103 protein-coding genes and 1 pseudogene (2 of these 104 cut by a window edge) are annotated in these 115343 nt (G+C 43.4%); 71 read left to right on the plus strand and 33 right to left on the minus strand.

The window, feature by feature from the left end:
- The 4 genes in view from RUMAL_RS15970 to acpP are tightly spaced (at most 18 nt apart) and all read left to right on the plus strand, a layout consistent with a single transcriptional unit that may run on beyond the window.
- Positions 1–513, plus strand: partial view of an acetyl-CoA carboxylase biotin carboxylase subunit gene (locus RUMAL_RS15970; RefSeq protein ID WP_013499719.1) — the final stretch only. The gene continues 858 nt to the left of window position 1, outside the view; 513 of the gene's 1371 nt are visible here — the last part of the coding sequence; the start codon falls outside the window, past its left edge; its stop codon occupies positions 511–513.
- Positions 513–1406: an acetyl-CoA carboxylase, carboxyltransferase subunit beta gene (accD, locus tag RUMAL_RS15975; RefSeq protein WP_013499720.1), complete on the plus strand. Its 894-nt coding sequence runs from the start codon at positions 513–515 to the stop codon at positions 1404–1406. The genes RUMAL_RS15970 and accD overlap by 1 nt, the downstream gene beginning before the upstream one ends.
- Positions 1393–2271: an acetyl-CoA carboxylase carboxyltransferase subunit alpha gene (locus tag RUMAL_RS15980; protein WP_202946551.1), complete on the plus strand. Its 879-nt coding sequence runs from the start codon at positions 1393–1395 to the stop codon at positions 2269–2271. The genes accD and RUMAL_RS15980 overlap by 14 nt, the downstream gene beginning before the upstream one ends.
- An 18-nt stretch (positions 2272–2289) precedes the next feature.
- Positions 2290–2523 carry an acyl carrier protein gene (acpP, locus tag RUMAL_RS15985; protein WP_013499722.1) on the plus strand — a complete coding sequence of 78 codons (234 nt, stop codon included), beginning with the start codon at positions 2290–2292 and terminating at the stop codon, positions 2521–2523.
- A 291-nt stretch (positions 2524–2814) separates the two neighbouring features.
- Here the strand turns inward: acpP and RUMAL_RS15990 are convergent, their stop codons facing one another.
- The 7 genes from RUMAL_RS15990 to RUMAL_RS16020 form a co-directional block, all read right to left on the minus strand.
- Positions 2815–4554, minus strand: a complete 1740-nt coding sequence (locus tag RUMAL_RS15990) for a glycosyl hydrolase (RefSeq protein ID WP_013499723.1) — start codon at positions 4552–4554, stop codon at positions 2815–2817.
- Positions 4555–4611: 57 nt separating this feature from the next.
- Positions 4612–4851, minus strand: coding sequence for an exported copper oxidase (locus tag RUMAL_RS15995; protein ID WP_013499724.1), 240 nt, complete (start codon positions 4849–4851; stop codon positions 4612–4614).
- A 21-nt stretch (positions 4852–4872) separates the two neighbouring features.
- On the minus strand, positions 4873–7143 hold the full coding sequence (locus tag RUMAL_RS16000) for a glycoside hydrolase family 95 protein (RefSeq protein ID WP_013499725.1): 2271 nt from the start codon (positions 7141–7143) through the stop codon (positions 4873–4875).
- A 435-nt stretch (positions 7144–7578) separates the two neighbouring features.
- A complete protein-coding gene (locus RUMAL_RS16005; RefSeq protein ID WP_013499726.1) occupies positions 7579–10536 on the minus strand; it encodes an ABC transporter permease in 2958 nt (985 codons plus the stop codon).
- Between the two features lie 20 nt (positions 10537–10556).
- Positions 10557–11624, minus strand: coding sequence for an efflux RND transporter periplasmic adaptor subunit (locus RUMAL_RS16010; protein WP_013499727.1), 1068 nt, complete (start codon positions 11622–11624; stop codon positions 10557–10559).
- A gap of 306 nt (positions 11625–11930) precedes the next feature.
- Positions 11931–13175, minus strand: a complete 1245-nt coding sequence (locus RUMAL_RS16015; RefSeq protein ID WP_013499728.1) for a homoserine dehydrogenase — start codon at positions 13173–13175, stop codon at positions 11931–11933.
- Between the two features lie 53 nt (positions 13176–13228).
- Complete coding sequence (locus RUMAL_RS16020; RefSeq protein WP_013499729.1) at positions 13229–13675, minus strand: ACT domain-containing protein; 447 nt, start codon at positions 13673–13675, stop codon at positions 13229–13231.
- A 304-nt stretch (positions 13676–13979) separates the two neighbouring features.
- Here RUMAL_RS16020 and RUMAL_RS16025 point away from each other — a divergent pair, with 304 nt between their 5' ends.
- From RUMAL_RS16025 to RUMAL_RS16110, 18 genes and pseudogenes are all read left to right on the plus strand, one after another.
- Positions 13980–14279 carry a hypothetical protein gene (locus RUMAL_RS16025; RefSeq protein WP_013499730.1) on the plus strand — a complete coding sequence of 100 codons (300 nt, stop codon included), beginning with the start codon at positions 13980–13982 and terminating at the stop codon, positions 14277–14279.
- 30 nt (positions 14280–14309) lie between these two features.
- Entirely contained in the window at positions 14310–15344 is a 1035-nt protein-coding gene (locus RUMAL_RS16030) for a V-type ATPase subunit (RefSeq protein WP_013499731.1), read from the plus strand.
- A gap of 35 nt (positions 15345–15379) precedes the next feature.
- Entirely contained in the window at positions 15380–17332 is a 1953-nt protein-coding gene (locus RUMAL_RS16035) for a V-type ATP synthase subunit I (RefSeq protein WP_013499732.1), read from the plus strand.
- A 24-nt stretch (positions 17333–17356) separates the two neighbouring features.
- Entirely contained in the window at positions 17357–17803 is a 447-nt protein-coding gene (locus tag RUMAL_RS16040; RefSeq protein ID WP_013499733.1) for an ATP synthase subunit C, read from the plus strand.
- Between the two features lie 4 nt (positions 17804–17807).
- A complete protein-coding gene (locus tag RUMAL_RS16045; protein WP_013499734.1) occupies positions 17808–18116 on the plus strand; it encodes a V-type ATP synthase subunit F in 309 nt (102 codons plus the stop codon).
- A 17-nt stretch (positions 18117–18133) separates the two neighbouring features.
- A complete protein-coding gene (locus RUMAL_RS16050; protein ID WP_013499735.1) occupies positions 18134–18727 on the plus strand; it encodes a V-type ATP synthase subunit E in 594 nt (197 codons plus the stop codon).
- Between the two features lie 51 nt (positions 18728–18778).
- Positions 18779–20533, plus strand: coding sequence for a V-type ATP synthase subunit A (locus RUMAL_RS16055; protein ID WP_028504169.1), 1755 nt, complete (start codon positions 18779–18781; stop codon positions 20531–20533).
- A gap of 1 nt (position 20534) precedes the next feature.
- Positions 20535–21926, plus strand: a pseudogene (locus RUMAL_RS16060) (V-type ATP synthase subunit B).
- Between the two features lie 18 nt (positions 21927–21944).
- On the plus strand, positions 21945–22154 hold the full coding sequence (locus RUMAL_RS16065) for a hypothetical protein (protein WP_013499737.1): 210 nt from the start codon (positions 21945–21947) through the stop codon (positions 22152–22154).
- A 57-nt stretch (positions 22155–22211) separates the two neighbouring features.
- On the plus strand, positions 22212–22859 hold the full coding sequence (locus RUMAL_RS16070; protein WP_013499738.1) for a V-type ATP synthase subunit D: 648 nt from the start codon (positions 22212–22214) through the stop codon (positions 22857–22859).
- Complete coding sequence (locus RUMAL_RS16075) at positions 22856–23452, plus strand: HdeD family acid-resistance protein (protein ID WP_013499739.1); 597 nt, start codon at positions 22856–22858, stop codon at positions 23450–23452. The genes RUMAL_RS16070 and RUMAL_RS16075 overlap by 4 nt, the downstream gene beginning before the upstream one ends.
- Positions 23453–23777: 325 nt before the next feature.
- Complete coding sequence (gene nrdD / locus RUMAL_RS16080; RefSeq protein WP_013499740.1) at positions 23778–24050, plus strand: anaerobic ribonucleoside-triphosphate reductase; 273 nt, start codon at positions 23778–23780, stop codon at positions 24048–24050.
- A gap of 237 nt (positions 24051–24287) precedes the next feature.
- On the plus strand, positions 24288–24827 hold the full coding sequence (locus RUMAL_RS16085) for a glutathione peroxidase (protein WP_013499741.1): 540 nt from the start codon (positions 24288–24290) through the stop codon (positions 24825–24827).
- Positions 24824–25273, plus strand: a complete 450-nt coding sequence (locus RUMAL_RS16090; RefSeq protein ID WP_013499742.1) for a MarR family winged helix-turn-helix transcriptional regulator — start codon at positions 24824–24826, stop codon at positions 25271–25273. Before RUMAL_RS16085 ends, RUMAL_RS16090 begins: the two co-directional genes overlap by 4 nt.
- 5 nt (positions 25274–25278) lie before the next feature.
- Positions 25279–25587 carry a thioredoxin gene (gene trxA, locus RUMAL_RS16095; protein ID WP_013499743.1) on the plus strand — a complete coding sequence of 103 codons (309 nt, stop codon included), beginning with the start codon at positions 25279–25281 and terminating at the stop codon, positions 25585–25587.
- 4 nt (positions 25588–25591) lie between these two features.
- Positions 25592–26506: an NAD(P)/FAD-dependent oxidoreductase gene (locus RUMAL_RS16100; RefSeq protein WP_013499744.1), complete on the plus strand. Its 915-nt coding sequence runs from the start codon at positions 25592–25594 to the stop codon at positions 26504–26506.
- Positions 26507–26927: 421 nt separating this feature from the next.
- Positions 26928–27929: a diacylglycerol/lipid kinase family protein gene (locus RUMAL_RS16105; RefSeq protein ID WP_013499745.1), complete on the plus strand. Its 1002-nt coding sequence runs from the start codon at positions 26928–26930 to the stop codon at positions 27927–27929.
- 198 nt (positions 27930–28127) lie between these two features.
- Positions 28128–28454 (plus strand): hypothetical protein, encoded by a 327-nt coding sequence (locus tag RUMAL_RS16110; RefSeq protein ID WP_013499746.1) that lies wholly within the window; start codon positions 28128–28130, stop codon positions 28452–28454.
- A gap of 154 nt (positions 28455–28608) precedes the next feature.
- Here the strand turns inward: RUMAL_RS16110 and RUMAL_RS16115 are convergent, their stop codons facing one another.
- Both RUMAL_RS16115 and adhE read right to left on the minus strand, forming a co-directional pair.
- Positions 28609–29325: a tRNA1(Val) (adenine(37)-N6)-methyltransferase gene (locus RUMAL_RS16115; protein WP_013499747.1), complete on the minus strand. Its 717-nt coding sequence runs from the start codon at positions 29323–29325 to the stop codon at positions 28609–28611.
- Between the two features lie 353 nt (positions 29326–29678).
- Positions 29679–32315: a bifunctional acetaldehyde-CoA/alcohol dehydrogenase gene (gene adhE, locus RUMAL_RS16120; protein WP_013499748.1), complete on the minus strand. Its 2637-nt coding sequence runs from the start codon at positions 32313–32315 to the stop codon at positions 29679–29681.
- 428 nt (positions 32316–32743) lie between these two features.
- On the opposite strand from adhE, the gene RUMAL_RS16125 reads away from it, so the two are divergent.
- A complete protein-coding gene (locus RUMAL_RS16125; protein WP_013499749.1) occupies positions 32744–34021 on the plus strand; it encodes a CapA family protein in 1278 nt (425 codons plus the stop codon).
- A 223-nt stretch (positions 34022–34244) separates the two neighbouring features.
- On the opposite strand, the gene RUMAL_RS16130 is transcribed toward RUMAL_RS16125, so the two are convergent.
- The 11 genes from RUMAL_RS16130 to RUMAL_RS20935 all read right to left on the minus strand — a co-directional run bounded on the left by RUMAL_RS16130 (position 34245) and on the right by RUMAL_RS20935 (position 49424).
- The gene (locus RUMAL_RS16130; RefSeq protein ID WP_013499750.1) at positions 34245–35291 is read right to left on the minus strand and encodes a carbohydrate ABC transporter permease; all 1047 of its coding nucleotides are present in this window, start codon (positions 35289–35291) and stop codon (positions 34245–34247) included.
- A gap of 13 nt (positions 35292–35304) precedes the next feature.
- Positions 35305–36267 (minus strand): carbohydrate ABC transporter permease, encoded by a 963-nt coding sequence (locus RUMAL_RS16135; RefSeq protein ID WP_013499751.1) that lies wholly within the window; start codon positions 36265–36267, stop codon positions 35305–35307.
- Positions 36267–38654: a DUF5696 domain-containing protein gene (locus RUMAL_RS16140; protein WP_013499752.1), complete on the minus strand. Its 2388-nt coding sequence runs from the start codon at positions 38652–38654 to the stop codon at positions 36267–36269. Before RUMAL_RS16140 ends, RUMAL_RS16135 begins: the two co-directional genes overlap by 1 nt.
- Positions 38655–38676: 22 nt before the next feature.
- Complete coding sequence (locus tag RUMAL_RS16145) at positions 38677–39306, minus strand: Yip1 family protein (protein ID WP_028504170.1); 630 nt, start codon at positions 39304–39306, stop codon at positions 38677–38679.
- A 3-nt stretch (positions 39307–39309) separates the two neighbouring features.
- Positions 39310–40902: a tetratricopeptide repeat protein gene (locus RUMAL_RS16150; RefSeq protein WP_050793298.1), complete on the minus strand. Its 1593-nt coding sequence runs from the start codon at positions 40900–40902 to the stop codon at positions 39310–39312.
- A gap of 48 nt (positions 40903–40950) precedes the next feature.
- Complete coding sequence (locus RUMAL_RS16155) at positions 40951–41853, minus strand: carbohydrate ABC transporter permease (protein ID WP_013499753.1); 903 nt, start codon at positions 41851–41853, stop codon at positions 40951–40953.
- A gap of 18 nt (positions 41854–41871) precedes the next feature.
- Complete coding sequence (locus RUMAL_RS16160) at positions 41872–42807, minus strand: carbohydrate ABC transporter permease (protein ID WP_013499754.1); 936 nt, start codon at positions 42805–42807, stop codon at positions 41872–41874.
- A gap of 20 nt (positions 42808–42827) precedes the next feature.
- Positions 42828–45767, minus strand: coding sequence for an extracellular solute-binding protein (locus RUMAL_RS16165; RefSeq protein WP_013499755.1), 2940 nt, complete (start codon positions 45765–45767; stop codon positions 42828–42830).
- Positions 45768–45923: 156 nt separating this feature from the next.
- On the minus strand, positions 45924–46814 hold the full coding sequence (locus RUMAL_RS16170; RefSeq protein WP_050793322.1) for an ATP-binding cassette domain-containing protein: 891 nt from the start codon (positions 46812–46814) through the stop codon (positions 45924–45926).
- Between the two features lie 34 nt (positions 46815–46848).
- Positions 46849–47526, minus strand: coding sequence for an ABC transporter ATP-binding protein (locus tag RUMAL_RS16175; protein WP_013499757.1), 678 nt, complete (start codon positions 47524–47526; stop codon positions 46849–46851).
- A 647-nt stretch (positions 47527–48173) separates the two neighbouring features.
- Positions 48174–49424 carry a leucine-rich repeat protein gene (locus RUMAL_RS20935; RefSeq protein ID WP_028504174.1) on the minus strand — a complete coding sequence of 417 codons (1251 nt, stop codon included), beginning with the start codon at positions 49422–49424 and terminating at the stop codon, positions 48174–48176.
- 314 nt (positions 49425–49738) lie between these two features.
- Between RUMAL_RS20935 and RUMAL_RS16185 the strand changes: the two genes are divergently transcribed.
- From RUMAL_RS16185 to RUMAL_RS16225, 9 genes are all read left to right on the plus strand, one after another.
- Entirely contained in the window at positions 49739–50599 is an 861-nt protein-coding gene (locus RUMAL_RS16185) for a pyridoxamine kinase (protein ID WP_013499759.1), read from the plus strand.
- A complete protein-coding gene (locus RUMAL_RS16190) occupies positions 50596–51219 on the plus strand; it encodes a tRNA (cytidine(34)-2'-O)-methyltransferase (protein WP_013499760.1) in 624 nt (207 codons plus the stop codon). Before RUMAL_RS16185 ends, RUMAL_RS16190 begins: the two co-directional genes overlap by 4 nt.
- A gap of 37 nt (positions 51220–51256) precedes the next feature.
- Complete coding sequence (locus RUMAL_RS16195) at positions 51257–51850, plus strand: hypothetical protein (RefSeq protein WP_013499761.1); 594 nt, start codon at positions 51257–51259, stop codon at positions 51848–51850.
- 30 nt (positions 51851–51880) lie between these two features.
- A complete protein-coding gene (locus RUMAL_RS16200; protein ID WP_013499762.1) occupies positions 51881–52381 on the plus strand; it encodes a hypothetical protein in 501 nt (166 codons plus the stop codon).
- 78 nt (positions 52382–52459) lie between these two features.
- Positions 52460–53506: a hypothetical protein gene (locus RUMAL_RS16205; RefSeq protein ID WP_013499763.1), complete on the plus strand. Its 1047-nt coding sequence runs from the start codon at positions 52460–52462 to the stop codon at positions 53504–53506.
- Positions 53503–53976 carry a hypothetical protein gene (locus tag RUMAL_RS20940; protein ID WP_013499764.1) on the plus strand — a complete coding sequence of 158 codons (474 nt, stop codon included), beginning with the start codon at positions 53503–53505 and terminating at the stop codon, positions 53974–53976. The genes RUMAL_RS16205 and RUMAL_RS20940 overlap by 4 nt, the downstream gene beginning before the upstream one ends.
- Positions 53973–54488 carry a hypothetical protein gene (locus tag RUMAL_RS16215; protein ID WP_013499765.1) on the plus strand — a complete coding sequence of 172 codons (516 nt, stop codon included), beginning with the start codon at positions 53973–53975 and terminating at the stop codon, positions 54486–54488. The genes RUMAL_RS20940 and RUMAL_RS16215 overlap by 4 nt, the downstream gene beginning before the upstream one ends.
- A 126-nt stretch (positions 54489–54614) precedes the next feature.
- Positions 54615–55616, plus strand: coding sequence for a hypothetical protein (locus RUMAL_RS16220; RefSeq protein WP_013499766.1), 1002 nt, complete (start codon positions 54615–54617; stop codon positions 55614–55616).
- 1 nt (position 55617) lies between these two features.
- The gene (locus tag RUMAL_RS16225) at positions 55618–56490 is read left to right on the plus strand and encodes a DegV family protein (RefSeq protein ID WP_013499767.1); all 873 of its coding nucleotides are present in this window, start codon (positions 55618–55620) and stop codon (positions 56488–56490) included.
- A 105-nt stretch (positions 56491–56595) separates the two neighbouring features.
- Here RUMAL_RS16225 and ptsP read toward each other — a convergent pair whose 3' ends face one another.
- Entirely contained in the window at positions 56596–58269 is a 1674-nt protein-coding gene (ptsP, locus tag RUMAL_RS16230) for a phosphoenolpyruvate--protein phosphotransferase (protein ID WP_013499768.1), read from the minus strand.
- A 343-nt stretch (positions 58270–58612) separates the two neighbouring features.
- On the opposite strand from ptsP, the gene cbiB reads away from it, so the two are divergent.
- On the plus strand, positions 58613–59602 hold the full coding sequence (gene cbiB / locus RUMAL_RS16235; RefSeq protein ID WP_013499769.1) for an adenosylcobinamide-phosphate synthase CbiB: 990 nt from the start codon (positions 58613–58615) through the stop codon (positions 59600–59602).
- 175 nt (positions 59603–59777) lie between these two features.
- On the opposite strand, the gene RUMAL_RS16240 is transcribed toward cbiB, so the two are convergent.
- The 4 genes from RUMAL_RS16240 to RUMAL_RS16255 form a co-directional block, all read right to left on the minus strand.
- A complete protein-coding gene (locus RUMAL_RS16240) occupies positions 59778–60560 on the minus strand; it encodes a putative ABC transporter permease (RefSeq protein WP_013499770.1) in 783 nt (260 codons plus the stop codon).
- A gap of 61 nt (positions 60561–60621) precedes the next feature.
- Positions 60622–61146: a GNAT family N-acetyltransferase gene (locus RUMAL_RS16245; protein ID WP_013499771.1), complete on the minus strand. Its 525-nt coding sequence runs from the start codon at positions 61144–61146 to the stop codon at positions 60622–60624.
- A 210-nt stretch (positions 61147–61356) separates the two neighbouring features.
- Entirely contained in the window at positions 61357–62838 is a 1482-nt protein-coding gene (gene guaB / locus RUMAL_RS16250; RefSeq protein ID WP_013499772.1) for an IMP dehydrogenase, read from the minus strand.
- A gap of 501 nt (positions 62839–63339) precedes the next feature.
- Complete coding sequence (locus tag RUMAL_RS16255) at positions 63340–63933, minus strand: hypothetical protein (protein ID WP_013499773.1); 594 nt, start codon at positions 63931–63933, stop codon at positions 63340–63342.
- A gap of 143 nt (positions 63934–64076) precedes the next feature.
- Between RUMAL_RS16255 and RUMAL_RS16260 the strand changes: the two genes are divergently transcribed.
- Both RUMAL_RS16260 and RUMAL_RS16265 read left to right on the plus strand, forming a co-directional pair.
- On the plus strand, positions 64077–64961 hold the full coding sequence (locus tag RUMAL_RS16260; protein ID WP_013499774.1) for a hypothetical protein: 885 nt from the start codon (positions 64077–64079) through the stop codon (positions 64959–64961).
- 74 nt (positions 64962–65035) lie between these two features.
- On the plus strand, positions 65036–65959 hold the full coding sequence (locus RUMAL_RS16265; RefSeq protein ID WP_013499775.1) for a dockerin type I repeat-containing protein: 924 nt from the start codon (positions 65036–65038) through the stop codon (positions 65957–65959).
- 222 nt (positions 65960–66181) lie between these two features.
- On the opposite strand, the gene folD is transcribed toward RUMAL_RS16265, so the two are convergent.
- The 6 genes from folD to RUMAL_RS22600 form a co-directional block, all read right to left on the minus strand.
- Positions 66182–67033 carry a bifunctional methylenetetrahydrofolate dehydrogenase/methenyltetrahydrofolate cyclohydrolase FolD gene (gene folD, locus RUMAL_RS16270; protein WP_013499776.1) on the minus strand — a complete coding sequence of 284 codons (852 nt, stop codon included), beginning with the start codon at positions 67031–67033 and terminating at the stop codon, positions 66182–66184.
- An 81-nt stretch (positions 67034–67114) separates the two neighbouring features.
- Positions 67115–68356 (minus strand): prolipoprotein diacylglyceryl transferase, encoded by a 1242-nt coding sequence (gene lgt, locus RUMAL_RS16275; protein WP_013499777.1) that lies wholly within the window; start codon positions 68354–68356, stop codon positions 67115–67117.
- Between the two features lie 6 nt (positions 68357–68362).
- Positions 68363–69646 (minus strand): EF-P 5-aminopentanol modification-associated protein YfmH, encoded by a 1284-nt coding sequence (gene yfmH, locus RUMAL_RS16280; RefSeq protein ID WP_013499778.1) that lies wholly within the window; start codon positions 69644–69646, stop codon positions 68363–68365.
- Positions 69639–70919 (minus strand): EF-P 5-aminopentanol modification-associated protein YfmF, encoded by a 1281-nt coding sequence (gene yfmF, locus RUMAL_RS16285; RefSeq protein ID WP_013499779.1) that lies wholly within the window; start codon positions 70917–70919, stop codon positions 69639–69641. The genes yfmH and yfmF overlap by 8 nt, the downstream gene beginning before the upstream one ends.
- A gap of 180 nt (positions 70920–71099) precedes the next feature.
- Entirely contained in the window at positions 71100–71435 is a 336-nt protein-coding gene (locus RUMAL_RS16290; RefSeq protein ID WP_013499780.1) for a hypothetical protein, read from the minus strand.
- Between the two features lie 4 nt (positions 71436–71439).
- On the minus strand, positions 71440–71904 hold the full coding sequence (locus tag RUMAL_RS22600) for a GGDEF domain-containing protein (protein ID WP_242837718.1): 465 nt from the start codon (positions 71902–71904) through the stop codon (positions 71440–71442).
- Between the two features lie 903 nt (positions 71905–72807).
- On the opposite strand from RUMAL_RS22600, the gene RUMAL_RS16300 reads away from it, so the two are divergent.
- The 21 genes from RUMAL_RS16300 to RUMAL_RS16405 all read left to right on the plus strand — a co-directional run bounded on the left by RUMAL_RS16300 (position 72808) and on the right by RUMAL_RS16405 (position 89656).
- On the plus strand, positions 72808–73038 hold the full coding sequence (locus RUMAL_RS16300; RefSeq protein WP_013499782.1) for a hypothetical protein: 231 nt from the start codon (positions 72808–72810) through the stop codon (positions 73036–73038).
- A 793-nt stretch (positions 73039–73831) separates the two neighbouring features.
- Positions 73832–74629, plus strand: a complete 798-nt coding sequence (locus RUMAL_RS16305; RefSeq protein ID WP_013499783.1) for a ParA family protein — start codon at positions 73832–73834, stop codon at positions 74627–74629.
- Positions 74630–74632: 3 nt separating this feature from the next.
- Positions 74633–75553 (plus strand): ParB/RepB/Spo0J family partition protein, encoded by a 921-nt coding sequence (locus RUMAL_RS16310; RefSeq protein ID WP_013499784.1) that lies wholly within the window; start codon positions 74633–74635, stop codon positions 75551–75553.
- On the plus strand, positions 75540–75923 hold the full coding sequence (locus RUMAL_RS16315; protein WP_013499785.1) for a hypothetical protein: 384 nt from the start codon (positions 75540–75542) through the stop codon (positions 75921–75923). Before RUMAL_RS16310 ends, RUMAL_RS16315 begins: the two co-directional genes overlap by 14 nt.
- Positions 75924–75965: 42 nt before the next feature.
- Positions 75966–76166: a hypothetical protein gene (locus RUMAL_RS16320; RefSeq protein ID WP_050793299.1), complete on the plus strand. Its 201-nt coding sequence runs from the start codon at positions 75966–75968 to the stop codon at positions 76164–76166.
- 18 nt (positions 76167–76184) lie between these two features.
- A complete protein-coding gene (locus RUMAL_RS16325) occupies positions 76185–76418 on the plus strand; it encodes a DUF5348 domain-containing protein (RefSeq protein ID WP_013499787.1) in 234 nt (77 codons plus the stop codon).
- A 39-nt stretch (positions 76419–76457) separates the two neighbouring features.
- Positions 76458–77345, plus strand: a complete 888-nt coding sequence (locus RUMAL_RS20945) for a 3'-5' exonuclease (RefSeq protein WP_013499788.1) — start codon at positions 76458–76460, stop codon at positions 77343–77345.
- Positions 77346–77506: 161 nt separating this feature from the next.
- Positions 77507–78157, plus strand: a complete 651-nt coding sequence (locus RUMAL_RS16340) for a YkgJ family cysteine cluster protein (RefSeq protein ID WP_154662810.1) — start codon at positions 77507–77509, stop codon at positions 78155–78157.
- A 114-nt stretch (positions 78158–78271) separates the two neighbouring features.
- Positions 78272–78571 carry a hypothetical protein gene (locus RUMAL_RS16345; protein WP_013499791.1) on the plus strand — a complete coding sequence of 100 codons (300 nt, stop codon included), beginning with the start codon at positions 78272–78274 and terminating at the stop codon, positions 78569–78571.
- A 42-nt stretch (positions 78572–78613) separates the two neighbouring features.
- Positions 78614–78790, plus strand: a complete 177-nt coding sequence (locus RUMAL_RS21910; RefSeq protein WP_013499792.1) for a hypothetical protein — start codon at positions 78614–78616, stop codon at positions 78788–78790.
- Positions 78791–79007: 217 nt separating this feature from the next.
- Complete coding sequence (locus RUMAL_RS16355; RefSeq protein WP_013499794.1) at positions 79008–79373, plus strand: hypothetical protein; 366 nt, start codon at positions 79008–79010, stop codon at positions 79371–79373.
- The gene (locus RUMAL_RS16360) at positions 79345–80493 is read left to right on the plus strand and encodes a DUF3848 domain-containing protein (RefSeq protein ID WP_157865487.1); all 1149 of its coding nucleotides are present in this window, start codon (positions 79345–79347) and stop codon (positions 80491–80493) included. The genes RUMAL_RS16355 and RUMAL_RS16360 overlap by 29 nt, the downstream gene beginning before the upstream one ends.
- A gap of 25 nt (positions 80494–80518) precedes the next feature.
- Entirely contained in the window at positions 80519–81037 is a 519-nt protein-coding gene (locus RUMAL_RS16365) for a hypothetical protein (RefSeq protein ID WP_013499796.1), read from the plus strand.
- A 28-nt stretch (positions 81038–81065) separates the two neighbouring features.
- Positions 81066–81359 carry a hypothetical protein gene (locus tag RUMAL_RS16370; RefSeq protein ID WP_013499797.1) on the plus strand — a complete coding sequence of 98 codons (294 nt, stop codon included), beginning with the start codon at positions 81066–81068 and terminating at the stop codon, positions 81357–81359.
- Positions 81286–81744 (plus strand): hypothetical protein, encoded by a 459-nt coding sequence (locus tag RUMAL_RS16375; RefSeq protein ID WP_037304310.1) that lies wholly within the window; start codon positions 81286–81288, stop codon positions 81742–81744. The genes RUMAL_RS16370 and RUMAL_RS16375 overlap by 74 nt, the downstream gene beginning before the upstream one ends.
- 14 nt (positions 81745–81758) lie before the next feature.
- On the plus strand, positions 81759–82406 hold the full coding sequence (locus RUMAL_RS16380; protein ID WP_013499799.1) for a DUF3849 domain-containing protein: 648 nt from the start codon (positions 81759–81761) through the stop codon (positions 82404–82406).
- A 167-nt stretch (positions 82407–82573) separates the two neighbouring features.
- On the plus strand, positions 82574–83239 hold the full coding sequence (locus tag RUMAL_RS16385; RefSeq protein WP_013499800.1) for a hypothetical protein: 666 nt from the start codon (positions 82574–82576) through the stop codon (positions 83237–83239).
- A gap of 92 nt (positions 83240–83331) precedes the next feature.
- Positions 83332–84372, plus strand: coding sequence for a hypothetical protein (locus RUMAL_RS16390; protein ID WP_013499801.1), 1041 nt, complete (start codon positions 83332–83334; stop codon positions 84370–84372).
- 143 nt (positions 84373–84515) lie between these two features.
- Positions 84516–88262: a SpaA isopeptide-forming pilin-related protein gene (locus RUMAL_RS16395; RefSeq protein WP_013499802.1), complete on the plus strand. Its 3747-nt coding sequence runs from the start codon at positions 84516–84518 to the stop codon at positions 88260–88262.
- Between the two features lie 180 nt (positions 88263–88442).
- The gene (locus RUMAL_RS16400) at positions 88443–88847 is read left to right on the plus strand and encodes a hypothetical protein (protein ID WP_013499803.1); all 405 of its coding nucleotides are present in this window, start codon (positions 88443–88445) and stop codon (positions 88845–88847) included.
- A 350-nt stretch (positions 88848–89197) separates the two neighbouring features.
- Entirely contained in the window at positions 89198–89656 is a 459-nt protein-coding gene (locus tag RUMAL_RS16405) for a hypothetical protein (RefSeq protein WP_028504279.1), read from the plus strand.
- Between the two features lie 57 nt (positions 89657–89713).
- Here the strand turns inward: RUMAL_RS16405 and RUMAL_RS16410 are convergent, their stop codons facing one another.
- Both RUMAL_RS16410 and RUMAL_RS16415 read right to left on the minus strand, forming a co-directional pair.
- Positions 89714–90121: a type II toxin-antitoxin system VapC family toxin gene (locus RUMAL_RS16410; RefSeq protein ID WP_013499805.1), complete on the minus strand. Its 408-nt coding sequence runs from the start codon at positions 90119–90121 to the stop codon at positions 89714–89716.
- Complete coding sequence (locus RUMAL_RS16415) at positions 90105–90338, minus strand: type II toxin-antitoxin system Phd/YefM family antitoxin (RefSeq protein ID WP_013499806.1); 234 nt, start codon at positions 90336–90338, stop codon at positions 90105–90107. Before RUMAL_RS16415 ends, RUMAL_RS16410 begins: the two co-directional genes overlap by 17 nt.
- A 211-nt stretch (positions 90339–90549) precedes the next feature.
- On the opposite strand from RUMAL_RS16415, the gene RUMAL_RS16420 reads away from it, so the two are divergent.
- From RUMAL_RS16420 to mobL, 15 genes are all read left to right on the plus strand, one after another.
- Positions 90550–91353 carry a septation protein SpoVG family protein gene (locus RUMAL_RS16420; RefSeq protein ID WP_013499807.1) on the plus strand — a complete coding sequence of 268 codons (804 nt, stop codon included), beginning with the start codon at positions 90550–90552 and terminating at the stop codon, positions 91351–91353.
- A 121-nt stretch (positions 91354–91474) separates the two neighbouring features.
- A complete protein-coding gene (locus RUMAL_RS16425) occupies positions 91475–101638 on the plus strand; it encodes a DUF6908 domain-containing protein (RefSeq protein ID WP_013499808.1) in 10164 nt (3387 codons plus the stop codon).
- Positions 101639–101795: 157 nt separating this feature from the next.
- Positions 101796–102671 carry an IS1595 family transposase gene (locus tag RUMAL_RS16430; protein WP_013483548.1) on the plus strand — a complete coding sequence of 292 codons (876 nt, stop codon included), beginning with the start codon at positions 101796–101798 and terminating at the stop codon, positions 102669–102671.
- 130 nt (positions 102672–102801) lie between these two features.
- Positions 102802–103146: a hypothetical protein gene (locus RUMAL_RS16435; protein WP_013499809.1), complete on the plus strand. Its 345-nt coding sequence runs from the start codon at positions 102802–102804 to the stop codon at positions 103144–103146.
- A gap of 12 nt (positions 103147–103158) precedes the next feature.
- Complete coding sequence (locus tag RUMAL_RS20950; protein WP_013499810.1) at positions 103159–104226, plus strand: DUF3991 and TOPRIM domain-containing protein; 1068 nt, start codon at positions 103159–103161, stop codon at positions 104224–104226.
- 20 nt (positions 104227–104246) lie between these two features.
- Positions 104247–104636, plus strand: a complete 390-nt coding sequence (locus RUMAL_RS16445) for a hypothetical protein (RefSeq protein WP_013499811.1) — start codon at positions 104247–104249, stop codon at positions 104634–104636.
- Positions 104637–104725: 89 nt separating this feature from the next.
- A complete protein-coding gene (locus tag RUMAL_RS16450) occupies positions 104726–107554 on the plus strand; it encodes a DUF8208 domain-containing protein (RefSeq protein WP_013499812.1) in 2829 nt (942 codons plus the stop codon).
- 18 nt (positions 107555–107572) lie between these two features.
- Positions 107573–107941 (plus strand): DUF5592 family protein, encoded by a 369-nt coding sequence (locus tag RUMAL_RS16455; protein WP_013499813.1) that lies wholly within the window; start codon positions 107573–107575, stop codon positions 107939–107941.
- Positions 107895–110576, plus strand: a complete 2682-nt coding sequence (locus tag RUMAL_RS16460; protein WP_013499814.1) for a VirB4 family type IV secretion system protein — start codon at positions 107895–107897, stop codon at positions 110574–110576. Before RUMAL_RS16455 ends, RUMAL_RS16460 begins: the two co-directional genes overlap by 47 nt.
- Positions 110577–110580: 4 nt before the next feature.
- The gene (locus RUMAL_RS20955; protein ID WP_013499815.1) at positions 110581–111825 is read left to right on the plus strand and encodes an Ig-like domain-containing protein; all 1245 of its coding nucleotides are present in this window, start codon (positions 110581–110583) and stop codon (positions 111823–111825) included.
- Positions 111826–111874: 49 nt separating this feature from the next.
- Positions 111875–112663 (plus strand): hypothetical protein, encoded by a 789-nt coding sequence (locus RUMAL_RS16470; protein WP_013499816.1) that lies wholly within the window; start codon positions 111875–111877, stop codon positions 112661–112663.
- Positions 112653–113294 carry a hypothetical protein gene (locus tag RUMAL_RS16475; protein ID WP_013499817.1) on the plus strand — a complete coding sequence of 214 codons (642 nt, stop codon included), beginning with the start codon at positions 112653–112655 and terminating at the stop codon, positions 113292–113294. Before RUMAL_RS16470 ends, RUMAL_RS16475 begins: the two co-directional genes overlap by 11 nt.
- A 16-nt stretch (positions 113295–113310) precedes the next feature.
- On the plus strand, positions 113311–113700 hold the full coding sequence (locus RUMAL_RS16480) for a hypothetical protein (protein WP_013499818.1): 390 nt from the start codon (positions 113311–113313) through the stop codon (positions 113698–113700).
- Between the two features lie 330 nt (positions 113701–114030).
- Positions 114031–114489, plus strand: a complete 459-nt coding sequence (locus tag RUMAL_RS16485; RefSeq protein ID WP_013499819.1) for a ribbon-helix-helix domain-containing protein — start codon at positions 114031–114033, stop codon at positions 114487–114489.
- A protein-coding gene (mobL, locus tag RUMAL_RS16490) for a relaxase MobL (RefSeq protein WP_013499820.1) crosses the window boundary here: on the plus strand, positions 114489–115343 show its beginning. 2343 nt of this gene lie beyond the right edge of the window; only the first 855 of its 3198 coding nucleotides appear in the window; its start codon is at positions 114489–114491; its stop codon lies beyond the right edge, outside the window. The genes RUMAL_RS16485 and mobL overlap by 1 nt, the downstream gene beginning before the upstream one ends.

A 115343-nucleotide genomic window follows, 5' to 3' on the forward strand; every position in this document is an offset into this window, starting at 1 on the left:
TATTTTATGGAAATGAATACCCGTATACAGGTAGAACACCCCATAACCGAGGCTGTAACAGGCATTGACCTTGTTAAGCAGCAGCTGCTCATAGCTTCGGGTGAAAGACTCACCATAAAGCAGGAGGACGTAAAGCTGACAGGTCACGCTATCGAGTGCCGTATAAATGCCGAAGATCCCTCAAAGGATTTCAGACCGTCTCCCGGTAAGATAAACTCAATGTTCATCCCCGGCGGATTCGGTGTGCGAGTGGATACAGCGGCATATTCCGGATACGAGATACCGCCCTATTATGATTCCATGATAGGCAAGCTGATAGTGCATGGCAAGAACAGAGAGGAAGCTATCGCCAAGATGAACTGGGCACTTGCCGAGTTCATAGTTGACGGTGTTGCAACCAATGTTGATTTCCAGCTGAAGCTTATACGCCGCCCCGAATTTATCGCGGGCGATTACGATAACGGTTTTCTTAACCGCACTGACATCTTAGCTGATGAGAGAGGTGAAGACTGATGCAGTTTGAGGACTTTTTCTCTGTTGTAAGGGAACGTCTCGGAAATGACAAGAATGACGAGAACTCGTCAAGGAAAAAGACGGATATCCCCACAGGACTGCTTTTCAAATGCCCCCGATGCAGGAACGTTACCTTCATCGAGGAATTCAACCAGAACGGCAAGGTATGCCCCAACTGTAATTATCACTCACGTCTTTCAGCTAAGGAAAGACTGAAGATAACCGTCGATGACGGAAGCTTCCGTGAGTTCGACAGAAAAATGATATCCAAGAACCCCATAAACTTCCCCGGATATGACAACAAACAGAAGGAGCTCCGCGAAAAGACAGGGCTCACCGATGCTGTACTCACAGGCAGGGCAAAGATACGCGGACTGGATATCGTTATAATAGTTATGGATTCAAACTATATGATGGCTTCAATGGGAAGTGTAGTAGGCGAGAGGATAACCCGTGCCATAGAGTACGCTACCGCCCATAAACTCCCTGTTATCGCCTTTACAGCTTCAGGCGGTGCCAGAATGCAGGAGGGTATAGTATCCCTTATGCAGATGGCTAAGACCTCCGGCGCTGTTGCAAGGCACAACGAGGCAGGCGGACTTTATATATCAGTAATGACTGACCCCACAACAGGCGGCGTTACCGCAAGCTTCGCATCCCTGGGCGATATAATCATAGCCGAGCCCAAGGTGCTTATCGGCTTTGCAGGCAGACGTGTCATTGAGGGCACTATCAAGCAGAAGCTCCCCGATGATTTCCAGTCGGCTGAATTCATGCTTGAAAACGGATTTGTTGATATGATAGTCGAGCGCAACAAGATGAGGAGAGTGCTTGCACACCTCATCAAGCTCCACAAAAGTCCCGAGGTAAAGGAGGTCGCTGAAAATGAGTGAACAGCTTTCAGCAAGCCGCAGGCTGGATATAATAAGGCATAAGGGCAGACCTACCGCTCTGGATTATATACCCATGATATTTGACGAGTTCTTTGAGATGCATGGTGACAGGCTGTGCGGCGATGACAGAGCCATAATAGGCGGCGTGGCTTCCTTTGAGGGCACTCCCGTAACGGTCATAGCCGAGGTCAAGGGACGCGACCTGGAGGAAAACCAGGAATGCAACTTCGGTATGCCCCACCCAGAAGGCTACCGCAAGGCATTAAGGCTGGCACGTCAGGCTGAAAAATTCCACAGACCTGTTATATGCCTTGTTGACACCCCGGGTGCTTACCCCGGTGTCGAGGCTGAAAAACGCGGTCAGGGCGAGGCGATAGCCCGCAATATCATGGAGTTCATGACACTTAAAACACCTGTGATATCTATCATACTCGGTGAAGGCGGTTCGGGCGGTGCGCTGGCACTGGCGGTATGCGACGAGCTTGCCATGCTTGAGAACGCTCTGTACTCCGTAATATCCCCCAAGGGATTCGCAAGCATCCTCTGGAAAGATGCTTCACGCGAGCGCGAAGCCTGCGATATCATGAAGATAACCGCAGAAGACCTCGTAAGATTAAAGGTCTGCGACCACATTATCCCCGAGGCTGACGGCGGTGCACACAACGACCCGACACTGACCGCTGAAAATATTTCAGCATTTATTTCGGAAAGTCTGCAAAATTTACAAAGAAAATTTCAAAAAGGGCTTGACGAAATGATAAATAGTCGTTATAATAAGTTTAGAGTTGTGGGCGACTTTGAAGAGTCACCGCATTCTGATAACAAGTGCTGTGAAAGCTGCACTGAAAATACCAGCAATGTATAGAAATGGAGGGAAAGTAATATGGTATTTGACAAGATTCGTGAGATCATTGTTGAACAGCTCGACGTTGACGAGGATAAGGTAACTACAGATGCTTCCATCACTGAAGATCTGGGTGCTGACTCTCTGGACGTTGTTGACCTGGTCATGAACATCGAAGAGAGCTTTGATCTTGAAATTCCCGATGAAGAGGTTGAGAACATCAAAACTGTTGGCGACATCGTAAAGTTCATCGAAGCTAAGACAGAGGAATAATCTCTGAGAATACTAAAAGTCCGCATATGCGGGCTTTTTTGTTTTGTCTGAGTTTCATCGTGATAAATAGGCACGCTATAAAAACTAAGCCCCGAAGTGATTTGATGATCGCTTCGGGGTGTTGTATTTGTATGATAAAATTGTTGGGATAGTCGTATATTTGGTTTAGTCATTAGTTTGCTGTGCATTTTGGCTTTGTGCCTTGGTCCCTAAAACTTCCGCAAGACTGCCAGCGCGAGGCTTGACCACGCGCTTTGCCTCTTTGGCATTTTCCACCGGGTTGCCGTTGCGTTAGTCCTCGGACTTATCTTTTGCCTTAGCCTTCTTGGTATTTTCCTTGGAAGCTTTTTCCTCTTCCTTCTTTATCTCTGTTGCCATAGTCATAAGGTCTGGAAGTTTATCGCGAGTGATGGTCAATTCATTATTATACATGGTTATAAGATCTTTCTCGCTGTTGAATTTTTCCGAAAGTCCACCGTCCTCACCGACTATACAGCTGCCGCCCCACTGACCTATGTATGACCACATAGCACGTTCATCGGCTATATTCTGTATAAGCGGCATACTGTCGCACTCGCTCATGGCTATGGGCTTACCGCCTGCGATACTGTCAAGATAAAGCAGTGCATTCACCTGACCGCTCTTTCCGCCGCCGTAAACGTCCGCTGAGAGCACGTCACAGTATTCTGCACCCACGAACCAGTTAATGTTCTGTGCCGACCATACCCATACCAGATTGTGCAGTCCGTGATAGCTCGTCATACGGTCATACATTGTCTGCCAAAGCCATATATAGGAATCTGCATCCCTGCCCCACCAGTAAAGACCGTTTGAAGCCTCCTGCAGCGGCCGCCACAGAACAGGCACACCTTCATCACGAAGCTTTATCAGCTGTGCTGATACCTTGTCTATATCGCCTATGAGCTTCAGACATTCCTTTGATATCGTACCGTCCTTAGCCATCGCTGCAAGTGTGTCAGGGTCAAGGAGTGCTATATCCTCCCCCGTGACCGCCTTTGTGATATCAATATCCGCATTCTCGGCATATATGCTCTCGCCGTCATCAGGCTTGCCCGGTGAAGTCCAGCTCCACATATACCCTACGATACCGCCGTCCTTGTGCCATGTAAGCGCTTCTGCCGTTTCAGCAGCGCACTGGTCAGCGTGTTCCTTACCCGTAGCGTAGATCATATCGCCAAGACGTATGGCAGGATATTTGCCCGTAACGGTATGTATCAGTTCGCTTTCGTAATTCGTGCCTGCTGTATCGTTCTGTGCCAGCAGCACCCTTATGCCGTAGTTATTGCACAGCAGCCTGTACAGCGCCTTGGCATTGTACTCGGCATTCTTGTCAGAAAGCACAGCACCCGTGGCTTTGAGCCTTAACTTGCTTATCTCATCGCTGGCTGTTACCTTTACCATGTCTATATCCACTATACCCGTATCAGGTATGAAAGCTATCTTGTTCTTACCCTTTTTCAGCTTCACATTATTAAAGGATATATTCTCGAAACGGCCCTCGTTGTCCTCGTTTATAACAGTGAACTCGCTGTACTTGCTGCCGTTAAGGCTGAATCCTCCTGCTGCCGCTTCATCCGAACCCACTGTCAGCACTATATTATAGAACTGGCTGGCAGGAACTTCAAACTCCAGCTCCCAGTCGCTTTCCTGAGATATGCCCGAAACATAGCCGCTGCCCTCATATCCTTTGCGCTTTGAGGCTTCCGCAGCAGTACCGCCAAGCTTGCCTTTTTCAGCCTGATAGGTCTTATCGAACTTCTTGTATTTAAGTTCAGCCGCCTTGACCTTTACTTCCTTGAAGCTTTTGACCTCCTCCTGCACTTCCTCCTCGGGCACAGGTGTAACAATCTCATCCTCGGTAGTTTCTTCTTCAGTTGTGTCCTCATCTGCCGTCAGCAGCTCCTGTTTCGCGGAAATATCCTTATTATCATGTATCTCCTTGCCGCAGGATCCAAAGCACATAGCTGCAAGCACCGCCGCTGTAACAGCAGCCAATAACCTCATCTTCATTTTACTGTTTTCTTTCCTCTCTTGCTGTGAACGCACTGCGATGCCGTCCACCGGATTTTACACACGACCTGTCTGCGAAGTATCATCGCGCAAGTCTTTCTGATCTTTTCTAAACTTCAACATCTTAACATACGTATATATCATAATCACTGCCCCGAAAACACCTGCTGTTATCAGCACCGCTCTAACAGTGTCAGGAATATCTACCGAATACCGGCTGCACATCAGCATTATCAGTGATATCAGATTGGTCACCAGCATACTGATACCGTATCGCTTCCTCAGTTTTTCTTCCATAATGTCATCTCCACGGTGTATTTATGCGAAAGCTATCTCTGCAAAGCCGACTGCGCCTGTATCAAATTCAATGCAGTCACCGATGACTTCATACCCTACCGTTGAACTCTTTATCTCACACCCTGAAGGTATCACAAGCCTGCATCTTCCGCCTTTCGGGGACTTTATCACGCACTTCACAGGCCTGCTGTCAGCCCACTTACAATCTATCTCATATCCGCCTCTTGCACGAAGTCCCCTGAAACTGCCGTTCTTCCAGTCAGGGCTTACCGCCGGCAGAAGCTGTATCTCGCCGTTCTGACTTTGAAGCAGAGCTTCCGCAATACCTGCTGCCGCGCCGAAATTACCGTCTATCTGGAAAGGCGGGTGCATATCGAACAGATTGTCAGAAGTTGAATTCGCAAACAGCGCCGCGATGTTCTCCTTGACCTTTTCACCGTCGTGCAAACGTGCCCAGTGATTTATTATCCACGCCCTTGACCAGCCTGTATGTCCTCCGCCATGGGCAAGCCTTCGGTCGATAGTCGCCCTTGCCGCCTTTGCAAGCTCGGGGGTATGCCTTATGGATATCATATCCGCAGGATAAAGGGCATAAAGCTGGCTGATGTGCCTGTGCCCCGGCTCAGCCTCATCGTAGTCCACAGCCCATTCCTTTATCTGACCGTACTTGCCTATCTCAGGCTTCGGAAGCCTTTCTCGCATAGCACTGAGTTTCTCACCAAAAGACTTGTCGATACCAAGTATCTTACCTGCCTCTATCACCGCTGTGAACAGCTGATATATTATCTGACTGTCCATGGAAGGACCTATGCATACCGAGCCCCTGGCTCCGCTTTCGGTGATATAGGTATTCTCAGGTGATACCGATGGGGCGGTGACAAGTCTGCCGCTGCCGTCATCTATAAGGAAATCCACGAAGAATTTTGCGGCTTCTTTCATGGTATCATATTTCTGTGCAAGGAATTCCTTGTCCTGAGTAAACAGCCAGTGCTCCCATATATGAGTGCAAAGCCATGCCGCACCTGTCACCCACTGGGTACCCGGTATCCACAGATCCTGCGGTGCAGTATCACCCCATATATCCGTGTTGTGGTGGCAGACAAAGCCGCTGCAACCGTACATCTCGCGGGCGGTATCCCTGCCATGCGGCCGCATACGTTCGATATGATCGAAAAGCGGGATATGCAGGTCGCCAAGTCCGCATGGCTCGGCACACCAGTAGTTCATCTCGGTATTGATATTCACCGTGAACCTGCAGCCCCATGCAGGCCACATATCCTTGTTCCATATACCCTGAAGATTCAGGGGCAGAGTACCCTCCCTGCTGCCTGCTATCATCAGGTATCTTCCGAAATCGAAATACAGGCTAACAAGCCCGTTATCGACACCGCCATCTTTCACCAGCTTCAATCGCTCATCGGTAGGCAGACTGTAGCTGCCGCCGTCTTCAAAGACTATCTCCGCCCTGTCAAAATAACTGCGGTAGTCCTCTGTATGTTCTGCCAGCAATTCCTCAAAAGTCTTTCCGGCAGCAGTTATAACATCAAGTTCAGCACCCTTTTTATAATCGGTAACACGGAAATCAGTCTGTGCACCGAGTATTATCATTACACGGTCGCAGCAGTCTGTGACTATGCTGCTGCCCCACCTGCCGACAGTGCCGCCATAGCCGAGTACCCTTATATATGCCGCAAAGCATATACCATCCTCAGAGCCGCAGCCGCCGTAGTATAGTATATCCGTGTCGTTCACAGGGCTGTTGTCATCAAAGTAATCATCGCGCCCGTCTATGCTCACCTTGACAGATACGGATGCAGGCTTGTCAGCATCAATACATACCGCCATTACCTGTGCAGGTTCCGAACATATCACGCGCCTTGTATAGTTTACTCCGTTTATGGAATACCTTGTTTCACAGACAGCGTTTTCAAGGTCAAGAGAACGCTCGGTGTACTCAAAGGTATCTTCCTTGTGATGCTGTATCGAAAGATCACCCAAAGGCATATAATGCCTCTCATTAACGGGTGTGCCGCAGAAGGCTTCCATTACGATCTTTTCTGCCTCAGCTATTTTTTCCTCACGCAGAAGCTGCCTTACCTTTTCAAGGTTAGCTCTGGCAGAAGCATTGTTGCGCTTACGCGGACCTCCCGACCATACGGAATCTTCGTTCAGCTGTATTTTTTCATTGAGGGCCTGACCGAAACACATACCGCCTATCCTGCCGTTGCCAACAGGCAGCGCAACGTTCCAGTCCTCCGCAGGTCTTCTGAACCATATCCTTTTGTTTTCCATAAGCACACCGCCGTTCTGTCGCGAAGACATATATATAAATATTATAACATATACTCCCCAAAAAGTAAAGACCCGACGTATCACAGGCATATATACCGTATGCAGCGTGTTGCAGACCCATGCGAGGGATGCGAACGCATATCACCGCATTCGTCCGATACCGTGTCACTAAAGGAGCGCCCTTTGCTATGTATGTTGCGTACTGTGTACCCGCACGAGGGATGCGAACGCATATAGCCGCATTCGTCCGATACCGTGTCACCAAAGGAGCGCCCTTTGCTGTGTACGTTGCGTACTGTGTACCCGCACGAGGGATGCTTTTTTCTTTTCAGCTAACAGAGGGCACCGGGAAGCATACACTTGTCAGCTGTGTACGTTGCGTATTAAAGGGCTGATGCACCAACATCAGCCCTTTGAACTATCCTTATGATATGATCAGTCTTCACCCAGTTTGAGCGCCTTGGATATATTTATCCTGCCGATAAGCCTGCCCAGAACCAGAAATCCTGCAAGCAGCATCACCGCTATTACGGTATACAGCCTGAGATAGTCCTCACGAACAGGTATCACCGCAAACTCGGGCACACGACTGCTTACATCGAGAACGCTCTGGAAAAGCGGCACGAAAAGTTCGCTGGTTATGCCGCCTATGAATATGGCTGCAAATATCGCCACACCTGATACAAGTATCTGCTCGTATACTATCATTGAGATTATCTCGCGGTACTTCATGCCCATGGCACGCAGTATGCCGAACTGCAGAGTCCTGCTCTTTATTGAAAGTATCCAGTAGATCAGGAAACCGATGATACACATTATCATTATGGTAATGAATCCAAGTGTCAGCGCACCGTTCATGCCCTGCAGCATGGGATCGTTCTTCTTTGCGATGATCTCCTGCTTTGCAGATGTCATGCCTGTGACCTCTATTTTCGCTTTCTCAACAGAATCGTAAAATCCCTGCACCGAAGCATCATCCGCAAGATCTATCCATACCTGATACGGCTCCATGTTGGTCTGTACGTTAACATAGTCAAAGTTCATCACAGCAAAGTCCATATAGCTGCCGTCGCCTGCCTCCGCATAAGGATCAAGACCCGGCCAGTAGTCAACAAATGCCAGCACCGTGGCATCGAAGGGTTCGTTGGCACCCCATTCGCATTCCACCGTATCGCCCAGTTCAAGTCCGTAGTCCTTGAACGCTGAGGAAAGTATCACACCGGGCGCATACTCCGCCAGCGCTTCAAGATAGTTGTTTATATGTGTCGGCAGAAGTCTTTGCTCAAAGTTTATGACCTCTGAAAAGCCTGCAGGCTGTACCGCCATAAGCTGTACGTTCCTGTCAGTATTCGAGGAACCTGCGTTCATATCCTGATTGAGGAAGTCCTCCCTTTTCTTCTCGGTCTTTTTTTCAGCCGAACGCTTTACCACCGTCATCTTGCTGCTTTTTACAGTCACACCGTCACGTCTGAATACCTTTGCAGCGTGCTGTACTCCTTCCAGCTTTTCAAATCTTTCAAACACAGGTTCAGTATAGGTCACTACCGTCGCGGTGTCTGTGTCCTCCTCAGCCGCCTGCTGCATACCTCCGCCCATATTCGCTGAAGGTCCGGATCGCTTCTGTGCAGCCTCGGTCTTGCTTGAATACCATTCCTCTGCCAGTACTATATCCGCACCGTTCGCATACTCCACGGTTTCCTCAGCGTTGCGGTTGAGTGCCCTCGCTGTGTTCGCAAAGAACACGCCCAGGGAAACTGTCAGCACAAGGAACAGCATGAGGAACCTCTCTCTGCCCGTTGCCGACCTGCCTATGTTGTTCAGCGACACATACTGCGCAGGCGACCAGAAGCGCTTTCCTGCACTGCTTATCAGCCTGATGAGCATAGGATATATCCTTATCAGGAAAAGTCCCAGACCGAGTATGAATGCCGTTGATGCAACGAACATCATGGGATTAACTGTGGCTGTCGTATCGGTTATACCAAGGTCAAGCAGTTTCGCCTGCGTTCGCTTGTAGTAGTACAGCCACGCAAATGAGCCGCCTGCAAGTATTACATCCAGCCCCACCTTTTCCCATAGAGCCAGCTTTTTCTTTTTCGCCTTTGACTGCTTGTGCTCAACTATGGTAGTGCGTAAAGCAGGCACTATAGGCACCAGAGTAGTTATAAAGAACACCAGCACCGCCGCAGCCGCATATAAGAATGCCTCTGCTGTCAGCCTTACAGGCATGGCACGTCGGTTAACAAATTCAAGGAAGCCGTTTGATGCACCAAGTATCCTGCAAAGCCCAAGCCCTGCAAAAGGTCCTGCTATGGCGGTCAGTATGCCCAGCACCAGAGATTCCAGCGCGTATATACCCAGTATCTGTCTGTTGCCTGCACCACGGCTCTTGAATACCGCTATCTCGTTCTTTTCCTGCTCTATATTCAGCTTTGATACCATGAACAGGTAGAATATTATCATCAGTATAACAGGTATCTGCAGCAGCCACAGCAGCAGTGTCAGCTGTGAGGAACGCTTTGCATAATCGGTAAGTATATCCTTTGCAGGTATGATAAATCCGGTATCGTTTTTCTTGAATACCTCTTTCTGTGAGTTGTAGCTGCTGTTGATAGCTTTCAGCTCAGGGATATCCAGTTTGGTATAGTCGATGAAGAAATTATAACTCGCCTTAGATATGTTGACTGCTTTTGTAGGCAGCATCTCGTTCATCATGGTATCATAGTCAGTAAATACTGCAGCAGTATAAGCTTCGTCTATACCCTCAGCCCAGAAAGGGTCATTCTCATCGGCAACGTCGATAAGACCTACTATCTCTATCTTTACCGACTTTTCATTGTCAAACAGATTCGCTATCTCATAAACGGTATCAAGCGCAAGTCCGTTGGTCTTCAGGGACTTTTCAGTAGCCATGCACTCGAATACACCGTCATCACGCACACCCTTTGTCATCATTCTGCCCGATGAAGCAGCGGAGTGCTCACATATATCCGACATACCCCCAAGGGTCAGCCTTGCAGGGGTCTCTCCTGCCTCTACGGATATAGACTTGCAGTACAGGTCGTTATCCAGCACCACCTTTTTGCTGCCTGCCACAGGCAGGTCAAGCTCCCCGAACTGCTTCTCAGCCAGCGCGGTATATTCCTCCATAGTCCGTACCTGCTCATCGGTACTCAGCTTGCTTTTAAAGCTGTGCGAGGTATTGTAAGACCCGGGGTATATCATGTATTCTTCCTGAAAAGCCTCCATATCCTTTACCAGCATACGCTGCAGCGAGGCATTCATATATATAGGTATGGTGCTCATCATAGCCGATGCCATGATAAAACCTGTCAGCAGGCAGAACACCATCCATTTGGTATTTCGCATCTTGCGAAGCAGAAGTGTAAACATTGAGTGCAGCTCCTTGCTTTTTATTTCAGAACGAGCTCGTCGCCCTCGTTTATGCCCGATACTATCTCGGACTGCGAACCTGTGGTCAGACCTGTTTCTATGGGAACAGCTGTCTTTTCACCGTTTTTCAGCACGTATACGACTTTTTCGCCGTCCACCTTTTTGATAAGATTATTTGATATGACTATAACATTCTCTGCTTTATCCAGCACGAGTATCACATCTGCCAGCTGACCCAGTGCATCTGCGGGTATATCCCCCTCAAAACGGACATAGATGGTATCAGCCTCATAGGCGATGCCTGTTTTATCCTCCTTGTCGTGGGATGCTTTTACTTCCTCCTGATAAACTGCCAGCGCCGCAGGATCCATGAATACCACGCCGTCATAGTAGTTCTCGTTTATGCGTATCTGCACCTTTGTATCAACGCTGAACTTTGACATATCATCAGGCTTTACAGCTATATACAGCGCGGTCGTATCTATCACTGTAGCAACTGTCTGTCCCGAGCTTACATTATCGCCTTCACGGACATCTGCAAGCTGTGACACTACTCCGTCAATGGGAGAACGCAGTACCGAGCCATCTTTTCTCTCACGGAGCTTGTTCAGCTCACGCTCTATCAGCTGTACGTCAACGTAAGCTGAATCTATCTGAGCCTGAGTACCGCCGCTTTCCCATATCATATCCACGTTCAGCTTTGCCTTTTGCAGATAAAGCTCCTTTTCGGCTATCTGATCGTCAAGATCAGACGTATCTATCTCACAGATGGCATCGCCTTTTTTCACCTTATCGCCTGCACGCACATTGAAATCAAGTATGACTCCGCTCTGCTTTTCATAGCTGAGGTCATACTGTCTTTCCGCGGTAACAGTACCTGTGCTGACCAGCTTTTTCTCTATATCCTTGCGTTTCGCTGTTACGGTGGTATAGCTGACCTCGCTTGCTTTTACCGCAGGCGGTACAGCAGCTTCCTCCTCATCAGGCAGCAGGTAGCAGCCCGATGTCATCATAACTGCCGCGGCGCATACCATTGTCGGTAATGTGCGGCAGATGAACTTTTTTATATCTGCAAGACCTTTCATCATTTGTCCCTCCGAAAAAACTGTCTTTTATATACATACTACCTCATTATACCATTTTCTGCTTGCTTTGGCTATATGCAACAGGACAAAATTAAACTTATTTTTTCAGCACAATGCACAACCATATTCTTAATATTCATATTATTTACCGATAATACAGCTATCACACAATGTAAACGATAACAGAATTATATAATTATATGATATACTGATACGTATCCTTAAATGTTCCACGTGGAACATTTGTTCTGGTTCAGTCACAAAAAACTGCCCCCGCATCAGCAGGGGCAGGAACATATTATTTTATTATCAGAACATTCTGATCTTGCTTGCGATCTCAGCAGAGTGAGAAAGTATAGTAAGATTAGCATCTATGTCGCTCTCTACCATATTGGGTGTGATGAAAGCCAGCTCATCATCGGGACGGTTAGCACGCTCGATATACATCAGCTTGCCGAACATCTCGGAGATAGAAGGCTTGAGAGTCTGTACATCCTTGCCCTTGAGGCGAACGTACATGGAGCAGTTTGTATCCTTGTAGCGTACAACGAACTTTTCGTCCTTCTTGGATTCATTCCAGTGGATGCCCAGTGATCTGCCGTTATGTCTGAGGCAGTCGATGATATCACCGACAACAGCAGAAGCGGTAGGCAGCTTGCCTGCGCCCTGACCGTAAAACAGTACATCGCCCACACCGTCACCTGTAACGCTTACTGCGTTGTATACATCATCAACACTTGCCAGCATATTGCTCTTGGGAACAAGTCTGGGGCATACGATAGCGCTGAGGCTGCCGTCCTCAAGTCTCTTTACAGATGCTATCAGCTTGATCACGTAGCCTGCATTGTCAGCGTACTCAACATCATCAAGAGTGATGCGTGTGATACCTGACTTATGTACCATTTCGGGATATATATGCTTGCCGTATACCAGTGAACCGAGGATACAGATCTTGCGGCACGCATCCTCGCCCTCAACATCGGCAGTAGGATCAGCCTCGGCATAGCCCAGCTGCTGAGCCAGCTTCAGTGCATCCTCAAAGCTCATCTGATCCTTTATCATCTTAGTGAGTATAAAGTTGGTAGTACCGTTGAGTATACCCGAGATCTGCTGTATCTCGTTACCTGCAAGACACTTGTACAGAGGTCTGATTATCGGTATACCGCCGCCAACGCTGGCTTCAAACAGATAGGAACAGCCGTTATCCTGTGCAAGCTGCAAAAGCTCAGCACCGTAAGCCGCAACAAGCGCCTTGTTGGATGTGACAACGCTCTTGCCCTTGGCAAGCAGCTTCTTGGTGTATTCATAAGCGAATGTTGTACCGCCTACTACCTCGGCAACTACCTCTATCTCATCATCGTTGAGTATAGTATCAAAATCGTGTATAATCCTGTCAGCAAAAGGTGACTCAGGAAAATCCCTGAGATCAAGGATGTACTTGATATCACAATCTCTGCCTATCTTATTGCTTATAGATTCCCTGTTCTTCATAAACAGCTCTACTGTACCCGAGCCGACTACACCGTATCCGATGACAGCAACATTTTTACTCATAATTTAATTATCCTCTTCCCAATTAATATTTTTTCTGCCTGCGCAGACCGAAATCACTCGCCCGAGATTATCTTCGCTTCAACCACGCCCGACACCTTTGAAAGCTCCTCAGTGAGTTTCTGGGTGTTGAGTGTATCTCTGTCGAACCTGACGGAGAACGTTACCGTAGCCACTGAATCCACGGGGATGTTCTGGTTTATTGTCAGTATATTTGTCCCCAGCTCATAAAGCTTTGATATTATTGAGGACAGTACGCCCTTTTCATCACGCAGGGTGCAGTAAACGGAAACGATATTATTCGTAAGACGTTCCTCATAATTAAAAACGGAGTCCTTATATTTATAGTAAGCACTCCTGGATATACCGACCGCTCTGCAAGCTTCGGTAGAGGTAGATACCTCGCCCCTCGCCCGCATACGCTTGGCAGCAAGCACCTTCAGCACGATATCAGGCAGTACATCCGCACTGACTATCACCAGACCGGAGTCGTTATCAGCCACGAAAAGTTCACCTCCGACAAACAAGTGTATTCGCAACACATACAACTATATCACGTTTTCACTGATTTGTCAAGAGAACTTTTTTTGAACATACCACGCCCTCAATACACAGACAGGCTCGATAAGTGCGCCGGAAGGGCTCTATACGCGGCAGGTATAGTTATTATCAACGAAATTGTTAACAGGGTTACCTTACTATTGTTAATTTTGCGGAAAAAAATAGCACCGTCTTGAATTTTATCCTAAAAAGATGTAAAATAAAATTACATTTTGTTGTGAGTAACTGCCGAAAGGAGTGAGCAGTTTGGATATAATCAGTGAGATACTGGAAACCGACAGACTTGCCGAAGAAAAGCTTGAACAGGCCAAGCAGGAACGCAGCCGTATGCTGGCTGACTGCGAGAAAGCTGTCAAGAGGATACATGATAACGCTGAATCCGAAGCCGGTCTGTACCGTGACTTCCTTTTTGGTGAGGATACCAGTGAGGAAACGGCAAAGGTTCTGAAAGAAAGCGAAAAAGAACAGCTCGATGCCCTTGTAGAGGCTTACGAGAGGTGTCACGAAGAATGGGAAACGGAGATAATCGCTGCGATAACGGGCTAATACCCATGCGGCTGAAAGGGGGTGCCCGATATGTTGGAAAACTACAGCTCAAATGCCACCACAGCCAAGATAAGGGCTAAATATGCCCAGCTTTTCACGATAGATGATTACCGTGAACTGGCGGCACTGAGAACTGTCCCCGAGGCGGCGGAATACTTATCGCGGTCAGTGAGGTTCAGGGAAGCCTTTGCGGAGGTAGACCCCAACACAGTACACCGCGGATTTCTGGAAGAACTGATATACAGAGAGAACTTCCGCACATATATAAGGCTGTGCAAATTCCAAGGGCTTGACAAAGAACCCTTCTTCGGGTTTCTTATAAGGCGCAGTGAGATAGACTGCATACTTTCGATAATCAACCGGATAAACTCATCGCTGGACAGGACTTTCCTGCCGGATCTGCCGGGATATCTTATAAAGCATCTTACGATACCCGTTATGGAACTCAGTCTTTCGCAGACCTACGATGATCTTGTCGCAGGGCTGAAGGGCACACGTTATGCCAGGGTATTGAAGAAAATACCTGTGCGTGATGACGGCAAAGCCGATTATACCGAGTGTGAGCTGAGGCTGAGGTCTGATTATTATGCGGAGCTTCTTGAACAGGCGGACAAGGAGTTCGCGGGAGTAGTTTCAGAAGAGCTGAAAACTATGATACTGCGTGAGATAGACTGCCGCAATATCATAAATGCCTACCGTATGAAATCCTACTTCGGGTATTCCCCCGAGGAGATAAAGCGAAGGTCGCTGAATTTTTACGGCATAGGCAAAAAGAATATGGAAAGGCTGTATGATGCAGCCGATCCCGAGACCATGATGGATATGGTAAATCATACCATCTACGGAAAAAATTCACCCGATACCGACAATATCGAGGTAGAGATAAACAGCGTGAAGATACGAAGGCTGAGGCATTACCTTACGGGCAGCACCCATGCACCCGTTGCGCTGTATGCTTTCATAATCCTTTGCGACATTGAAGCTTCCAACCTGGTGCATATCATAGAGGGCATCAGGTACGGCGTTGAGGCTGCTACCATTGAATCGCAGCTGATAACGCTTTGATATCTTCACGATGAAAGGAGTGCGAACACCTTAATATGGCAATTGAAAAAATGGCGCTTGTCAATATCATAGGCAGATTTGAGGATCTGGATGAGACCCTTATACGCTGCTGCGACAGCGGGTGCTTCCATATCGAGCCTGCTTTCAGGAACGAAGCAAATTCCACGGTAAAGCTGCTGAATGAGAAGAACCCCTTCGGAGTGCCGCTCAAAGAATTTGCATCCCTTGCCACAGAGATGGGCATTGAGCTTAAAGAAACTCAGGGGACGAGATTCAACGGGTGGACAGCGGAACAGTTCAATGAGCTTTCCGAAAATATCGACAGCGAGATAAACGAAAAGAACAGCGAAAGACAGGCTCTCGCAAAAGAGGTATCCGATCTGGAGGCTGCAGTGCTGCAGGTAGATCACCTGCGGGGCATGAACAGCGATTTCAGCAAGATATTCGCCTGTAAGCACACTGCCTGCCGCATAGGACGTATGCCTGCGGATAATTTGGCAAAGCTGCAGTACTATGACCAGACTTTCTTCTTTGTCCCCTTTGAAACGACAAAGGATTTCTGCTGGGGAATGTATTTCTGTGCAGAGAGCGACAAGGAACTGGTGGACAGTATATTCCGCTCCATGTTCTTTGAAAGGATACGTCTGCCCGACTACGTGACGGGCAACACCGATGAGGCTCTTAAAAAGCTGGACAGCCAGATAAAGGAAAAGAAAGCCAAAACAGAGGCTCTCGACAAGGAACTGGCAGCCCTTGCGAAAAAGCATGATGCTACTATACTGGAAGCATACACAGCACTTAAAAAGCGGTATGACATCTTCGAGCTGAGAAGAAAAGTCGGTGCGGTAAAGGAGAAGTTCTATATAAAGGGCTTTGTACCAAAAAAGCAGGCTGATAAGTTCTCTGAGAAGTTCGGGGATATGGATGAGGTCGAGGTAGTACTTCTGCCGCCCGATGCGGACGCATACGTAACTCCCCCGACGGTGCTGAAAAACAGCTGGTTCACAAGACCATTCGCCATGCTGGTGGAGATGTACGGTCTGCCAAAGTATAACGGATTCAACCCCACAGCCTTCGTGGCGATAACCTATACACTGCTGTTCGGTATAATGTTCGGTGACCTGGGACAAGGTCTACTGCTGTTTCTCGGCGGACTGATACTTGGCAGAAAGAGCAAGCAGGCGGGCGGCATCGTTGCAAGATGCGGTCTTTCAAGTATGATATTCGGTACGCTGTACGGCTCGGTATTCGGATTTGAAGAACTTCTCGACCCGATATACGAAAGCTTCGGGATCGACTTCCTGCCACTGAAGATATTCAAGCAGTCAACTTTCATACTGCTGACCGCAGTAGGCATAGGTATATTCCTGATACTGGTATCAATGCTGATAAACATATATATCGGATTCAAGGAAAAGAATTACGAAAAAGCGATATTCGGATGCAACGGCATCGCAGGTCTTGTCTTCTACGCATCGGTATGCACAGGTGTTATATGCACCATAATGCTGAAGATAGAAGTCATGTCACTTCCTTTCAAGATATTCCTGATAGCGATACCGCTGATATGCATATTCTGCCGCGTACCCTTCTCGATAGCTGTGAAGTACAAGAAGTGGAAGCTTTCAGAAGACGAGGAGGATATGACCATAGGCGGATTCATCGTGGAGAATTTCTTCGAGATGTTTGAATTCCTGCTGAGTTACGTTTCAAACACCATGTCCTTCCTGAGAGTTGGCGGTTTCGTGCTTTCTCACGCAGGCATGATGATGGTCGTAATGACACTGATGAATATGGCAAATTCCTTTGCCATGAAGCCTGTGACACTGGTTATAGGCAACCTGTTCGTAATGGCTATGGAGGGCATGATAGTAGCGATACAGATAATCCGTCTGGAATTCTACGAAGTGTTCTCAAGATTCTACGAGAGCGATGGCAAGGAGTTCGTACCTATGAGTGTAAGCTTCGATACCGAAGTAAATATATAACAGATAATTTTGGAGGTTTTGGTTATGCTTAAAATCATGTTGCTGCCCCTGGCAGCTGTAGTACTGCTGACAGTACCTTTTATACTTATGGCTAAGAAGATAAAGACAGGCGAAAAGTCTGCAAAAGCAGCTTTCATCGGTAATCTCTGCACATTTGCAGGCATCATGCTGGTGGGTATGATAGTGCCTTTCACCGATCTGGTAGCATTTGCGGCATCTGAAGGCTCTACCGTCAAGGAAGCACTCACAACAGGTGCAGGTCTCGGTTATCTGGCTGCAGGTCTTTCCGTTGGTCTTTCATGTATAGGATCTGGTATCGCCGTTGGTTCGGGCGCACCTGCCGCTATCGGTGCTACTTCCGAGGATCCCAAGAACTTCGTTAAGGCTCTGATCTTCGTCGTACTGGGTGAAGGTATCGCGCTGTACGGTCTGCTGATATCCATACTGATAATCTCTAACATCGGCGGCTAAGATCATGAAGTTCTATTTGCTCAGCGATAACATAGATACCCTTATGGGTATGCGTCTGGCGGGCATAGAGGGAAAAGTCGTACATGGTACGCAGGAGGTCTCCGCGGCGCTGGACGAAGCTATGGCGATGAAGGACGTGGGCATAATACTTATGACCGAGATAGCACTGAAGCAGTGCCCCGAAAAGGTCATGAACTACAAGCTCACACGCGCTGAACCGCTTATAGTCGAGATACCTGACAGACACGCCACGGCAAACATCTCCGATACTATATCAAAGTATCTGGCTGAGGCTGTTGGCATCAAGCTGTAGATCGATCGGAGGATACAATGACAGATCAGACACAAAAGCTGGAAAAATTCAAGCAGGCAGTATTCAATGAAGCTGCCGCAAAGGCTGACGAGATAATAAAGGAGACCGAGCAGCATTGCAGCGGTATACTGGCGCAGGCTGAGGCTGAGGCCAGAAAATTCGTCAGCGAGAGCAGAGCTAAAGCTGAAAAGGAATATAAAGAAACTTCACAGCGCACCGAGTCAGCAGGACGGCTGGAACTGCGCAGAAAGCTGCTGAACGCAAGACAGGAGGTCGTCGACAAGGTGTTCTCCAACGTGCGCGAAAAGCTGGAAGCTTTCAGGGAGAGCGCCGCTTATGAAAGACTGCTTGTAAAACGGGCAGAGGAGTGCGCAGCTGCTTATCCCGGCAAAAGGGGCGAAGTGCGCGTAGCGGCAGCTGATATGAAATACGCTGCCAAGCTTACCTGCGGCGGCAGGTTCACTGTATGCGAGAGCGGGAACATACTGCTTGGGGGCATCATGGTGGTATTCCCCGAGGACAATCTTGCTCTTGACTGCACTTTCGATAATGAATTTGACAGACAGAAGAGCGGCTTTGCAGGAAAAGCAGGGCTTGTTTTTGATATGTAAACTATTGGCAGAGTCCACATAAAGGGCGTGAATAAAATGAGTACGGAAACAATGGATAAGATATATTCGGTCAACGGACCTGTCGTTACGGTCCGCGATACCAAGAGCTTTGCCATGCAGGAAATGGTATTCGTGGGCGAAAAGCGTCTGATCGGTGAGGTCATTCGTGTCAGCGCAAAGGAAACTACCCTGCAGGTATACGAAACTACTACGGGTCTTAAACCGGGAGAGCCTGTTTACGGCACCGGTGCGCCTATGGCTGCAACACTGGGCCCAGGTATACTTGACAATATGTTCGACGGTATCGAAAGACCGCTGAAAAAGCTGGAAGAAATAAGCGGTGCGTTCATATCCGAGGGTGCGAACGTTCCTGCGCTTGACCCCAAGCGCAAGTTCGATGTTACGGTGACGGTTAAGAGAGGCGATATACTTCGTCCCGGCGAGATATATGCCACCTGCCCCGAAACAGCGCTTATAACACACAAGTGTATGCTCTCGCCTTTTTCAAAGGGCGGAAAGGTCGTATGGACGGCTGTTACGGGCAAGTATAACGTTAACGATGTGGTAGTAAGGCTGCATGATGAATACGGCAGAGAAGAAGAACTTACCCTCTGCCAGAAATGGCCTATAAGGACTCCACGTCCCTGCGCTGAAAGAATGCCTATGTCAAGACCGCTGATAACAGGTCAGCGTATAATAGATACGGTAGTACCCGTGGCTAAGGGCGGCACTGCCGCTATCCCGGGAGGATTCGGTACAGGCAAGACCATGAACCAGCACCAGATAGCAAAATGGTGCGATGCGGATATAATCGTATACGTTGGCTGCGGCGAGCGCGGCAACGAGATGACTCAGGTACTTGAGGAATTCAGCGAACTGATAGACCCAAAGACACAGCGTCCCCTGACAGACAGAACTACCATGATAGCAAACACCTCGAATATGCCTGTTGCGGCAAGAGAGGCTTCCATATACACAGGTATCACTCTGGCAGAGTATTACAGGGATATGGGCTATCATATAGCAATAATGGCGGATTCGACTTCACGTTGGGCTGAGGCACTGCGTGAGATATCGGGTCGTCTGGAAGAAATGCCCGCTGAGGAAGGCTTCCCTGCTTATCTGCCCTCCCGTATATCGGAATTCTATGAGAGAGCAGGCTATGTAAAGACCCTTGGCGGTTCTGAGGGCTCTGTTACCATAATCGGTGCGGTATCTCCCCAGGGTTCGGATTTCTCCGAGCCTGTAACACAGAACACCAAGCGTTTCGTAAGATGTTTCTGGGCACTGGATAAGGCACTTGCCTATGCAAGACATTATCCTGCCATAAACTGGAACACCAGCTATTCGGAGTATATCGACGATCTCTCCGCTTACTACAAAAACAACGTCGCCCCGGATTTCATGGAGGTAAGACAGCAGATATCAAATATCCTTGTTGAGGAAAACAGCCTGATGGAGATAGTAAAGCTGATGGGTACGGATGTACTCCCCGACGATCAGAAGCTGCTGATAGAAGCAGCAAGAGTAGTCAGAGTAGGATTCCTCCAGCAGAACGCTTACCACAAGGACGATACCTATGTACCCCTTGAAAAGCAGTACCGCATGATGAAGGCTATACTGCGCTTCTTTGATCTTTCAAAGGAGGCACTGGCAAAGGGCGTTGCTATCGACAGGATAATGTCAAACGGCTGGGCTGACAAGCTCATAAAGATAAAGTACGATATCCCCAATGACAAGCTTGGTATGTTCGATGACTACGAGAGGGATATGAACGAATGGTACAAGAACGCGGAGGTGGTCTGAGTTGAATATTAAATATATCGGTCTCAGCGAGATAAACGGACCTCTGGTAGTTCTTGACAAATGTAAGAACGTAAGCTATGACGAGATAGCCGATATCGAGCTGGACAACGGCACCCACCGTCTGGCGCGTGTTGTTGAGGTATACGAGGATAAGGCAGTACTGCAGGTATTCGAGGGCACCAAAGGGCTCTCACTGAAAAATACCACCACAAGCTTTGAGGGCAGACCCATGGAACTCCCCCTTTCGGACGAGATGCTGGGACGTATCTTCAACGGTGCAGGCAAGCCTATTGACGGTCTTGGCGATATAGTTGCAGAGGAGAGCCGCGATATCAACGGCGAACCGCTTAACCCCGTATCCCGTGTATACCCCAGGAACTATATAAATACAGGTATATCGTCTATAGACGCACTTATGACCCTGATAAGAGGTCAGAAGCTGCCTATATTCTCAGGCTCGGGACTTTCACACAACAAACTGGCTGTACAGATAGTACGTCAGGCTAAGATAGCTGATGAAGCAGGTCAGGATTTCGCGGTAGTATTCGGTGCTATGGGCGTTACCAATGACGTTGCTGACTATTTCCGCAGAAGCTTCGAGGAAACAGGCGTTCTGCAGAGAGTTGCCATGTTCCTGAACCTTTCAAACGACCCTATCATCGAGCGTATACTTACTCCCAGATGCGCACTTACCTGCGCTGAGTATCTGGCATTCAAGAAGAATATGCATATCCTCGTCATACTGACAGATATGACTTCATACGCGGAAGCACTCCGTGAGTTCTCATCCTCAAAGGGTGAGATACCGGGAAGAAAGGGCTATCCGGGATACCTTTATTCCGACCTTGCTTCTATCTATGAAAGGGCAGGCATCGTAAAGGGTGCAAACGGTTCTGTTACACAGATACCCATACTCACCATGCCTAATGACGATATCACCCACCCTGTCCCCGACCTTACGGGATATATAACCGAGGGTCAGATAGTACTGGACAGAAACCTTGATGCTACAGGCGTATATCCGGGCGTTGCCATACTGCCCAGCCTTTCAAGACTTATGAAAGACGGCATAGGCGAGGGCTATACCCGTGAAGACCACCAAATGTGCGCTAACCAGCTGTTTGCGGCTTATGCTAAGGTACAGGATGCGCGTTAGCTGGCTTCCGTTATCGGTGAGGAAGAACTTACTGCCACCGATAAGGCATACCTCAGATTCGGTGAACTGTTTGAAGCACATTTTATAGACCAGGGATTTGAAACGAACCGTTCAATAGAAGAGACTCTTGACCTCGGCTGGAAACTGCTTTCGTCACTGCCGAGAACAGAACTTGACAGAGTTGATGATGAACACCTGAACAAGTTCTATGACCCTGAGAATGCGTTTACCCAGTAACCTTGAAGGAGGATCTGTATGTCATCATATGAGATCATAAAAATGGCTTTTGCTGTCGCAGCAGTCATTTTAGGAGTCGGTATGCTTATTAAGCCCGAAAAATACCTTAAAAAGGGCAGTGAGGGCAGTGAAGCTGATATAAGCAAGTATCGCAAAGTAGGTACTATTGTCACTGTGGTCGGTATACTGGCCGTATTGCTGAATATCGTACTTATAGTTAAATACTGAGTTATCATAAAGTAAGCGAGTATCTCGTTTCTTATTTCCGAAAGGAGTGAAAAAGCTTTGGCTGTACAGCAGGTGTTCCCCACGAAGGGTAACCTCATAGCAACTAAGAAAAATCTCCAGCTTGCGGCACTGGGCTATGAACTTCTCGACAGAAAGCGCAATATCCTTATACGTGAGATAATGACGCTGGTCGAAAAAGCCAAGGAACTCAGAAGCTCCATAGAAGATACCTATAAGGAAGCCTATGAGATGCTGAAACTGGCTAATATGTCAATGGGTGTTATAACCCCCTATGCGGAGTGTATGCCCGTAGAGGATGGTATTGAACTTTCCTCCAAGACTGTTATGGGTGTGGAACTGCCTAAGGTCATTTTCCACGAAACGCCCCGCGAGGTCTGCTATGGGTTCTCACGTACAGATTCACAGCTTGACAGAGCGTTCATCGCATTTGAAAAAGTCAAGAAACTTACTGTGACACTGGCAGAAGTTGAGAACAGCATATACAGACTTTCTGTGGCAATAAAGAAAACTCAGCGCAGAGCAAATGCTCTGCAGAATATCATAATACCGCGCTATACCGATACTGTAAAGTTCATCGCGGATTCTCTGGAAGAAAAAGACAGAGAAGAATTCTCGCGTATGAAGGTGATAAAGGCGGTAAAACTTAAAAAGGAAAACGAGAACAACACGGAGGAACGACATTGAACAAACTAAAAAAAGCATTCAGCGGTTTTGCAGTGCTTTCCATATTCTGTATAGTAATGGGTATCGCACTGATCATTGATCCGAACATATTCACTAGAGTGGTAGGACTTGTAGTAGGCGGTTTGATCGCCGCTATGGGAGCTGCATCGCTGATAAATTACTTTATACGCGCAAATACCGATCCCGAGAACGCTAGTGGGCTTGTTAGCGGTGTTATACTGGTGATATCAGGCGTATTCATAATGGTAAGACCGGATTTTATCCCGAAGGTCATAGCCTTCGTATTCGGTGCATATATGCTGATAAGCGGTATCACAAATATACAAGGCGCTATGCAGCTGAAGCATAATAACAGTCCCCGCTGGACAAAGGCTATGCTGACAGCTGTACTTACTGCACTGACAGGCATACTGCTGGTGATCAATCCCCTGCTGCTTGCCGATGTTACTTTCAGGCTGCTGGGTATATGCCTGCTGGTATCGGGTCTGACTAATATAGGCGGAAGCCTGCTGACAGGCAGAAACAAGCCCGATGAAGGATCCTATAAAATGGATGGCCGCAGCGACGGACAGAAATTCATTGATATCGACTGATACGATAAGCAGTCCCGCGTGGACTGCTTTTTTTGTGCTGTGCCGCGTACAATATATAGCGAAACACAATATATTGTGTTTCGCTATATGCCTATCTTCAAATCGTGGATTTTTTAACAATGTGCCCGCAGAACCCTGAAAAGCGCTGTATCGCAGCAGAACGCATAGCAGTTCATACAAAAATATGAATATGCATTCGTAAACTATGCCAAAAAAGACACCGTGTTATTGTGCAAATTTCCGTGGTAAAAGACTTGACAAATACAATATCTTGTGATATGATAATAAACGTACTACAATATAATGAAGAAAAGAGGAAAGAAACATGATAAACGTAAATGTTAAGAACGGCGAGCTTACCGAAGAAGAAAAGCAGGCATATATCTCCAGAGCGCATGACCTCTATCCCGGTAAGGCTATCGACTCGATAGACATCTCACTTGACGGTGATTACGCTGAGGTAGATTATCATTTCTCCGCTGTTCCTTTCCAGAGGATAAGGAGAATAACAGGATACCTTGTAGGCACACTTGACCGCTTCAATGATGCTAAGCGCAGTGAAGTCGAGGACAGAGTCAAGCACGGTGTCATCAGCTAAGACCTTCAATTTTATTATTTGTTTTTTATTGGCAAAAGCCGTTCCGTTAACGTGGAACGGCTTTTTTGTATCTGTATGTATTTTAATGAAATATCGGGGAAAAATAAAATTGTAAACATTTTATGAACCCTATTGACTTTTGGTAGATAGTGTGCTATATTTAGTTTGTACACAAAACATTGGTATACAAACTAAAATCAAAAACCTGAATAAATAATATCCAAGGAGGAAAGCACTATGTCGATCTATGAAAACAAACTGAAAATGAGAGATGGAAGCGAGTATAGTCTTGAGGAACTGAAAGGCAAGGTCTTGCTGATAGTAAATACAGCCACCGGCTGCGGCTTTACTCCGCAGTATAAAGGTCTGGAGGATCTGTATGAGAACTACCGTGACAAGGGTCTGGAGATACTTGATATCCCCTGCGACCAGTTCGGTCATCAGGCACCCGGCGATGACAATGAGATACACGAGTTCTGCACCATGAAGTATGACACAAAGTTCCCCAGATTTGCAAAGTCAGAGGTAAACGGTGAAAATGAACTTTCGCTGTACACTTTCCTGAAATCCGAGATGGCTGAGGACAGCGTGAACGGTCTGAAAAACAAGACCATAATGAAGGGCGTTGAAAAACTCAGCACCACCTGCAAAAATAAAGGCGACATCAAGTGGAATTTCACTAAATTCTTAGTTGACCGTCAGGGAAATGTAGTAGGCAGATATTCACCTACCACAAAGCCCGAAGACCTTGAAGAGGAGATCAAGAAATATATATGAGCGATAAATACGATCCTATACGGCTGAGGAACCAGCTCTGCTATCCACTTTACCTCTGTGCCAAGGAGGTAACACGAAGGTATACACCTATACTGGAAAAACTTGAGCTGACTTATACGCAATACGTTGTCATGATGTACCTGTGGGAACAGGACGGCTGCACTGTAAATCAGATGAGTTCAGCACTCATGCTCGATCCGAGCACACTGACCCCCCTGCTGAAAAAGCTTGAAAGCAAGGGCTATATCAGACGTACCCGCAGCGAGACAGATGAGCGCAGCCTGAACATCGTACTGACAGAAACGGGCGATGCTCTTAAAGATGAAGCACTGTCCGTACCCGAGCAGATGAAATGCTGCATAGGGCTGACCCCCGAGGAAGGCGCTACCTTCTGCGGACTAATAATGAAGATACTGAAAAATATCGAAGATACAGAAAAGGAGTGACTGTTATGGCAGTAATAAAGGTAACAACAGCAGATTTTGAAAACGTGGTACTGAAGTCCGACAAGCCCGTTCTTGTTGATTTTAACGCAGACTGGTGCGGTCCCTGCAGAATGCTCGCACCCCTGCTGGAGGAGATCGCAGCTTCAAGAGATGATATCAAGGTAGTCAGCGTCAACGTTGACGACGAAGGCGAGCTCGCTGCACAGTTCGGTATATCCTCTATACCCTGCATAATAGCATTCAAGGACGGTGCAGAAAAGAAGCGCAGTATCGGCTTTCGCGGAAAGGAAGCTATCGAAGATATGCTGAGGTGATATTATGGCTCATGATATCATAATAATAGGCGCAGGTCCTGCAGGTATGACAGCTGCCATATACGCAAGACGCGCCAACAAAACCGTGATGCTGCTTGAGGCAGCCGCATTCGGCGGACAGATCATCAACGCACACAAAATAGATAATTATCCTGCTGCCCCGAATATCTCAGGCTTCGACTTCGCTATGAAGCTTTATGAACAGGCTACCGCACTGGGCGCTGAATTCGTATTTGAAAAGGCTGTGGGTATAGAGGATAAGGGCAGCTACAAGCAGGTGAACACTCCCTCAGCCAGCTATCAGGCAGGTGCTGTCATCATCGCAACAGGTTCGGACAAGCGCAAGCTTGGCGTAGCCCGCGAGGACGAGCTTATAGGCAAAGGCGTAAGCTACTGCGCAGTATGTGACGGCGCATTCTTCCGCGGCAAGACAGTTGCCGTTGCAGGCGGCTCAAGGATAGCACTTGAAGATGCGCTGTATCTGACAGATATCGCGGAGAAAGTCTACCTTGTGCATAAGCTGGGCAGCTTCCGCGGAGCAGAGGCTGAGTTTGATAGACTGAAAGAGCGCAGTAATGCCGAGATAATACTGAACAGTGATATAACCGAGCTGAAAGGCGAAAACGCACTTGAAAGCATCGAAGTTACTTCACGCGACGGCAGTGTGCGCGATATAAACGTCAGCGGACTTTTCGTGGCAGTGGGCAGAGTTCCCGAAAATCAGAATTTCGCATCTGTCATTGACCTTGACGAAAAAGGCTATGCAGCCGCAGGCGAAAACTGCCTTACAAGGACACCCGGCATATTCGTTGCAGGCGATAACCGCGTAAAGGAAGTACGCCAGCTTGTAACAGCTGCTGCAGACGGTGCTACCGCAGCCACCGCAGCGATAAAATATCTCAACGATAAGAAGGCATAACAATACCTCCTCAAAACGGCGGGTGCAGAAGGCTGCATCCGCTGTTTTTATTTGCAGTGTTCCTCACCATGACCCATTATTTTTATCTGCCGGGTATATAATGAATGAGAAAAGCACATTTTTATCTCAAAGGCTATTGACAAGGATATTTCAGCGTGATAAAATTAAAATATATAAGAAATATGCATCCGGTATAAAAAGAAATACATGGTTATCCATATAGCACCCCATTACAAAGTGCTATATAACAATGAATCATCGTGTTGATGTTATCCTCCCCCGCCTGCGGCGGGGAAGGATAACCGCCAAGTGTTTCAAGTACCGATATAATACTAATTAATGTGGTGTGTCATCGGGATAATCATAAAGAAATATTCACATACCGGAACACTTAACAGAAATATATTTTTTGGAGGAACAAATGAAAAAACTGCTATTCGTATTCAACCCGCTGGCGGGTAAGGGACAGATAAAAAATGAACTTTTCAGCATCGTGGATATTTTTACCAAAGAGGGCTATGATGTGACCGTATACCCTACTCAGTGTCCGGGTGACGGCGGACGAAAGATCAGGGAGGACGGCAGCAGCTATGACCTGGTGCTGGCAAGCGGAGGTGACGGTACGCTCTCAGAAGCGGTCAGCGCTCTGCTCTCACTGGATAAAAAGGTGCCGCTGGGATATATCCCTACGGGCTCAACAAACGATGTGGGTATGTCGCTGGGTCTGCCAAACAAGCCTGTTGACTGCGCTAACGCTATCGCTAAGGGTGTGTATTTCGATTACGATATAGGTCAGTTCAACGAAGATACCCATTTTGTATACGTGGCAGCCTTCGGTGCATTCACTGCAGTATCCTACGAGACCCCACAGGAGTACAAGAACCGTTTCGGTCATGTGGCTTATATCGCAGAAGCCCTCAGGCGTGTCAACTCGATAAGGGGTTATGACCTTGTCATAGAGCATGACGGCGAAGTGATAGAGGGCAGCTTTGCACTGGGACTTATTTCCAATTCACAAAGTATCGCAGGTATGAAAAATTTCATACAGGACGGTGTTTGCTACGATGACGGTCTGTTTGAGGTGTGCCTTATTAAGAACCCCAGCAACGCACTGGAGCTGAGCAGCATCCTTGCAGAGGCTGCCATAAACAAGCTTACAGGTCCGAACTTTGTGACATTCAAGACATCTCATCTGAAAATAAAGAGCAAGCAGCCCCTCGCATGGGCGCTGGACGGCGAATCGGGCGGTGTGCATGATGAAGTTGATATAATCAACCTGAAACAGGCTATCCGCCTGAAAATAGGCTTCAATGAGATAGCTGCCGAGCAGGAGTTCGTTAGAATGCAGGCTCCCGCTGAACATCTGCTGAAGCTTACCGCTGAGGAGTACTTCAAGACCCATGATAGCGACGAAGAAGAATAACTATAAATAATTCAGCCCCCGGACGTTATAAGGGCGGCGCTGATATAGAAGTTTTATGCCATAGTATTTCTGATGCAAAGTCAGAAGTACTATGGCGTTTCTATTGACAGTGCATAGATGACGTGCTATAATGGTAACTAACATCGGAATATATCGTTTTTTCTCATAGATATGATAAGATCAGAAAGAAGGATTTATATGCTATTTTCTAACAGACTTGTCAAGTATTTCATAATCGTTTTTACCGCAGCAATGATGACTTATCTTGTAGGTTGTAACGATGTAAAATACGAGAAAGAATATAAAAGCGAATCTCCATCGGGAGAGAAAACGGTTACAGTTAAAGTCGATTATGTTAGCCGTCCGGATGTGTTTTACAACGATGAATGTATTTTTAAATATGACGGCTCAGGCTTTTCTGAAACGGTATACTGGAACGTAGAGTGGCTATCTGAGAATGAGATCAGATTGTACCTTGATAGCTATAACGAAGAAGATTACAGTATAGAGATTCCTGATGAATGATATTCAGAATTTAATATTGGGAGAATCCTGTTCTGTGCGGGCACGCACAAATTCTAATTTATCTTAGCAGTTGTATAAAATACAATGAAGTGCTTCGGGGCAAAACTTCTATATGAGTATCTTTCTTAAACATCCGGGGGCTTTGTTGTCATGTTCAGCCGTCAAGGTGATATATCCTGTTCATCTCCTCAGAAAGTCCTCCGTCCTTGGAGCGTACATACAGTGGCTTTTCTATCTGTATAAAGTTATTGCCGCCCATACGACCCTCTACGAGGATAAGCCAGGGCGCACAATCGGGATTTTTATGTACCGTCCGCATACGTTTGGGTTCGATGCCATTCGATCGCATGGCTGTCATTATATCGCATAGCCTTTCAGGGCGGTTGCATATACAGATCCTGCCGCCGTATCTAAGATTCATTTTGGCAGCCCTGCAAACATCCTCAACGGTACACAGCATCTCATGCCGCGCGATGGATACAGCTTCGCTGTCATTTTTTTCACCCGTGTTGTTGATCTTATATGGAGGATTGCAGGTGATCAGGTCTATTGGCTTTGGCGCACGCCAGTTTTTAAGGTCACCGAGTACGGGTACTATATCATCTATCTTTGATCTTTCTAGGGATACTTTCAGCTGCTCATGAGCCTTTTCCTGTATCTCAAGGGCATATGTCAGCTTCGGACGGTAATTTTTATGCAGCAGCAGTGCTATTATGCCGCTGCCCGTACAGAAGTCTGCACAGATATCCTTGTGTCTTGCACCGGCAAAATCAGCCAGCAAAAAAGCATCAGTACCAAAGCGATGCTCATCTGATATACATATCTCTATACCGTCACCGAGGGATTCAAAAGAAAAGTCATTATACTGCATGGGATCTTCCTTTCAGGATATTATAGAAATATAATACCATGTTTTTGCCCCGCTGTCAAATCATCCCCCTAATCATAATGCAGATAATTATACAGAGTATTTATGATAACCACCGGAGGAAACCTTTCCAAAGACTTCTATTTGGCAGGGCACAGCAAAAAGCAGACATTCTCTGTTCTTTGAGAGAATGTCTGCCCATGCCAAATAGAGTTAAAAGTTTTCAGAAAGGAGTTCAGCATCAGCGAAGCTGACACTTAGGAATAGCCCTTTTTCAAAAGGTTTTCCCCTCAATAACGATCACAAATGTTCTGTACAGATACCCGCCTTATGATGCCGGGCTTGGGATCGTTTTATTAACCCTTGTACTCGGTGCCGTAGTAGCAAGCCTTGTAGATCTCCTTCAGCTCTTCGATGAGAGGATATCTGGGGTTAGCGCCTGTGCACTGATCGTCGAAAGCGTCCTCTGCCATCTTATCGAGAGTAGCAAGGAAGTCTTCCTCGGATATGCCGTACTCGGCTATGGTCTTCTTGCAGCCTACGCGCTCTTTCAGTTCTTCTACCTTATCGCAGAGCATCTTGAAGCAAGCCTTGTCGTCCTTGCCGAACAGACCCAGCGAACGTGCAACATCAGCGTACTTTTCAAGAGTCTTGGGATACTCATACTGAGAGAATGTGCCCATCTTGGTGGGAACAGGGTTAGCATTGAACTTCATGACATTGGTTATTACCAGTGCGCAGCATATACCGTGAGGCAGGTGGTGGTATGCACCAAGCTTATGCGCGAGGGAGTGACCTATGCCAAGGAATGCGTTCGCAAATGCCATACCTGCCATGGTAGCAGCGTGTGCCATCTTCTCTCTTGCCTTGTATGCAGTCTGTCCGTTGTCTACGCACTCGGGCAGATTCTCAAATGTTATTTTCAGTGACTGCAGCGCGATGCCGTCGGTGAAATCGGTAGCCATTACGGATGCCAGAGCTTCAAGGTCATGTACCATGCAGTCCAGACCGGAAGCAGCTGTCAGACCCTTAGGTGCGCTCATCATCAGGTCGGTATCAACGATAGCCATGTTAGGCAGCAGAGCATAGTCTGCCAGAGGATACTTGTGACCTGTCTTTTCATCGGTGATAACTGCGAAAGGTGTGACCTCGGAACCTGTACCGGAAGAAGTAGGTATGCAAATGAAGTAAGCCTTTTCGCCCATCTTCGGGAAGGTGTATACTCTCTTGCGGATATCTATGAAACGCATAGCCATATCCATGAAGTCAGCCTCGGGGTGCTCATACATTACCCACATGATCTTTGCAGCGTCCATAGCGGAACCGCCGCCGATAGCGATAATGGTGTCAGGCTCGAATGCACGTATAGCCTTTACGCCTTCAAGTGCGCAGCCCAGAGAAGGATCGGGAGCAACATCGAAGAATACATTGTGAGCGATACCCATCTGATCCAGCTTGTCGGTTATAGGCTTGGTATAGCCGTTCTTGTACAGGAACTGGTCTGTTACGATGAATGCCTTCTTCTTGCCCATTACGTTTTTCAGCTCATCAAGGGCAACAGGCAGACAGCCTTTCTTGAAGTATACCTTTTCGGGTGCTCTGAACCACAGCATATTCTCTCTCCTCTCAACAACTGTCTTTACATTCAGCAGGTGCTTAACACCAACGTTCTCACTGACGGAGTTTCCGCCCCATGAGCCGCAGCCCAGTGTCAGGGAAGGTGCAAAATTGAAGTTGTAGAGGTCACCTATACCGCCCAGTGAAGACGGTGTATTCACGATAAGACGGCTGGTCTTGAGTCTTTCTGCAAATTTCAGAAGCTTCTCGCGCTCGTTGACATTATCTATCCACAGTACCGAGGTATGGCCGAGTCCGCCGTTATTCTCCAGCAGAGTTTCTGCCTTATCCAGTGCATCATCGAAATTATCAGCCTTGTACATACCGAGAACGGTAGTCAGCTTTTCATGGCCGAAAGCCTCTTCACGATCGGTGCTTGTAGCCTCGCCTATCAGCACCTTAACATCCTCGGGAACTTCAAAACCGCAGAGCTTAGCGATAGTAACAGGTCTCTGACCAACGATCTTGGCATTAAGGCTGCCGTTGATTATCATGGTGTGTCTGACCTTGTCAGCCTCTTCATCGTTAAGGAAATAACAGCCGCGAGCTTTCAGCTCAGCCTTGACTTCCTTGTATATCTTCTTGTCAACGATAAGTGTCTGCTCGGTAGCGCATATCATACCGTTATCGAAGGTCTTGGAATGTATAATGGAGCTTACTGCTACCTTGATATCAGCAGAAGCATCTATTATAGCAGATGCGTTGCCCGCGCCGACACCCAGTGCAGGTGTGCCTGAAGAATAAGCACTCTTTACCATTCCGGGGCCGCCTGTTGCAAGTATCAGGTCGGAATCTCTCATTATCTGGTTGGTCATATCCAGTGAGGGAACATCTATCCAACCGATGATATTTTCAGGTGCGCCTGCAGCAACAGCAGCATCAAGCACTATCTTTGCAGCCGCGATGGTGCAGTTCTTTGCACGGGGGTGAGGGCTGATGATTATACCGTTCCTGGTCTTCAGCGAGATAAGTGTCTTGAATATAGCTGTAGAAGTAGGGTTTGTAGTAGGGATTACAGCCGCTATCAGACCGATAGGCTCATAGATCTTTGTTGTGCCGTAAGCCTCGTTAGTTTCAAATACACCACAGGTCTGAACATTCTTGTAAGCATTATAGATATGCTCTGCAGCATAGTTGTTCTTGATGACTTTGTCCTCAACAATACCCATGCCTGTTTCCTCAACAGCCATTTTTGCAAGGGGCAGACGTGCCTTATTGGCAGCAAGTGCAGCAGCCTTGAATATCTTATCGACCTGTTCCTGAGTATAGGTCGCAAACTCAGCCTGCGCAGCTCTTACCTCCTTTATCTTGGCAGAAAGTGCTTCTACGCTGTCCACGAAGATCGGTTCGTTCTTTTTAGCAGTAGTTTTAGCCATGATATTATCCTCCAAACTATTTTATATAGGTTGATCTCTTACACAAAAACAGATTTTTACGGGCGGTCACAACCCTTATCCACCTTTTGATATATTTATTATATCAGTTTGTTATTTTTTTGTCAATCACATTTTATCTTATATTTATGAACTTTTTCTGAATGTTCTGCAAGTCATGTGACCGCTGTTTTGCAGCTCGGAATAATACCACACTATTCCGACTTTGTCCTTCTTTTAACGACTTTTTGTTTTCTCGGCATACTTATTATTTCCCATCTGCACCACATTATCACTGTACAAAAACATTATGAAACCGCTCGTCAGTACTTGTGCTGTTTTGACAAATATCTGAATAACAGATGACAAACCGTTTTTTTAATGATATAATATTTCCGATATTAAAATAATATATAAAGGAGCATCAGAAAATGAAAATCAGAGCGGTCCCCATAATTCTTGCCGTCACTTTGCTGACAGCTTCCTGTGGAAAGTCTGCAGTTACGGACAATAAGCCCACAGATGAAAACAGCAGTACCTCTTCTCCTAAGATCGTAGTGGAGGATGTGCCTTCCTCAGAAGATGTATCCTCAGCAGATACGACCTATGCTGGCAAAAAGAAGAACGATGAAAACAAGTCCGGCAAAGCAGTTGTACATCTCGCCTGTGCAGGCGACAACCTTATCCATGACAACATCTACGCCGAAGCCCTGCAGGATGACGGAAGCTACGATTTTTCAAAGTGCTACGCACCCTGCAAAAAGCTTATAGAGGGTACGGATATATCCATACTCAACCAGGAGACCCTGGTAAACGATGCTTTTGAGCCATCCACATTCCCCATGTTCTCCAGCCCTACCGAGGTAGGTGATGCTGTGGTGGATCTTGGGTTCAATGTGATCTCCATGTCCAACAACCATGTGCTTGATAAGTTCTCAGACGGGCTTATCTCCTCTCTGGACTACTGGGACAAAAAGGGAGTCGTGCATTACGGTGCTTACCGTGATGAAGCAGATTCCGAGAACATAAGGACTATGGAAGTAAACGGTGTTACGTTCGCATTCCTTGGGTACATGGAACACACCAACGGCATATTTCTCGGTGACGGCGATGCAGGAAAGGTAGTATACCTGACCGATGAGGAAACTGTCAGACGCCAGATAGAGGAAGCCGACAAAATGGCTGATGTTGTGGTGGTATCCTGTCACTACGGTACAGAGGTGCTTAATGACCTGAACGATATGCAGCTGGAACTTACTCCAAAGCTTGTTGAATGGGGTGCTGACCTGATAATAGGTACTCAGGCACACGCCCTTTCCACCTGCGGATATCTCGACAAGCCGGACGGCGGTCAGGCTTTCTGCTACTACGGTCTGGGAAATTTCTTCTCCACCATGTTCGACGGCAATAACCCCGACGGTCAGTACGGAAGGTCGATAATCGGCATATTCGGGAAACTTGACGTTGTAAAGGACTACGACAACGGCGGAAAGATAACCTTTGAGAATGTAAAGGCTATCCCCGTGATATCCCGCTACGAAGGCACAAGCTGGGATTCCATGTGGTACAACTGTGCGGTATACCCCTATGGCGATTACACCGATGATATGCTTTCACGCCACATGATGTATCAGCAGGCAGGTGTAAACAGGGATGTTCTTCAGAACTATATAAACTACATTCCCGAGGAATTTCTAGCATACGAATGATATGAATTGCAAAATCTGACTATCACTTTAGTACACCAGCTGAAATGTGGTAAACTTGAGCGTTGTATATCTTTCCTCCGCCTGCGGTGGGGAAAGATATACGCCAAGCACCTAAATTCTGTAAAACCGCTTTTTTGTGATGTGTCAGCGGAATAACCATGTTGCAAAATATCCCCCGAAGCACGTACTTCGAGGGATATTTTCATATCCATATAAACAGGTATCAGTTTGCAAGACCCGATTTCTCGATACCTTCTACGAAGTACCTCTGCAGGAATACATACATTACCAGTATAGGAGTTATGGACAGCAGACAGCCTGCTTCCAGCCATACGATTATCTGACGTACAGATACCGATTGATTGTTGAACAGTTCCTTTATAAGGGTATTATTCAGGTTCTTCAGCATCAGTGCAACAGTATCGTTGTTGGTGAAGAATGAACTTGATACATAGTAGTCGTTCCAGTACCACACGATGGAGAACAGGAAAACTGTCAGGAAGGACTGTTTTGCATTTGGTATCATGATCTTTACATAAGTGTAAAGGGGTGAACAGCCGTCCAGATATGCCGCATCTTCAAGTTCCTTGGGAAGTCCTCTGAAGAACTGACGGAATATGAAGATGAACAGACCGGCTCTTATGCCGTTTGCAAAAAGTGCAGGCAGATACATTGTCCAGGGGCTGTCTATAAGTTTGGTCGCTTTGCCGAGAGTAAGTATCCGGGCAATTATCTTCGGGGGATATGCATACTGCATATACAGCGGTATCGTAGTAATCTGAGGAGGTACGATTATCATCATTACCACCAGACCGAACAGTATCTTCTTGCCCTTGAACTTGAATCTTGCGAAACCGTAGCCTGTCAGCGAGCAGGTGATCACCTGCAGTACGGATGCCACCAGATTAAGGATGATAGTATTGACAAGTGTCTTTTCAAACTTCATTACCTTCCATGATTCCTTTATGTTCTGCATGGTGAAGTTCTTGGGGATCCATATAATAGAGGGATCGTTCATCTGCTCGTTAGGTCTGAACGCTGTTGAAAGCATGAATATCAGCGGATAGAGTATGACAAAACACAGACCGAACAGTATCAGGAATCTGAATACAGGCCATACGGAATTGATAGCCTTCTGTCTTCTGTTGTACTTTATCTGGTCGGGAGTAAGGTATTTTTCAAGACCATCCGCCTTCATTCTTCTCTCACGAGCCTTTTTTGCAGCTCTACGTTCTTTTTCAAACTGCTTTTCTTCTTTTATAGTTGCCACTTCTATCCCCCCTTTATTCTACTTCATAGTAGATGACCTTGTTCAGTATCGCAACTATTATAGCAAGACAGCCTCCTACTATAGCAAAGTATGCCCATGCCATAGCAGCGGAATAGCCGTGCTGCCAGTTGGTAGACTTGTTGAGAACTATGGTCATTACCTTGTTGCCGGGGTCAACGAACGAGTCAACTACTGTATAAACGACGCTTGCGAGTATCATGGGGCTTATGGTAGGCAGTGTTATCTTCCAGAAGAATTCCCATGAAGTAGCACCCTCCATCTGTGCTGCTTCCTTGGAAGCAGGTGAGATGCCCTGGAGTGCAGCCAGTATCAGCAGTATCTGTATACCCGAGTTCCATACCAGATTGAAGATATCTGTTGTCAGCGAATTGATTATATTTGACAGCTTATCGCTGATATTATAGATACCCAGGAAGTTCAGGAGCTGATCAACAAGATTAGCCTCGAACATTGTGCTGAACTGCTCGGAACCACCGGAATAGCCGCCTGTGTTCATGTTACCGTTGATGATATCCATAACAGGACCCGTAGCGATTATAACAGGCAGGAAGAATACTGCTCTTGCAAATGTCCTTCCCCTGAACTTCTGGTTGAGTACCAGTGCTATGAATATCGAGAAAATGATTATCAGAGGAGTTCTCAGCGCGGTGTTTTTAAGCATATCTACCAGCGCCAGAGTATACTCCTGATCCTTACGGAAAGCGTTGACGTAGTTTTTCCAGCCGATATACTTCATATCCATACCGCCGGTAACCGGCTGGGTATCATTGAATGAATAAACCAGCGACATTATCAGGGGTGCTATGAAGAAGTATATCGTACCCAGCGCCCAGAGTCCTATAAAGCCGTAGCCGTAAAGACCCTTCCTCTTTTCATACGAAAGTACGTGTTTTTTCTGATTTGCGGAATTACCGCTCTCGGAAGTCTGAACTGCTTTATTATTCTTTTTGCTCATTATTTCAAACCTCCTTCGATACATTTTTCAATGCTGACGTTGTTTCCGTCAACAGATGCGGTAGCGTTCTTCTTGTCGATCTTTACCACAACATCGTTCTGACCATCCTTGGAGTATGTCGTTGTGAGAACATTTCCGTCCTCGCTGATCTCATACTTGCTTATGGTATAATCCTCAACACCGCTGATCAGATTCTTTGCTGCCTTGTACTGATTTGCCGCAACATCTGTCCAGCCCCTGTAGTTGGTATAGTACAGGTCATTGTACTCGGTATCCTGAAGCACGTCGCTGTCAGCATAGGTGAAGTCGTAATGGATCTGAGAACCGGAAGCCAGTGCCAGCAGGAATGTTTCATCTGTGTTGGAACTCTTGTTTATAGGACTTGAAGCGTAAGGCACATAGCCGTGGATGACCATCTGATAGAATGGTATATCGTAGTCTGTGATAACGTATCCGCTGGATGATACAGGTATGTTGGATACAGTATTCACATACGGCAGTACATAAGCATTAGCCTCATCCGCCATTAGCGAGCCTATCTTACTGCTTGCGTTCTTGTATTCATCTACCAGCAGGTTCATAGTCCTGTTTCTGGAATAGGGATCTTTTCTGGGATAATCGCCTACCAGTCTGGAGGACATATAACCAAATCCGGCTTTATCTATACCCTTCTTCTGATAGCTCTTTACCATTTCCTCAAAGGTCTTTGAATACTTGCTGGGTGAAAGCAGTGCAGGTGCTACGCCCTTCTTTGCTACACCGAACGACAGGCTGTAGGATGACTGTCTTGAATAAGCGTTGGATATTCTTATTGCTGTGCTGGTCAGTGTCCAGTAACCTGCAGATGAACTGTCCATTGTGAAGTTGTTCATCGAAGGATATACCTGAACGCCATCGGTGTTGAGGAACTCGGTGAACTTTTTGTTTCCGCCAAGTGTGCCCGAAGGATTTGCCTTAGTGGATATCTTATCCTTTATAGCTGCATTTGTCCAGTCATTGTAGTTTACCGCGAAGTTGTTTACGCCTTTGCCCTTGAGATCGTCAACTATCTCGCCTGCCTGCTCAAAGCCTGTTATCTCGGTTTTGAGATTGAAGGGCAGACCCAGTATTGAAGTCCTCTTCAGCACGCCGCCGTAAAGATCCATATACAGCTTATTGGTCATACCCTGCTGCTGCTTCAGACCCTTCTCGTTGATAAGGTAGTTTCTGTAAACCTCAGCGCAGTCAGCATAGTTTACTTCACCGCCGTCCTTACCTGTTACGGGATAATAGTGTATACCGAAGCGCTCGGTCTTGATATCGCCCTTCTCAAATACATTCAGCTTGTTGGCAACGCCGCTCATGAAGAATGCATCGGAGGAACGTGTTTCAAACTCGAAATAGCAGCTGTTGTATACCTGCTTGTTCTGACCGCTGACCTGAGCCCTTGCATATACATTGGAATCACCGTCAGTAGCCACTGCAACTATGCCGTTGCTGCCGCTTACCGTGGATATCACCGGCAGATAAGCCTGCTCGGTAACTCTGGGTGCCTGTAAGGGTACCATGGTATAATCTCTGCCATATACCTGCTGAACGTAATCGGGATAATTTCCCTTGCCGTTATTGTAATTAATTACAGCACCGCTGCCGTCGGGTATGATCATATAGCCTTCTGTAGGGTTGCCATCATGATCCACAGCAGGTGCAGCTGCAAAGTAGGGGCAGAGCTGGAGTTTTGTGAGTATCTTTCCGTCTACGGTAGAAGTGTTCTTCTCCTCTATCTCGGAAGTATTGACATAAACGTACAGACTGTCATCACAGAGTTCGTAATGTACCTTCAGCGTAACGCCTTCGGAGTTGTACTTATACTCGATGACCGCACCCTTATCGTTGGTCTTCCACTTTGTTTTTGCCTTGTTGGAATATACAGGTGAAGCTGACTCAGATCTTTTTTCCTGTCTGAGGTCACCGACCTTGATAGCGCAGCTTGAAGCTATCTGCTTTCTCAGACTTGACTTCATCATTACGCCCTTTTCAGGATCGACCACCTGATCCTCGGAGAATACGTTGATAGGAGATGTCCACCAGTAAGTACCGCTCTCCTTTACGTAAAGACCGAGTCTTTCATTCTTTTCGTCACCGTAGAGAATGAAGTTATCGTTCTCGCTGAGCTTTTCTGCCATATCAGCAGCCTGCTCATCACTAATCTTTTCGGGAAGCTCGTCCTCGCTGCCCGTAGTTTCCTCATCGCCGGAAGCTGTTTCTTCAGCGCCAACTGCAGCATCTTCGACCGCGGCAGTATCCTCTTCGGCATCTGCCGAAGTAACAGCCATAGAACCCAGAGGCATCAGCATAGTAAGGCACAATCCAAAGACAATTGCTTTTTTATAACTTTTGTTATGCATTTTAACACCACCGTTTCTATATTTAGCCTCGGATCCTATACGCGATCTCTGTATAGATCTGATAGAAGAATACGTAAACCTGCTGGAACAGTGAGAGCAGAAGTATCGCCAGGAACAGTATCAGCAGCATAGCTATCAGTGTCAGGATCATTGATATGAGCGTTTTGCCGAATGAATACTGATGGCAGGCTCTCATTGCCTGTATCATAAGAACTAACGACCAGCCATAGCCCAGATAGTAGAGGGCGTTCAGCCAGATCGCTTCCTCCTGTACCAGGAAGTTGGAGAGGACCACGCTTATAAGTGTGCAACCGATGAATGGTACCAGAGAATAAGCGGAGTATATGCATATCCTCCTGAATGTGCCCTCGCCTTCCAGCAGTGTGCATATCGACCAGTTGCCGATGCACCAGGTTATGTAGTATACCACCGACTGAACTATCAGGGGGACTACATTGAATACTTTTACATAGTTACCGTTGAACTGAAAGCCGGTCAGCTGTCTTGAAGCGACCATTGCCACGAACAGCATGAATACGATGATCATTGAGATCTTCACCGAACCCTGCTTTTTCCATCTCAGATCTTCAAAACCCTCAACAGGGTGGAAGATACAATGCTTCAGCCAACCTATAGGTGTAAATTCATACATAGTTTATCTTCCCTCCCTCTTTGACTTCTTTTTGAATCTGCCTTTGATGACATAGATGTTTTTCTTGTGAAGCTTGGATACTACTATCATCCATACCACCAGCACTGCCAGTATCGTTACCATAGCAGTGAAGTGCTTCTCGATGAACTCGTTTCTTGCATACTTGAACGCTCTGTCATAGGATCTCTGAGCATAAGCTGTTTCAAAGTAATCCAGAGCCTTCTGGTATTCGCCCTCATTCAGTGCAGCCTTGCCGAGACCCATGTAAGCCATAGGATAACCGCCGTCTCTTGCGATGACGTTCTCCCATACAGGCTTAGCCTCTGAATATCTGCCCTGATCGTAAAGCTCGACAGCCTCATGCATCAGCGTACCGAAGGTAGTTTCCGAATATACGGTAACATCGTTCTTTGAACCGTCAAGCACGTAGATATTTCCGTTATAAGCCTCCAGCGCATTTGGGTTTGAAAAACTTCCGCGCTGGTCGTTGGTGGAGTTCTTTGTACCGAAGATACAAAGCAGATCAGCATTTCTGTCATACTGGAAAACACGTCCGGTGGAGAAATCCAGCACGTTTATCAGACCGTTATCGGATATACATATATCCGTAAGTCTGGTCGAGTATGTCTGGTTCTGTGCAGCATCGTACTCAGATGCCATATCACCGAATATGTAGGTATCACCTGTGGAGTTGTTCCAGATATTGTAGCCTGCGGGGTTCAGCTTCTTTACTGCGTCCGTGGTAGCGTTAGCCGCCTCGGTAACGGTATATATGAAACCGCCGTCGTCTATATCGAAGTTTGCATACTCAACAGGTACGTTTCTCTGCATACCCGAGATCTGCTCGTTTGATGCGAACTTTCTCCAGAGCTTCTGTGCGATAACGGCAGCCGTTACCTCAACTCGGTTTGCACCGAAGTATCCCTGGAACTTGCCGGTCTTTGTGAACTGCACCGCACCCTGGTTTACAGAGGTACAAACTGCGTACACGTTCTCTGCCTTATCAGCAACCACCTTTGAGGGGTTGAAAGTCTCAACGGTATAAAGATCGGTCTCGGGTCTTGTGTATTCCATAACGAGTTCAAGTTCTGTATTGGATTCCACCGAAGCCTTGACCACTCTGGAATTTTCATAGTCTGCAATGTATATGTAAAGCTTGCCGTCCAGTACGCTGCGCTTTACATAAACACCCGAAGGTGCTGCAAAGTTCTTGCCGTCTGAAGCGCCTGTATAAGCGCCTATCAGCTTCAGCTCATCGTCCAGTCTGAGGATACGGTTATTATCGGTATCCGCGATCCAGAACTGTTTGAGTTCAGGTTCAAAGAAAAGATCCTTTGAATTTGCAAGTCTTGCGGATGCCTTTTCACCGATGTACAGCGGATCGGAGGGATCCGCAAGTCTGCTGAGTCCCATATCATATCCTGTAACGGTCTTGTCGATACGGTAAGCGTTCTGCGAAGGTATCGGGTCGCCCCAGGCATCGTATATATAGGACTTGTAGGGTTCTCCTGCGTAAGCATTCAGCGTCATCGACATTGCAGCGACGGCAGCCATTCCTGCGCAGAGAATCTTTTTAAAAGATTTTTTTATTCTCAACACTACTTATCACCTTTTTCCTTTTCTAGTTCTCATGTCGGATACGTATTAATCCTTCATACCGGAATTCGCCATGGTCTCCATAACGTTGCCCTGGGCAACCAGGAATACCAGCAGCGGTGGGATGAGAAGTACAACACTCGAAGCGAAGGTTACGCCCTGACGTGCAAGACCTGCAGCCGATATCTGCTGTACAACAGTAGGTAGTGTTTTGAGTTCTTCCGAATATATCAGAGCGCCGCCCTGCATATTCCATGCACCCTGGAATGCGAAGATTATCAGGGTCATCAGTGCGGGCTTGGAGTTGGGAACAACGATCTGCCAGCATATCCTGAACAGACTTGCGCCGTCCACCTTTGCAGCCTCTACCATAGCGTCATGTATCGTGGACATTGACTGTCTCATCAGGTACAGACCGATAGATGTGGAGATACTTGGGAGTATCAGTGCCCAGTAGGTATCTATCATCCTCAGCTTAGCCATTACCATGAACTGCATTATCCATGTAGCGTTTGAAGCGAACAGCAGTGCAAGTACTATCACCTGGTTGATGAACTTATAACCGGGGAAACGGCACTTTGAAAGCACGAATGCCGCACAGCAGCAAACAAACAGGTTCGCACCGCAGATAACGATGGTTATGAAGAAGCTGTTGAAGATATATCTGGAAAGCGGCACCTGCCATGAGTTAGCCGCAACTCTGAACATATCCGAGAAGTTCCTTCCCGTGGGATTGATAACGTAAAGCTTCGGCGGGAACACGAACAGTTCCTCAACAGGCTTTAACGACTGTATCACCGAGTAGTACAGCGGGAATACCATGAATGCACCCAGAAGCACCAAAAATATGAATATGCAGACATCGCCCGCCCTTGAGCCGTTGATAGGCTTTTTCTTATCAGAGACCTTGAGCTTCTCGATAGACTGCTTCTTTTTCTTTCTTCCAGCCATTTGAAATATTCCCCCCTTTTAGTCAAGATACTTGCCGAGTATCCAGTTGACACCCTTGTTGGCAAGAAGCATCGCAGCGAAGAGTACGAAACATATCGCTGACGAATAGCCCATCTCATAACGTACCCAGCCGTAGTCTGTAGCGTGGTTCATTATGGTATGTGCAGCGTAGTCGGTGGAAGGCAGACCAACGAGGTTCTGACCTACCATACCAACTGTGAACGAAGTGGATATCTGCATAACTGCAGCGAACAGCAGCTGGGGTCCCATGGAAGGGATAGTGATCTTGAAAAGTTCCTGCCATCTGTTCTTGATGCCCTCGATAGCACCTGCCTCGTACATAGACTTGTCTATGTTCTGGAAGCCTGCACGTATCGCAAGGAAGCCTGCGCCCATGGACATCCACAATTGCACGATGATAACTACCGTGAGTATGTACTTGGTATCAGTTATCCACTGTGCAGGGGATTTGAGTATGCCCAGATCCATCAGCACTGCGTTCAGGTAACCGTAGGAGTCACCCGAAAGGATCAGCTGCCAGGTTACATATACCGATGTAGTCATGGAAGGTGCGTAGAATACGAATGTAAAGAATGTTTTCAGGAACGGGTTCATCTCGTTTATCAGCCACGCTATAAGGAAGCTGAGAACGTAGGAGAAAGGTCCTGTGAATATCGCGAATATAAGGGTATTTCTCACCGCGATAAGGAACACAGCGTCATTGACGAACAGTGTGTAGAAATTTGACAGACCCACCCATTTGGGCATCTGTATCATGTTGAAGTTGGTAAAACCCATAGGCAGTGACATTAAAACAGGCACCACCGTAAATGTTATGAAGAATATCATGAAAGGAACGAGCATCAGGTAGCAGCCTTTATTGGCTTTAACCATGTGCCAGGTATAAGCCCCTCTGCCCTGTTTGTTCATAGGGCCTTCTTTTCTCTTAGCCATAACACAACACTCTCCTTTCCTTATTCTAATCCGAGGTCTGCACGCTTACGTGCGATCTCGTCGTTGATATCCTTGTTGTACCAGAACAGGGTATCTCTTGCATTATCATTTTCGTTGACAACTTTTCTGAAAGCGTTCATTACGTTTCTTGTAACGCCGTAGGAAGCAGGGATAATGGGTATCTCCACCTGAGTGTTCATCTGATCGAGCAGAAGATCTGCTTCCTTGGTAGTCCATGAAAGACCTCTCAGTGCTTCCTGGTTAGCAGTGGAATAACGTCCCATAGGTCCGAGTACGGATTCGATGTTGTTGCCGTACTTGGTCTGTGTTTCGGTGCTTGTGAACCACTTGATGAAATCCCATGCGCCGTCCTTATCGGGAGCCTTGTTGAATATTACACAGCCTGTGCTCTCGGAGTTTGCAGTATGGTTGATATTGCCGTTTGCGTCCTTTGTACCGGGTACAGCTCTGAAGCTCCAGCAGCCCTTGATCTCGGGAGCCGCAGCTGTCAGCTGATTGTAGAACGAGTAGTCATTTACCAGTACAGGCATATCGCCCTGTCTGAATCTTGTGAACGCATCATACTGCTGCTGGAAGCTGTATGTGGTATAGAACTTTGTCCATGTATCGAAGGCTTCGATAGCAGGCTGCTGATCGAAAGTCGTCTTCGTCTGATCCTCGTTGTAGTAGTTAAGACCCTGCTGGAGCAGCATCATAGCGAAGGTGCTTCCGTTCTCTGTAACGGCAGATACCATTGTAACGCCCGCAGTTGCAGTAGCGGGAAGTCTCAGACCTACTTCAAGGTAGTTTCTCTGGAGAGTGGGCAGACAGTTGATTATGTTGTCCCATGTAGCCAGATCTGTTTCGGGATCGATATCGTACTGTTCCAGTATATCCGATCTGTAGAACAGCATCGGGAAATTCTGTGTACATGGCAGACCGTAAACGCCGCCGTCGTATGTGTACAGTGTCATGATATCAGGAGCGAACCTCTTGGTCACTTCCTCATAGTCGCTGAACTGTGTAAGATCTACCAGTGTATCTCTTACTGCCAGCTGAATGGGGTAGTCACCGCCCAGGAAGAGTGCCATATCAGGGCCCTTGCCTGAGAATGTAGCCTCAGTGATACCGCCCTGTACCAGCTTGAGGTTTATCTTTGTATCGGACTTTGCGTTGTAGTCACTGTCGATAAGTTCCTTGATAACGACCGCATTATCACGGCCGAGTGTTACCCAGCACTCCTGTGCATTGGCATCTTCTTCGTTTGAAAGCGAGTTGTAGTCCTCAAAGAATGAACCTATAAAGGACTGGAAACCGTGACCTACTGTTCCTAAGAATGTCTGCTCACAGTCGGAGAACTCCACATTTTCCGAGCAAAGCTCCAGCTTATCAACTTCAAGGGGCTGCATTCTGTAAGTATTGATAAAGGTCGATACCGCAGTTACGTTATCCTTGATCTGTCCCATCATCTCGGGGATTATATCAGGCTTCTTCACACATTTGTCAAGTACTATCGCCATTTTTTCAAGCGTTTCGGCTTCTGTTCCGCCCGAACCCGAAAGCTGCTCGATCTTTTCCTTTTCCTGTCTGAGGAGCTTTGCGTTATACTCGAAATCACCGATGATATCGGGTATAGCCACATCTATCATGTAGTTGTTGTACTCATCGGGAGAAGGACCTGTTATCTGTCTTATCTGGCGGTAATAGCTGTTGATATCGAAAACAACATCATCCAGCTCACCCATTATCTCACCTATCTCACCGGGAACTGCTTCCAGTGTGAGGGTGTTGGAGCCTGCCTCAAAGAAGAAGTACATAGGATTGCCTGCCTTATTGACAGGTGAAACGACGTTCCAGTCAGTGTCATAGAAGAACTTGATCTGCTCAGACTCCTTATTGGGAACAACGCCGTTTATGTACAGCCTTCTGTTGGAGTACATACCTCTCATCTGGTCCTGTCTGCTGAATATACCTATCTTATAGTAACCTGCCTGTGCTACATTGAATTCCCATGTAACAGCCTGTGTTGACTGGTTCCAGTTTCCGGCGCCGCCGATAGTATTGTACCTGGTCTTGGTGGGGCTGTATTCCTTGGAACTTGAGGTAGTATAAGATGTCTTGTCAGATGTGGGGTACAGTGTTCTGGAAGACTTGTAATTTGCAGTTTCACCTTCCAGCACTATACGCTGACCGCTGTTCTTGCTAATTTCGGAAGCCGAGGGAGCGTCATACTCCTTGGGCTGTTTATAATTGTATACCTTTATATCACCTATAACGAACTGTGCCTTGTCGGATTCGATGGTGATAACGTGCTTTCCTGCATCCATATAGAACTGCAGAGGCTCGTTGTACAGACCATCTATATCAGCCAGCGGCTTATCCATCTGCCAGGTGGGATATTCTATCTGACCGGGACGCATATCGTTGCCCTTGGCATCCTCACCGATATCGCCGTCATTTATCCACACCTTGTCAAGAGTTATACGCTGAGCCGTACCATAGGGGCTCTCGCCGTCGATAAGCATCGAGAACTCGATATCATTTGTCGTGCCCGGCAGAGCGTAGTACGACATCATAAAGTTGTATCTGCCGTCCTGAGGTATATCCACCTCATAAGAAACAGAACCCTGCTGATTCGACCATATAAATACATCGTCAACACCTTCAAAGCTGGTGTCTGCGCCTTTCTCAAGATCGGCACTTACCGAATCAGGCAAATAATCAGAACCCTTTATAACGATCTCGTCGATATCGGGTCTTGCTGTATCCTCATATTTTTTCAGATACTTGCTGTACGAATTCTGTCGGATACTATCTGTACCTGTTATAGCTTCCGAGCTTTCATCGGCACCGCCCGGAGAGTCGTCTGTTTCTGCAAAAGCCGTCGGAACAAAGCAGCTGACACTCAGTGTGAGCGCCAAAGCAGAGCAAACAACACGCCTAAACATTGTGTTTTTCACTATTAGATCCACCCTTTCTAAAAATATGCTGTGAAAAAAACCTGAGATCCTCACTGCTTTTCCGGCAGGACATCCGCCCGCCGTACCGACGCATAGTCTTTAAAACTGTCAAGAGATCCCATCTATCCGGGTCTGTCCTGCAGACCGAATAAACTACTAACTGTCCTCTGCGGGGAAAAGCATTATGCCGCCCCGTTCTTCGTCAAGCTCCACCCTGACCTTGCCGCCGCCCTTTATCCCCAGCGACTGCATATAGTCCTTCGGAAGCTGTAATCTGCCTGATCTGTCCAGCACAGCCAGCTCCTCATGTGTAGCTTCATCACCGGTAATTACCTCACCCATTTCGCTGAGGTCCTCCGAGTACGACTTCTTACGGATTATCTCCGAGCTCGTCCTGCCGTCCCTTATCGCCACTACCCTGTCGATATGTTCCGCAAGCTTCAGGTCATGGGTGACTATCACCACTGTAACGCCCTCGCTCCTGTTGAGCTCCTTGAATATATCCAGTATCATCGCAGAGGTCTTTGTATCCACTGAACCCGTAGGCTCATCTGCCAGCAGAAGCTTCGGGTCATTCGCCATAGCTATTGCTATAGCCACCCTTTGCTGTTCACCGCCCGACATCTGATCGAGCCTGCTGTTTATGCGCTTTTCCAGTCCTACCTTTTTAAGAAGCTCCAGCGCTCTCGCGCGTCTGCCCTTCTTGCCCTTCAGCAGCATGGGAAGTTCCACATTCTGCACTGCAGTAAGGTAAGGCACCAGGTTCCTCGCATTGTTCTGCCACACGAAGCCTACGGTATCCCGCTTGTACTCCATGTAGTCCTTGTCTGTAAATTTCAGCAGATCCTTGCCGTTGACTGTAAGACTTCCCGCGGAAGGTCTGTCAATTCCGCCGAGCATATTCAGCAGCGTTGATTTTCCGCTGCCCGAATTCCCGACGATAGCCATGAGCTCACCTTTCTTCACATCAAGGTCAAGCCCCTGCAGCGCCACCGCTTCAACATCGGATGTCTTATATATCTTTACAAGGTTCTCGCATCTTATCATGTACTCATCATCAGCTGACTTTTTAATAGTATCATCACTCAACTATCTCACCGTCCTCCAATGTGTACACCTTATCTGCCACGTCCATCATGCTTGGATCATGGGTGGTCATTATTATAGTCATGTTCTGCTTGGCAACAAGCTCCTTGAAAAGCTTGACGATGTGCAGAGCGGTATTGGTATCCAGCTCCGCAGTAGGCTCATCAGCGAATATCAGCCGCGGTTCATGGGCTATAGCCCTTGCTATCGCTACTCTCTGCTGTTCGCCGCCCGACATCTCACTGGGTCTGTGACCCATCCTCTTTTCAAGACCGACCGCCGCAAGACATTCCTTTGTACGCGCGTCACGCTTAAAGTACGGGTACTTCGCAAGCCTCAGCCCGAAGCTTACATTTTCATAAGCCGTCATCCCCGACATAAGCGCCACCGACTGAAATACAAATGCCATATCGTACCTTCGCAGGTCATCCCTGGCACCCTCGGACAGCTTTGTGATATCCTTTCCGTCAAACATCACCCTGCCACCCGTAGGTCGGTCAAGCGCCCCGAGAATATTTATCAGCGTTGTTTTGCCGCTTCCGGAACGTCCCCTGAGTATGGTCAGTTTGCCTTTTTCTATCTCGATATTCACATTCTTCAAAGCAGAAACTATACTGCCGTCGCCAATTTTGAAGTCGCGGTAAAGCTCCTCCGTCTTCAGTATAACGTCCATGGGGCTCACTCCCTCCGCGTTAATCTGCCTGATTTTTTCATCATCAGATTTGTGCATTTTTCACATCTTGTTACATCTTGTTTTTCGTGAATACAACATACAGTGTTCACTGTACAACTTGTTCAAAAATATTAGCTAAACGGAGTGCAGTATGCTACATCTTTTATCTAAATTATCCAAAATAGCATACTTTGCTATCATTCATTATAACAATTAACCGACAATTTGTCAAGCGCTAGAAAACGTTTACGCTGGCTTAAATTTTCGCTATAAATTCGCTTTCGCTGTACTGCACAACCAAATTCCTCAAAAATTGTGCATTCTGCAACATTCTCGCGCAATTTTTGACTTGGGTTATCGTTTTCACTTGTTCAATTCATAATTATTTTTCAGTTATCTTTGTGTAAAATCACAACAGAATTTAAAACGCTGATATGCACAAAATAATTGCGTTAATTTAGTTAAAATTTCATATATTTTCATATAAAAAAAACGAGCCGCCATAATAGCAGTGTCCGTAAAGATCATTTATGATAACTACCGGAGGAAACCTTTCTGAATAAAGGTTTCCCTCAATAATTTTCACAAACGTTCTATATGAGCACAGCTATTACAAGCGGCTTGTTTTTGATATACGAAACTATGTATCAGAACTTTTTCTTGCCTTTGACGTATGCTGACAGCAAAGATATATCCGATACATTTACCCTGCCGTCACCGTTAAGGTCTGCTTTATTTGAAGTACCCAGGGTCTTTTTACCCTTTATGTGTGCAGCTACCTTGGAAATATCTGACACATTGACCGAGCCGTCGCCGTTGATATCGCCTTTGCTTTTGCTTGCAGTGGATATCACTTCATAAGCCAGACCGTTTTCCTTTGCATACTGTTCAGCAGCGCTGCCCTTATACACCCTCATTTTGAAGCCCTTTATCTTGCCGTTATCGTAAAAGCCCAGTGCATCGGGGCTGATCTTTGTAACACTTTTCGGGATAGTTACAGTACCCATAGCGGTGCAGCCGTAAAAAGCATCATACCATATAGTAGTCAGACTGCTTGGCAGCTGTACATTTCTGAGGCTTATGCATCCGTTGAAAGCGTCAATGCTTATCTCTTTGAGCTTTGACGGGAACTTTACGCTTGCAAGACCAACACAATCAATGAAAGTATTGGCTTCTATCGAAGTGATATTATCAGGCAGGGATATGCTTTTCAGACGTGAGCAAAGATAGAAAGCGTTGGCGCCAATAAAAGTAAGTGTACTTGGCAGTGATATGCTTTCAAGGCCCTTGCACTTTCCGAATGCATGTATGCCCAGCTTTGTAACGCCGCTTGGTACGGTCACATTTCTCAGCGCTCCGCACTCCTCAAACGCATAATCAGGTATCGCCTTCAGACCACTGCTTATGGTCAGCGAGCTCAGGGATTCACAGCCGCAGAAAGCACTGCTCTCCAGCTTGGTCACAGTGTTGGGCATAGCCACCGAGCGCAGGGATATACAGTTCATGAAAGCCTCTTCCTTTATCTCCTTCAGACCACTCGGCAGATTTATGCTCTGCAGATTTGCACAATAGAAGAATGCGCATATACCTATACTCTTGATAGTGCTCGGCAGAGTTACGCTTTTTACGGAATGATTGTTGTCAAACGCGTATTTGCCTATGCTGACTACCGTCTTGCCGTTTATTGAGGAAGGCACCGAAACATTTGCTGCACTGCCGTTATAACCTGTTATCTCAACTGTATTATCTCCGAATACGATATAATTGAATGAACCGTATACCGAATCTGCACTTGCATTGACCACAGTATCCGTACCTATGGGTACCACAGGAACAACTGCACCGCCGAACACCATCATCAGCGCACAAAGACCCGTCGCAACTCTTTTCATTTTCATAAAACCACTCTCTTTCCTTTTATACTCTATACGCACCTGCTTTTTGCAGATGATTAATATGTAATAATATTTAACATTATACATCATTTTCCGGTAAATGTCTAGTCATATTATGCTAAATAGTTCTTAACTGATATCTATAATTGCGCAGCAGAACATTATATCTCACAAAATGAGCAGTATCACGGCACCCGTCCACTGTGCGTTTTCATCCCGCTGCACAGCATTTATTAACTTTTTGTCCCCCCTTGCAAAATCGCTGAAACCGTGATATAATTATTTGAATAATATTATTATAAAGAGGGATCAGTAAAATGAATGGCTGCAAAAGAGTTGCCGCAATACAGGATCTGTCAGGTCTTGGAAGATGTTCGCTGACAGTTATAATACCCACGCTTTCCGCAATGGGTGTGCAGGTTTGTCCTGTGCCGACAGCGGTGCTTTCCGCACACACGGGTTACAGTGAATTCGTTATCCGCGATCTCACGGATTTCATTCACCCCGCCCTGGAACACTACAAACGCATGAATACGCATTTTGACTGCATATACAGCGGTTTTCTGGCTTCTGCCGAACAGATAGATCACTGTCTGGAATTCTTCTCCGCTTACCCAGATGCACTTAAAGTCGTCGATCCCGTCATGGGCGATGACGGCAAAAGCTACGCCACCTACACAGGCGAACTTTGCAAGCGAATGGGCGAGCTTGTGGAAGTAGCTGACATAATCACCCCCAACATCACCGAAGCGGCTATACTTCTCGGTGAGGAATACCCCTCCATGCCCCTTGGCAGCAGCGATGCAAAATCGTGGCTGGTAAGGCTCTCGGGGCAGGGTGCGCGCACTGTGGTGATCACCAGCGTGAATCTTGCAGGCGGCGGTATGCACACTATCGGCTACGACAGGGAGACCAACAGTTTCTGGAAGATACGCAACGATTACGTCAGCGGTGCGCACTATTCGGGCACAGGTGATATATTCGCAAGCGTACTCATAGGCTCGCTCCTTAAAGGCGACAGCCTGCCGATCGCCATGAACAGGGCTACGGCATTTGCCGAGCTGAATGTCAAGGTGACATACAGCTACCAGCAGCCCTGGACAGAGGGTCTTATGCTTGAAAGCCAGCTGCCCTGGCTCACAAGCTATCAGCAGCTTGACGGGTATTCTGTGCTATGAGTAATATGGATATTTTTGACAGTTCAAGATCGGACTCCCTGCGGGCGGGGGGGCGGGAAAGCCTGTGTGATAAAGAACAGCAGCTTACCCAAAAAGAACAGCAAAGTCCGCAGGACCGCACTCACCGACTGAACATAGTCCTCGTAGAACCCCGTATCCCCCAGAACACAGGCAATATCTCCCGTACCTGTGCCGTAACTGGCGCAGCACTGCACATGGTAAGACCTTTCGGCTTTGAGATAGACGACAAAAAGCTTAAACGCGCAGGTCTTGATTACTGGGATAAACTGGATATATACTATTATAATAATATAGAAGATTTCTTCGCAAAGAACGACGGCGCGTACTTTTTCTTCACTACAAAGGGCAGGCAGGTACACTCCGAAGCTGTATACCCCGAAGACAGACCCGTATACATAATATTCGGCAGAGAGGATGCAGGTCTCCCCGAAGAACTTCTTTACGCTCATCCCGACGAATGCGTTCGCATACCGATGCGCAACACACTGAGAAGCCTTAACCTGTCCAACTCCGTGGCAATAGCCACCTACGAGGTACTCCGCCAGTGGGATTACCCCGACCTCGGCAGAGAAGGCAAGCTTACAAAATATACATGGTGACAGATAAGATATATACACCATGATGGAGGATAACAAAATGAAAATCAAATATAAATACCAAAGCAAGTTTCTTTCGGTTATCAGGATACTAGGAGTGCTAGTTGTATTACATCCTGGTATAATTAAATTAATCGCGACACACGTTCCTTCATCCGCAATACCCATGCCTTCATCCGCGATACCCATGCCAGAAGATAAAACATTAGTTTTAATGATCTTCCTTATGCCTATTATTATATGGCTTTCCTGCATTGCACTGTTCAGCAATTTGCCTATAGAGATGGTTGCAGATGAATACAAACTAAAAGTCACAGTGCCTTTTCGGGAAACCATTATAAGCTATTCCGATATTGAAAGTATAAGTCTAGATCACGAGTTCAGAAAGGCAGAAATACGCGGCGCAGACGACTATTACAATGAAATACTGACGATAACCGATATAAATAAAAAAGAATATGTATATCACAAAAAAATCGAACTTGATCAAAACAAGGTAGCCAAGAACCCCGAATATATGAAGGAACAGTTTGAGAACAGCAAGTTCTCAAAGCTGAAAGCGTATATCGAGGAACAAATGAAATTTGAGAAAAGGCTAGGAATAAACTTGCAAAATATACATGGTGACAGATAAGATATAAACACCATGATGGAGGATAACAAAATGAAAGAAAAGTACAGTTATGAATCGCTCAAAGACCTTGAGCCGATGGATGCACTATTGTTCGTTTCGTTAGCATTGTTTATCATAGCATTAATCAAACGTGAAGCTATTGAAACAAAGGTATTCTTCATGCTGCTCGCCATATCGCTCGTGTTATTTAGCTGCTGGATAATATATTTAAATCTTCAAGGATCCTTTACCGCTGACGACAAAGCTGTCACATTCGGCAAGTTCTCAAAAAAGAGGATAGAGTATTCTTCGATAAAAAGCATCGATATTTGCAGATCAACAGTAACGCGCAGGCAAAAACGTAAAAGATATGCAAAGCTTGTCGAGTGGATCACCTTCCACTGCGAGGACGGCGATCATAAATTTGCGGGCGTACTGGTCCCGGAACGAGAACGCAGCTCGCCGGGTTCAGAAATGTCTATGTACCATAACGACTGGTCTGTCAGCCCTTTTTCACGGCTGAAGGTCTACATCGAAGAACAAATGAAATAATAGAAAAGGCTAATGAAAAACTTACAAAATATTCATGGTGACAGATAAGATATAAACACCATGATGGAGGATAACAAAATGAAGATCAACTATAATTACAGGAGCAACTTTCTTCCGATCATCAATCTATTAGGACTTTGCATATCGTTTGGCATTATCGGAATTATTTCAAGCATATATGATTTTCTGGATGATGACTCAATGTTTTCGATAATAATAACACTTAGCCCTGTATGGTTTGGTATTATATGGATTTCCTGCTATTTTCTGTTCTGCTATTTGCCCGTAGAAATGGTTGCAGAGGAAAACACATTGACAGTCAAGGTTCTTTTCAGGAAAACCGTTATAAGATATCCCGATATTGAAAGCATTAGTATAGACCACGAGTTCAAAAAGGCAGAACTGCGCGGCGAACATGACGGGTATTATGAGATACTGAAAATAACCGATATCAATAAAAAGGAATATGTATATTTCCGAAAACTCGAACTGGATCAGGACGAGATAGCCAAAGACCCCACACTTCTTACGGAACAGTTTGAAAAAAGTGAGTTTTCTCAGCTGAAAACCTACATTGAAGAACACACTCCTATCATGCTGGCTGAAAGCGGATATCGTGAAGAAAATGGCATGAAAGAAAACTATGCATATTTTTATAACAATAACAAAAGAATAATTATATTCTTAGTATGTACGTTTTCAATGATCATCATACCATGCCTGATCGCCGTAGCCATAAATAATCTGGACGGTGTACTGTTGGCATTTATAATATTTAATCTGATACTGATCGGAATGATAATCTTGGCGAATCCGCCTTCAAGCTTTGACGCCGATGATAAACAGGTCAAATTCTCTTGCCTCGGCAGAAAAACGACCATCAGATATGCTGATATAGAAAAGCTGAAACTCGAACACAGCTATTATGACCGCATCATAAAATCGGGTGAAAAACGCTACGTTGAGACACTGACCATATCCACAAAAGATATAAACTACGTTTTTTCCGCTAAAATGTATATCGACTATGACAGATCAGCCCAAAACCCAGCACTCTTGACAAAACAGTTTGAGGACAGCAAATTCTCGCAATTAAAGCGTTATATCGAGGAACAAATGAAATGAAAGAAAAATACAACTATGATAATATCAGCGGCGACTATAACGGCTACGGCTGTCTTGCGTTTATGGCAGTGGCATTTTTCGGGGCAGCGCATATGTTGCGCACGCCTGATGACAACAATATACTGCTGTATATAGCGGGCGCTCTTTTTCTGGTACTGTTCGTTTTCTACAAAGGCTACCCTTTCGGGTACTGCTTTTTTGAAGCGGGTGAAAGTTCCGTGACATTTACAAGGCTTTTCAAAAAACAGACCATCGAGTATTCTTCCATAAAAAGTATAGATATAGATACCGAACTGCGCAAGATGTGGTTCAGAGGGAAAGAGTACAGGCATTATGCCGAAAGGATCATTTTCCACTGTGATGACGGCGAACATATCTTCGCACTGAAACACAGCAGCGAAAACGAGCCTGAACTCACGAACAGTCAGTTTACAAGGCTGAAAGCATTTATTGAGGAGAACATGGCATGAAAGAAGATTACAATTACGTTTTTGCAAGCAAGGAAGATGGTCCGGTAATGGGCTGTTTGGTGACAATGGTCATCTTTGGCGTTCCATTGATGATCGTTGCGCTGACCGATGACACTATGATCGGCACGCTGTTCTTTATTCTGGTCTTTGCCATAGTGCTTGTCATACTGTATACATGCAAGGCGAGTTTTTCTGCAGATGAACACACCGTAACTTTTCGCTATCTGTTGAAAAAAACAGTTATAGCCTATGAAAACATCAAAAGCATAGAAGTAAAGGCAGAATACCGCGAGGACCGCGGAAAATGGATCAACAGGTATTATGCAGAAGTCATAACATTCCACTGTGCAGACGGAAAGGACTATACTTTCGCAGGCAAGCTGGATACTGACTTTGAAGAGATACTCAAAGACCCGTCCTATCTGCAAAAGCTGACGGAGAACAGCAAGTTTACAAGGCTGAAACACTACATCGAGGATCGCACCCCGATCTTCAACGCCGAAACAATATAAATACATTAAAGAATAATACAGATACAAAAACAGCAGCTACGGCTCAGGCATATTTTCGGTGATACTGCTGCTTGTGCTGCTGACAGGCTGTGCGAAACTCGCGACTGATGGTAACGAAAGGATATCATGAAAAGAAAATATGAATTCAAAGGCAGGGGCAGATGGACGACCGTAGTATCGGTCATATTGTTTATACCATTAATGGTCTGGTTCGTGCTGGCTGCCGTATATGACAGCGTTGCTGCAATGGGTCTGTGGCTGCTGACGCTCATATGTTTCATCGCCATAGATCTGACTATCCCCTGTTATTACGATGCGGGAGATACTTCGGTAACTTTCAGCATACTCGGCAAAAAGACCCGTATCGACTACTGCGACATACAGTCTGTGGAAATCAGTTACAGCGAGAACAGAACATCTGTAGATAAGACGATAACCTTTGTGTTCCCTTTTGAAAAGCTTGTTATACAGACCTATACAAAACGGTATGTATTCTGTGCAAAGCTGAGAGACTTCAGCGGCAGGGGCTGTATGGCTGAACTCAAAGACTATATCGACGAGCGGATAGGCTTGAAAGAGTACATATCGTCTATTTGCCCGGAAGATGTACAGATAAGCAATGGTATAAAAGGAAAATTCAGGCACACATCTTTGGCGATATATTTGTTTACACTGCCGATGTTAGGATCATTGTTCCTTGCAGAGTACGCAGTTATCGCTGAGATACCATACAGCGAATTCGGCTTATATCTGGGTATTTTCCTGCTGAGCTGTATTGGTCTGCTGCTTTCGCTATATGCGCCGTTCCGCTTTGAGGCTGATGAAAGCAGTGTGGTTTTCAAAGAGCTTATCCCGCCCCGAAAGCGAAGGATATACTACTCCGATATAAAAAGCATTGAGCTTACAAGAGAGTATATCAACTCACGGGGCGAATCACGGATAGAGGAAACTATCATTTTTCATCTGTCAGGCGGTTCGGTAAGATACACGCAGGATAATATAGGTATAGACCTGCGGAAATGCAGTGATCAACTCAGCGAGATAAGGGATGAATTAAACAACAGTTTATTTTCGCATTTAAAGCGATACATAGAAAGTAAAATGGAATACCCCAAGGAGGTAAATTAAAATGTCAAAAATAAAGATCATGACAGATTCAGCCAGCGACATCTCTATCGAGAACGAGAAGAAGTACGAAATTCACGTAGTACCATTCAAGATGAGCATGGGTGATAAAAGCTACACCAGCCGCGTGGATTTCGACAACGAGAAGTTCTACAAAATGATGGACGAGTATGACGGCATACCACTGACATCGCAGATAACTGCCTTTGAATTCGCAGAGAATTACAAGGAGCTTTACAATGCAGGTTATACCGATGTTATCTATGTCAGCATAAACTCAAAGGGTTCTGCCACATACAACAATTCCGTCATGGCAGTTGAGCAGTTTTATGAGGAAGTACCCGAAGCAAAGGGCAAGTTCAATATCATCAATATCGACGGCAAGGGCTACACAGGCGGTTACGGCTATGCAGTGGTAGAAGCTGCCAAGAAAGCGCAGAAAGGCGCATCTGTAAGCGAGATAGAATCCTTTATCCGCGATTGGGTGGATAACTGCGTTATATTCTTCGGAATGTATTCTCTGCAATATGCCAAGAAATCAGGACGTATCCCCGCGGCAGCTGCATTCGTGGGTGAGATAATGGGTCTCCGCCCTGTATCCCGCATACAGCATAATCAGATAACCACCGAAGCCAAGGTACGCGGTGACAAGGCACTTATCCCCAAGATAATCGAACTCACCGCAGGCGAACAGATACCCAAGACACCTTACTGCGTCGTATACGGCAACGATACCGAAGTCCGTGACGAGATGATACAGGCTATGACCAAAAAGCTGGGCTATCCCCCTGCCGATACTTACCAGATAGGTTCTGAGATAGCAGTAAACGCAGGTCCAAAGGTCATCGGAATTATATTCAAGTCACAGAACAAGTGATATCATAATACTTCGGAGCTGTTTTACTGACAGCTCCTTTTTTATGCCTGTAAATAGAAAAGCGGACAACACAGTATGCTGTCCGCCCGTATCAGCGATCATATATCAGTAGTGAAGTACACGCTGAATATTGCTGTGTACCTGTCGCCTGTCACTAAGGTTCAGACTGCGTATCATACGCCTTACAGGAAGTATCTGCGGAGGTGCAACGGATAAGGAATCCAGCTGCATATCCAGCAGTATCTCCGTCAGTGAAAGGTCTGCACCCATTTCACCGCACAGACACACCTTTACTCCCCTGCTGTGAGCATTATCCACCACCAGCTTTATCATCCTGAGTACCGCCAGATGATTGGGCGGCACCACGTTCTCATAGTTGGGGTTCTGCCTGTCTATCGCAAGTGTGTACTGCTCAAGGTCATTGGTGCCTATGCTGAAAAAGTCAACCTCTCTCGCCAGCAGATCACTTATCATAACTGCCGCAGGAGTTTCTATCATAACACCCAGCTCCACATCTTCACCGAATGCGATATGCTTGCTTATCAGCTCATCTTTGACCTTGTGTATTATATCCTTTACACGGTACACCTCATCAACATCTATTACCATAGGTATCAGTATCGAAAGCTTACCGTATGCCGAAGCCCTTAGCAACGCCCTCAGCTGGGTCTTGAATATGTCCTGCCTTCGCAGACACAGCCTTACAGCCCTCATTCCCAGTGCGGGATTTTCCTCCTTGTCAAGGCAGAAATAGTCAGCCGTCTTATCAGCACCGATATCCAGTGTACGTATGACTACACGCTTGCCTTTCATATCCTCTACGACTCTGCGGTAGTTATAGAAAAGCTCCTCCTCATCAGGGAAACTGTCCCTCTGCAGATACAGAAACTCCGATCTTAGCAGACCAACTCCGCCCGCATCGTTTTCTATAGCAGATTCAAGATCGGCAAGACCGCCTATATTGGCATATACCTCTATCTCTCTGCCGTCGCGAGTAACGTTGCGCCTGCCCTTCAGCCGCTGAAGAAGCTCCTTCTTGCGTTCTTCTTCCTCTTCACGCCTTGCCAGCTTGATCTGAGTTTCTTTATCGGGTTCTATATATATAACTCCGTCAAAGCCGTCAACTATGGCAAACCGACCGTCATAGTCCTCCAGCCTCACATCACCCAGACCTATCAGTGCAGGTATGTTCATCGTCCTTGCAAGTATAGCCGTATGCGAATTTGTCGAACCGCCCATGGTACAGAATGCTGCCACCTTGGATTTATCCAGCACTGCTGTTTCACTCGGCAGAAGATCCTCCGCACATATTATGGATATATCGTCCAGCACGAACTCTTTAGCCGAAAGGTTCTGCAGCTGCCTTATGAGCCTCTCGGATGCATCATATACATCCGCTGAACGCTCCCTGATATACTCCGAATCCCCCTGCCGCATCAGATCAGCCAGCGTCTGCGAAGTCTTTGCCACTGCATATTCGGCATTCAGCTTCTCATCGAATATCAGCCCTCTTACACCGCGCTCGTACTGACTGTCATTGAGTATCAGCTGGTGTATATAGAAGATATCAGCGTCTGCTTCACCTATCTCCTCAGCCGTTCTTTCTCTCAGCAGCCTCAGTTCTTCAACCGCACCATCCTTGGCGTTCATATATCTGTCCCATTCTTTTTCGGGATCATTTATCTTGATCTTAGTAACGTTGACACAGTCACGCTGATAAAAGCTAATTATGCCTCTAGCAATGCCACCGTATACAGATCTGCCTCTCAGTGTGACCATAGCATTGTCACCTCCGTTCATTTCGTAAAAAGGTCGTAACTCTACATATTAATTATAACACATTCACGTTAGGTTAAAAAGGCTGGTTTGATTTGTTTACATTATCGACATACTTTTCGGCATTCTTAAAAGTTTTCAAACTATTTTTTTGTTTGATTTAGCTAATTTTATAAGTGAATTATTTACATTCACACGAGCATTTAATGCTTTCTCGCGGTATATACGCAATTTTGTGCCGCGGTGTCTTTACTTTTGCTTAAAGATATGTTATAATAACTGTGTGTGACAAAACTTAGTTTTCGCCGCGCATGATATGCGGCGGTCAACGGGGAGAAATAAGTCTATGATGATAATGAATTCATTGTGTGCGCTTGCTTTTGGCTTTGCACTGGATATGATGATCGGTGATCCGAAAAACCGGTTCTATCCTACCGAGATTGTCAGGCGCATGGTGAAAAAACTGGAAAATATACTAAAAAATGCATACCTCGATTCACCTGATGCACAGAATATGGCAGGTATAATGCTGGTTGTTATGACACTGCTGATATGTATGGGTTCGAGTATTGCTCTGCTGCTGCTATGCTATAAGCTCAATGTGATAGTCGGCATCATCGCTGAGGGTCTGCTCTGCTGGATGTCCATATCGGGAAGATCCATGCGTCATGGTCTTATGGGTGTTTTTCGTGCAGTAAGGGCTGACAATGCCGGTGGTGCACGCAGATACCTCAGGCAGATAACTGACCGTGACGTTGATCACATGGATCCTGCTGCCTGCGCAAAATGTGCAGTTGAAACAGCTTCAGAAAATGCAGTGGATATGCTGGTAGGTCCTATATTCTGGGCTTGTCTTTTCGGCGGACCGGGAGCAGTCTTCTGCCGCGTGATAAATATTATGGATAATACAGTCGGCTTCAAGGACAATGAGAATATCCACTTCGGAAAGGTCGCTGCAAAGCTGGATGACATCGTCATGTTCATCCCTGCAAGGCTCGCAGCCGCTTTCATGCGCTGGGATGCAGCTTTTCTCAGGCTTGATAAGAAAAATGCTCAGGAGATATACTTCCGCGATAAGCGCCGTCTGCCAAGCCCAAATTCGGGCTGCACCATGTCAGTTGCTGCAGGGGCGCTGGATATACAGCTTGGCGGCGATGAGATAAGGAACGGAGTACTGACCAGACGTCAGCGCATAGGCGATGCACTCCACCCCGTTTCAGCAGACGAAGTATTCTGGATAAACCAGCTGCTGACAGGCACAGGCGCATCAGCCATGCTTTTTGCCATAGTTATGCGCGTTGCAGCTTATATACTGACAACACTGCTGATAAAGTAAATCCTAACTGCAGAGAATTTCAGCCATAGTATTTCTGATATGCATTCGGAAGTACTATGGCTTTTTGATTTAATGGCATTGATGATCTTACGGATCCCTGCCCGGAGATCTTTCAGCTAGCAATCAAAGCCCCCCGAGAATTTTATAATGCTCGAGGGGCTTTTTCGTATTGGTTTTATTTTCGTTTTATCTTGTCGATATTGCCTTTTATATTCTCACGGATATTTCCAACGCTTAGTTTCTCGCGGAATTCCCTGTACCTTTCAAGGCTGTTATGCAGTGTATCGGAAAATCTCAGGGGTATGAAGAAATGTGCAACACCGCCCCTCGTCTTTTCACGGAAGGATTCTATCTGTGCACGTAGTTCATCTATCTTTACTATGATATTATGTTCCCTTGCAAATTCTGCAATATTCACTATATTGTTGATAGATATAGCCAGGTCAATAAAGAACACTCCGTAATACAGCCCCACAAAGAATGTAAACTGCAGGTTTTTGATCAACAGCTCTACAGTATGGGTTATGGGCGGATCAAGGAAAAAGCAGTAACCGAAACTCAGCAGCAGCCAGAAAAAGCTGTACATCGGGCAGATTATGCCTTTTATATTGCCCCAGAACTGCGTATAATCCCAAAGCATTATCTTCAGCTTGACAATGAATATCAGTCCCGTGAAGTATTCCAGGACGGTTATACAGGCTGCCATGATGACGAACAGCACAGCCTTCCTTGTATAGTTATCGTCTATAGGTATAAACCGTTCTATCTGCCGCAGCCAGAACAAAAGCAGCAGTGCAAATCCGTAAAGCGGGAGATAAGGTCCCGTCAGAAATCCCGGGTTCAGCCATTTTCGCTCAACATTAACGGGGTCGAAAAATTTTCGGTAGAAAAATTCCAGCACCCAGCCTATCATGCTGCCCAGGGCAAACAGGTAAGCGGTCTGTATAAAAGGCAGCATAAGTTACCTCCTAAGTAAATATCAAGTTTGTATCTCAGTTCAAGAAAATTATCAGTGTCATTTACAAAGTCTTGTTTTCCCATTCGCCTCGCGTTATGGAGTATGCGTATGATATTCCGTTTTTCTCATCGGGATATTCCTTCACCTTTTTCATTCCATTCGCTATGGCTGTCTTATATGACGGGATGTTTGTATATTTCATATAAGAATAAAGAGTATCATATGTGGTATTTGTAAAAGCCCAGTCCCGTACAGCCTGTGCAGCTTCCTTTCCAAGACCTCTTTGCCAGTACTTTTTATGCACATGGTAGCCTATCTCGGGAAGTTCTTCACCGTCGATATTCTGCAAGGTAATACCGCAGTCCCCTATCATCTCGCCTGTTTCTTTAAGTACCAGCGCCCACAGACCGAAACCGTACTTTTTGTAATTATTCAGATTCCACTCTATCCAGCCCCTGACCTTATCCTCGTCAAAAGGCTTGGGATAGTGCGCCATAGTTTCCTCATCTGAGAGTATCTCATAAAGCGCATCAAAGTCATCGTGGGTATATTCTCTGAGTATAAGTCTTTTAGTTTCAATTATCATATCCGCATTGTCCATATTTACCGTAGCGTCTTGTTTTCCAACTATGACATCTCTTATCAAACAACTAACAAGTTGTTAACGTATGTATAATATTTTACTCCATTTTTCGATATCTGTCAAGGAAAAATAAACGCCTAATTCTTGGTGATATTGCCTATTGTAACAAAAATAAGGCAGGGACGATCGCCCTGCCTTGTATAATTGTTTGAATTACATACCGGAAGTAGCAGAATAGTTGGGAGCTTCCTTGGTGATGTAGATATCGTGAGGATGGCTCTCCTTCAGACCTGCACCTGTTATGCGTATGAACTTAGCCTTCTCGCCGAGTTCGGGAACAGTGTGGCAGCCGCAATAGCCCATACCTGCTCTGATACCGCCAACCAGCTGGAAGATCGTATCGGATACGGGACCCTTGTAAGCAACACGACCCTCAACACCCTCGGGAACCAGCTTCTTGGAGTTGGTCTGGAAGTATCTGTCCTTGGAACCCTTAGCCATAGCAGCCATAGAGCCCATACCTCTGTATACCTTGAACTGTCTGCCCTGATAGATCTCGGTCTCGCCGGGAGCTTCATCGCAGCCTGCCAGCAGTGAGCCAAGCATTACAACGCTTGCACCTGCAGCCAGTGCCTTTACGATATCACCGGAGTACTTGATACCGCCGTCAGCGATTATCGGTACACCATACTCAGCAGCTGCGCAAGCAGCATCGTATACAGCAGTTATCTGAGGAACACCTATACCTGCAACTACTCTTGTTGTGCAGATGGATCCGGGGCCTATGCCGACCTTGATAGCATCAGCGCCTGCCTCACAGAGGGCTCTTGCAGCCTCGGCAGTAGCCACGTTTCCTGCAATAACAGGTATATTCGGGAAATTAGCCTTCAGCTTCTTCAGGCAATCTATTACGTTCTTTGAATGACCATGTGCGGAGTCGAGTGCGAGGATATCTACCTGAGCGTCGATAAGAGCGCCTGCTCTTTCAAGTATATCCTGTGTCATGCCGACAGTAGCACCGCAGAGCAGTCTGCCCTTCTGATCTCTTGCAGAGTTGGGGTACTGTACAGCCTTTTCGATATCCTTGATAGTGATAAGACCCTTGAGGATACCGTTGTTATCTACCAGCGGCAGCTTCTCGATCTTGTGCTGCATGAGTATCTTCTTTGCACCGTCGAGATCTGTATCAACAGGAGCAGTAACAAGATTCTCTCTTGTCATTACCTTGCCGATCTTTATTGAAAAATCAGTGATGAATCTCAGGTCGCGGTTTGTGAGTATACCCTCAAGCTTGCCGTTCTCATCAACTATCGGAACACCTGATATCTTGTATTTGCCCATAAGAACATCTGCTTCTTCAACAGTTCTGTCAGCTGTCAGGGAGAATGGATTAACGATAACTCCGTTCTCAGAACGCTTTACCTTGTCAACTTCCTCTGCCTGCTGAGCGATAGTCATATTCTTGTGGATTATGCCTATACCGCCTTCACGCGCAATGGCGATAGCCATTTTCGATTCTGTTACTGTATCCATAGCGGATGTCATGATAGGTGTGTTAAGAACGATGTCCTTGGTAAGATGAGTGTGAAGATCCACCATATCAGGTGTACAATCACTCTCTCCGGGGATAAGGAGAACATCGTCAAAGGTCAGACCTTCCTTTCCGAACTTGCTGTTTGCGTTGGTATCAAGCATAACATTACCTCCCACATTGTCATTCAAATATATTTATTTACTTATAATATCATATAATAATACACGATTTTCTTTGATTTGTCAACAGAAAATTTGCAAAATAAATATTAATTTCACCCATGCCGAAAACGCCCTCATATCACAGTTCTGCAGTAATGTATCCATTTTTTTACACTCGCGTAAAGTCCCGATTTTTCGGCAAATTTGTGCGACACTTACAAAAATCAAACAAGAAATTCTACACTGTGGATATACTTACGGGTATAGCCAAAAAACGTTATCTGAGTTATAATTATCATGTATTAAATTATTCACAGAAAGAATGGAGATGTATTGTAAGACGGATACCCATATAGAAGTTTTGCCCCCAAGCGTTTAAGCGCTCAGGGGCATTCTTTTTTATACGGTTGCTAAGATAAATCAGAATTTATCAGCATAATCCAAAATGATTTGCTATAACATCACATACTTCTTCCCTTGTATCTTTCCCATTATCTTCTCTTACAACCGTGAAAAAACCACTATTTGCAAATTCATCATAGTGTTTTTGCTGTTGATAAGAGCAAGTCCGCGCCTATAATTCTCCATTACTGCTTCGGGATCATCGCAGCTATCAATAACATTTAATAGAAAAAGTTTGTCAGGGTCGCTTCTGTCAAAGAAACGCTCAACACTCATAGACTGCGGTGAAAGCATAACTGCAACATGATGATAATCTGATATTTCTTTGAGCAAATCTAACGGTATATTGGTATCAACTATAACCGTTTTCTCTCTTGAAATTGAAATAAGTTCTGCTATTTCAAACTCCGCAGCTTCTCTCCCGACACTAAATATCCACCGTTCATATTCTTCCGGAGAGCGGGTTACAAAGTCTTTCCAATCAGTAAGATTGTTTACGTAACAGATATCAGGCTGTACTTCTGGTGTCGCCACAATATCAGATATTTGACTGTGATAGTTTTCACCGCAGAATATCATGTCATATCGGTCAGCAAGCATTTTTACCATCGTTGATTTTCCGGCATAAGCTGTTCCAGTTATAAAATATACATTTTTAAGATAATGCTTTAGAATGTTGTTTTCGATTTTCATAGTAATCCACCTTGATAAATTCCGATTTATGTTCGTAACAATTATAGCATAACATTGCCGCACTGTCAATAAAAACGCCATAGTACTTCTGACTGTAAATCAGAAATACTATGGCTTAAAACTTCTATATGAGTATCTTTCTTATGAATCGCACATATTTATTTGCTGCCGCAGCGGCACTGATACTTGCAGGCTGCGGTTCGTTGACCGAGCGCCCTGCGGACAGTAATGAAAGTTCTAAGAACGTAAAGTCCTCTGATACGGCAGTCAGCAGCACAGCCGAGGTATCCTCTGAGGAAACAGAAGAAAGTCCGGCTGAAGCGCAGGAAGAAAGTTCCTCCGCCGATGACAGCAGTGATGTGACAGATAGCATCGCGGAAACTTCCGATGAGAGCAAAAACGATGGCATGGCGGGTCAGTTCACAGGCGGACTTGACGATGACGGCAAAGGTCCCGATGAGAACCATTTCGGGACAGAAGTCGGATTTGCTCCCGGTATATGGTGGGCATTCTGTAACAGCGGCGATATCTACTATGAATTCTCTACAGACGGCACAGGTATGAGGATCTATCAGGCAGACGGCTTCAAAGAAGGGTTCACCTATGAAATGAAAGACGGCTATGCTGTTTTCTATTTTGCAGGCAACGCAGGGGGCACTGATGAATATACCCGGGCAAAAGCAGAAGACCGCGGTGACGGTGCGTTACTGACCTTTGAAAATGACAGCCATACCGAGGAACTTGTATACAGAGACAATATCAGCTTTGACGATTTCAGCTTCTACACAAATAAAGAACTTGAAGATATGGCAAGGGAATACTGCAAGCAGCACAGTGATTCAGGCTATGAACCCGAATTCTGCGATGTTTCACAGTCAGATTCCAATACAGATATAGTTATACACCTATATGATATATTTGACGATCATTCAGCCACTGTAGCATGGTACTATGTTGACCGTTTCACAGGCAAAGGCAAGGATCTTATGGATAAGGAAGTTGATCTTTCCACAGCGCTGAAAGGCTGATGACGGGGTTGACAATATCTGCGGTCAGGTGTATAATATATTAATATCTTTTGATACCCGGGAGGAAATTATACATGAACAAACTGATCATGACCGCAGTATCGCTTATATGTGCCTGCAGTATCTCTGCCTATGCAGACGGTGCATCTGCTGCAAAGGGCGATGTGAACGGTGACGGCGCTGTGACCATTACTGATGTTTCAAAGATCGCTGCACATATAAAAACTAAAAAAATGATTCAAGGCGAAAGCCTGCAGAATGCCGATGTCAACTACGACGGCAAGGTAAATATATCAGACCTTTCACTCACAGCAGCTTACATAAAAGGCAAAAAAACTTTTCCTGATGACCCTCGTATCGCTGACGAAACTTTCAAGGGCTATGATGCCTTCCTTATGTTCGCTGACGGCAGTATGAACTGGGGCAACTGGAACGGTCAGGGCTATTACAGCGCACCATCCTTCGGTGATGATGCTGATATCACCAATGACGGTGTCTACAGTGTCAGCATAACCAAAAAAAGCATAACCGCCAAGGACGATACGGGAACGAATCCTTCACTTTTATACGGTTCTGACGGCAGCCTGCTCCCCGCTAAAGGCTGTACTATGCTCTGTGTAGATATCACAGGTCTTCTCGACGGCACCCTTGCCGCTGACGGAAGTGAGCTTGAAGGTTTCCTTAAAAGCGGTAATGATGCAAATGTCAATAAACACGTCAAAGGCAAATTCAGGGGAGATGAATTGAATGTGACTGTCACAGGCATAGCCATTGACGGGAACTATATCGAATTTGACCCCTCTAAGATACGCTACGGAAACCTTGATGAAGAGGATAACTGCTATCGTATATGCATAGCTGACCTCCTGTCAGGCTCTGCCGAAGATGCAGCCATAGATACCGGCAATCTCAGCTTTAAAAATAGTATCACCGTTGAATTCAGTATATCAGGTATAGATAAAAATGAACATACCTCATATGATGATATTTTCGGCTGATGCTGACCTCATTTCCAAAGACTTCTATTTCTATTTGGCAGGGGCAGACATTCTCTCAAAGAACAGAGAATGTCTGCCTTTTGCTATGCTATAAAAGTATAGCTGCCCCTGCCAAATAGAGTTAAAAGTTTTCGGAAATGAGTTTGAGGGAAACCCTTTTTCAAAAGGGTTTCCCTCAATAATGATCACAAACGTTCTGTATGGGTACCCGCAGAGGTGGTATCACACGCCGTGATGTTCCTTACCTGCTGTGAGAGTATTTTTCATTAGCATAGCGATAGTCATGGGGCCGACGCCGCCGGGTACGGGAGTTATGAAGCCTGCTTTTTCTTTGCAGTCCTCAAAGTCAACGTCACCGCACAGCTTGCCGTTTTCATCGCGGTTCATACCAACGTCGATAACTACAGCACCCTCCTTGATATAGTCAGCAGTGACCATCTTAGCTCTGCCTACAGCAGCGACAAGTATATCAGCCCTTGCGCATACCTCTTTAAGGTTCTTGGTCTTTGAATGTGTGATAGTAACAGTGCCGTTCTCATGCAGCAGCAGCATAGCCTGGGGCTTGCCCACGATATTGCTTCTGCCGATAACTACGCACTCCTTGCCTGCAACTTCTGTGCCTGTAGACTTTATAAGCTCCATAACGCCCGCAGGTGTGCAGGGCAGGAAGCTGTAATCACCTATCATTATCTTGCCCACATTTACAGGGTGGAAAGCGTCAACGTCCTTGTCGGGGCGGATGTTGTTAATGATTATCTTATCATCAAGGTGCTTTGGCAGAGGGAGCTGTACAAGTATACCGTCCACCTTGTCATCCTTGTTGAGCTTGTCTACCAGCGCCAGAAGTTCTTCCTCGGTAGTTTCAGCAGGCAGTGCATACTTGTATGAATTGAATCCTACAGCCTCGCAAGCCTTTTCCTTGTTCTTTACGTACACCTGTGAAGCAGGGTCGTCACCGACTATAACTACTGCCAGACCTATCTCGATGCCCTTGGCCTTCAGTGCCTCGACTTCCTGTCTGATGCCTTCTTTTACCTGTGCCGATACTGCCTTGCCGTCGATTATGTTTGCCATATTAATGACCTCCTTATTTTTATGGATATCCCCTCTGTATCATCACTATTTTTATTGCAAGTCAACATAGTTGATCAGATATTACTTATCCTTTTCGCTGTCCTTATTCTCGTCCTCATCGTCATCATCGAGTATGGACTTATAACCCTCATCGGGCACCTCAGTCTTATCCTTTTCAACAGCAGCTTTTAGTGCTTCCTTCTGAGCCTTGATCGCTTCCTTGCCGAACTTCTTGTTATATTCCTTTTCCAGCTCTGCAAAGCTCTCGCCCTTGTGCTTAGCCTCAGCTATCTTCTTTTTCAGCTCTTTCTTTTCCTTCTGCATATCCTCATAGCCTGCATATTCTGCCAGCTGAGCCTTTGAAACCTCAGTTTCATAGAAGAACTTGTAATTGCCCGAACGCTTTGTGATGCTGCGGAAAACTATCCACAGTACGATAGATGCTACCACGCAGGTACCTGCTACCAGCTGTGATACCCTTATATGTCCAAGATACAGCGAGTCTGTTCTCAGACCCTCGATGAAAAATCTGCCCAGACCGTACCAGCCTGTGTACATCAGGAATATCTCACCGTCAAACTTGCGGTGCTTGAAGTACAGATGCAGTATTATGAATCCCGCAAGACACCACAGGCTCTCATACAAAAAGCAGGGATGTACGGGCGCGAATGCGTCAGTATCCGTCAGAGTGTCATAATGATCCGAAAGGAAACGCGCTGTACTCCAGGAAAGCATTCCCCAGGGCTTGTCAGTGTTCACGCCGAAGCATTCCTGATTGAAGAAATTTCCCCACCTGCCTATGCACTGTCCTATCAGGAAACAGGGAGCTGTAACGTCCAGCATGGCTGAAAGTCTTATCTTTTTGATCTTTATGATACTTCCGCCTACAAGTATGGCACCGATGAGTCCGCCGTAAATACCCAGACCGCCGTCACGGATATTGAAGAAATCTTTTAATGTGATACCCTCGGTATTGAATATGACATAATAAAGTCTCAGTCCGATAAGTGCACCGATAACACCGCCGATAACACCGTCTGTCGCCCTGTCGGGGTCAATACCGCAGGGACGCATCTTCCTGAAACCGTATATCATGGCAAGGAGTATGCCTATGCCTATCAGCAGACCGTACCAGTATACCGTGAAATTCAGACCGGGTATAGTAAACGCTACCCTGTCTATGGATATGCCTTCTCTTAAAATATTATCTGTATTTCCAAAATTCGGGAAATACACCTTATCAGGATTTTTGCTCAGTTTTTCTCTGACCGCAGCAGTATCCTCTGCCAGAGTGCAGAGTGCAGTCATAACATTCATGTTCATTTCAAATTACTCCTTTATCGGCTCAATTATTGATATTGCAGAATTTTCCTCATCGAACAGCTCATCGAGGGCTGCCCTGCAATCCTCAGCGGTTATATCCGCCAGCAGTTCAGCTTCATCGAATACAGTAGTACCGTTGAAATAGCTTACTGTCATGGCATCCGTAAGACCTTCAACATTACCGAACATTCTTACTATCGAGCCGTATCTGGATTTTCTTACCATGTTGAAGTCATCTTCATTGAAGCCATCTTTCTTTACTCGCTCTATCTCTGCCAGCAGCCTTCTGTATACCTCATCGGGATCTCTCGATTCACCCGATATCATGCACACAAAGAAACTTCCGCTGCATGAGAACGCACTGTATCCGAACTGAGAGTTCAGCAGACCTTCATCAAAAAGCTGCTGATACAGCGGTGATGAAGAACCTATCAGCATTTTCATCGCCATACGTGCTACGGATATCTTCCTCTCAAAATCCATGCCGTCACAGGCTGCCGATTTGAACCCTATATCGAATAAAGGCAGCCCCACAGGAAAGCTTGCAGTCACACGCTTCTTCGCAACACCGCGTCCCTCCTCGGGGAATCTGCATTCAAGTTCAAGATCCTTTGCAGGCTTCAGTATCCTGTCGCATATCTCAATGACCTTGTCCTCATCTACGTTGCCGGCTATAGAAAGCACCATATTATGAAGATTGTAGAAAGTGTTATAGCAGTCATACAGCAGTTCGGGAGTTATCTGCGCTATGGAATCCACCGTTCCGGCGATGTCTATCTTTACAGGATGCTCCTTGTATATGGCTTTCAGCATATTGTAAAAGCAAGCATTGGAAGGTGAATCCTCATACATCTTTATCTCCTGCGCGATTATGCCCCTTTCCTTCTCAACATTCTCCTTGGTGAAATAGGGCTTCTGAACATAATCCAGCAGTATCTCCAGCGACTTCTCCCAGTTTTTCGAGGTGCTGAAGGTATAAGCGGTTTCATCAAAAAACGTGAATGCATTTGCATTCGCACCTGTCTGCGCATAAAGATCGAATACCGGTATATCCTCGCTCTCAAAAAGCTTGTGTTCAAGATAATGGGCTATACCCTCGGGAACTTCTATATAATCCCCTGTTTCCGCTGTTTTAAAACAGGTATTTATCGAACCGTACCTTGTAGCGAATGCAGCCTCGGTAGTGGAATAATTATCCATTTTCCAAACCAGTATATCAAGTCCCGAAGGATGATGTATCAGTGAATACTGCTCCCCGAATCTTTCGCTCTTAATGATCTCCTTATTCATCGGCAGTATCCTCCTTTGCTTTCAGCACGAACACTGAATCCTCCTTGAAACTCTTTGCACACTCCGTCACCTGTTCCGCAGTTATGCGGTCGATGATATCGCATACCTCCTCGGGGGTATAGGCAGTGCCGCGCGATTCCTGAGCCCTGTACCATGCAGCCATATCCCACTCGGAATCATAGTTCGCCATGAAATTGCTCTTTACGAATCTCTTGGTGTTTTCCAGTTCATCCGCAGTAAAATCGCCTGTCTGCACAGCCACTATCTGCTCACGGATAGCCTCCTGCGCCTTTTTGATATTTACAGCATCCACACCGCTCTCTATCAGCATAACACCCTTGAGCTCGCTGTAGTAGCTGTCACAGCTGTAGCAAAGCGAAAGCTTTTCACGTACATTGGCAAAAAGCTTTGAGAATGCCGAACCGCCCAGCAGCCATGAAGTCAGCTTGCACACATAAATATCCTCATAGTCGGATTTGTATGCCATGAACATCTTGCACTGCTTGACATCCATGTATTCCTCTTTTTCGCAAACTTCCTTTTTAAGAGGTGAAAACGCTCTGAATTCAGCTTTGATGACATTCTTTCGCTCCAGCTTTGAGAATGCTTCTCTGAGCATATCAACAGCACTGTCTATCTCACCGCCGCCGCATATCATAAGATCTATCTCAGCACTCTCCAGAAGATATCTGTACTGCGACATCAGCTCCTCCTGCGTAAGGCTCTCAGCCCTCTCCATAGTACCAAGATCGGTATTGGCAGCAGGTTCGCCTGCGTATATTATTTCCTTCGCCTTGCTGAAAGCATAAGACCTCTTATCATTCACCGATGCGGCTATATTGTCAATAAGCTCCTGTTTTCTCAGCCTGAAATAATTCTCATTGAACTTACCGTCCTTGATATCAGGACTCAGCACACAGAGCAGCAGCTGCCTTACAGCCTCCTCCGATATTTTTTCACCGTCAATGGTGTACTTATCCATGATCATATTCATGGATATGCCCATTGACTGATGATCGCTGATATTCCCCGAAAGAGCACCTATGGAAGTACCATAAAGCCCCATGAACTTTGAGGAAAGTTCGCTCCTTGAAGGAACCTCAGAATTTGAAGTCACCAAAAGCGACATCAGCAGCGAATTTGCACCAGTATAATCAGGATCAATCGGAACAACGAATCTCACCCTGACTATATTCGTCTTGTACTTCGGATCAATTATCTGTGTAAGGGTGATGCCCTCACCGATGACCGATCTATCGTATTTTATCGCCATTTACATTCTCCATTCTATGAACTGCCCTTAAACAGGCATAAAATATACCAAATTATATTATACCACAAACTATCAGGATTTTCCACCCATTTCACAATATTTTCATTTTGACAGTATCGCAAAAAAAGACAGCCGACAAATACAGCTGTCCTTATTACTTATTTAGCTAATACAAGTCCGTTACACAGGAAAATCAATACCATCCGCCGAAACAGCATCACAGGTCTCATCTACCCATACTATCAGTCTCTTAACAAACTTGGGTGTTATTGTCTGCGGCACATCAAATGGCAGCAAAAACCTGTTCCAGCCTATACTTCCGGCATTTCGGAATCTCCTCCCCTTGCTTATCACGTAGGGTGTTTCAGTACCCAGCGGACAGCTCAATATCAAATGCTTATCGGGCGATATAACATTCAATATATAGTAGTCACTATCATCATCGAGTACAACATACCATAAATACGTAGTATCTCCGACGCATATACTTCGTCTTTTTTCAGAATTTATACCCATAGATTTACCCTATGACTTTGTTTTTACCGCTTTTTTTGCCATAATAAAGCTTGTTATCAACTACCTGTATCCATTCATCCAAAGTTCTGCCTTTTCTTGCAGGAGCCACACCGACAGTTATTGTAATGGGTATTGACTTTCCTTCAAATTCAACAGGAGATGAAGCAATATCAGAACGTAATTTTTCGATAATTTTCATAACTTCATCATCATTGTTGAACAGTATAAGGAACTCCTCACCGCCCCACCTTGCTATATCACAACCTGCACAGGTATCCTTCAATTTCTTAGATATAACTTTAAGCACTTCGTCACCGGCATTGTGACCGTAAACATCATTTATTGTCTTAAAATCGTCGATATCCGCCATCGCCAGCACAGCAGTTTCTTTCATACTGTTGACTTCTGTAAGTCGGTCGATCATATAATGTCTGTTGTAAAGATCTGTCAGTCTGTCCTTGTGTGCCATTTGAGTCAGCTTGATCTCCGAATTGATTATAGAACGTATCTGCTTATTTATGTAGATAATCAAAAAAGAAAATACTATCAATGAATTTGTGAACAAAAATAAAAGTGAGTATTTGTTATCCCTTTCATAAATAGGACCATTTATCCGAACATACCCCATTATAATGAAATAAAATGCAGCCACACAAATACTGATATTCATAGGTCTGACAGTTTTTCCGCCCAATTTGAAAGCCAGATACTCTGAGGAATAAATAACAGGTATCATCGAAAAACAGTACAGATGAAATCCGTAACTATCACCGAGGCAGACGGTGGTTACCCCCATATACAAGGTTATCCACGCATAAACTATCCATAAATAGGTATCAAGTTTATTTTTGTAGATGAGAATAAAATTAAAAATATATAAAAACAGCGTCGGTATACTGAAATAAACAAGAAAATCAGCATCAAGCTTTTTAAAAAATATCATAAGAAAGAAAACTATGAAAATTAAAGCTATATTCACACCGAAAGTCAGCTTTTTAATACCTTTATAATTCAAAGATGTCTCCCCCTTTCAACATTCATATAATTCCATATTAATCATAACACATTATGAATAATTTTGCAACAAAAAAAACAATTTAACCCTAAACAAAAGCGTAAATCGTTTTTTGTTGGAAATACCCAAAATTCGCCCAATATATTCAAAAGGCATGATACAAGAAAATATCATGTCCCTTTATATTTTAAATATTTAATTCAAATATAACGTAGCTTTCTTTTCTTGATTTATTCAAGTAAGCAAAAGTTGTCTATTATGCATATTTCAAACAAATACTATTGATTTTTCTGATATAATATGCTATAATATATATAATTAAAGACAAATAACAATTGTTTTTAGGAGATGAAGTATATGATGACTTTTTGGGTACTATTTGTTAATGATTTTTCTAAGAATGAGCGCTATACAAAAGTATACACAGCTATGATGGAAGCATATAATGAAATGGAGAGAATTAACCCCAGCGGCAGCAACCCTAACATGTTAACTACGGTATCAAGACATAGTTTTAGAAAGAGGACAAAAGACTTTGAAAAGATGAATAATGAGTATTTCAAACAGCATGGCAAATATGCTTTTTAAAACACGATATTAATGATTTAATTACTGACGTCATAAGTTAATAAAGTAAAATAAGTAATCCCTTTACCTAATTGGCAAAGGGATTATTTGTTATCTATTCGTCTTCTTCATACCCACTACATTCATGCTTATGTTCACAAAATTCGCATTCACATAAATCACTATAATTTCCTGTTTGCCAACAGATTTCATTATAGTTCATAATATTCACCTTCTTCTATCTTCCATTTTAGGAAGAATAATACTTAAAGAAAAATTTTTTTCATCATGTGTTGTTTACTATATTTATCTAAAGCGTCTGATAATTTTTGTATTATAAACTAAATGTTATCAAGTGTATGGTTGTTTAATTTTATTGTTATTTTTGAATTGTGAATATTATTTTCTCTACTCATTATGTTATATTAAAATTCCTCGTGAGAAAAGTTATTTTCTCACGAGGATAGCAGGGGCACCAAGGATCGAACTCGGGACACGCGGTTTTGGAGACTTAAATAACTTGTAATGAGTTATAAACACCTGATTTATTAGTACCTAACAACTTCTCCATGAAATCAATACATTATACCATACTAAATTTAATTAGTCAACATCACATTTAGTGTGGCTAAAGACACATTTATAACAACGATAAAAGATAGCGTTTGACAGAAGTCAGGCGCTATTTTTTATGGCAGCGGCAGGGTCGCTCCCTGCGGGCAGTGCTTAGTGTTTTTCTCACTGCCCTTCCCGCTGTCAATAGATTGAAAAACACTAAGATTAAAATCCGCAACAGCGGTGAAAGGAAAAAACCATGAAAAACACAAAAATAATTGCAGTAGCAAATCAGAAAGGCGGCGTGGGCAAAACCACTACTACAATCAATGTAGGTGCAGCACTTGCTCTTACGGGCAAAAAGGTCCTGCTAATTGACTTGGACACTCAGGAATCCCTTTCAAATTTCCTCGGGATCTACAATGCAGAGAACAATATAGGTAAAGCGCTCTACAAAACAGTTAACCGCGAAACTATTGACCTTGCAGATTACATTGTCACAAACGAGGTCAACAGAGTTGACATAATCCCGGCAGAACTGAACACAATGCAGCGTATCGCCATAGACCTTGTATCAGTCAGAAGCAAAGAAACAGTTTTTCGCAGATTGATAAATCAGAACAGTGAACTTCTTAGCAGATACGACTACATCCTGCTTGACTGCCCACCGTCCCTTAATGTTATATTGGATAACGCACTTACGGCAAGCCGTTATGTGCTTATCCCCTGTCAGGCTCACCCTCTGAGCTATCCCCCGCTGCCTAATCTCCTATTACAGATAAATGAGATTCAAGCAGAACTGAATGAAAACATAGAAATCATCGGAATTGTGCCAACAATGGTTGACAGGAGCAACAACAGCAAAACAACGGTCGAAATGCTCCGCGGTAATTACTCTGACATTGTTTTTGAAAGCGAGATAGAACGTATGGCTGTTGCCGCCAACTCTGCACTCACTGAAAAGGCAGTTGTTCTGTCAAACGCTAAGGACAACCGCGTATCACGTGAATACAAGGCTCTCACTGATGAGCTTGTAAGTCGTATCGAGGGGGTGTAAGGCATGAAATTTGATAAAGTAAGTGAAACATTCTCCGAGAGAAAGGAAAAAGGAAGTATAAAAGAAAGCCTTATCTCAGCTGAGGAAGTTCTGAACGAGATAACCGAGATAGCTATGCACAAGCTTGATATGTACACAGACGAGGATGGAAATCAGCCTTTTGACATAGACGATGAAAAAGTTGAAGCCCTGAGCGAAAGTATAAAAGAGAATGGGCAGCTGGAACCTATCATCGTTCGTAAAAAGAATGGTAGGTATCAGATACTCAGCGGTCATCATAGATACCTCGCTCTGAAGTCGATAACTGCAATGTATGCACTTGCAACTGTGGTCGATGTATCCGACCTTAAAGCCTACATGATAGTGTGCGAAAGCAACATCCATCATGCGGCTCCCCCGCCCTCTAAGCTTTGTAAGATTTTCCTGCGGTATCGTGCCGCAGGAAAAGAAGAGAAGATAACCGCCGATCAGCTTGCTAAGATGTTCGGCATCAGCCGTGAACAGATGTATCGCATAATTGCTATGGACACACTTACAACACCGATGCAGGAACTGGTCGATGCAGGACTTATCTCAACCAACAGCATAAAACAGCTGAGAACACTTACCCCTGACCAACAGGATACGCTTGCTGACTATGTTTATAATGAGGACAAAAAGCTTAACAAGGCGAAATGTGACAAGGTCATAGATCTGTTTATCACTAATGCAAATGCAACGGTAGAAGATATTGACGAGTGTCTGAACAGTGACGATAAAGAAAAGGAACCTGCCAACAACTACAATGCTATGAAGAAAATGAGCAAAGAACAGCTGGCTGACTATATTTTTGCAAACCTTGCAAGCTTTACTTCGTCAGAAAAAATCCTTTCTTTTCTCTGTGATAATATTGGAAAGGAGAAGCAAAATCTTGAAAAACATTGAACTGTGCAGAAATTGTTACTATGGCAGAGTGATCGTCGATGACAATGGACAAGTATTTGGACGGTCTTGTGAATTTCCTATATCAGTATTTATTGAAAATATAGATAAAGTAAAAAACGAAACAGACGATGAATGTATGTTTTTCAGCGGCGGCTGTTCCGGAGTGATAGGATTTACAAATATAGATAGGAATGAGACCGATCACATAGAACAGACAGAAGTCCTTGACGAACAGCCTGAACAAGACAATTTAGAAAAAGCACCTGATATTATTCATAAGAACATTTGGACTAACATCTTAATGAATATTGTTATGTTTCTCATTGGTGTTGGTGTAGCTATTATATATACTATTATAATAAGGGACTGATAAAGTGTGTCTATAGACACAGTTTATCAAGTGGTGCTGGGAATGGAAATACGAATAATCGGAACCAAAGAAGAACTGGAGCAGGCGGCAATTCAGATAGCTGCCTGCTACAAAATAAAATACAAAAGTCGAATCTATCTCTGCCGTGATAAAAAGGCTTACCGGCTGTATATAAAAACCGAGGATAACCACATAGAGGAAGAAAAGCAGCTGGAAGGTCAGATGTCTTTTGATGAGGTGTGATTTCATGAGGTACAATATATGAAAATGGGAAAGCTTGGATATAATAGCGACAATAGCAGATACGGCATTCTTGTCTGCGATTTATGGGAGTTAGATGGCTTTCGCTGTGGCGATACATTAGAGGTGTGGGACAGAGATACAGAGCAGTGGATACCGACACGCATGGAAATGCGTTGGAAAAACGAATGGTATCTCGTCGGCACGCCATACAGCGGTACGGCTTTAGAGGGTTTGAAAGTAAGAGTGAAATAATCTGAGCTTGTGCTGTAAATTTAACAAGGAGATTATAAGATGAAAGTACATAATCACGATTATCCCGACCACAAAACCGCAAGGCAGTGGGCAAAACAAGGCTTTTTACCAATAGATGGGGCAGAAGGAATAGAGTTATGGGCAAATCAATTTTGTCAGAATAAATACATCTATTACGGACCCGATGAAGTATCCAAGGCTACACCCGATCAGCTTTCTAACTTTTTCCGCTTTGAACGAGAAAACCGAAATCAAAGAGAAAAAGAAAAAAGGAAGCACAGAAACGCTGAACTAATTGCAGAAAACAAAGAGCTTAGAAAAGAGAATAATCTACTTGAATTATCCTTATGCGAACTTGAAAGGACTGCAATTAGACTTATGCGAAACGTTGACATATCACCCGAAAAATCAGCGGATACTATTATAATAGATACTGAAACAACAGGACTCAGTGAATTAGACGATGAATTGCTGCAAGTATCTATCATCGATGATGCAGGAAATGTTCTTTACAACAGCTATCTTCGCCCCTTATACCATACTTCATGGAAAGAAGCGGAATGTGTAAATAACATTACTCCGCGAATGGTAGCGGAGGCACCGACCATCTATGATGAAATGCCAAAGATAAATGCTATCATAAAAGCTGCCAAAAAAATCATAGGCTTTAATACCGGGTTTGATGAAAACTTCCTTTATTTCTCCGGTGGAATTTCATGGATGAATAAAGAGGTCGTTGATGTAATGACGATGTTCGCGCCGATCTACGGTGAATGGAGCGAACAATACGACGATTATAAATGGCAAAACCTTATTAAAGCTGCCGATTACTATGATTATGATTGGAGCAGCCGACCAGGTGAAGCACACAACAGTCTTGCAGACTGCTATGCTACCCTATATGTGTACAATAAGATCATTGAATAAAAAGTGTGTCTATAGACACATTTTATTCTTGACATAAGAGAGCATTTAGTCTATAATAGAGAGGTAAATGATGAAGAACTTATATGATAAAAGTAAGTATATCAACAAAAAAACACTCGATCCAAAAGCAGAGATAATATTAAAAACAAAGGATAAACTTGATGAATATCGAAAAAAAACAATTAAAACAGATACAAGCTCTGATTTCAAAGACAAGCTGTATCGGATCTGTTGTACAATTATATCTAAATATAAATAAAGATTTAAGATTAAGGTTAAAACCTAAATGTTTATCTAATTGTTGCCAATGCTGCAATGATCTTTTTTTTATATCACCTCCAGAATTCTACACAATTCTCTTTTACCTGAAAGAATACATGGGTGAAGACTATATTTTAGCAAAAATACAGTATTCTCAAGCAATGTTGAATAAACTGAAAAATGCTTGTCCATCGTATGATGATTATTCAAGTTCTTATTTATCATTTGATAAAGACCTATATATTTCTTTACATGACACCTTAGAAAACCATAAAATTCGCTGCCCTTTTTTAAATTCCAAAGGTCATTGTGACATTTATCCTGTACGACCTTTAATCTGTAGGTTATATGGTTGGAAAATACAGTGTAAAAATATAGGTAAAACAATGAAATATAACAAGTATGAAAAATACAATGAATTTCAAAAACTAAATGGTTATAATGGTAAGTTTGAAAAAGAGTATATCATAATTGATTATCTTGCTGAACTTGCTCCCCTACTTTTATTTAATGAAGAAGAGTTCAAGAAAAAATATCAAGAATCCATATAAGCAAATCTGATAAAGTAGTTTATTTAAATACAGTTTATAATACACGTAAAGCAGCCAATTAATAATGGCTGTTTTTTTTTGTAAATAATGATACAAATGAAAGGTAAGATGAAAATGAAAGAAAATATTATTGTAGGATTTAGAGGACCCAGTAAAAAAAAATCTGTAAGATACAATCAGAAGCTAATCACTTCCTCCATAATGGTAATCACATCACCATATGAAGAGACAGTAAGAAAATGTATAGCAGAGTATAATATTAAGGATTTTGATTTTAATTCAGCTACATACGGGTTATATTCAAACATAAGAATAGAACTAAATAACGAAACCGGCGAGTGTAAGATTCAGGTGTTTGATGAAAATACAGGTGAACTGAAAGCTTTATACAAGGGAGTAACTAAAAATGAATAACGAACAGCAGATAGGATGGAGCGCAAAACGGGGGTTGATTTAATGAAAGATCTATTAGATATTTTCTCAATAGATTTTATTGCTATTGGTATTGCTGGTTTTATTTATTTCTTTTTTATCATGAGTTTTATCAACATACAAAGAAGATTTCCAAAGTCAAAAACTAATAATGAAAAGACACAAGAAAGGAATGATGGAAATGAACCAAAAAAAGAATAACCGCTTTGAGTACATGATAATCACAATTTGCGGAGTATTTATAATAACCTATGCTATGATGGTTGACAAGATCATGAATTTCCCGGAAGTCATGTCAAGCACTCCGTTGAAGATACTATTAACCGTTTTTTCTTGTATTGTGTTTATCATCACTGTTTGCCTTACAGTGAGATTATTCATGCTCATTCATAAGGATTATGTAGAAAGGAGATAGACCATGTATAGTCTTGAAGATGTTAAAAGCGGACAATGCAATCTGATGTTAACTGTTGTCGAAACAGATTACGGCAGATTTGTCACCGATGAATACATCAGTGATGATGATCTGTATTCCTCATCGGCTTTGGTCGATTATTTTGATAGCTGTGACTGCGATGATGCAGATTATGCAGATATAGAAGTCGGTTTATACAGGTACGGTGATCTCGGTGGTGATGCCGATGATATGCTGACCGATGATGTTCGCGCATATATCGAGTATGACATTGAGAGTTTCCTCAGCAAATGCGACCCACTAGAAACCAATACCTATGAGGTCGATCTGAGGATGCTGCTTGATCGAGGAGCTGAAAGGGGGTATTAATTTCATGGCTATGAATTTACATATAAGTCTAAGAAATAAAATACTTAGTGAATACTGTGAATTTCGTAAATCACAGGAACAGCTTCAGCCAAAAGAAGTATATGAAAATGCGTATGAAATAGTTATCAAACAGAACATCAGAGATCTGATATGTGATGAAACCGTTGCGCTAACTTCTGAACAAAAAATCGCTTTAAAATTGAGCAATAATACTCTCGATGAGATCTATGAAGATTGGCTTGATAAAGATACTGAAAATCTGGCAGACATACCCGATACTATCACTGAAACGGCAGACAGGCTTATGTCAAAAGTGAAATCCAAAAGTCAGCTTATTTGGAAAGGTTTCCTTGCTGAGAACAGACTCGATCTTAATATCAGAGCTATAAAGATACGCAACAGTACAAATTCAGATATTTTTGAGATAAAGGAAGTCATAAAAGACGAATACACGATATTATACAACAACAACGATAACGGCACCGAAACATTGACATCAGTTGATGAATTGAGATCAGTTTATGAAAAAACACTTGACAAGTATTCCGGAAAGCTAATAGAAACACACGGAAAAGAAGTCACAGGTGTATTGCTGGAAATTCCAAATAGACTGACACCTTTTACTGAATTCAAAGATTTTTGCCCTGATTGGCGTGAACGAGGGTCAACTCCTTCATACGTTAAAGAAGTATGGGATAATTTTCTGAAAGACCATGATCTTCCCGAGAATACTACTAAGATATCCTTCCATGCAACAAGCACCTACTATGTCGGAGGCATTGATGAAAATGGTCATGAACGTAAGGACAATTATTCTGAATATACAGAAGATGATTCATTTTACTTATTCGATTACGATAACGAGTTAGTAATACGGTATGGTTTTGAATCAGAACTTGACTTCCCTATCGAAGATACGATAATCGATCCATCAATCCTTTCAAAGGATTATGAAGACGTACTTGAAAAATACTCAACCGAGTTAAGTAAAAGAACCTATAATTATATAGATGTTTGCATAACAAAATCAGATGGAAGCGAAACTCACGAAGATTTTGAATCGTTTTGCCCTGATTGGGAAGAACGTGCTCCGATTATCACCTCATCTCGGCAAAGATGATAAAGCAAATGCCAGGAGGATAGAAATGAATCAAATAACAACAAATGATTTTTTTGATATTCACTATGGTTTCGAGTGGATAAAAGAGAATATTCGCAATAATTCAGCTATATCAAAGTTTAAAAAAGGCAAGTATCATTTTTACTTTACGGTAAACAAAGACGATAATACAATAACAGCAAATGAAACAGATGATAAAGCTGAATTTACAGTAAGTACAACTAAAAAACTCGATATAAAAAAAGAGGAGTTTCTAATAAAAACTGCTCAAATTCATGGTTTAGAGTATGTTTCGTTTACGCATTATCTTTCTACGACTGATGATATATGGTCAGAAGATAATATTAATGAAATACAAAAAAAATACATTAAAAGCTATGTTGTGCCAATAGCCCAAAAGTTTGAATTATCAGACTTTGAGAATAATGATTTATTCGCTGAGGAATTTGATAATGTATGTGATTATATCTGGTGGCAAATGGTAACTGCTATTGAGCGCAAATACGGTAATTTGTTTTGGAAAAGGCTAACATTCGATAGCTAATATTTTCTTATAAGGAGTGTGCATTATAATGGCAAAGAAAACAGGAAGTATACTTGATAAGCTGGAGCTGAATGTCGATGAAGAAAAGATATCACTCATAAACTTCTACATAAAAGAGGACGGTGATACTCTTGATCTGGCAGCTGAACTCTCTGCTGTCATCAACAATCACATTGATAAGCTCTACAAAAAGAAAGTCCCAAAATCCGTAAGACACTACATCGAGAACAAGGACAAGGAGGATAGCGATGGACAACACTCTGATAAAGTGCTCGTTCAGCCTGATGCTGGCGGGTCATCGGATCAAAGCGAAGGGATATAAAGTAAAGGCACTTTCCCACAAACAGCTGAATAAAATATGCTTGCTGATAGCTTATACCTCAGATACGATCTACTATCTATCAGCAATGGAGTATATGGATCAAAAGCCCAATGCGAAGATAAAATACGGTACAGTATCAGATACCGGGACGGATCTCATAATGACAGAAAAGCTTAGTCTTGATTATGATGCTATCAATGATATGCTGCAAGCAGGGACGATTTTCCCCATTTCTTCTTCTCCGGGAGAAAGAAAAAACGGTCGGCTCATTGATACCGATTCGGATTTTACAAGCTGGGCAAGCAAAAATGGACTTAGACCATATCTAAGAGCGTATCGGTCCGAGATCGGTGCCGATGATATTCATTATACTACAAAGTTCTGATGAGACGAAAAATTATGACTGACGATGCTCTGTATACAGATAAAAGCGGTAGACTGTATGAACTGAAGAAACAGTTTTATCATACAGCTGTACTGCAATCTATGACAGAACATACATATCTAATTGCATCAAAACCATACATTACAGACGATGGCTGCATTGAATGGCGTAATGCAATAGTATCAACCAATTATCTTAATGCAGTTAAATCTGCAATGGAGAAGGATATAATGTACGAAAGCATTGAAAATCGTATTTCACTGAAAAATACAGCAAGTGACATTGATAAAGAGATCTCAGCATCAATGCATGAACTGTATCATTACGATCTTGATGGAGCCTATGATAAGCTTTCTCTTAATCATAGCGATTTCGATATAGCACAGGCGGTAGCACTTACCATTCACGGTAAGTCATGGGACGGGAGATTTTCAGATCTTAACAAAGCATGGGCTGATAACTTCATACAAGCCTATGATGTAAAAATCGAAGAGTATAGAGATTTCTTCGGCTGTGATACTCACCCATCTGTGCTTGACGGTTTTACGGATGTTGTACGTATGAGGATAGCGAACAGGAGTATAGATCAGACTCAGGATATAGATAATGATTACGATCAGTCCTACGAACAATCCGAATCAATGGGTTACGGAAGAAGATAGTAATTTTTTAAATTATCATTTTCGCCTTTTAGTAGAACTGGAAAATTTTCCCAATTTGCACAAAAGCACAGATATATCTTTGTTAAGGTTTTCTCTTGTTTATTCAGGGCTTTCATGATATAATATAATTGGGAAATAATTTGAAACAAACGAAAGGTGGGCTTAGTATGAAAATTAATACCGAAGATGAGAACATTCTGAGACTGAAACACACTCCCGAAGAAGTAAAAGCATTTATCGCAGATCAGATGAAACTGCATGAAGAATACATGAACAGCCCTGATAACGATGATGTTCCCGGTGGATTTGAGAACAAAGCTGTTCGAGAATTTATGGGTGAAGAATTCTGGAATGCGACCAAGCTGCCGCAGTTCGATTATTCCTGCGAGATAGATTCCGATGTTCAGTGCCGCGCATATCTGTGGTATAAGGATATTTTCAGGGCGAATCTGCGCTGTATGCTTGAGGAGAATGAAATGCTGACACAGCATACAATAGTAACTGATCGAATGAAGTATCTGTCCGGTGATGCAGCACAGATACGTTGGCTCAATTATCTTCTTGATACAGGTATAAGTCAGGATGAATTCAAAAGGAATTTCGCATTAAATGCGTACTATGATTATTACAGTAATTACTACGCATCTGTGACACTTACCGATGTCCCCCGCGATATGGTCCGCAGGCGAGAAATGTATGGTGAGATACCGTCAGAAGATCGTGTGCGCTACTCCAATATGGTCAAGTATTCGGTCATGGAGTACATCAACGAAGAGTATGTTTATAATCGTTTTGTCGGTGCTGGTGCAAAACTCAATCTACCATCAATCTGAATGTGTCTATAGACACACTTGCCCGACCAACTTCTTGATTTATTACAGACGATGTGATATACTTAGATAAAACAATCAGGAGATGACCAAAGATGAAAAGAATCACAATTTCAGTAATCGTAATGATATCAATGCTGCTTACATCCTGCGGTAATATCAGTGAGAAAGACAATGCAGCAAATACATCTGCCGAAGTGACCACAACGACGGTAGCCGATGACACTTCTTCTGTCACAACAACAAGCGAAACAGAAGAAACAAGTGAAGCGGTTACAACGACTACCAGGACAGAAAAGGACGATAGTTCATCGCAGGCTGAAACGACTGCTGCTACAACAAGTAAAAAATCTACTACTACCAGCAAAAAGACTTCGAGTAAGATAAAGGTCACATCTTCAGGTCGAACCGGGTCATCAAATAACAGTAACAATGGCGGAGGTTATTCCGGTGGCGGGAATGTTGTTACTCAGGCTCCGGCACAACAGCAGGCAGCACCTACACAGACAACAACTACAACTCAGCCGCCTGTGAAGAAAACAACTACTACCACAACAACTACACAGTACATTCCTGAACCTGAACCTATTCCGGAAGATCCTTTTGCAAATTTTGATATTTCAGAGTATGATCCGGAACTGTATTCATCAATGTGTTATATCTTTGGTAATGGTACTTCACCAATCATGAACCTTCAGATATGGGTTTTCCTAAGTGATTACCCTATCGACTGTGTTGGCAAGTTCCAGGCTGGGCAAAACCTCTCTTACGATGGTACAGACTACGGCAAGGCAAAGGCTGTATGTGAATACGCATACAATTGTGGTGGTAGAAACTGCATAGAATACGCACTTAATGCATACTTCGTTGCTCAGGGCGCGGGTCTTGAGTGTTACCTCGCACGCTCATCACAATATGACTGGTATGGTCACGTAGCGAATATTGTAAGAATAGATGGTCAGTATTACTACATGGAACCAATGACAAACGAAACTACAGCAAATACAGCCATAGCTTTCGGTGGTTATCGCGCGGACGGTAGTGGTATAATAGATCCTGTTCCACTTGATATTTTCTTTGATATCTATGATAATAGATACTCATTTGACGTTTCTTCATCTAAATATGGAGAATAATAGCTAAACAACTTCAAGCACTTAACAAATATCATGTTAGGTGCTTTTCTTTTTCTCACGGAGAATATGATAGATCAAGCATTTCCTAAATCTGCCAAAGGAAATGCTTTTTTTATATTAAAATTCAGAAAGGATATGATAATATGTTCAAAAGCAAATTTTTGAAGAGAATCGGCACCGGGATAATGGCTGCTGTATGCGCTTTTTCTTTTGCGACCGCAGAAGTGAAACCGATGAAAGCAAAAGCTGCATCAGAAGCAGTTTTCCCAAACGCCGATCAGATCATCGCACAGGCAGCTACTCTTCTTGGAGGTAATTATTCAAGCGCCGGTGGTAAAGGCTATTACAATATGTATGATGCCAACAAAACACCTGTCGCTTACGATGTGAATTATACTCGTTCAGCCGGGGTAGACTGCTCAGGATTGGTGTACTATACCATGACAAAGCTTGGTTACTCAACATCAGGTTTCGCATGGAATCACCCCGTCCCCGTAGATACTACTCATTGGCTGAGCTACACCAATCCTACTATTTCATACAAAGGCACTACTAAGCCCCTTGAAATAGAAAAAATAAGAGTAAGTACCAACAATCACCCCTACTGGGAAAGGTCAAACGGTAGTACGATAGAGCCCGGCTCTATTGTTATCGGTGATCCTACGAATGGCAGTACTGATCATGCATGGATTTACATGGGCGAATTCGATAATAAAGCAGCTGTTAAAGCTTATCTGAAAAAGATAGGTGTAAATCCTGCATATATCAACGATAAAAACATTCATGATAATGGTGACGGTGGTAATCACTGGCGCATTGAAGCACAGAGTACATACGGTGTTGTTATAAATAATGACACTAGCGGTAAATACACAGGTGCCATGAGAGTTTCTTCTTTCAAATTAAACAGAAATGCCATGTTCACAATACAGAAAACTGAAATCGGCACCGGTAAGATAGTCGGAATTTCTAAGGTTGACGGAACATCAGCCGTATATGGTGTTTATACAGATAAAAGCTGTAAAAACAAAGTTGATGAAATAAAAATTAACAAAAACGGACTTGGCACTCTTAGCTTACCTTACGGTACATATTACGTCAAGGAAATAAAAGCTCCGACAGGCTATAATGTATCGAATGATGTTTATACTCTTGTTCCGAATGAAACTGTCATCGTTAATGAGGTTAAAACGACTGGATCTATTCGCATTAACAAGACAGCTGAAGATGGTGTAAAAAACAGAGAATTTATGATCAGTTGGTTTGAAAACGGTGCAATCCATAGAGAACGTTTAAACACCAATACACTCGGTGTAGCAAAGATTGACGGGCTTAACCTCTATGATTATGACGGTGATGTTATAAATTACACTGTTTCAGAGATAAACAACGATCTGAGAAATGTTAATCCTAGCGCACAGACTGTTACTCTTTCAGAAGCCGATCCCAACAAGGATTATACCGTAGACCTCTATTTTAACAATGAGTATAAATACGGCTCTCTCGTATTACACAAAACTCATACAGACGGCAACACCGATGATCGTACCTTTACTGTAACAGGTAACGGCGAAACTTATACAGTAGTAACTCATGGCAATGAGCCTGCGGCACTTGAACATCTGCGTATGTACGATGATGATAACAACATCATTACATATACAATTCATGAGGAAAATGTTCCGGATAGATATGTTCAGCCCGAAGATCAGGAAGTAACTCTCCTGCTTAATCAGGTCACAGATGTATACATCGTTAACAGCCATGTTCCCGGTACACTCATACTCAAAAAGAGACATGAGGACGGTAAAACAGGTGACCGTAATTTCACAATCACAGGCAGTGATGGCTCCGTCAGAACTGCTGTAACACATGGTAATGAGCCTACAGTTATTTCTGACCTTGATATCTATGATACTGACAGCAACCTCATAACATACACTATCCATGAGGAAAATACACCTGATAGATATGAACAGCCTGCGGATCAGGATGTTACTCTTGAATACAATAAATCCAAGACTGTAACAATCGTCAACAGACTGAAACGCGGTTCAATATCTATCCACAAGCAGAACAGTGAAACACTTGAGCCTGTTGCCGGTGCAAAATATGAAGTGACCTGCAACGAAGATATTTACAGCTCAAATGGCAAGGATATGATTCCTGCCGGCGAGCCCATATACACACTGGAAACCAACGAGGACGGCAACGCAGCAACACCTAAGTCCCTGCCTATCGCTCACACATATACACTCACAGAAGTATACGTGCCGGACGGATATATTTCAGGTGATCCTATCACTATCGAAATGAGTGATGACGGAACACAGCTTGAATACCGTACAACCATAAACGAAAAGCCCACAATCGTAAAGATAAGCAAGAAATCTCTCACAACAAAAGAAGAACTTGAAGGTGCAAAACTCACAGTAACCGATGATAACGGTACAATAATTGATGAATGGACATCTACAACTACTGAACACACTATCATTGGTAAGCTTACAGTCGGCAAGGAATACACTCTGACAGAGGTTCTCGCTCCTGACGGATTCCTCACTGCGGAAAGCATCAAGTTTACTGTAAATGAAGATGGCTCCTCAAATCACATTACGATGTATGATGAGGAAAAATCAGGCAGTATCGAAGTTCACAAAACTACCGAAGGCATGATAAACGTTGAGGGAATAAGCTTTACACTCAGCGGTACATCAGACCACGGCACAGAAGTAAACACACAAGCAATTACTAACTCAGACGGTATTGCAACCTTTGAGAAGATCCCTGTGGGTACATACACCATCACCGAAGATGCTGAATCAGTGCCTTATGCGTACCTTGTGGCTGATGAACAGGAAGTATCTGTTATGTACGCAGAAACAACTATCGCTGAGATTTACAACGATGAAAAGTCGGGAACTGTTGAGGTCCACAAGAATACTAAGAACAAGGGCAATATCGCTGATATCAATTTCGTTCTTGAGGGTACATCTGACAGCGGCAGAGATGTAAAGCTGGAAGCTGTGACCGATAAGGATGGTAAGGCAGTATTTAACAAGGTGCCTGTTGGTACATACACCATCACAGAGGACAAGGAAACAGTACCTACTGCATACCTTGTGGCTGAAAAGCAGGAAGTAAATGTACTGTATGCCGAAACATCTATTGCAGAAGTTTTCAATGATGAAAAGACAGGCAGCATTGAGATCCACAAGACAACCGAGGGTATGATAAACATCGAGGGTATCAAGTTTATCCTTGAGGGTGTATCCGACAGTGGAACAGATGTTCACGTTGAAGCTATTACTGACAAGGACGGTAAAGCTACTTTCAGTAATGTTCCTGTTGGAACATACTCTATCACAGAGGATGAAAAGACTGTACCGACTGCATATATGGTAGCCGAAGAAACCGAGGTTACTGTGCTGTACGCTGAAACAGTAACTAAGGAGATATTCAACGGTGAAAGATCCGGCAGCATCAGTATTCAGAAACAGACTGAGGGAATGAAAGATATCGCCGGAATTAATTTTGTGCTTGAAGGTACATCTGACAGCGGCAGAACTGTGAAGCTTGAAGCTGTGACCGACAAGGACGGTAAAGCTACATTCAATGGTGTGCCGATAGGTACATACACCATAACCGAGGACGGTAAATCTGTGCCTGCGGCTTATTTTGTAGCTGATGCTCAGACAGTAACTGTATTTGAAGCACAGACTTCAAACATTACTTTCGAGAACAAGAAAAAGCCTGATTCTTCAACTCCTTCTACTTCATTAACCACCACAAGCAATCCTTCAACCGGAGTTGCTGCTAACGGTGCGTTTGCTGTAACAGCAATTGCACTCGCTCTCATGATCATTTCAAGAAAGCGTAAGAACAGCTAATCATCGCTTTAAAAAGCACCCCCTTATAAAAGCAGACAGCCGCCCTATACAGGCGGCTTGTTTGCTGAATGTCTACGAACAATTTGTCTATAAACACATTTTCTCTTTATTCATTCGTAGGCATTCAGCAGATAATTTGATCTTCACGATAAATTAATTAGTAAAGTAGGTGATGTAATTATGAAATCATTAAACGATGAAAATAAATTTATTGAAAATGAAATCACAGTAATTGATCCTGAAATTCTTACAGTCAAAGAAAACAATACATTTAAGATTTTAATGTATGGCTTTACCATCGATGAAGAAGAGATACCTCTTTTGTGTGATATAGAAAGTGTAGAACCACGCATACTGGGAGATACAGAAAAACAATATATTTTACTCTTTAGATTTAAAAATCCAGTAAGAAACGATATATATGTACACTACACTGTGAATTTTGTATTTGACGATGACAGAGAGACTTTTATCAAAGCATACAACTACATAAAAGAGCTAATTACCGTAGAACATATCTTACTTGATTTTTATTGCATTAACAAATTTAATCCTTTTTATGAGATCGGTTTTTTTTATGACTGAAAATGAGAAAAAGGCAAATTAAGGTAATCGAAAGGAGTATAAATATGGAACAAGGGTATTATGTACTGTGTAACGATATTAATGAGCTACTATCAATGATAAAATATGGAGAACCGGGACTTCCTTATGTCATTGACTGGGCAGTACCTAATCTAAAAAAGCAAAAAATATTTCCGGTATATGTTCATGCTGGATTACTAGAAGAACTAGGGATAATCTTAAGTGATATCCGCGAATCAAAACCATCGTGTGAATACGATACTATTATAACATATAATGAGTTTTTGCAGAGCAAAACATCACAAACCAAACAGGTAAATGCAACACAAAGCATAAAAGGAGGAACAAATATGAAAAGATACAGAATATGCTATGATAAAATGCTGGTAGCAAAAGGTGATCTGAATATTAACGGAGAACTGTATGGTGGTGTCGCGGCATACCTTGAATATCAGGTATTCAATAAATCTTCCGGAGAAGAAATATTCTTCACTTTCGACGATACTGATACTCCCCGAGAAGAAAAAATCGAAGGTCATTATCTTAATGACTTTTACGATCTTGCTTATGACAAGGAAAATGGCTTTATCATCATTCCAGCCGATGAACTGAAAGAGCTTAAAGATCACGTTATAAAATTCAGAGTTGGTATGTTCACTAAGAGCATAGATAACAATGGATGTTTAGAAGATGTTTCCATAACCGAAAAACAGTTCGTAAAGATACTCAAAGATAATCCGCAATCATTCGACACAGCAGATAACAATTTCGCTCAGAATTGTGGTGTTACATTCAACATCATTGGATAACAAAAAATACGAATTCTGTAAAAAAGCTGCCGACAACAATGCCGACAGCTTTTTTGCTTAGATCCTATCAAGTAACTCCGACGGTTTGAGCGCAGGAATTTTACTATCCTTAAAATCACGAATGTTTCTGGTTACAATAAAATCCGCATTGATCCTACTTGCCTGACACATCTGTAAAGCATCTTCATAATCAGAAGTGAGCATTTCTGCCGCTGAATTAAGGTCGGATGATTTAAGATCAACGACTTCAAAAATCATAAGTATCTGCTTTATTAGCTGCTCCGTTTTCTTAGGATCAAGTTCCTTGCGCAGGATGTACACAATATTCGGTACAGTGAGTGCAGAAACATATCCATCGATTTTGTTTACCTCGCAGTATTTCCAAATCTTTGATGAATTTTCTACAAAATCCGGTCGATTGCAGAGAACGTCAAGGATCACATTTGTATCAATCAAGATCTTCATGTTTCTTTAACCTTTCCGCGCGAATTTCTTTTTCATCATAATCATTTTTTAGAACTCCTGTAAGCGAGTCCGTTAGAAAAGAAACCGTAGACTTATGTGAAACCAGTCTGGCAACTTCTTTTCCGTTTTTGAGTATGATTATCTCGCCGCCTTGCTGAACTTCTTGTAGATACTGACCGAAGTTATTTTGAAAATCAGTTGCTGTTGCAGTAATCATAAAAACACCTCCATGTTTTTTAGCTAATATAAGTATATCATATTTTAGCTAAAATGTCAATGGATATTTTAGTAACGCAGAAAGGCTTGTTTGCTGAATGCCTGCGAAACTGTGTCTATAGACACACTCCCCCTCCCCCATTATTATTCGCAGGCATTCAGCAGATAATACGGTCTGCTATAAAATTATAATTTAAAAGGAGGTTTTTCTATTGAGAATCCAAGTATCCGCGTCCAGGTATACCCCGCCTGCGGGAGATACCAACAACACAAGAGGTTTTGCATCAGTCAAGTTCCAGAACGACAATGGTGATGAGTATATGCTCGAACGTATAACTATCAGAGAGTCAGCCAACGGAATGTACGTCAGCCTACCGACCGTAGCACGTAATGCCAAGGTCAACGGTTCTCCGGTGTATGATTCAAACGGTAATCCCAAAAAAGAATTTACAGAGGTCCTGCACCCTGTAAACAACGCTGCACGTACTGAATTGTGTAACGCCATCATGGAGCGCTGGAGGGCGAATGACAGAGAGTATGCCGAGTTCAATATCCTTGGTAATACTCAGTTTGAGATGAGCAAGATCAACGTCAACCTGCACAGCGATCAGGCAAAACACCTTGTCGGAATCGGCTCGGTAACATTCGGTGATGCTTTTAAACTTGACAGCATCATGGTCAAAGAGGGCAGCAAGGGCGAATTCCTTGATTTGCCCAGCTATCGCACAAAAAAATATGATCCCGAAACAAAGCAGATAGTGATAGGCGCAGACGGACAGCCTGAGATAGACTACCGTGATTTGTTCCACCCGAACACCCGAGAAGCCTATGATAAGCTGACCAATGCAGTCCTGGATAGTCTTCACGCTAAACAACAGGCACAGGATAATAGCTATGCTGCATACGAACAGCAGCAGAACAACTATAATCAGCAGAGTGCTGCCGCTGCCATTCCCGACTACGATCCATTCAGTGGTTTTGAAGATATAACACCGCAGTACGGACGCGGAAGATAATTTCTTCTCTCTCGGAGAATAAAAACTCAAAACAATAAGCACAAACTTTAATCGTTACTCCCTAGGGAAACAAAGCTATAATCACTCCTACGGGAGATTTTGTTGCGAAAGGATATAAATAATGAGATTAAATAATTCAATAGAAAACTGGCAGAATTATCTCAGCTTTTCATCAAATCTTTATTCTTATGGTTATGCGGATATCATGAAAGTGTATTCCGCAGAACCTACCGCAACTGCCGTTGCCACACTGGAAGAATGGAACAGAATGGGCAGATTTATAAATCCCAAAGCTAAAGGTTTCATTTTCAGTGACGGACATATACGCTATGACATTAAGGATACAAACGGCGCGTCCGTAAGAAAATGGCAGTTTACAAGTGGTCACATTCCCTTTTATTATGACCATTTCAACGCCATGAACATAACAGATAATGTTATGCTCGATAATGGAAATGACTTCTCAGTAAACATCTGTGATTTTCTCTGCGAAATGATGTCAAAAGACAAGTCCCTTTCCGGTGTTGTTAATGAGAATGTAAGGGAAATTGCGGCTTTATCTACTACGTATGTTATCTGCGAAAGACTTGGTATTGATAAAAATGAAACATATCTCGACTTATCTGACATTACAAAACTGTCAGATGAAGAAGTCAACCTTACAGCTACAATTACCGCGATATATGCAAGGTCAATGCTTAAAGCTGCTCAAAGGACAGTATCTTCTGTAACAAAGGAACAGATAGAAGAACGCAGCAGAAATGTCATGTTTACAGCCGAAGAACTTAGCGAATTTGAAGATATTACCGATGCAGTATATGACGAGGAAATCTCTGAGGAAACTACTGTTGAAACGGCAGAAGATGAAGAAAAGAAGTATACTGTACCCGAAACACTTGAAAATGTCACAGCCGACAATAACAATGATGATATTATTCAGCAAAATAAAAGTGTGGTTACTGTTCAGCCCGTATCTGAAGTATCAGATAGCGGCTTAACTGCCGAAAAACAGCAAGAAATACTTGAAACTGCACTTATGATAGAAAACAGCTCTATCAATAAAGAACGTATCAACGCTTTGTTTTCGGGTAACATCGGTGTTAATGCTCTGACCTCTTATGTAAGGACTAATTACAAAGGTAAAAGCTATAACTCGACCAATGATGATATTATCAGCGCATATCTTGCAAGAAATGATTGTTTCGTGGTAAGATACAATATTGATGGAAATGCGGGAAATCTGTCATTTGATTGGCAGACCGTAACAAACACCATAGATCAACTTATCCGTGAGGATAGATTTATAACACCCAAAGAAAAAGACGATACAGCGGAAGAAAAAACCTCGCTTACGCTGCATAAAGTCGGTGACTTTTGGGAAATGTACGATAATGATGCCCGGGCTGCTTCTGAAGCACTCGGGCTTTATCTTTCAAGGAAAGGAAAAGTCGCTATGTGCGGCTTTCCTGATAAAGAGAAAGATAACTACACTCAAAGACTGCGTGATGCAGGATTTATCATTATAAATGATAATATCCCGGAGAATAAAAAAGAAACTCTCCTTGACAGCATTACCATTAAGTTCGGAACAGAAAACGATCCCGAACTGACAACAGAAAGCAAGCTGCTTGACGATCTCATAACTAAATACAGAAATGAACATAACGGTAACGATATGAGTTTCGCGCTTGCAAATGCCGTAATCGAGTATCTTGATGAAAAGCAGCATACTGAGCGTACCGATAAAGACAACAAAGTTGGCTGGTACAAGAAAACATGGTTTACAGTTACCGCAACAATAAGCGGCGAACAGTTTTCCTATGAGGCAAGATATGATATAGGTGACGGTAAAGGAACAGGCGGCGGCTCTATAATCGACCATATTGAGCAGTTTCAGACCGAGATAATCCGTCAGAAACCATATCCATACAATACAGAAGATAGTCAAAACACAGCCAAAAATGCAGTTGACATTTTAATACCGTATCTGAAAGCTAATACCGAGCTGACAGAAGAAGAAAAGCTGATACTGTGGGAACTGAAAAGAGATAATCCGATCAAGGGTATACAGCCTGTGTTGGATCCTAAACTACTCACTCACTATATACCGTCCGGACTTCCGCTGATAGCTGATAACAATGATGTTTTCTTTGTATTACGGCATGATCGTTTCTATCATCATAACAGACAGGAAATTGCAGATTTCTTTGAAACTCATGCAAATGCCAAAGAACGTGAGCAGTTTATCCGTAAAGCTATAAACGAAGAATATTCACAGCTTTCAACAGATGAAGAAAAGACCATGGGCTACAAAACATTCGAGGATGGTCTTTGCATCTGGGAAGGTAATTATATGTCCCACACAGCCGAGAATTTCTATTCTTGGGAAGATGTTGTAACATTATTCGCTGATATGATGCAACGCGGTGAATATCTTGACACTCAGATAATTGATACACCTGAAACGGTTGAAGATAACGTACAGGAAGATGCTGCTGCACAGCTTTCATTTTTCGGTGAACCCGAAACAATGGCTGCCACAACAAAGCCAAAAAGCCGAAAGGATACATCTGAAATTGATACACGTCCAATGTTCAATGTAACCGATGATATGGTCAACTATGTTCTTAGATGCGGCAGTGCCACAAAAGGAACACTGGAGCGTATTATTGCGCAGTACCAAAAAGGCAAGTCCGATGCGGAAAACGGCGAGTTTCTCAGCCGTGAGTTTAATAGCAGTTTTCGTTCTGAGGATAATGGTCGAGGGTATGTATATTCAGAGAGTGAACTGATCTCATCTTGGTGGGACAGAGAAAGATTGTGGGTAGGTGCAGGCGAAAGCGCACTTAACGCAAAAATGTACAATGTTGCACCATGGAATTTAATTGCTGCACGAGTAGGTGAGCTGATTGAAAAAGGTCAGTTCTGTTCACAGGCTGTTATAGATCGTGCAGCTGAAATGGAAATAAAGGATATCGCAGACAAATTATGGTATCTGCATCAGGATACCGACAATGAAGAATATCAGTATTTTATCCCGGATGAGATGTTTAAAGGCGGTTTTCCTGACAGTACCGAGAGAATAAAAAATGATCTTATGGACAGCGATAAACTGCAAGACTACATTTCAGGGATGACAAAGTTTGTAAATGATTATGAGCAGAACAGAGATATACTCCGTTGGCATTTTCATAGACCGCGTGAAACCTTAGAACGGCTGAAAGACCTGACTATCGAGCGCAAACAATTCAAAGCTGACCCTGATTTTGAGTTTATACCATCGTTCTTTATTTCCGAAGATGAAAAAAATCGTGTAATACAGCATTTTAACTATCAGACAAAATTCAAGATCCGAGATTATTTTGACGATGAAGAACGCACCACAAAAGATAAGGTTAAATTCCTGAACAACTTATATTCAGACGGCGGATTTGGCGATAGGGATACAAATTTTTATTACGGTAAAAAGGGCTATACCATAGTTCACTCCCCTGCTTACGATGAGTGGCAAGGCTGCACAGCCACAATGAACTGGAAAAACGTTGTTGTAAGAATAGACAGCCTTATCAAAATAGACAAATTTATCTCTGAGAAAGATAAAAAGGAACAGGAAAAGCTCATTCAGCAGAAGCTTTTTGAAGCTAAAAACAAGGAAGAACTTGAAAAGGCAAAAGAGAATATCCGAAACTTTTGGGAAAGCGAGTACGGTGGTGGCAGTGATGATTTTACCGATCTTCACAAAGTCGGCATAGCATACACTACCGTTGATCTGGACGATAGTCACTATATGGAACTTCAGGTATATGCTGACCTTATGGACAATGCTCTGCGCTATTACATCGACAATGAACTTTACAAAGAAGAAAAATACGATGATCTTCATTCGTTCAATGAGGACGCACTTTCGGTTCTTGATTTTCAAGAACTCTATGACCAGTTCGATATCAGCAAACTGGAAGAAAAATATAATGCTTCAAAACACGAAAAAGAGTCTTTATCAGCGGAAATATCTGTTAATGCATCAGATAATGAGCTGACTGTAATGCAGTATGGTGCAGCACAGCGAAACCTCAAAGCATTTAATGAACTGTTCCCTGAGTTCATGCAGAAAGAATACGCTTATATGCGAATGGAAGCCGGGGATGCTTATGAACCGTTAAGCCTTGAATGGCTTTCGGAAGATACTTTCTCCATAATGCATTTTTATGACCAGAACGGCGATTTGATGTATGACCCCGATGTTGTTATTAAGGTCGATGCTACTTCTGCGCAGGCAATAAGCTTTGAAAACTCAAGTCTTGGTATCTATGAAAGCTATACCAGCGGTTTATTTGACCAGGACGATTGCAATAACTTCGTAGAAAAATGGCTTGCGAACATCTCACATCAGGGTTACAAACCTGTGCGCATAAAAAATTACGATGATGAGATCGTACTTGATACAACATACTCTGAGTTGATGCACGAAAATAAAGCTGAACCTGATATTGACAGCGATATAATAGGCATTGACAAATTAAAGCGAAATGGCAGTGTAGTCTACTGGAGTTACTTCAATGAAGATGGTAACGATGGTAACGGACAGTTCATCGAAATGACCATAACCGAATTTGACATCAATGAAGCTGTAAAGGTAATGAGTGCTGCGGGTGGTCGTACCAAATTAGGCTATCAAACATTCATCAACTACATTGAAGATCACAGTTCTCAGATAGTCGTTGATAAGGGAACAGAAGATTTTGAGGATGTAAAAGCTGAATTTCTGAATGGCGAATACGATATTCAGGTCACAGCTGATAATGACAGCCGTGAACAGCTGATAGCTGATTTCATTGATAACACCGACCATACCAGAACACTTGTTCCCGATAACATCGGATACGCTATCGGCATTTACAGCGGAGAAGCATTTGACAAAACAACTATCGACGAAAATACAAAGAAATACAAGGTAGTTGCTCAGATCGACCGTAAAAACCGCATAGCTGTCAAGTGGGATGAACCCGATCTCCCTGAGAGCGTAAAGGATGCCATATCAAAGGTAGCACTTACCTATGACATCGTGGAAGATGATACTCAAAAAGCAGAGGATGCTGCATTGGACTTTCTCGGCTTAGATGAAGTCGATGATGAGTACACCATACTACGTAATAAAAATGATGCGGTTGAGAATGATACAGTTCAGCTTTCCATCTTCGGAACACCCGTGTTCACAGAGGAAAATACTCCCGTTGTGCCTGTAAAAGTCGGTGCTGAAATAGAGTATCAGGACAGGACCTATACAGTAACGGCTATCAAGCCCGAACACAATGAAATAGATCTTCTCGATCAGCATACCGGATGGTATCCTATAACTCGCGTAGAACCACTTGACGTATTTATATCTGAATACGATGCTAAAACAGCAAAATCTGTAGTTGAAGCAGCTGCGGTAGTCAACGGACCTCAGAACTATACTATTACAGATGATGAGTTAGGAGTTGGTACACCGAAAGAAAAATACAAGGCAAACATTGCTGCTATTAAACTGCTGAAACAGATAGAAGCCGAGGACAGGCAGGCAACAGTCGAGGAACAGGAAGTGCTTGCACATTATGTCGGTTGGGGCGGACTTTCGGGAGCTTTTGAAGCAACTAACAGTTCATGGGAAAATGAATACTCAGAACTGAAAAATCTGCTTACACCGGAGGAATACAATGCAGCACTCAATTCCGTGGTAAATGCACACTTTACAAGCCCGGTAATTATCAGAAAGATGTATACCGCACTGGAAAACTTCGGCTTTAAGGGCGGCAAGGTGCTGGAACCGTCCTGCGGTATCGGTAATTTCTTAGGCTGTGCTCCGACCGACAAAGCGGCTAACTATCAGTTCACGGGAGTTGAGATAGACAGTATCACGGGACGTATAGCAAAACAGCTTTATCCGCAGGCAAAAATACAAGTTACTGGCTTTCAGAATGCTGATGTTAAAGACAATTACTTCGATGTAGTAATAGGTAATGTACCGTTTGCAAACTACAGCGTGACGGACCGTAAGTATAACAAGTCAAATCACCTGATACATGACTATTTCATACTGAAATCCCTCGATCTGACACGCGCAGGCGGTGTAGTTGCAGTAATTACTTCATCTGGTACAATGGATAAGGTGTCCGCAAAGGTACGAACAGAGATCAGCAACAAAGCAAAGCTGATTGGTGCTATAAGGCTGCCTGACACAGCATTTGAAAAAAATGCCGGAACAAATGCAGTCGCAGATATCCTTTTCCTGCAAAAGCGTTCAGAACCAAATGCAGACTATGAAGACTGGCTTGAAGTTGACCGCGAAACATATTACGGTCTGCCTATAAATCAGTATTTCATAGATCACCCCGAAATGGTCTGCGGAACAGTTCTTGAAACAAGCGGCAGATACGGTAATACACTTACTGTCCGAGAGAATGAAGGTGAAACACTTGAACAGGCATTAGATAAGGCTATTCAGAATCTGCAAGCAACAATCTCAGTTCAGACTATAAGCAGACCTCAGCCAACAATAACTGAGGAAAACAAAGATGCTGAATGGCTTTCGATTCGCGAACAGTATGAAGCGGATCCCGATATGCGTAACCATACATTTCGAATGTATAAGTCCAGACCGTTCTTCAAGGAAGGCTCTGTACTGGCAGAAGTTGATATAAGAGATTTCAGTGAGCAAGAAAAAGATATGCTGACATCACTGATAAAACTAATTGACCAGTACAAAGAAACTCTTTATACGCAGAAGCACAGAAGCGATGAAGAATTTATTGAAGCGCAAAAAGGATTGAATAATCTGTATGACAGCTATACAGCTAAATACGGTCCTGTTCGTGATGTTTTCACAACACGTAAAAAAGCTAAGATCAGAAAAGTTATCGAAAATTCCGACGATTTCTATAATCTTCACGCCCTGGAAACAGAGGATAAAGATGACAGCACAAAACTTGTAAAGGCTGCTATATTTAATAGACGTACAGTTTCAAGGGCGATTGAGATAACTCACTGTGATACAACAGTTGATGCATACTCGGTCTGCCTTAACACTAAAGCCCGTATCGACCTTGAATACATTTCTTCACTCGTAGACAAGCCTATCGAAGATTGTATAAAGGACCTGAACGGCACATATATATTCAGGGATCCTGAAAAGGTGATTGAAAGCGATATTACAAGCGGTTGGGAAACTGCCGATGAATATCTCAGCGGTAATGTAGCCCGCAAACTGCGCATAGCAGAGGGATACAGTGCTGTATCACCCGATTATGCAATAAATGTCGAAATGCTGAAAAAGGTACAGCCCGAAAGGATACCTGTCGGCAGGATATCTGCACAGCTGGGCAGTTCATGGATACCCGAAAAATACATTGAACAGTTTATACGCGAAAAACTTGACGTAGATACAACCGTTGAACATGACCTTGCATCGTCAACATGGCACGTCAATAATACTAACATGGGTGACTGGCGAGAATTGTGTTGCAGTGTCTATGGTACCAAAGATATGAATGCATTGAAACTGGTCGATGCATCATTGAACCTGAGAAATGCAAAGGTGGGACACGTTGAGGACGGATCCGATGGCAAAAAACACTATGTAGTAGATCAGGAAAAAACACAAGAAGCTATGAACAAGCAGGATACGGTTAAGGAAATGTTTGAAAACTGGATATTCGCTGATCCGTACCGAGCACAAGAGCTTGAAGATATCTTCAACGCTCGTTTTAATGTATACAGACTGCGAACATTTGACGGTTCTCATCTGACCTTTGACGGTATGAATTCAGACATAACACTAAAAGATTATCAGAAAGATGCAGTTGCAAGAATGCTTTACGGCGGCAGTTCGATACTTTCACACGTAGTCGGTGCCGGCAAGACATTTGAAATGACTGCTGCGGCTATGGAACTTCGCAGGACAGGACTTGCAACAAAGCCATTATTCGTAGTGCCGAACCACCTTGTAAATCAGTGGGCTGCGGATTTCGTGAAATTATACCCTGAAGCTAACGTACTGGCAATCAACGGAGGTGATAAAGCAAAAAGGCAGAAAATGACAAGCCGTATTGCAACAGGTGACTGGGATGCGGTTATAATGCCGTACTCAGTATTTGCAAAGGTACAGCTTTCACCAAATAGAAGAGCGCTGTACTATCAGCAAGAAATAGATCAGTGCATTGCCATAGAAGAAGAACAACGCGGCAGCATAAGTGCTAAAGCGGCAGTTACACGACGTAAACAGCTTGAAAACCGACTTGATGCTCTTGATTACATTATGGATAGAGATAAAAACATATACTTTGAAGAAACAGGCATAGATTATATCTTTGTAGATGAAGCCCACAACTTCAAAAATCTCTATACCAATACAAAATTGAACAACATCAAGGGTATCACTTCAACAGGCTCAAAAATGGCTGAAAATCTCCTGTTGGTAACAAACTATCTGCGAGAAGTCAACGGAGAGAACAGAGGTACAGTCCTTGCATCGGGTACGATAATCTCAAACTCGATGACAGAACTATATACAGCAATGAGATATGTTGCTCCCTCATACCTGAAAGAAAAAGGATACTCATCGTTCGATTCGTGGATCGCAGACTACGGCAGACTTACAACAGATCTTGAACTTGATCCGACCGGAACATCATTCCGTTCGATAACAAAGTTTAAGGAATACAAGAACGTCACTCTCCTGCAAACGGACTTCCACACTTGTGCAGATGTAAAAATGAAAGAGGACCTCGATCTGAAAACACCAAAGGTCAAAACTCTTGTAGTCGTTACTGAACCAACGGATATACAGAAAGCATTTATAAAAGAGTGTGGAGAACGTGCTGACAGAGTACACAATAAGGAAGTCGGCAGAGATGTTGACAATATGCTGTTGATCTCAACCGATGGCAGTAAATGCGCCCTCGATCAGAGATTGATTGACCCATCTTATCCGGATGATCCGAACAGCAAAATCAACATCTGTGTGGAAAATGTGTTCAAGGTCTATACAGACACAAACGATAACAGGCTGACACAGGTGATTTTCCTCGATACTTCTACTCCAAAAGGCGATGGAATTTTTAGCTTGTATGACGATATCAAGAAAAAGCTGATAGCAAAAGGTATCCCGGAGGAAGAAATAGCATACGTCCATGATGCTAAGAACGCTGAGGAAAAAGAAAAACTGTTTGAAAAGGTCAGAAACAGAGATATAAGGGTAATACTCGGCAGTACAGAGAAAATGGGTGCGGGAACTAACATACAGGATTATCTGTACGCTATCCACCACTTGGATATTCCGTGGAGACCGAGTGACTACGATCAGAGAAACGGAAGAGGTGAAAGACAGGGTAACAAGTGCGCTGATATAGGCGATGGGCAGATCCTTGAATTCAAGTACAGCTGCAAGGGTACATTCGATGCTTACAGATGGCAGACTATCGAGGGCAAGTCGATAATGATAAAACAGGTGCTTACAAGCAAGCTGCATTCGGATGAAATAGAAGCTTTTGATGATACAAGTCTTAAATACGCTGAAATAAAGGCTCTGTCACTTGGTGATCCGAGAATTAAGGAATTTGCAACGCTGAAAAACGATATTCAGAAACTCAAACAGAAGAAATCACAGTTTGATACTGAGTTGCATGATGCTCAGAGGAAGGCGGAGATAACTTATCCGCAGGAGATAAAAGCACTCAACAACAGACTGCTTGGGCTGTATGACGATAAAAAGCAGGCTGCTGCTACTGCTGAAAATGAGTCCTTTACTTGTACGATACGCGGCAATGAGTTTATCGACAAAAAAGAAGCGGGTAAAACTCTGATAGGTCTTAGAAAGATCGCCACACAAGAAGGTATCGCTGTAGGTGAGTACAGAGGATTTAAAATGCTGCTTGTCGAAACAGGCATAACAAGTGATTATTCTACTCCGATAATCAGCCTTGAACTCCGCAGAAAGACCACATTCAGGACATCTATGGGAACAAGTCATGAGGGTGTTTTCGACAACATCGACAACATTCTTGACAACATGATAGATAAAAGCATCGCGGAAAATGAGGATAAACTCAAAGAAACCGAGAAGAATCTGAATGTAGCCAAAACACGCTGCGGCGATGTGTTCCCGCATGAAGATGAACTGCGTGAAAAACAGCACAGATACAAGGAGCTGTCACTGGAACTTGCAGTTGGTGATGACAGTGACAACAGAATGGCAGCTATCTCAGCTGATGAAACCGAAAACAACACTACATCGAGGGGCAGACGATAACGTTTGTCCCTCTTTTTAGGGGGTGATAATATGAAAAATATAACATGGTTATCCCTTTAACACACCACAGATAATTTACAATGCTGTCCAAATAAACAGACCTCAAAAACCGGAAAATATAGTATAATAGTGACAGGAAACGAAAGGAGCTGTCGCTATGTCAAAAAGATTTCCGAAACCTGAGATCACACTTGATGGGATATATTCAAAGTTCGCAGATGAAAGCTTTTGCAAGGATTTTCTGCTTGATATCCGCTTTGAAAAGGGCTTTGCCTGCCCGTTTTGCGGTGGCTCTGAGTACCGCAGGATAAGGTCACGCCATCTGCTGCGCTGCAAGTTCTGTAAAGCAGATATATCCGCCACAAACGGAACTTTTATGCACAGAACACATATTCCGCTCAGACTGTGGATAGTCACCGCATTCCTCATTATGAGCAACAAATGCAGTGTTTCTGCTGTTACGCTGATGAGGTCTTTGGGGGTGACCTACAAGACTGCATGGTACATCCTTCACCGCATCAGAAAAGCTATGAAATGCCGTGAAGAACGCTATTTGCTCGACGGAATCGTTGAACTTGATGACACGTATCTCGGTGCTCCGACTCACGGTAAAAAGCGCGGCAGAGGTACTGAAAAAGTCAAGATGATCGTAGCTTTATCGAAGAACGCAGCAGGAAATCCCGAGTACGTTAAAATGAGCGATGTGCCGAATTTAAAGGGTATAACTGTGGGTAGATTTGCCAGGGATAATATCCGCGCAGGCTCGAAGATCGAGAGTGATAATGCTCGAAGTTACAAGAAACCGTTGGCACAGAAATACTTCCATGTTTTTGAAACATATGATCCGACAAGCGGTCAGCTGAACTGGATGCATAAAGTTATATCAAACTTCAAAGCAATGATCATGGGAACTTACCACGGAAACGAAAAGATCCACACAGCGTTATATGCTGCCGAATACTGCTACAAATTCAACCGTCGTAAGCTGGGAAACAGTGCGTATTTAAGGCTTTTGGCTGCTTTGGTGCAGTGATCTTACTTGTGGTGTGTTAAGGGGATAACCATAAAATATAATAATACAGTTTAGATATCCTGATAGACCGCGCAAAGAATTTGTCTTTCCGATAAGCGAATTACTCTCATATATTCGATTGGACGGACCTATGCTGAAACGCTTTGCTGATGATAAATCTATTACTGAAAATGCTTATGATGAGTTCTGCAAGGATCCTATCAATAACTTTAATAAATATTCAGACTCAAATCTATGTCAGGTAAGGATAATCAACCATACATCAAAAGATATAGTTACGGACCGTACTATTGATCGGCTGGAACTTGCTCGATACTACATCAACAACAAGGATATATGTGAGCTCATAGAAATGCAGATCCGCAAAGACAGCGCGTTTCTCGGCAGAAATGATATCTATATATCCGATGTATCTGATATAAATCGGATAAAAAGAATAAAGGTCGATATCCTCAGAGGTATCAATTCTATGTAGGAGGTGATCTGATTGCCTAAACGTATTTCGTATATAGGTTCAGGGAAAGAGTATGTTCATTATACCAATGATGAACTGGAAAATCTTCGTTCGATTGATATGATAGATTTTCTCGGACGAAAAGAAGGCTTTTCTTTCAAACAGACTTCGACTTATTTTAAATGCGTTGAGCATGACAGCTTGGTTATTTACCCTAACCGCCGTACATGGGCATGGAACAGTCACGATGTTAAGGGAAAAAACGTTCTTGACTGGCTCCAGCGTGTCGATGGTCTTTCGTTCCAGGAAGCTTGTATGATGCTCTCCCCGCTTGAGACCGAAACTGTAACAAGATTCAAGAAAACTACATCAGCACTAACAACGAGTAAGGAACCGTCACAAAAACAGCTATATATACCCGAAAAAACGAATGGCAATTACAAAAACGTATATATGTACCTTACCCTTACAAGATGTATAGATGCTGATATAGTCAGTACTCTATTCCATGATAAGCTGATCTATCAGGATACTCATAATAATGCCTGTTTCGTCGGCTACGACGAGAATAATAACATTCGCTGCGTAACACAGCGCGGAACGAATACTTATGCAGATAAAGCATACAAAGGTAACACAACCGGAAGTATGATAGAATACAGCTTTAATGTGCCATGTAATAAGAGTGATCCAAAAGCCGAGATAAACAGGGTATACTTGTTTGAAGCTCCGATAGACTTATTATCTCATGCTACGATTGCAAAAATAGTCGGATCTCAGAAAGGCGATACTGATAACTGCTGGAAACGGCAAAACAGACTCGCGCTATTGGGTGTTTCCGATGTTGCACTCCAATCCTATCTCACGCGAAATCCGAATATATCAGAGATAGTCTGCTGCCTTGACAGCGATGCGGCAGGACGAGAGGGTGCAAAAAATATAATGCAAAAATACGGCGATAGATACAAAGTATCTATCCATACACCCAAGAACAGCAAAGACTACAATGAAGTGCTGTGTAAATATATACAGCAAACAATAACCCAAAGTGATAACATCGATAACGATGTTACATATAACAGGACAAGCGCTAGGCGCTAACTTCAAGGAGGTTTTTAATCATGAAAACAAAAGGCAAAACAACAGCGGTGAAGAAGATGTTTGCCATTATCGTAATGGTATACACAATGATAGTATGCTCTGCATTTTCTGCATCTGCCGCAGACATCACAACAGCTGACACTGAAACAGCTATCGGAACAACACTTTCTGCTCAGGGCGGCGGTGGAGACGGCTGGGGTGCGATTACTCAGTGGATCTCAGAAGCTACCGCACAAGTCAAACTGATCGGCTATGGTCTTGCCGCATTCTGCGTAATGTGTCTCGGTATCATATTCATTACCGGTGGCGGTCAGGGACTTCAGAAAGGTAAGGGCATGGCAGTCAGCATACTTGTTGGTGTCGCTGTTCTTTCGTTCGGCGTTGGACTTATAGGCTCACTTCAGGGATAAGATTTGCGGCACACATATTATGTGTGCCGTAAAGGGCAGAAATGTTCTGCTTTTTGCAGCACACATAATATAGATTGGAGGATATTAAAATGAGTAAAAGTAAAAGTGTGTCTATAGACACAAAAAAAGCGAGAATACTGTCTATCTGTTTTGTAGCTGTATTCATCATCGTGGTATTTGTTATCCCGATAGTTCATGTAGCAGCCGAAGGTACTGACAGTATTGACTGGGGCGTAAAATATGAAGTTGGTCGGGTCGTTGAAGGTAACAATCGAATAAAAAACGCTATTAGGTATGTCGAGTACAACACGCTCAAGTTCATGTGCGTTACGATTGACGAGTTCGACAAAGGACTTACAACCCTTTTAGATATAAATTTATACACGCTAATAAAAAATAAATTTAATATTACATCAGTTGTATACCCGGTAGCGTGGGCATTAGTATCTCTTTCGCTTGTTATAGCGGCAGTTATGCTGCTGATTAATGCTGATAAGATGCGATTGTCTGACTTCTTCCGAAATCTGCTTGTATCCATTATGTTACTGGTAGCTTTACCGACTTTGGTCAGTCAGTTTTCAAGCCTGCGTACCCGTGGAGTGAAAAGCGTTAAAAGCTCCTTTAATGAAGACATAGTTGTTAACGAGGATACCACGATAACGAGCCCTACGTTAGGTCAAAATTTACTTGCTAACAGCATAACTAGAGTCAAGGAATCGGTTAAAAACAATAAGTTACTAAAGTACAGCTCATCGGATAATGCCGTTTTTAAAAGCAGTCCGGAACGTGTATATAGCTTACCGATCAACCAAACGATCCACTCTGACAGTTTTGACAGAAAGTGGAGCGATACAGGCAGGGATCAAAGAGCCCCAGCTGTCGTTCAGAAAAAATACGAGACTCTAACACTGGAAGATAAAATAACTTTGCTTGATGCTGAGTTTACTCATGCAACTTCACAGTATGACTATCAATCAACTATACTCTCAATCTACGAATACTGGGAGAAATCAAACAAGGACGATCATTATATCGAGGTACATAATGATAAAGATGGTAACACGGATTTTATATATACTAAAGTTGGCGGAGCTGTAGTAGCAGCCGGTGTTTATAGAGATAGAGGGCAAAAAGTATGGTGTAGGTTCGCTCCGTATAATGGCTTTACAGTCTATAGCCCTGTTTCACAAATATTCGAGGGTGACACCATATATACAGATGTAGATATGACCAAAAAAACGCCAAAAGCTATCCCTTATCTATCGACATGGAAAAGGATCGACGAAAATAATTACGAACAATTTGGTTATAGTTCACAGGAAGATGCTAGTAAAGACCCAAAATGGTACAGTCATTGGCAGTATGATTCATTTCCTGCATTTAACTACATAACAAAAATAAATTGTCGTATGGTTGAGTATATGAATGAACTTGCTCTGAGTAATGATATTCCAAGCGAATTCAACAAAGTATTTACTGCTGAATGGTCCTACTATAATTTGATCGGTAATTCTCCCAGTAGCGTTGAGGAACTAATAAGAAGAATTGAAGATAATAAGGTATATCTTAAACAATATGGTACCAATTTCAGCCTCATTGAATATCTGAATATGGAAGAAAACTATCGTAAAATAATTGAAGACAAGAAAGACAATGGCGTAGCTCAGTTTGAACCACTTCATACTAAGGAAATGCAGGAAGCTGCAAAAAAAGATGAACCATTCTCGGCAGCTCTTAATGCGATGATATACGTTGACGGATATGAAGAAGTCTACTATTATTACATTGACTTCCTTCCTACGTTCATTTTAGTTGTAGTCACTCTTATTAGTATGTGTTTTGCTATGATTAAGATCGTAAGACTGCTTTTTGATTTGCTTTTCGCACAGATTGTAGCACCGTTGGTCGTAGCATCTGATCTAAGTGGTTCAGGTAGAGCAAAACAAGTTGTACAGAACCTTATATCGTGCAACATCGTAATGATAGCTGTTATTTTTATCCTTAGACTTTATATCTACGTGCTGATATCTGCACAGGACAAGAACTATCCGTTTACCGTCCTGATAGCTCTCACTGTTGGAGGAGCTATGTTTGTCATCGACGGACCCGATCTTATTGTTAAGATACTTGGTGTTGATGCAGGCGTTAAATCGGGTGCAGCTGCTATAATGTCGATCAGATCTGCAACACAGATCGCAGGCAGTGCTGTTAGCAATACAAGCAGGACCGTAGGTAACATTGTGAAGAAAGGAAACACAACTGCCGCTGCTGTTGCAGGAGGAATAGCCGGAGTTCATTCAGGAATGAAGTCCGGTGCTGATTTTGGTAGAAATATAGTCCAAAATGTCGCCACAAATTCTGATGGTTCCTATAAAAATGTAGGTGGTAAGATATTATCTAATACTTTTTCTGGTATTGGTTCTGCGTTTGGTGGCATCGGTGGTGGAATCGTAGGAGCTGGTAAAGGTTATATGACCGGAGAAAATGAGGCAAGAAATTCTCAAGGTGCAGTTTCAACTGCAGTTCATGGTGTTAAAGGCGTGTACACTGCGGCAACAAGTAATTCAAGCATTGGACATAGCAGCAACCATACATCATCCAATGCAGGCTCTGCAAGCACGCCGACTATCGGCAGAACAGAAACAAGTAATACAAATACAGTCACCACTGAAAAAAATGATTCAGGCAACTCCAATCTAGCTGCATCTAAGGGCGATAAAGGCGAAATGGGTATAAATGGAGTTAATGGTCATAATGGCAATGACGGTAAAAATGGCATTGATGGAATAAATGGACAGAATAATGTTAACACAACATCGAACAATACAGCAAATATCGGCAATGCTTTTAATAAGCCTACCAATAATATTGCTAATGAGCCTACAAATCAGCAAGTATATAATGACCTCAACAAATAAACGCAAAGGAGATTAATTATGGGAATGATACCTAAAAAGACCAAGTCTGAGACAAAAGTATTCAAAGGTCTGACTGCACAGCGTTTTATGGGGCTTTTTGTCATAATCATGATATCATCAATGATAGGTTCCCTGATAGGTGGAGCGATGCAATGGCTTTTTATCGCTTGTTCTATAATCGTATACTTCATTCTGACCGGAAAATCACTTACTAATCCCTCTCAGTCTTTTGCCCGCGGTCTGATAAACTTTATCCGATTTAAGTTTGACAACAACTTTTTTATTGGTTCTTCCAATCATGATTATATTGAATACCAGCAGACGATCAAGGAGAAAGAAAATGAAAAGTCTAAGAGAAATAAAAATAAAAAACATAAAGAAAACTAAAAAGGTCCGTGTTACATCAGCGATGTTTCTTGACAATCTGATCGACCTTAATTCATTCAGTGTTCCAGATGAGGAATTCATATTTAAGATAAAGGCTGACGGAAAAGATCAATACATATCACTGTTGATGGTATCGGGAATTGATATCTTCCATTACACGGACAATGATATGGAATCCGTATTCCAGAACTTTGCCAAGGCAACAACTACAATGAAATGCGCTCACAAGTACATTTTCACCACATCATCGCCTTATTTTGAGCAGCAGAAGAACAATCTGCTGCTCAAGCGAAGAAACATCACTCATAGATATATAATGCGTATGATGGAAAGAAAAGAAAATGAGTTCCTGGAATTTGAAGAAAACCACAATGACAGGCTTGCATATCTCCTGGTTTTCTCTGATAAGATTTCTGAGTTAAACGACTGCTGCAAACGATTTAAGCATGAAATGAAAGATACCAATGTTCTTTTTTGCAATGAGGAACAGACAATTGAATTCTTTAACAAGTATCTTTGTTTCGACACTCAAAGTGATAAACTGCACACGTACACCGAAACAAACGATAAAACACTGCCTACAGAAATAAAGTTTTTTCAGAATTATTTCAAGATTGAGGACAAGTACATCACCTCTTTGGTAGTCAATGACTACCCTGCTAATCTTAATGATCTTGAACTGGCTGCACTTGTATCGACCTTCGCGGACTGCACCATCACATTTGATGTCAAATTTAGATCTAAGCAAATAGTAATAGATGAGATCAAACAATCTCTCAAGGAGCTGCGGTCACGTTCAGTTATAAAGCAGGATGTTGCTGATGATATCGATACTCAGAACGAATTCGATAAACTGACTGCTATATATAATGAAATAAGCAGTGGCAACGAACAGATGGTGTATACTACGCTGCGATTTTTCGTAACCTCTGACAGTTATGATGACCTCAGCAAGCGTGTACGAGATATTTCCGTAGAGTTGGAAACGAGAGGTATTACATCTTTTGTGCCGATCAATGACCTGAAATCGGAGTATTTCGGCATGACAAGAGATAGTAATACTATTCAGACACCCTATCCATTGCAGGATACATATAAACGTCAGTACCCTTTTTACTATCAGTCGCACACGGATCCTTCAGGCATTTTCTTCGGGTATACCGATACTCACGGGCTTAATGTTTTTAACAGTTTTTATCGTAATGATAAGCAAGGTCGTAACTCTTATGATCTAATCGCTGTCGGTGTTAAGGGCTCCGGTAAGTCGGTCACATTGAAAACAATGCTTCAGGATCAGCTGCTATTGAGTAACAAGGTAATGGTTCTCGATATTGAAAGTGAATACAAAGATATGGCAAAAATGTTCGATGGACAAGTTATACGAATGTCTCGCGGCAGTACGATAAATCCATTACAGATACGTATGACCGTACTTGCCGATGCTGAGAATGAAGATGAAAATGATGGAGCTTCGATAACAAAATCAGAAGCAATATCAATGAACTTTACCTCGGAAATATCTAGGATATGCTCATTTTTCGGTCAGTATAATCCATCACTTTCCGATGATGAACTGTTTGCGCTTCGTGATGTTCTGGTCGCAGTATATAAGGAAAAAGGCATAACTGATACAACGGATATATTTTCTTTTCTCCCGGAACAGTTTCCTATTTTCAGTGACCTATACAATTATCTCACGAACATTCAAAAGGATCAAACTCTGTCTGAATACGAAAGATCGAACTATAAAAAGCTTGAAACACAAGTCAAGCAGTTATCCAAGTATGGTGCTTTCGGAACAATGTTCGATAATTATACAAATGTAAATATCGATGACAAAAACCTCATCGTCTTTGATGTAAAACAGATTTCGGAAATGGATACGAATGTCTATAACGCACAGTTATTTAATATTTTATCACTTATGTGGGCTGAAATATGCAAAAACAGAGAACATAATCTTAATGCACTCAGCACAAATGATAAACGTAATATCGTATGTCTGATCGATGAAGCTCATCGTTTTATTTCAGTAAAGAACAGACAGGTAACGAAGTTTATTGAAAATCTGCTCAGACGTTCGCGTAAGTACGATGCTGGATTATGGTTTGCATCACAGTCTATACTGGACTTTCTTCCGTCCTCAGACAGCGCTGAAACAGACGTTATAAAGACGATTTTTCAGCTTGTACAGTACAAAATTATACTAAAACAATCGCCTGACAGCATACAGAAGTTGCATGAGATATTCGGTCAATTCACTCTTTCAGAATTGAATAACTCAACGAATTTTCAGGCTGGAGAGATGCTCATGTCGCTTTCAGCCGGACGAAACAAAGTTCACTGTTACAAACTGGCGACGGATTGTGACCTGATGTATATAGGTAATGCGCAGGATAGAAGTGAGATAATACACAAAATATTCAATCGGTATTATACAGAAATGAGTATGAAAGAATACGGCAAACTGCTTTTAGATGATCCTGCTGCAAGGGAAAACTTCTGCAATATATTTACTAACGAAGTACTCAGCGTTTTTGGATTTGAAAAAGAAGATAGTGATTATCTTTATACGCTTGTAGCTAATACTGTAATCAAATTCGGACAAGAATTGATTGACATCGCAAAGGAGTAATGATATGGAAACTAAAAAAAGTAATATAATATATACCTTATTCATTCTCATAACGATCCCTCTATTCTTCTTCATGCTGAGCTATCCTGCTTTGAGATCTAAAGCAAATGACAATAAAAGCAAATACTACAACGAAAGCATAGAGCTAGGCGCCTACATGATAAAGGTATCTGATGCAGCTTATCTTGAAGATAAATCAGAACTTGATTTTATGCTATCTGTAATAAAAAAATCAGGCAAAACTGAAGAAGTAAAGCCTGAGATAGAGTCAGTATACTATTATTATAAAGGTGGCAAATACAAAGATGTAACATCGAATATGACCATAGATCAGCTGAGTGATATATCATCACTTGCGAAAATAAGTGATGCTGAAAGTGAGTTTTCTTACATCGGTATTGCTGTCTCTTATAAAGAAAATGACCACTATGCCGATGATAAAGTCGATGAATTCGGTGATACGATCAAAGGTGAACTGATTGAAGGCAAGACATATAAAGTGGTCATTTGTATTGATAAGCGCGATATAGAATTCATGGATTCCAAGGATTACGATCCCAAAGGCAAGGATCTATCATCGCAAGAAAGTGATGATACGAGCAGCGAATATGATGATGATTCCTCAAAGCCTGAGTATACTTCTATAACAACAACTACAACAAAACCTATGCTTGTGCCGGACAGTCGTCAAATCACAACAACTAGCCGAATTTCTGAAAGCTCATCATCTTCTTCAAAAAAAGATAACAGTTCCTCCGCTGCTAGTCATAATAATTCAGTAGGAAATGGAAATGTTGGAGGTTATTCAGGTGGGTATTCCGGTGGAGGATATTCAGGCGGAGGTAATAATTACAACGACTATGAAGAACCTCCGAGAGAAGAAGGAACAACAACCACTAAGCAAGTTACAACATCAGTAACAACTACAGCAACAACACCTCAGCCGACCGTTACAACAACACCTGCGCCTGTCACAAGAGCTATTATTCATGTGGACGGTATCAAGCTGGAAACAGACTATGCTGCAAATAATGTTACTCTTAAAATCGGTGAAAAACATAAAATCAAGGCTGTAATATCACCAGATAATGCAGATGACAAGTCAGTAAAATGGGAGAGTAACCGTGAAGATATTGCTGTTATCGATGCAAACGGAGAGATAAAAGCAGTCGGAAAAGGTAAGGCTATAATCACCGCAACGACAAATGACGGCGGTCTGAAAGCAAGCTGCATGGTGACAGTATCATAAATAATGTGTCTATAGACACAGATATCATTTATAACAGGAGGATGAAAAAATGACTGATAGAAACAATATATCATACGATAAATATCCGTTTAATGACGATGTTAAGCTTTCTTATTTCGGCAGATCTGACAAGGAAATCGACTACATAATCAGGCAAGGAATTGATGATTTTAAGAACGGAAGAGCGTTTCCCGAGAACGGTAATTTCAACGGACTTGACAACTACAGCGTAATGATGGAGATAAATAATACTGTTGTCGGTGTTCGTTTGCCCGACCTTACCTATGCAACATGGAACGGTAATACAACAGATGGTGTCAGCAACGGACACTATATGATGACAAGAAAAAGTGCTCTTGAAGACTTCGCAGTACGCGCAAATATCATCGATAAGCAGAGGTATATTACTAACGATGAATACTCTAAGATAATGATAGACGGTCTGATTCCCGAAAGAATACGTGACGATATATCCAAAAACTTGCAGGATAATCTTGACAGTTACGGTTCGGATGGATTCACTTTCTGCGTTATTTCATATGCGGGAAATAGCGTAGCAACTTCTATGGATATGATGGATAACGATATATTTTACGAACATATCAGAGATTTCTTTGATGAAAACGATTGGTATCCTGACGGCGATTATGTTGATTTTCATGTGACAGAATACAAGTACGGTTATGGAAAAACCACCGCAACAGATATACAGATCGAATATATAAATGCTCATCTGGACAACGTATTATTGTTCTCACAGGAAACAGATCATCAAGCTTTTGAAGTAGACAGGCAGTATATTTTGAACCTTGACATGGGAGATTATCATGGACGATAATAACTTTTTTGAATATCCGTATAGCGAATTTCGCGATGGTGTTGAACAGGATTTCACCGAGAATGTCCGAATAAAAAAGAAAGTATTTTATAAAAACGTAGGGATAATCGCTGCCGGTATAATATGTATGTTGCTGTTCGTTCTCAGGCTGCCAAGCATATTCCTGTGGTTAGGTATAATACTTCTTATCATCGGTTCCGTTCTATTTAAGAATACATCAAAGAACGATGAACACTTGCTTGAAATATATGCCGGAGAACGTAAGATGGAACTTATATATTATACAAACAGCTATCGTTTCAAGCGTGTTCTGAATGTAGCTTATGAAGATATTCTACGAGCAGAATTTGCAAATAACAGCTATGAAAAATTTCGTTTGTGCTTTAAAACCAGTGAAGATACAAACCTAAGTTCATTCACTTTGGACAACAAAAAGCTTGACGAACCTCTTGAAAATATATTAGAATTTGACCTTGCTCCTAACTCACTTGAACAAGGTTTCTTTTTATATCTTGCTTCAAGCTGTTTCGTTATCCGTAACTACAACAGAAAGAAAATCGAGAAAAAATTCGGCACAGCCGAGGACTATTTTGATAATATTGGTGCTGATTTCTTCTCTCCCGGAGAATAAAAAAGGAGTAACTTATATGAGTAAAAGTAAGAATGATATTCACATAAGAGGTCTTTCAGATAAAACGCTTAATGAACTAGATAATATAATGATAAAGCGTGGAATAGTATCAAGGAATGATATGATATGCAAAATTATTGAGGAATATGTTGCCTGCAATAATGATGAAATGGTCGAGTTTCTTCCGAAAATAGTTCGCTCTTTGTGTCGTGATGAAATAAAAAACACATCTGCAAACTCCTCGGAACTCATCACTGATGTATACAGAACTATGCTAAGATTAATAAGAATAACACAGAAATTAGAGAATTTTCTGTATCCGGAACTCGATAAAATTGATGCTAATGACTTAAATTCTAAGCAACTTTTGGCGATAATAAATGCTGCGGAGAGTTCAGATGAATAATAGCAATCAGTAATAAATGGTAATATTTAGGAATTATATGGTATGTTTGTATGAACAATGCTGTATGTCTGTATGAACAATGCTGTATGTCTGTATGAACAATGCAGTATGTCTGTATGAACAATAGCTAATAGCGTAGTATGCTTGTATGAACAAACTCACACCATTAACCTCATATAACGGTATGACTGTATGAACAAATATCCTAAATCAAATCCCATATTAATTGTCATAAAAGTGCGGTACTACCGCACTTTCTTACTGGAGATGTCCCATCTCCTTTATGCTCTTTGTACTATTCTCAGCCACAATACAAAAGGAGTGTGTAAAATGCCGCGTCAAAGAAGAATATTTTCACTAGATGAAAGAACAGTTGAATTGATAGACCTGTTAAAAACAGAACGTGGTCTTTCAAATACATCAGAACTTATCAGGGCGCTGATAATTGAAGCAGCCATTGCCGAGAACATAACAAGCGACTACGGTGAACTGCCGAGTACAGCCGAACGTAAGAGGGCAAAATCTGATATAGCGTCTAGGCTCGATCGTATGGAAGTTGCACTATCAAAACTGTCACACCAGATGAGTGATGTAAAGGAATACACCTACGAAACACGCGACGGTGTTAACAGCTACCTCAACTTCTTGGGAGTTGAGAACACAGACACAGCTGACGAAAACATTAACAGCCAAACGATACATAAAAGTTTACAGCAGGCAAAACAGAATTACAACTCTCAGCAAAGACAAAATTCTATCAACAAAGCTAACTTCGGGGGCGGTTATTAATGGCTTCACCGGCAGTATTTTTTAAGATACAGTTTTTGTATAATTGGTACATTCGTCCCGACAATAATAATTCGGGAAAAAACATAAAAATAAAAGGCGACTTCAATGACTATATGACACGTCCTGCCGCGTTCAAGCCCAAAGAACATACCGACGAAGAAGAATACAAGGACTTTCTCGACTACATGAGGAACAATGAAAAGTCAGAAGGCGCTTTCGATACCGATCATGATCTACTCACCAAAGAACAAATGTCAGCTTACCGCGAACAGGAGCGTGTTGCCCGCGATAACGGCTGTCCGAAATATGGCGGTGTGATTTCTTTTAATAATGAATTTCTGCGTAACAACGGTATCATGATCGGAAGTGCCATTGACTACATTAAACTAAAGAACGTGGTTCGTAATGGTATAAATAAGATGATCGACAAGTCAGACAAGCTTTCCGCTGATAACATCAACTGGATAGGTGCGATACATGAAAACACAGATAATATCCACATACATTTTGCTATGTATCCGCTGGAAAGAACTACACGCAGGAATCACAAAGATAAAAATCAGGACTGCATAGAACAGGATGCTATCAAAACATTAAAGTCAACGATAGCAAACGGCATAATCAATCAGACACATACACCCGAGATAACACGAATCAAACGTGAGATACTTTTCCCTCAGCTGTCCGATGCTATGGGCGATGCCGAAAAGATGCTGCTTGAATTGGCGAATAGATTTCCGCCGAATATTGCAATGCAGTATGGTAATCATCGCATGAAACCTTTCCAGCGCGAGATCGACAAGTGTATTGATAAGATAATCGGCTCGGATCCCGAACTTAAAAAGTCATTTGAC

This window comes from Ruminococcus albus 7 = DSM 20455, from assembly GCF_000179635.2.
In the GTDB taxonomy this organism is placed as follows: Bacteria; Bacillota; Clostridia; order Oscillospirales; family Ruminococcaceae; genus Hominimerdicola; species Hominimerdicola alba.

What these genes read in the sequence shown, in the direction of transcription:
- RUMAL_RS22600 (WP_242837718.1), bottom strand. Translation starts at nt 71,904, where the DNA reads ATGGCACACAAGGACAGACTGACAGATCTTTACAACAGACATTATATG.
- nrdD (WP_013499740.1), top strand. Translation starts at nt 23,778, where the DNA reads ATGATAAACGTAAATGTTAAGAACGGCGAGCTTACCGAAGAAGAAAAG.
- RUMAL_RS16170 (WP_050793322.1), bottom strand. Translation starts at nt 46,814, where the DNA reads ATGATAAGATGCGAGAACCTTGTAAAGATATATAAGACATCCGATGTT.
- RUMAL_RS16100 (WP_013499744.1), top strand. Translation starts at nt 25,592, where the DNA reads ATGGCTCATGATATCATAATAATAGGCGCAGGTCCTGCAGGTATGACA.
- lgt (WP_013499777.1), bottom strand. Translation starts at nt 68,356, where the DNA reads ATGAACATGAATGTTATGACTGCACTCTGCACTCTGGCAGAGGATACT.
- RUMAL_RS15995 (WP_013499724.1), bottom strand. Translation starts at nt 4,851, where the DNA reads ATGGAAGAAAAACTGAGGAAGCGATACGGTATCAGTATGCTGGTGACC.
- RUMAL_RS16005 (WP_013499726.1), bottom strand. Translation starts at nt 10,536, where the DNA reads ATGTTTACACTTCTGCTTCGCAAGATGCGAAATACCAAATGGATGGTG.
- RUMAL_RS16260 (WP_013499774.1), top strand. Translation starts at nt 64,077, where the DNA reads ATGAATCGCACATATTTATTTGCTGCCGCAGCGGCACTGATACTTGCA.
- RUMAL_RS16200 (WP_013499762.1), top strand. Translation starts at nt 51,881, where the DNA reads ATGAAAGAAAAGTACAGTTATGAATCGCTCAAAGACCTTGAGCCGATG.
- adhE (WP_013499748.1), bottom strand. Translation starts at nt 32,315, where the DNA reads ATGGCTAAAACTACTGCTAAAAAGAACGAACCGATCTTCGTGGACAGC.
- RUMAL_RS16155 (WP_013499753.1), bottom strand. Translation starts at nt 41,853, where the DNA reads ATGGCTGGAAGAAAGAAAAAGAAGCAGTCTATCGAGAAGCTCAAGGTC.
- RUMAL_RS16305 (WP_013499783.1), top strand. Translation starts at nt 73,832, where the DNA reads ATGAAAAACACAAAAATAATTGCAGTAGCAAATCAGAAAGGCGGCGTG.
- RUMAL_RS20945 (WP_013499788.1), top strand. Translation starts at nt 76,458, where the DNA reads ATGAAAGTACATAATCACGATTATCCCGACCACAAAACCGCAAGGCAG.
- RUMAL_RS16245 (WP_013499771.1), bottom strand. Translation starts at nt 61,146, where the DNA reads ATGATAATTGAAACTAAAAGACTTATACTCAGAGAATATACCCACGAT.
- RUMAL_RS16240 (WP_013499770.1), bottom strand. Translation starts at nt 60,560, where the DNA reads ATGCTGCCTTTTATACAGACCGCTTACCTGTTTGCCCTGGGCAGCATG.
- RUMAL_RS16410 (WP_013499805.1), bottom strand. Translation starts at nt 90,121, where the DNA reads ATGAAGATCTTGATTGATACAAATGTGATCCTTGACGTTCTCTGCAAT.
- RUMAL_RS16115 (WP_013499747.1), bottom strand. Translation starts at nt 29,325, where the DNA reads ATGCAGTATAATGACTTTTCTTTTGAATCCCTCGGTGACGGTATAGAG.
- RUMAL_RS16190 (WP_013499760.1), top strand. Translation starts at nt 50,596, where the DNA reads ATGAGTAATATGGATATTTTTGACAGTTCAAGATCGGACTCCCTGCGG.
- guaB (WP_013499772.1), bottom strand. Translation starts at nt 62,838, where the DNA reads ATGCTTGATACCAACGCAAACAGCAAGTTCGGAAAGGAAGGTCTGACC.
- RUMAL_RS16455 (WP_013499813.1), top strand. Translation starts at nt 107,573, where the DNA reads ATGGGAATGATACCTAAAAAGACCAAGTCTGAGACAAAAGTATTCAAA.
- RUMAL_RS16395 (WP_013499802.1), top strand. Translation starts at nt 84,516, where the DNA reads ATGTTCAAAAGCAAATTTTTGAAGAGAATCGGCACCGGGATAATGGCT.
- RUMAL_RS16220 (WP_013499766.1), top strand. Translation starts at nt 54,615, where the DNA reads ATGAAAAGAAAATATGAATTCAAAGGCAGGGGCAGATGGACGACCGTA.
- RUMAL_RS16110 (WP_013499746.1), top strand. Translation starts at nt 28,128, where the DNA reads ATGCTATTTTCTAACAGACTTGTCAAGTATTTCATAATCGTTTTTACC.
- cbiB (WP_013499769.1), top strand. Translation starts at nt 58,613, where the DNA reads ATGATGATAATGAATTCATTGTGTGCGCTTGCTTTTGGCTTTGCACTG.
- RUMAL_RS16225 (WP_013499767.1), top strand. Translation starts at nt 55,618, where the DNA reads ATGTCAAAAATAAAGATCATGACAGATTCAGCCAGCGACATCTCTATC.
- RUMAL_RS16430 (WP_013483548.1), top strand. Translation starts at nt 101,796, where the DNA reads ATGTCAAAAAGATTTCCGAAACCTGAGATCACACTTGATGGGATATAT.
- RUMAL_RS16185 (WP_013499759.1), top strand. Translation starts at nt 49,739, where the DNA reads ATGAATGGCTGCAAAAGAGTTGCCGCAATACAGGATCTGTCAGGTCTT.
- RUMAL_RS16140 (WP_013499752.1), bottom strand. Translation starts at nt 38,654, where the DNA reads ATGCATAACAAAAGTTATAAAAAAGCAATTGTCTTTGGATTGTGCCTT.
- yfmH (WP_013499778.1), bottom strand. Translation starts at nt 69,646, where the DNA reads ATGAATAAGGAGATCATTAAGAGCGAAAGATTCGGGGAGCAGTATTCA.
- RUMAL_RS16415 (WP_013499806.1), bottom strand. Translation starts at nt 90,338, where the DNA reads ATGATTACTGCAACAGCAACTGATTTTCAAAATAACTTCGGTCAGTAT.
- RUMAL_RS16450 (WP_013499812.1), top strand. Translation starts at nt 104,726, where the DNA reads ATGAGTAAAAGTAAAAGTGTGTCTATAGACACAAAAAAAGCGAGAATA.
- RUMAL_RS20940 (WP_013499764.1), top strand. Translation starts at nt 53,503, where the DNA reads ATGAAAGAAAAATACAACTATGATAATATCAGCGGCGACTATAACGGC.
- yfmF (WP_013499779.1), bottom strand. Translation starts at nt 70,919, where the DNA reads ATGGCGATAAAATACGATAGATCGGTCATCGGTGAGGGCATCACCCTT.
- RUMAL_RS16085 (WP_013499741.1), top strand. Translation starts at nt 24,288, where the DNA reads ATGTCGATCTATGAAAACAAACTGAAAATGAGAGATGGAAGCGAGTAT.
- RUMAL_RS16435 (WP_013499809.1), top strand. Translation starts at nt 102,802, where the DNA reads ATGCTGAAACGCTTTGCTGATGATAAATCTATTACTGAAAATGCTTAT.
- RUMAL_RS16445 (WP_013499811.1), top strand. Translation starts at nt 104,247, where the DNA reads ATGAAAACAAAAGGCAAAACAACAGCGGTGAAGAAGATGTTTGCCATT.
- RUMAL_RS16310 (WP_013499784.1), top strand. Translation starts at nt 74,633, where the DNA reads ATGAAATTTGATAAAGTAAGTGAAACATTCTCCGAGAGAAAGGAAAAA.
- RUMAL_RS16065 (WP_013499737.1), top strand. Translation starts at nt 21,945, where the DNA reads ATGTCATCATATGAGATCATAAAAATGGCTTTTGCTGTCGCAGCAGTC.
- RUMAL_RS16160 (WP_013499754.1), bottom strand. Translation starts at nt 42,807, where the DNA reads ATGGCTAAGAGAAAAGAAGGCCCTATGAACAAACAGGGCAGAGGGGCT.
- RUMAL_RS16355 (WP_013499794.1), top strand. Translation starts at nt 79,008, where the DNA reads ATGTATAGTCTTGAAGATGTTAAAAGCGGACAATGCAATCTGATGTTA.
- RUMAL_RS16385 (WP_013499800.1), top strand. Translation starts at nt 82,574, where the DNA reads ATGAAAATTAATACCGAAGATGAGAACATTCTGAGACTGAAACACACT.
- RUMAL_RS16470 (WP_013499816.1), top strand. Translation starts at nt 111,875, where the DNA reads ATGACTGATAGAAACAATATATCATACGATAAATATCCGTTTAATGAC.
- RUMAL_RS16400 (WP_013499803.1), top strand. Translation starts at nt 88,443, where the DNA reads ATGAAATCATTAAACGATGAAAATAAATTTATTGAAAATGAAATCACA.
- RUMAL_RS16485 (WP_013499819.1), top strand. Translation starts at nt 114,031, where the DNA reads ATGCCGCGTCAAAGAAGAATATTTTCACTAGATGAAAGAACAGTTGAA.
- RUMAL_RS16045 (WP_013499734.1), top strand. Translation starts at nt 17,808, where the DNA reads ATGAAGTTCTATTTGCTCAGCGATAACATAGATACCCTTATGGGTATG.
- RUMAL_RS16405 (WP_028504279.1), top strand. Translation starts at nt 89,198, where the DNA reads ATGAAAAGATACAGAATATGCTATGATAAAATGCTGGTAGCAAAAGGT.
- RUMAL_RS16265 (WP_013499775.1), top strand. Translation starts at nt 65,036, where the DNA reads ATGAACAAACTGATCATGACCGCAGTATCGCTTATATGTGCCTGCAGT.
- accD (WP_013499720.1), top strand. Translation starts at nt 513, where the DNA reads ATGCAGTTTGAGGACTTTTTCTCTGTTGTAAGGGAACGTCTCGGAAAT.
- RUMAL_RS16175 (WP_013499757.1), bottom strand. Translation starts at nt 47,526, where the DNA reads ATGGACGTTATACTGAAGACGGAGGAGCTTTACCGCGACTTCAAAATT.
- RUMAL_RS16380 (WP_013499799.1), top strand. Translation starts at nt 81,759, where the DNA reads ATGACTGACGATGCTCTGTATACAGATAAAAGCGGTAGACTGTATGAA.
- RUMAL_RS16055 (WP_028504169.1), top strand. Translation starts at nt 18,779, where the DNA reads ATGGATAAGATATATTCGGTCAACGGACCTGTCGTTACGGTCCGCGAT.
- RUMAL_RS16035 (WP_013499732.1), top strand. Translation starts at nt 15,380, where the DNA reads ATGGCAATTGAAAAAATGGCGCTTGTCAATATCATAGGCAGATTTGAG.
- RUMAL_RS16365 (WP_013499796.1), top strand. Translation starts at nt 80,519, where the DNA reads ATGAATCAAATAACAACAAATGATTTTTTTGATATTCACTATGGTTTC.
- RUMAL_RS16010 (WP_013499727.1), bottom strand. Translation starts at nt 11,624, where the DNA reads ATGATGAAAGGTCTTGCAGATATAAAAAAGTTCATCTGCCGCACATTA.
- trxA (WP_013499743.1), top strand. Translation starts at nt 25,279, where the DNA reads ATGGCAGTAATAAAGGTAACAACAGCAGATTTTGAAAACGTGGTACTG.
- RUMAL_RS16255 (WP_013499773.1), bottom strand. Translation starts at nt 63,933, where the DNA reads ATGAAAATCGAAAACAACATTCTAAAGCATTATCTTAAAAATGTATAT.
- RUMAL_RS16040 (WP_013499733.1), top strand. Translation starts at nt 17,357, where the DNA reads ATGCTTAAAATCATGTTGCTGCCCCTGGCAGCTGTAGTACTGCTGACA.
- RUMAL_RS16325 (WP_013499787.1), top strand. Translation starts at nt 76,185, where the DNA reads ATGAAAATGGGAAAGCTTGGATATAATAGCGACAATAGCAGATACGGC.
- RUMAL_RS15990 (WP_013499723.1), bottom strand. Translation starts at nt 4,554, where the DNA reads ATGAAGATGAGGTTATTGGCTGCTGTTACAGCGGCGGTGCTTGCAGCT.
- RUMAL_RS16475 (WP_013499817.1), top strand. Translation starts at nt 112,653, where the DNA reads ATGGACGATAATAACTTTTTTGAATATCCGTATAGCGAATTTCGCGAT.
- ptsP (WP_013499768.1), bottom strand. Translation starts at nt 58,269, where the DNA reads ATGGTCACACTGAGAGGCAGATCTGTATACGGTGGCATTGCTAGAGGC.
- RUMAL_RS16370 (WP_013499797.1), top strand. Translation starts at nt 81,066, where the DNA reads ATGGCAAAGAAAACAGGAAGTATACTTGATAAGCTGGAGCTGAATGTC.
- RUMAL_RS20935 (WP_028504174.1), bottom strand. Translation starts at nt 49,424, where the DNA reads ATGAAAATGAAAAGAGTTGCGACGGGTCTTTGTGCGCTGATGATGGTG.
- RUMAL_RS16375 (WP_037304310.1), top strand. Translation starts at nt 81,286, where the DNA reads ATGGACAACACTCTGATAAAGTGCTCGTTCAGCCTGATGCTGGCGGGT.
- folD (WP_013499776.1), bottom strand. Translation starts at nt 67,033, where the DNA reads ATGGCAAACATAATCGACGGCAAGGCAGTATCGGCACAGGTAAAAGAA.
- RUMAL_RS16105 (WP_013499745.1), top strand. Translation starts at nt 26,928, where the DNA reads ATGAAAAAACTGCTATTCGTATTCAACCCGCTGGCGGGTAAGGGACAG.
- RUMAL_RS16205 (WP_013499763.1), top strand. Translation starts at nt 52,460, where the DNA reads ATGAAGATCAACTATAATTACAGGAGCAACTTTCTTCCGATCATCAAT.
- RUMAL_RS16030 (WP_013499731.1), top strand. Translation starts at nt 14,310, where the DNA reads ATGTTGGAAAACTACAGCTCAAATGCCACCACAGCCAAGATAAGGGCT.
- RUMAL_RS16125 (WP_013499749.1), top strand. Translation starts at nt 32,744, where the DNA reads ATGAAAATCAGAGCGGTCCCCATAATTCTTGCCGTCACTTTGCTGACA.
- RUMAL_RS20955 (WP_013499815.1), top strand. Translation starts at nt 110,581, where the DNA reads ATGGAAACTAAAAAAAGTAATATAATATATACCTTATTCATTCTCATA.
- RUMAL_RS16215 (WP_013499765.1), top strand. Translation starts at nt 53,973, where the DNA reads ATGAAAGAAGATTACAATTACGTTTTTGCAAGCAAGGAAGATGGTCCG.
- RUMAL_RS16345 (WP_013499791.1), top strand. Translation starts at nt 78,272, where the DNA reads ATGAAAGAAAATATTATTGTAGGATTTAGAGGACCCAGTAAAAAAAAA.
- RUMAL_RS16135 (WP_013499751.1), bottom strand. Translation starts at nt 36,267, where the DNA reads ATGAGCAAAAAGAATAATAAAGCAGTTCAGACTTCCGAGAGCGGTAAT.
- RUMAL_RS16300 (WP_013499782.1), top strand. Translation starts at nt 72,808, where the DNA reads ATGATGACTTTTTGGGTACTATTTGTTAATGATTTTTCTAAGAATGAG.
- RUMAL_RS16480 (WP_013499818.1), top strand. Translation starts at nt 113,311, where the DNA reads ATGAGTAAAAGTAAGAATGATATTCACATAAGAGGTCTTTCAGATAAA.
- RUMAL_RS16090 (WP_013499742.1), top strand. Translation starts at nt 24,824, where the DNA reads ATGAGCGATAAATACGATCCTATACGGCTGAGGAACCAGCTCTGCTAT.
- RUMAL_RS16290 (WP_013499780.1), bottom strand. Translation starts at nt 71,435, where the DNA reads ATGGGTATAAATTCTGAAAAAAGACGAAGTATATGCGTCGGAGATACT.
- RUMAL_RS16340 (WP_154662810.1), top strand. Translation starts at nt 77,507, where the DNA reads ATGAATATCGAAAAAAAACAATTAAAACAGATACAAGCTCTGATTTCA.
- RUMAL_RS16195 (WP_013499761.1), top strand. Translation starts at nt 51,257, where the DNA reads ATGAAAATCAAATATAAATACCAAAGCAAGTTTCTTTCGGTTATCAGG.
- RUMAL_RS16050 (WP_013499735.1), top strand. Translation starts at nt 18,134, where the DNA reads ATGACAGATCAGACACAAAAGCTGGAAAAATTCAAGCAGGCAGTATTC.
- acpP (WP_013499722.1), top strand. Translation starts at nt 2,290, where the DNA reads ATGGTATTTGACAAGATTCGTGAGATCATTGTTGAACAGCTCGACGTT.
- RUMAL_RS16000 (WP_013499725.1), bottom strand. Translation starts at nt 7,143, where the DNA reads ATGGAAAACAAAAGGATATGGTTCAGAAGACCTGCGGAGGACTGGAAC.
- RUMAL_RS16015 (WP_013499728.1), bottom strand. Translation starts at nt 13,175, where the DNA reads ATGAGTAAAAATGTTGCTGTCATCGGATACGGTGTAGTCGGCTCGGGT.
- RUMAL_RS16460 (WP_013499814.1), top strand. Translation starts at nt 107,895, where the DNA reads ATGAAAAGTCTAAGAGAAATAAAAATAAAAAACATAAAGAAAACTAAA.
- RUMAL_RS16425 (WP_013499808.1), top strand. Translation starts at nt 91,475, where the DNA reads ATGAGATTAAATAATTCAATAGAAAACTGGCAGAATTATCTCAGCTTT.
- RUMAL_RS16390 (WP_013499801.1), top strand. Translation starts at nt 83,332, where the DNA reads ATGAAAAGAATCACAATTTCAGTAATCGTAATGATATCAATGCTGCTT.
- RUMAL_RS16145 (WP_028504170.1), bottom strand. Translation starts at nt 39,306, where the DNA reads ATGTATGAATTTACACCTATAGGTTGGCTGAAGCATTGTATCTTCCAC.
- RUMAL_RS16320 (WP_050793299.1), top strand. Translation starts at nt 75,966, where the DNA reads ATGGAAATACGAATAATCGGAACCAAAGAAGAACTGGAGCAGGCGGCA.
- RUMAL_RS21910 (WP_013499792.1), top strand. Translation starts at nt 78,614, where the DNA reads ATGAAAGATCTATTAGATATTTTCTCAATAGATTTTATTGCTATTGGT.